This is a genomic window from Candidatus Sulfurimonas baltica (assembly GCF_015265455.1).
Lineage (GTDB): Bacteria > Campylobacterota > Campylobacteria > Campylobacterales > Sulfurimonadaceae > Sulfurimonas > Sulfurimonas baltica.
The window spans coordinates 461,371-576,713 of sequence record NZ_CP054492.1 but is presented as its reverse complement, the minus strand read 5'-3'; the positions used below and the strand labels follow the sequence as shown (position 1 = coordinate 576,713).

At 33.6% G+C, this 115,343-nt stretch carries 117 protein-coding genes (2 of these 117 only partly in view); 53 read left to right on the top strand and 64 right to left on the bottom strand.

The window, feature by feature from the left end; translation table 11 throughout:
• Positions 1–103, top strand: the 3' end of a protein-coding gene (locus tag HUE88_RS02880; protein WP_194370873.1) for a phosphatidylglycerophosphatase A family protein. 404 nt of this gene lie to the left of the window's left edge; only the last 103 of its 507 coding nucleotides appear in the window; the start codon falls outside the window, past its left edge; its stop codon occupies positions 101–103.
• Positions 104–389: 286 nt separating this feature from the next.
• On the opposite strand, the gene HUE88_RS02875 is transcribed toward HUE88_RS02880, so the two are convergent.
• The 6 genes from HUE88_RS02875 to gdhA form a co-directional block, all read right to left on the bottom strand.
• Positions 390–899: a hypothetical protein gene (locus HUE88_RS02875; RefSeq protein WP_194370872.1), complete on the bottom strand. Its 510-nt coding sequence runs from the start codon at positions 897–899 to the stop codon at positions 390–392.
• Between the two features lie 17 nt (positions 900–916).
• Positions 917–1,714, bottom strand: coding sequence for a hypothetical protein (locus tag HUE88_RS02870; RefSeq protein WP_194370870.1), 798 nt, complete (start codon positions 1,712–1,714; stop codon positions 917–919).
• A 15-nt stretch (positions 1,715–1,729) separates the two neighbouring features.
• Positions 1,730–2,836, bottom strand: a complete 1,107-nt coding sequence (locus tag HUE88_RS02865) for a 4Fe-4S binding protein (protein WP_194370868.1) — start codon at positions 2,834–2,836, stop codon at positions 1,730–1,732.
• A 3-nt stretch (positions 2,837–2,839) separates the two neighbouring features.
• A complete protein-coding gene (locus tag HUE88_RS02860; protein WP_194370866.1) occupies positions 2,840–3,454 on the bottom strand; it encodes a TorD/DmsD family molecular chaperone in 615 nt (204 codons plus the stop codon).
• Between the two features lie 70 nt (positions 3,455–3,524).
• Positions 3,525–4,679 carry a mechanosensitive ion channel family protein gene (locus tag HUE88_RS02855; RefSeq protein ID WP_194370864.1) on the bottom strand — a complete coding sequence of 385 codons (1,155 nt, stop codon included), beginning with the start codon at positions 4,677–4,679 and terminating at the stop codon, positions 3,525–3,527.
• An 11-nt stretch (positions 4,680–4,690) separates the two neighbouring features.
• On the bottom strand, positions 4,691–6,046 hold the full coding sequence (gene gdhA / locus HUE88_RS02850) for an NADP-specific glutamate dehydrogenase (RefSeq protein ID WP_194370862.1): 1,356 nt from the start codon (positions 6,044–6,046) through the stop codon (positions 4,691–4,693).
• Positions 6,047–6,226: 180 nt separating this feature from the next.
• Here gdhA and HUE88_RS02845 point away from each other — a divergent pair, with 180 nt between their 5' ends.
• Together HUE88_RS02845 and HUE88_RS02840 are read left to right on the top strand one after the other, a co-directional pair.
• The gene (locus HUE88_RS02845; protein ID WP_194370860.1) at positions 6,227–6,553 is read left to right on the top strand and encodes a hypothetical protein; all 327 of its coding nucleotides are present in this window, start codon (positions 6,227–6,229) and stop codon (positions 6,551–6,553) included.
• A 75-nt stretch (positions 6,554–6,628) separates the two neighbouring features.
• The gene (locus HUE88_RS02840; RefSeq protein WP_194370858.1) at positions 6,629–8,527 is read left to right on the top strand and encodes a methyl-accepting chemotaxis protein; all 1,899 of its coding nucleotides are present in this window, start codon (positions 6,629–6,631) and stop codon (positions 8,525–8,527) included.
• A gap of 5 nt (positions 8,528–8,532) precedes the next feature.
• Here HUE88_RS02840 and HUE88_RS02835 read toward each other — a convergent pair whose 3' ends face one another.
• Positions 8,533–8,901, bottom strand: coding sequence for a hypothetical protein (locus HUE88_RS02835; RefSeq protein WP_194370856.1), 369 nt, complete (start codon positions 8,899–8,901; stop codon positions 8,533–8,535).
• Between the two features lie 65 nt (positions 8,902–8,966).
• Here HUE88_RS02835 and HUE88_RS02830 point away from each other — a divergent pair, with 65 nt between their 5' ends.
• On the top strand, positions 8,967–9,359 hold the full coding sequence (locus HUE88_RS02830; RefSeq protein WP_194370855.1) for a rhodanese-like domain-containing protein: 393 nt from the start codon (positions 8,967–8,969) through the stop codon (positions 9,357–9,359).
• A 108-nt stretch (positions 9,360–9,467) separates the two neighbouring features.
• Here HUE88_RS02830 and HUE88_RS02825 read toward each other — a convergent pair whose 3' ends face one another.
• Together HUE88_RS02825 and HUE88_RS02820 are read right to left on the bottom strand one after the other, a co-directional pair.
• Complete coding sequence (locus HUE88_RS02825; protein WP_194370853.1) at positions 9,468–12,575, bottom strand: efflux RND transporter permease subunit; 3,108 nt, start codon at positions 12,573–12,575, stop codon at positions 9,468–9,470.
• A 10-nt stretch (positions 12,576–12,585) separates the two neighbouring features.
• Entirely contained in the window at positions 12,586–13,059 is a 474-nt protein-coding gene (locus HUE88_RS02820; RefSeq protein WP_194370851.1) for a hypothetical protein, read from the bottom strand.
• Between the two features lie 78 nt (positions 13,060–13,137).
• Here HUE88_RS02820 and HUE88_RS02815 point away from each other — a divergent pair, with 78 nt between their 5' ends.
• From HUE88_RS02815 to istB, 5 genes are all read left to right on the top strand, one after another.
• Positions 13,138–13,848 carry a DUF445 domain-containing protein gene (locus tag HUE88_RS02815; protein ID WP_194370850.1) on the top strand — a complete coding sequence of 237 codons (711 nt, stop codon included), beginning with the start codon at positions 13,138–13,140 and terminating at the stop codon, positions 13,846–13,848.
• Between the two features lie 328 nt (positions 13,849–14,176).
• The gene (locus HUE88_RS02810) at positions 14,177–15,430 is read left to right on the top strand and encodes an IS5 family transposase (protein WP_194368150.1); all 1,254 of its coding nucleotides are present in this window, start codon (positions 14,177–14,179) and stop codon (positions 15,428–15,430) included.
• Between the two features lie 186 nt (positions 15,431–15,616).
• Positions 15,617–17,431, top strand: a complete 1,815-nt coding sequence (locus HUE88_RS02805; RefSeq protein ID WP_194370849.1) for a helicase HerA domain-containing protein — start codon at positions 15,617–15,619, stop codon at positions 17,429–17,431.
• A gap of 81 nt (positions 17,432–17,512) precedes the next feature.
• On the top strand, positions 17,513–18,619 hold the full coding sequence (istA, locus tag HUE88_RS02800) for an IS21 family transposase (protein WP_194368257.1): 1,107 nt from the start codon (positions 17,513–17,515) through the stop codon (positions 18,617–18,619).
• Positions 18,610–19,416 (top strand): IS21-like element helper ATPase IstB, encoded by an 807-nt coding sequence (istB, locus tag HUE88_RS02795; RefSeq protein WP_194368256.1) that lies wholly within the window; start codon positions 18,610–18,612, stop codon positions 19,414–19,416. The genes istA and istB overlap by 10 nt, the downstream gene beginning before the upstream one ends.
• 222 nt (positions 19,417–19,638) lie before the next feature.
• Here istB and HUE88_RS02790 read toward each other — a convergent pair whose 3' ends face one another.
• The 4 genes from HUE88_RS02790 to HUE88_RS02775 all read right to left on the bottom strand — a co-directional run bounded on the left by HUE88_RS02790 (position 19,639) and on the right by HUE88_RS02775 (position 22,059).
• Positions 19,639–20,346: a Rad52/Rad22 family DNA repair protein gene (locus tag HUE88_RS02790; protein WP_194370846.1), complete on the bottom strand. Its 708-nt coding sequence runs from the start codon at positions 20,344–20,346 to the stop codon at positions 19,639–19,641.
• 9 nt (positions 20,347–20,355) lie between these two features.
• A complete protein-coding gene (locus tag HUE88_RS02785) occupies positions 20,356–20,940 on the bottom strand; it encodes a restriction endonuclease subunit S domain-containing protein (protein ID WP_194370844.1) in 585 nt (194 codons plus the stop codon).
• Positions 20,941–20,953: 13 nt separating this feature from the next.
• Positions 20,954–21,775 carry a DUF932 domain-containing protein gene (locus tag HUE88_RS02780; RefSeq protein ID WP_194370841.1) on the bottom strand — a complete coding sequence of 274 codons (822 nt, stop codon included), beginning with the start codon at positions 21,773–21,775 and terminating at the stop codon, positions 20,954–20,956.
• Between the two features lie 140 nt (positions 21,776–21,915).
• Complete coding sequence (locus HUE88_RS02775; protein WP_194370840.1) at positions 21,916–22,059, bottom strand: hypothetical protein; 144 nt, start codon at positions 22,057–22,059, stop codon at positions 21,916–21,918.
• Between the two features lie 340 nt (positions 22,060–22,399).
• On the opposite strand from HUE88_RS02775, the gene HUE88_RS02770 reads away from it, so the two are divergent.
• Positions 22,400–22,960 (top strand): hypothetical protein, encoded by a 561-nt coding sequence (locus tag HUE88_RS02770; RefSeq protein WP_194370838.1) that lies wholly within the window; start codon positions 22,400–22,402, stop codon positions 22,958–22,960.
• Positions 22,961–23,109: 149 nt separating this feature from the next.
• Positions 23,110–23,313, top strand: coding sequence for a helix-turn-helix domain-containing protein (locus HUE88_RS02765; RefSeq protein WP_194370837.1), 204 nt, complete (start codon positions 23,110–23,112; stop codon positions 23,311–23,313).
• Between the two features lie 608 nt (positions 23,314–23,921).
• Here HUE88_RS02765 and HUE88_RS02760 read toward each other — a convergent pair.
• Entirely contained in the window at positions 23,922–25,841 is a 1,920-nt protein-coding gene (locus HUE88_RS02760; RefSeq protein WP_229860134.1) for a GGDEF domain-containing protein, read from the bottom strand.
• Between the two features lie 291 nt (positions 25,842–26,132).
• On the opposite strand from HUE88_RS02760, the gene HUE88_RS02755 reads away from it, so the two are divergent.
• Positions 26,133–27,335, top strand: coding sequence for an IS256 family transposase (locus HUE88_RS02755; protein WP_194370836.1), 1,203 nt, complete (start codon positions 26,133–26,135; stop codon positions 27,333–27,335).
• A 114-nt stretch (positions 27,336–27,449) separates the two neighbouring features.
• Here the strand turns inward: HUE88_RS02755 and HUE88_RS02750 are convergent, their stop codons facing one another.
• The 3 genes from HUE88_RS02750 to HUE88_RS02740 form a co-directional block, all read right to left on the bottom strand.
• Positions 27,450–28,325: a nucleotidyl transferase AbiEii/AbiGii toxin family protein gene (locus HUE88_RS02750; protein ID WP_194370835.1), complete on the bottom strand. Its 876-nt coding sequence runs from the start codon at positions 28,323–28,325 to the stop codon at positions 27,450–27,452.
• Entirely contained in the window at positions 28,322–28,969 is a 648-nt protein-coding gene (locus tag HUE88_RS02745; RefSeq protein ID WP_194370834.1) for a type IV toxin-antitoxin system AbiEi family antitoxin domain-containing protein, read from the bottom strand. The genes HUE88_RS02750 and HUE88_RS02745 overlap by 4 nt, the downstream gene beginning before the upstream one ends.
• 438 nt (positions 28,970–29,407) lie before the next feature.
• Positions 29,408–30,661, bottom strand: a complete 1,254-nt coding sequence (locus HUE88_RS02740; protein ID WP_194368150.1) for an IS5 family transposase — start codon at positions 30,659–30,661, stop codon at positions 29,408–29,410.
• Between the two features lie 427 nt (positions 30,662–31,088).
• On the opposite strand from HUE88_RS02740, the gene HUE88_RS02735 reads away from it, so the two are divergent.
• On the top strand, positions 31,089–32,087 hold the full coding sequence (locus HUE88_RS02735) for an IS110 family RNA-guided transposase (protein ID WP_194369361.1): 999 nt from the start codon (positions 31,089–31,091) through the stop codon (positions 32,085–32,087).
• Positions 32,088–32,130: 43 nt separating this feature from the next.
• Here HUE88_RS02735 and HUE88_RS02730 read toward each other — a convergent pair whose 3' ends face one another.
• Positions 32,131–33,504 (bottom strand): IS4 family transposase, encoded by a 1,374-nt coding sequence (locus HUE88_RS02730; RefSeq protein WP_194369363.1) that lies wholly within the window; start codon positions 33,502–33,504, stop codon positions 32,131–32,133.
• 183 nt (positions 33,505–33,687) lie between these two features.
• On the opposite strand from HUE88_RS02730, the gene HUE88_RS02725 reads away from it, so the two are divergent.
• A complete protein-coding gene (locus HUE88_RS02725; RefSeq protein WP_194370833.1) occupies positions 33,688–38,244 on the top strand; it encodes an Lcl domain-containing protein in 4,557 nt (1,518 codons plus the stop codon).
• 345 nt (positions 38,245–38,589) lie between these two features.
• Here HUE88_RS02725 and HUE88_RS02720 read toward each other — a convergent pair whose 3' ends face one another.
• The 3 genes from HUE88_RS02720 to HUE88_RS02710 all read right to left on the bottom strand — a co-directional run bounded on the left by HUE88_RS02720 (position 38,590) and on the right by HUE88_RS02710 (position 40,732).
• Complete coding sequence (locus tag HUE88_RS02720; RefSeq protein WP_194370832.1) at positions 38,590–38,730, bottom strand: hypothetical protein; 141 nt, start codon at positions 38,728–38,730, stop codon at positions 38,590–38,592.
• A 180-nt stretch (positions 38,731–38,910) separates the two neighbouring features.
• The gene (locus HUE88_RS02715; protein WP_194370831.1) at positions 38,911–40,125 is read right to left on the bottom strand and encodes a tyrosine-type recombinase/integrase; all 1,215 of its coding nucleotides are present in this window, start codon (positions 40,123–40,125) and stop codon (positions 38,911–38,913) included.
• A 403-nt stretch (positions 40,126–40,528) separates the two neighbouring features.
• The gene (locus HUE88_RS02710) at positions 40,529–40,732 is read right to left on the bottom strand and encodes an RNA-binding S4 domain-containing protein (RefSeq protein WP_194370829.1); all 204 of its coding nucleotides are present in this window, start codon (positions 40,730–40,732) and stop codon (positions 40,529–40,531) included.
• A gap of 89 nt (positions 40,733–40,821) precedes the next feature.
• On the opposite strand from HUE88_RS02710, the gene HUE88_RS02705 reads away from it, so the two are divergent.
• Positions 40,822–41,430: a putative metalloprotease CJM1_0395 family protein gene (locus HUE88_RS02705; protein WP_194370827.1), complete on the top strand. Its 609-nt coding sequence runs from the start codon at positions 40,822–40,824 to the stop codon at positions 41,428–41,430.
• Here HUE88_RS02705 and HUE88_RS02700 read toward each other — a convergent pair.
• Positions 41,427–41,969, bottom strand: a complete 543-nt coding sequence (locus HUE88_RS02700; RefSeq protein WP_194370825.1) for a hypothetical protein — start codon at positions 41,967–41,969, stop codon at positions 41,427–41,429. The genes HUE88_RS02705 and HUE88_RS02700 overlap by 4 nt on opposite strands.
• Positions 41,970–42,244: 275 nt before the next feature.
• Between HUE88_RS02700 and HUE88_RS02695 the strand changes: the two genes are divergently transcribed.
• Complete coding sequence (locus HUE88_RS02695; RefSeq protein ID WP_272872674.1) at positions 42,245–42,463, top strand: cold-shock protein; 219 nt, start codon at positions 42,245–42,247, stop codon at positions 42,461–42,463.
• Positions 42,464–42,546: 83 nt separating this feature from the next.
• Here the strand turns inward: HUE88_RS02695 and HUE88_RS02690 are convergent, their stop codons facing one another.
• Positions 42,547–43,653 carry an acetate/propionate family kinase gene (locus HUE88_RS02690; protein ID WP_194370823.1) on the bottom strand — a complete coding sequence of 369 codons (1,107 nt, stop codon included), beginning with the start codon at positions 43,651–43,653 and terminating at the stop codon, positions 42,547–42,549.
• Positions 43,650–45,734, bottom strand: coding sequence for a phosphate acetyltransferase (gene pta / locus HUE88_RS02685; RefSeq protein WP_194370821.1), 2,085 nt, complete (start codon positions 45,732–45,734; stop codon positions 43,650–43,652). Before pta ends, HUE88_RS02690 begins: the two co-directional genes overlap by 4 nt.
• A gap of 93 nt (positions 45,735–45,827) precedes the next feature.
• On the opposite strand from pta, the gene HUE88_RS02680 reads away from it, so the two are divergent.
• Positions 45,828–46,265: a YchJ family protein gene (locus HUE88_RS02680; protein WP_194370819.1), complete on the top strand. Its 438-nt coding sequence runs from the start codon at positions 45,828–45,830 to the stop codon at positions 46,263–46,265.
• Positions 46,266–46,339: 74 nt separating this feature from the next.
• Here the strand turns inward: HUE88_RS02680 and HUE88_RS02675 are convergent, their stop codons facing one another.
• Together HUE88_RS02675 and HUE88_RS02670 are read right to left on the bottom strand one after the other, a co-directional pair.
• A complete protein-coding gene (locus HUE88_RS02675; protein WP_194370817.1) occupies positions 46,340–47,023 on the bottom strand; it encodes a hypothetical protein in 684 nt (227 codons plus the stop codon).
• A 1-nt stretch (position 47,024) separates the two neighbouring features.
• On the bottom strand, positions 47,025–47,273 hold the full coding sequence (locus tag HUE88_RS02670; protein ID WP_194370815.1) for a hypothetical protein: 249 nt from the start codon (positions 47,271–47,273) through the stop codon (positions 47,025–47,027).
• A gap of 89 nt (positions 47,274–47,362) precedes the next feature.
• Between HUE88_RS02670 and HUE88_RS14140 the strand changes: the two genes are divergently transcribed.
• From HUE88_RS14140 to HUE88_RS02645, 6 genes are all read left to right on the top strand, one after another.
• Complete coding sequence (locus HUE88_RS14140) at positions 47,363–47,443, top strand: SEC-C metal-binding domain-containing protein (protein WP_194372489.1); 81 nt, start codon at positions 47,363–47,365, stop codon at positions 47,441–47,443.
• Between the two features lie 27 nt (positions 47,444–47,470).
• Positions 47,471–48,520, top strand: coding sequence for a TIGR03546 family protein (locus HUE88_RS13800; RefSeq protein ID WP_229860133.1), 1,050 nt, complete (start codon positions 47,471–47,473; stop codon positions 48,518–48,520).
• Positions 48,477–49,676 carry a hypothetical protein gene (locus HUE88_RS13795; RefSeq protein ID WP_229860132.1) on the top strand — a complete coding sequence of 400 codons (1,200 nt, stop codon included), beginning with the start codon at positions 48,477–48,479 and terminating at the stop codon, positions 49,674–49,676. The genes HUE88_RS13800 and HUE88_RS13795 overlap by 44 nt, the downstream gene beginning before the upstream one ends.
• A gap of 113 nt (positions 49,677–49,789) precedes the next feature.
• Positions 49,790–50,764, top strand: a complete 975-nt coding sequence (locus HUE88_RS02655; protein WP_194370813.1) for a hypothetical protein — start codon at positions 49,790–49,792, stop codon at positions 50,762–50,764.
• A gap of 157 nt (positions 50,765–50,921) precedes the next feature.
• A complete protein-coding gene (locus tag HUE88_RS02650; RefSeq protein ID WP_194370811.1) occupies positions 50,922–51,101 on the top strand; it encodes a hypothetical protein in 180 nt (59 codons plus the stop codon).
• Complete coding sequence (locus HUE88_RS02645) at positions 51,095–51,388, top strand: type II toxin-antitoxin system RelE/ParE family toxin (protein WP_194370809.1); 294 nt, start codon at positions 51,095–51,097, stop codon at positions 51,386–51,388. Before HUE88_RS02650 ends, HUE88_RS02645 begins: the two co-directional genes overlap by 7 nt.
• Positions 51,389–51,438: 50 nt before the next feature.
• On the opposite strand, the gene HUE88_RS02640 is transcribed toward HUE88_RS02645, so the two are convergent.
• On the bottom strand, positions 51,439–51,858 hold the full coding sequence (locus HUE88_RS02640; RefSeq protein ID WP_194370807.1) for a GNAT family N-acetyltransferase: 420 nt from the start codon (positions 51,856–51,858) through the stop codon (positions 51,439–51,441).
• A 62-nt stretch (positions 51,859–51,920) separates the two neighbouring features.
• Here HUE88_RS02640 and HUE88_RS02635 point away from each other — a divergent pair, with 62 nt between their 5' ends.
• From HUE88_RS02635 to HUE88_RS02615, 5 genes are all read left to right on the top strand, one after another.
• The gene (locus HUE88_RS02635) at positions 51,921–53,420 is read left to right on the top strand and encodes an FAD-dependent oxidoreductase (protein ID WP_194370805.1); all 1,500 of its coding nucleotides are present in this window, start codon (positions 51,921–51,923) and stop codon (positions 53,418–53,420) included.
• A gap of 95 nt (positions 53,421–53,515) precedes the next feature.
• Positions 53,516–55,120: an ABC-F family ATP-binding cassette domain-containing protein gene (locus HUE88_RS02630; RefSeq protein ID WP_194370803.1), complete on the top strand. Its 1,605-nt coding sequence runs from the start codon at positions 53,516–53,518 to the stop codon at positions 55,118–55,120.
• Positions 55,107–55,967 carry a DUF5718 family protein gene (locus HUE88_RS02625; protein ID WP_194370794.1) on the top strand — a complete coding sequence of 287 codons (861 nt, stop codon included), beginning with the start codon at positions 55,107–55,109 and terminating at the stop codon, positions 55,965–55,967. Before HUE88_RS02630 ends, HUE88_RS02625 begins: the two co-directional genes overlap by 14 nt.
• Position 55,968: 1 nt before the next feature.
• Positions 55,969–56,184 carry a DUF1653 domain-containing protein gene (locus HUE88_RS02620; protein WP_194370792.1) on the top strand — a complete coding sequence of 72 codons (216 nt, stop codon included), beginning with the start codon at positions 55,969–55,971 and terminating at the stop codon, positions 56,182–56,184.
• Positions 56,177–56,521 carry a translation initiation factor gene (locus tag HUE88_RS02615; RefSeq protein ID WP_194370790.1) on the top strand — a complete coding sequence of 115 codons (345 nt, stop codon included), beginning with the start codon at positions 56,177–56,179 and terminating at the stop codon, positions 56,519–56,521. The genes HUE88_RS02620 and HUE88_RS02615 overlap by 8 nt, the downstream gene beginning before the upstream one ends.
• Here HUE88_RS02615 and HUE88_RS02610 read toward each other — a convergent pair.
• Entirely contained in the window at positions 56,518–57,804 is a 1,287-nt protein-coding gene (locus HUE88_RS02610; RefSeq protein WP_194370788.1) for a diguanylate cyclase, read from the bottom strand. The two genes, HUE88_RS02615 and HUE88_RS02610, sit on opposite strands and share 4 nt — an antisense overlap.
• Positions 57,805–57,937: 133 nt before the next feature.
• Between HUE88_RS02610 and HUE88_RS02605 the strand changes: the two genes are divergently transcribed.
• From HUE88_RS02605 to HUE88_RS02550, 12 genes are all read left to right on the top strand, one after another.
• Positions 57,938–58,606, top strand: coding sequence for a Crp/Fnr family transcriptional regulator (locus HUE88_RS02605; protein WP_194370785.1), 669 nt, complete (start codon positions 57,938–57,940; stop codon positions 58,604–58,606).
• Positions 58,603–59,613, top strand: coding sequence for a type IV pili methyl-accepting chemotaxis transducer N-terminal domain-containing protein (locus HUE88_RS02600; RefSeq protein ID WP_194370783.1), 1,011 nt, complete (start codon positions 58,603–58,605; stop codon positions 59,611–59,613). Before HUE88_RS02605 ends, HUE88_RS02600 begins: the two co-directional genes overlap by 4 nt.
• Before the next feature lie 159 nt (positions 59,614–59,772).
• Complete coding sequence (gene napA / locus HUE88_RS02595; RefSeq protein WP_194370781.1) at positions 59,773–62,616, top strand: nitrate reductase catalytic subunit NapA; 2,844 nt, start codon at positions 59,773–59,775, stop codon at positions 62,614–62,616.
• A gap of 16 nt (positions 62,617–62,632) precedes the next feature.
• Complete coding sequence (gene napG, locus HUE88_RS02590) at positions 62,633–63,421, top strand: ferredoxin-type protein NapG (RefSeq protein WP_194370779.1); 789 nt, start codon at positions 62,633–62,635, stop codon at positions 63,419–63,421.
• Positions 63,421–64,248: a quinol dehydrogenase ferredoxin subunit NapH gene (gene napH / locus HUE88_RS02585; RefSeq protein ID WP_194370777.1), complete on the top strand. Its 828-nt coding sequence runs from the start codon at positions 63,421–63,423 to the stop codon at positions 64,246–64,248. The genes napG and napH overlap by 1 nt, the downstream gene beginning before the upstream one ends.
• Position 64,249: 1 nt before the next feature.
• Complete coding sequence (locus HUE88_RS02580) at positions 64,250–64,951, top strand: nitrate reductase cytochrome c-type subunit (protein WP_194370775.1); 702 nt, start codon at positions 64,250–64,252, stop codon at positions 64,949–64,951.
• Positions 64,952–65,437, top strand: a complete 486-nt coding sequence (locus tag HUE88_RS02575; RefSeq protein WP_194370773.1) for a ferredoxin-type protein NapF — start codon at positions 64,952–64,954, stop codon at positions 65,435–65,437. It begins immediately after the preceding gene.
• Entirely contained in the window at positions 65,437–66,411 is a 975-nt protein-coding gene (locus HUE88_RS02570; RefSeq protein WP_194370771.1) for a WD40 repeat domain-containing protein, read from the top strand. The genes HUE88_RS02575 and HUE88_RS02570 overlap by 1 nt, the downstream gene beginning before the upstream one ends.
• A complete protein-coding gene (locus HUE88_RS02565; RefSeq protein WP_194370769.1) occupies positions 66,401–66,844 on the top strand; it encodes a PAS domain-containing protein in 444 nt (147 codons plus the stop codon). The genes HUE88_RS02570 and HUE88_RS02565 overlap by 11 nt, the downstream gene beginning before the upstream one ends.
• Positions 66,845–66,861: 17 nt before the next feature.
• Entirely contained in the window at positions 66,862–67,251 is a 390-nt protein-coding gene (locus HUE88_RS02560; RefSeq protein ID WP_194370767.1) for a chaperone NapD, read from the top strand.
• 3 nt (positions 67,252–67,254) lie between these two features.
• Complete coding sequence (locus tag HUE88_RS02555; RefSeq protein ID WP_194370765.1) at positions 67,255–67,554, top strand: hypothetical protein; 300 nt, start codon at positions 67,255–67,257, stop codon at positions 67,552–67,554.
• On the top strand, positions 67,554–67,982 hold the full coding sequence (locus HUE88_RS02550; protein ID WP_194370763.1) for a hypothetical protein: 429 nt from the start codon (positions 67,554–67,556) through the stop codon (positions 67,980–67,982). The genes HUE88_RS02555 and HUE88_RS02550 overlap by 1 nt, the downstream gene beginning before the upstream one ends.
• 94 nt (positions 67,983–68,076) lie before the next feature.
• On the opposite strand, the gene HUE88_RS02545 is transcribed toward HUE88_RS02550, so the two are convergent.
• From HUE88_RS02545 to surE, 16 genes are all read right to left on the bottom strand, one after another.
• The gene (locus HUE88_RS02545; protein ID WP_194372487.1) at positions 68,077–69,357 is read right to left on the bottom strand and encodes an aminopeptidase P N-terminal domain-containing protein; all 1,281 of its coding nucleotides are present in this window, start codon (positions 69,355–69,357) and stop codon (positions 68,077–68,079) included.
• The gene (locus tag HUE88_RS02540; protein WP_194370762.1) at positions 69,354–69,953 is read right to left on the bottom strand and encodes an ABC-type transport auxiliary lipoprotein family protein; all 600 of its coding nucleotides are present in this window, start codon (positions 69,951–69,953) and stop codon (positions 69,354–69,356) included. Before HUE88_RS02540 ends, HUE88_RS02545 begins: the two co-directional genes overlap by 4 nt.
• A 3-nt stretch (positions 69,954–69,956) precedes the next feature.
• Positions 69,957–70,919 carry an MlaD family protein gene (locus HUE88_RS02535; protein WP_229860131.1) on the bottom strand — a complete coding sequence of 321 codons (963 nt, stop codon included), beginning with the start codon at positions 70,917–70,919 and terminating at the stop codon, positions 69,957–69,959.
• Entirely contained in the window at positions 70,912–71,652 is a 741-nt protein-coding gene (locus HUE88_RS02530; protein ID WP_194370759.1) for an ABC transporter ATP-binding protein, read from the bottom strand. Before HUE88_RS02530 ends, HUE88_RS02535 begins: the two co-directional genes overlap by 8 nt.
• Complete coding sequence (locus HUE88_RS02525) at positions 71,652–72,773, bottom strand: MlaE family lipid ABC transporter permease subunit (RefSeq protein WP_194370757.1); 1,122 nt, start codon at positions 72,771–72,773, stop codon at positions 71,652–71,654. Before HUE88_RS02525 ends, HUE88_RS02530 begins: the two co-directional genes overlap by 1 nt.
• A gap of 10 nt (positions 72,774–72,783) precedes the next feature.
• A complete protein-coding gene (locus HUE88_RS02520; RefSeq protein ID WP_194370755.1) occupies positions 72,784–73,278 on the bottom strand; it encodes a chemotaxis protein CheW in 495 nt (164 codons plus the stop codon).
• The gene (locus HUE88_RS02515; protein WP_194370753.1) at positions 73,278–75,680 is read right to left on the bottom strand and encodes a hybrid sensor histidine kinase/response regulator; all 2,403 of its coding nucleotides are present in this window, start codon (positions 75,678–75,680) and stop codon (positions 73,278–73,280) included. The genes HUE88_RS02520 and HUE88_RS02515 overlap by 1 nt, the downstream gene beginning before the upstream one ends.
• Before the next feature lie 2 nt (positions 75,681–75,682).
• On the bottom strand, positions 75,683–76,633 hold the full coding sequence (locus HUE88_RS02510) for a chemotaxis protein (RefSeq protein WP_194370751.1): 951 nt from the start codon (positions 76,631–76,633) through the stop codon (positions 75,683–75,685).
• 3 nt (positions 76,634–76,636) lie between these two features.
• On the bottom strand, positions 76,637–77,374 hold the full coding sequence (locus HUE88_RS02505) for a UDP-2,3-diacylglucosamine diphosphatase (protein WP_194370749.1): 738 nt from the start codon (positions 77,372–77,374) through the stop codon (positions 76,637–76,639).
• Positions 77,364–78,368, bottom strand: coding sequence for an N-acetyl-gamma-glutamyl-phosphate reductase (argC, locus tag HUE88_RS02500; RefSeq protein WP_194370747.1), 1,005 nt, complete (start codon positions 78,366–78,368; stop codon positions 77,364–77,366). Before argC ends, HUE88_RS02505 begins: the two co-directional genes overlap by 11 nt.
• Positions 78,355–78,852: a transcription elongation factor GreA gene (greA, locus tag HUE88_RS02495; protein WP_194370746.1), complete on the bottom strand. Its 498-nt coding sequence runs from the start codon at positions 78,850–78,852 to the stop codon at positions 78,355–78,357. The genes argC and greA overlap by 14 nt, the downstream gene beginning before the upstream one ends.
• Before the next feature lie 32 nt (positions 78,853–78,884).
• Entirely contained in the window at positions 78,885–80,174 is a 1,290-nt protein-coding gene (locus HUE88_RS02490) for an Lcl C-terminal domain-containing protein (protein ID WP_194370744.1), read from the bottom strand.
• A 71-nt stretch (positions 80,175–80,245) separates the two neighbouring features.
• Positions 80,246–80,521 (bottom strand): thiamine biosynthesis protein ThiF, encoded by a 276-nt coding sequence (locus tag HUE88_RS02485; RefSeq protein ID WP_194370742.1) that lies wholly within the window; start codon positions 80,519–80,521, stop codon positions 80,246–80,248.
• Entirely contained in the window at positions 80,505–80,885 is a 381-nt protein-coding gene (locus tag HUE88_RS02480) for a hypothetical protein (protein WP_194370740.1), read from the bottom strand. The genes HUE88_RS02485 and HUE88_RS02480 overlap by 17 nt, the downstream gene beginning before the upstream one ends.
• A 20-nt stretch (positions 80,886–80,905) precedes the next feature.
• Positions 80,906–81,547, bottom strand: a complete 642-nt coding sequence (locus tag HUE88_RS02475) for a tRNA threonylcarbamoyladenosine dehydratase (protein ID WP_194370738.1) — start codon at positions 81,545–81,547, stop codon at positions 80,906–80,908.
• Between the two features lie 6 nt (positions 81,548–81,553).
• The gene (gene surE, locus HUE88_RS02470; protein WP_194370736.1) at positions 81,554–82,339 is read right to left on the bottom strand and encodes a 5'/3'-nucleotidase SurE; all 786 of its coding nucleotides are present in this window, start codon (positions 82,337–82,339) and stop codon (positions 81,554–81,556) included.
• Between the two features lie 75 nt (positions 82,340–82,414).
• Between surE and HUE88_RS02465 the strand changes: the two genes are divergently transcribed.
• The gene (locus HUE88_RS02465) at positions 82,415–82,966 is read left to right on the top strand and encodes a hypothetical protein (RefSeq protein ID WP_194370734.1); all 552 of its coding nucleotides are present in this window, start codon (positions 82,415–82,417) and stop codon (positions 82,964–82,966) included.
• A 23-nt stretch (positions 82,967–82,989) separates the two neighbouring features.
• Here HUE88_RS02465 and HUE88_RS02460 read toward each other — a convergent pair whose 3' ends face one another.
• Positions 82,990–83,205 carry a hypothetical protein gene (locus HUE88_RS02460; RefSeq protein ID WP_194370732.1) on the bottom strand — a complete coding sequence of 72 codons (216 nt, stop codon included), beginning with the start codon at positions 83,203–83,205 and terminating at the stop codon, positions 82,990–82,992.
• 162 nt (positions 83,206–83,367) lie between these two features.
• Between HUE88_RS02460 and HUE88_RS13965 the strand changes: the two genes are divergently transcribed.
• The 10 genes from HUE88_RS13965 (at position 83,368) to HUE88_RS02420 (ending at position 92,537) form a co-directional block, all read left to right on the top strand.
• Positions 83,368–84,555, top strand: a complete 1,188-nt coding sequence (locus HUE88_RS13965; RefSeq protein WP_272872703.1) for a methyl-accepting chemotaxis protein — start codon at positions 83,368–83,370, stop codon at positions 84,553–84,555.
• 115 nt (positions 84,556–84,670) lie between these two features.
• Complete coding sequence (gene rho, locus HUE88_RS02450; RefSeq protein ID WP_194370730.1) at positions 84,671–86,023, top strand: transcription termination factor Rho; 1,353 nt, start codon at positions 84,671–84,673, stop codon at positions 86,021–86,023.
• Positions 86,024–86,025: 2 nt separating this feature from the next.
• Complete coding sequence (gene murI, locus HUE88_RS02445) at positions 86,026–86,769, top strand: glutamate racemase (RefSeq protein WP_194370728.1); 744 nt, start codon at positions 86,026–86,028, stop codon at positions 86,767–86,769.
• Positions 86,770–86,821: 52 nt separating this feature from the next.
• Complete coding sequence (locus HUE88_RS13960) at positions 86,822–87,346, top strand: EAL domain-containing protein (RefSeq protein ID WP_268245920.1); 525 nt, start codon at positions 86,822–86,824, stop codon at positions 87,344–87,346.
• Positions 87,334–87,825 carry an EAL domain-containing protein gene (locus HUE88_RS13955; protein ID WP_347401031.1) on the top strand — a complete coding sequence of 164 codons (492 nt, stop codon included), beginning with the start codon at positions 87,334–87,336 and terminating at the stop codon, positions 87,823–87,825. Before HUE88_RS13960 ends, HUE88_RS13955 begins: the two co-directional genes overlap by 13 nt.
• The gene (locus HUE88_RS13780; protein WP_229860130.1) at positions 87,791–88,558 is read left to right on the top strand and encodes a GGDEF domain-containing protein; all 768 of its coding nucleotides are present in this window, start codon (positions 87,791–87,793) and stop codon (positions 88,556–88,558) included. The genes HUE88_RS13955 and HUE88_RS13780 overlap by 35 nt, the downstream gene beginning before the upstream one ends.
• A gap of 354 nt (positions 88,559–88,912) precedes the next feature.
• A complete protein-coding gene (locus HUE88_RS02435) occupies positions 88,913–91,198 on the top strand; it encodes an ATP-binding protein (RefSeq protein ID WP_194370726.1) in 2,286 nt (761 codons plus the stop codon).
• Entirely contained in the window at positions 91,195–91,602 is a 408-nt protein-coding gene (locus tag HUE88_RS02430) for a response regulator (RefSeq protein ID WP_194370724.1), read from the top strand. The genes HUE88_RS02435 and HUE88_RS02430 overlap by 4 nt, the downstream gene beginning before the upstream one ends.
• 70 nt (positions 91,603–91,672) lie before the next feature.
• Entirely contained in the window at positions 91,673–91,861 is a 189-nt protein-coding gene (locus tag HUE88_RS02425; RefSeq protein WP_194370722.1) for a YgaP family membrane protein, read from the top strand.
• Positions 91,862–91,916: 55 nt separating this feature from the next.
• Positions 91,917–92,537, top strand: a complete 621-nt coding sequence (locus tag HUE88_RS02420) for a Crp/Fnr family transcriptional regulator (protein ID WP_194370720.1) — start codon at positions 91,917–91,919, stop codon at positions 92,535–92,537.
• A gap of 4 nt (positions 92,538–92,541) precedes the next feature.
• Here HUE88_RS02420 and HUE88_RS02415 read toward each other — a convergent pair whose 3' ends face one another.
• Positions 92,542–93,516 carry a chemotaxis protein CheX gene (locus HUE88_RS02415; protein WP_229860129.1) on the bottom strand — a complete coding sequence of 325 codons (975 nt, stop codon included), beginning with the start codon at positions 93,514–93,516 and terminating at the stop codon, positions 92,542–92,544.
• A gap of 193 nt (positions 93,517–93,709) precedes the next feature.
• Between HUE88_RS02415 and HUE88_RS02410 the strand changes: the two genes are divergently transcribed.
• Positions 93,710–95,431, top strand: a complete 1,722-nt coding sequence (locus tag HUE88_RS02410; RefSeq protein WP_194370718.1) for a DNA polymerase III subunit gamma/tau — start codon at positions 93,710–93,712, stop codon at positions 95,429–95,431.
• Here HUE88_RS02410 and HUE88_RS02405 read toward each other — a convergent pair.
• Positions 95,428–96,675, bottom strand: coding sequence for a sensor histidine kinase (locus tag HUE88_RS02405; RefSeq protein WP_229860128.1), 1,248 nt, complete (start codon positions 96,673–96,675; stop codon positions 95,428–95,430). The genes HUE88_RS02410 and HUE88_RS02405 overlap by 4 nt on opposite strands.
• A gap of 140 nt (positions 96,676–96,815) precedes the next feature.
• Positions 96,816–97,490, bottom strand: coding sequence for a response regulator (locus tag HUE88_RS02400; RefSeq protein ID WP_194370715.1), 675 nt, complete (start codon positions 97,488–97,490; stop codon positions 96,816–96,818).
• Between the two features lie 133 nt (positions 97,491–97,623).
• On the opposite strand from HUE88_RS02400, the gene HUE88_RS02395 reads away from it, so the two are divergent.
• Positions 97,624–98,079, top strand: coding sequence for a hypothetical protein (locus HUE88_RS02395; RefSeq protein ID WP_194370713.1), 456 nt, complete (start codon positions 97,624–97,626; stop codon positions 98,077–98,079).
• A gap of 12 nt (positions 98,080–98,091) precedes the next feature.
• On the opposite strand, the gene HUE88_RS02390 is transcribed toward HUE88_RS02395, so the two are convergent.
• The 16 genes from HUE88_RS02390 to purL all read right to left on the bottom strand — a co-directional run.
• A complete protein-coding gene (locus tag HUE88_RS02390; protein ID WP_194370711.1) occupies positions 98,092–98,667 on the bottom strand; it encodes a ComF family protein in 576 nt (191 codons plus the stop codon).
• A gap of 3 nt (positions 98,668–98,670) precedes the next feature.
• Positions 98,671–98,811, bottom strand: coding sequence for a hypothetical protein (locus HUE88_RS02385; RefSeq protein WP_194370708.1), 141 nt, complete (start codon positions 98,809–98,811; stop codon positions 98,671–98,673).
• A 4-nt stretch (positions 98,812–98,815) separates the two neighbouring features.
• Positions 98,816–100,606 carry a translation elongation factor 4 gene (gene lepA / locus HUE88_RS02380; RefSeq protein ID WP_194370706.1) on the bottom strand — a complete coding sequence of 597 codons (1,791 nt, stop codon included), beginning with the start codon at positions 100,604–100,606 and terminating at the stop codon, positions 98,816–98,818.
• A gap of 10 nt (positions 100,607–100,616) precedes the next feature.
• Positions 100,617–101,543 (bottom strand): ribose-phosphate pyrophosphokinase, encoded by a 927-nt coding sequence (locus HUE88_RS02375; RefSeq protein WP_194370704.1) that lies wholly within the window; start codon positions 101,541–101,543, stop codon positions 100,617–100,619.
• A gap of 58 nt (positions 101,544–101,601) precedes the next feature.
• Complete coding sequence (locus tag HUE88_RS02370; protein WP_194370702.1) at positions 101,602–102,813, bottom strand: EAL and HDOD domain-containing protein; 1,212 nt, start codon at positions 102,811–102,813, stop codon at positions 101,602–101,604.
• Between the two features lie 39 nt (positions 102,814–102,852).
• Positions 102,853–103,419 carry a hypothetical protein gene (locus HUE88_RS02365; protein ID WP_194370700.1) on the bottom strand — a complete coding sequence of 189 codons (567 nt, stop codon included), beginning with the start codon at positions 103,417–103,419 and terminating at the stop codon, positions 102,853–102,855.
• A complete protein-coding gene (locus HUE88_RS02360; protein WP_194370698.1) occupies positions 103,409–104,218 on the bottom strand; it encodes a TIGR00282 family metallophosphoesterase in 810 nt (269 codons plus the stop codon). Before HUE88_RS02360 ends, HUE88_RS02365 begins: the two co-directional genes overlap by 11 nt.
• Positions 104,218–107,208, bottom strand: a complete 2,991-nt coding sequence (gene mfd / locus HUE88_RS02355) for a transcription-repair coupling factor (protein WP_194370696.1) — start codon at positions 107,206–107,208, stop codon at positions 104,218–104,220. The genes HUE88_RS02360 and mfd overlap by 1 nt, the downstream gene beginning before the upstream one ends.
• A gap of 19 nt (positions 107,209–107,227) precedes the next feature.
• On the bottom strand, positions 107,228–107,566 hold the full coding sequence (locus HUE88_RS02350) for a bactofilin family protein (RefSeq protein WP_229860127.1): 339 nt from the start codon (positions 107,564–107,566) through the stop codon (positions 107,228–107,230).
• An 8-nt stretch (positions 107,567–107,574) separates the two neighbouring features.
• The gene (locus HUE88_RS02345; RefSeq protein ID WP_194370692.1) at positions 107,575–108,519 is read right to left on the bottom strand and encodes a M23 family metallopeptidase; all 945 of its coding nucleotides are present in this window, start codon (positions 108,517–108,519) and stop codon (positions 107,575–107,577) included.
• A complete protein-coding gene (locus tag HUE88_RS02340) occupies positions 108,512–109,660 on the bottom strand; it encodes a bifunctional folylpolyglutamate synthase/dihydrofolate synthase (protein ID WP_229860126.1) in 1,149 nt (382 codons plus the stop codon). The genes HUE88_RS02345 and HUE88_RS02340 overlap by 8 nt, the downstream gene beginning before the upstream one ends.
• Positions 109,660–111,198 carry a GGDEF domain-containing protein gene (locus tag HUE88_RS02335; protein ID WP_194370690.1) on the bottom strand — a complete coding sequence of 513 codons (1,539 nt, stop codon included), beginning with the start codon at positions 111,196–111,198 and terminating at the stop codon, positions 109,660–109,662. Before HUE88_RS02335 ends, HUE88_RS02340 begins: the two co-directional genes overlap by 1 nt.
• Positions 111,199–111,222: 24 nt before the next feature.
• Positions 111,223–111,744, bottom strand: a complete 522-nt coding sequence (locus tag HUE88_RS02330; RefSeq protein WP_194370682.1) for an LPS assembly lipoprotein LptE — start codon at positions 111,742–111,744, stop codon at positions 111,223–111,225.
• Positions 111,745–111,748: 4 nt separating this feature from the next.
• Positions 111,749–114,199: a leucine--tRNA ligase gene (gene leuS / locus HUE88_RS02325; RefSeq protein ID WP_194370680.1), complete on the bottom strand. Its 2,451-nt coding sequence runs from the start codon at positions 114,197–114,199 to the stop codon at positions 111,749–111,751.
• Positions 114,200–114,318: 119 nt separating this feature from the next.
• Positions 114,319–114,657 (bottom strand): DUF6394 family protein, encoded by a 339-nt coding sequence (locus tag HUE88_RS02320; protein ID WP_194370678.1) that lies wholly within the window; start codon positions 114,655–114,657, stop codon positions 114,319–114,321.
• Between the two features lie 202 nt (positions 114,658–114,859).
• On the bottom strand, positions 114,860–115,343 hold the 3' portion of the coding sequence (purL, locus tag HUE88_RS02315; RefSeq protein WP_194370677.1) for a phosphoribosylformylglycinamidine synthase subunit PurL. The gene runs 1,733 nt beyond the window's last position; 484 of the gene's 2,217 nt are visible here — the last part of the coding sequence; the start codon falls outside the window, past its right edge; its stop codon occupies positions 114,860–114,862.

Genomic DNA, 115,343 nt, shown 5'->3' with positions numbered 1-115,343 from the left:
TGGTATCGGTGTTATGGGTGATGATATAGTCGCCGGTTTTGTAGCAGGTATTTTAAGTGCTGTTATTTGGCAGGGATGGCTAGAGCTTCAGAATATACTGTAACTTTAGTTCTACATGTAGAGACAATTGAACTCTATAAAAATAAATGAGATTCCAAATCAAGTTTGGAATGACGACACTCTTCGCAATGACGACACTCTTCGCAATGACAACACATCTTCGCAATCACGATACCTACGTCACCCTGAATTTAATTCAGGGTCTAGTTGCCTAAGTATTCAAAAATTTAAAATTAAAAGAGTGATGCATTTGCAAGGGCTGATGAAGGAAGGATACTTAAGTATCTGACGACTGAAGCAACGCAGCAAATGCGTCGCTATTTTGATTTTTAAACAAACATAGGGTCGTCCGTCGCTTCTATCTCCTCAAAGTCTTCTATTATCTGGTTGAACATTCTCATAGTTTTTTTAGCTTTATTTGTGTGTTCGTCAAATATAGATTTTGACGCCGGAAAGGCCTCGCTCAGCTCAGTATATATTAAAATACGGCCATTAATATGTTTATCAATTTCAGCAAAAGCATCTTTAAGATACTGCTGTTTTGTCGTGTGTCTAAACAGAGCTCTAACCATTTTAATACGCTCTTTAATTGGTATAGACTCATCAATAGCCTCAGCAACTCTTTTTATATCAAGCCTAGATAAATATACTCCACTAACGGCAGGGGATAAAAGCTTAGATGTTAGAGCATCAACAAACTGAGGTACTGGTTCATCATCTACTTTGTCACCAGAATCTCTGTCCTCAGGCTCACCACCCTTTGCTGGGTCTGTTATACAACTCTCTTTTACAAACTTATCAAACTCTGCTCTTAAATCACTAAAATCATTTGTATTCATTATTATTTTCCTTTTTTTTAAAATCTCATGTCTGATTTATCATAATCAAGATGTTTTTTTTCTTTAAAATATTCAAAAACAGCCTCACTAAATTCATCACACAACTCATCAAAACCAATATAGCTAGCTTCTAGTTCATGGGCTCTTGTTTTAAGGGCTGAAAACTGCTTTTTTAGTTTCAAATCAATATTTGTTGCACTTAGATTATTAACCATGTTAAAACTTTGGATATCTGAAAAGTCAATAACTGCATCATAACTTGAAAAGTCCACATCCATCCTATCAGCTATCCGGTTGATATCAGCATCAACCACTTTCATATCGGTTGTAAAACTCATCAAGGACTCTAAATCATCGTTAAAATAACTAACTTCAAACTCTTGTGCATTAAAAGCAAAAGCTTTTGCATAGTGATTTATTCCAATAAGCGCAACTTTTTCAGCACCTCTTTTTTTTAAAAACTCTCTTAAGGCTTCTATACTTAAAATATCTCCAATGAGTTTTTCACCATCACGGATTAATATATCACACATGCCGGAGTGCTTTACTATCTCTGAGCTTTCATCCAAAAGTTCGACTACATTAGTGACATACTCAGTTGAAATAAAAGCACCATTTACATGTGACTTTTTCATATTAGAAACTGTAAAATAAAAATCATCTTCTCTGATGTTCATAGGAATCATCATCGCATCTTTACTCTTGGCTTTAAATATTTTGTTTAGTTTTGCGGACACACTGCTCTGCCCTGCAAACTCTCCTATAAAACCGTAAAGCTTTGTATGATGAGAAATCTCATTACCATCGTTCATCATTTTAAATATCCTATATTACATATCATCGGTTATACCCCAAAGTTCGCGAGCCTCTTCATCTTCCGCTTTACATCTGTAGCATAACTTATCTGCCGTGTTTGTACTAAATATAACATTACACTCATTACATCTTCTTACATTAAACTTAATGAGGTTTTGCACAGCAGGTTCAAAAAACTCTTTTACATTATATGAGGGTGAAAGGGTTATAGCATCCGGCTCACATACATCATGACAGATATGGCATTTAATACAAAGAAATGGATCAAAATCTATTTTAGAATTTTTAACATCAGATGTTAAAGCACCGGTTGGACAGACTCTGTAGCACATTTGACATGCAGTACATTTTTCACTATCAAGCAGTTTCATTGATGTGAATGTAATCTCATCTGTTTCAATTATATGAAACTGGGATGGCTTTTCTACTCTTTTTATAGCTGTAAAAAACAGTTTTCTTCTGTCTGGTATTCGTTTTTGTTTTAAAAGGGCTATATCACTCTTTTGCAGAGTATGTTCAACCAATTCATCTGTTGCTTTTTTTATCTCTTTTTCAAATGCATGTTTTGTTTTTGCCACAGCTTTTAAATTTATATTTTTTAAGAAATCTCTTCTGTCGCTTGTTTCACCTTGCTTGGAATCAGCTTTTTCATACTTAACATCTTCAACTCTAATAAACGCCGGATTCTCCATAGCTTCTAAGATATAAGATGCCTCTTCATGGTTTTTTTCTATTTGAGGTTTGCATTTATGAGCTATCTCACAACCATCGCAGTGACCCATGTCAAAAACTATCTCTTTTTTAAGTACCGCCATTGAGATAATATTTTCAATATTTAGAGCTGCTATACATGGAACATTCTTTTTGCAAGATATTAAATTGTCATCATCTTCAATAAATTTAAAGAAAAAATCTGTTGCACTAAAATTATCTAAAGAGAGTGCTTCATTTGGGCAAACCGCGTCACATGCGCCACATGCAACACAAGCAGAAAAATTGATACTTGGCAGTGGATTATCAGCTACAACTATTGCTCCTGTTGGGCATATTGTTTCACATCTATTACACTCACTATCTTTTGATAATGAGCGAACACAAAGACCTGCACTTAGTTGTATCATCTTCTAACTTAACTCTTTTGATAAATATTCATTATCACTTAGTAAAAATTCTAAAGCCATCTCAGCAGCATCATAATAAAGAGGTGTTCGTGCTTCAAACTTCATATTTATCAGGTACAAAGGTGCCCACTGAAGAAGGTGTTTGTTTAAAAATTCTCTCTGAACCTCTTTGAGTTCAAGAACAGCAACACTATCATTTTCTTCCAAAGCTTTTAACTCAGCTTCAACCAAATGATGCATAAACTCCAATTCAACACCAATATGATCTGCCGAAATAGTGCGAGAGACTTCGTAATCAACCATAAAATCATAAGCGCTGTAAATATCTGTAACCGGGTTGGCTCCGCCTGTTTCAATCTTTTGGTCTTCTCTAGTGTAAAAAGTTTCATAAGGAATAAGATGTAAAACAGAGAGATTAACAAAGTCAGGGTTTAAATACTCTTCTAAAAGTTTACTTGCTTGTATCTCTTGAAATGGCTTCCACTCTTTTAATGTTGGGAAAAAATCTAAAATATTTTCGTCATTTTTAATTGTTTTAAGCATTTCAGTATCTAGTTCTTGAAGCAGTACACGAGAAAGCAATGCGTAAATATTTGTTCTGGCTTTTGTATTTTGCATAATTTTAAGTTCTTTATATTGATTTTTTAAGAGTTGATTTTATCAAAAGAATCTGAATATATGGTTAGATTTATTTTTTGCCCAATAAATCTAACCCACTTTCATGATAAAGTGACATCGATGGAAAAGCAAATTCTATTGAATTTTTCTCAAAAATTTCCATTATTTTAAACATAACGTCCTGTTTTACTTCTAGCCATTCAGCCCAAATTACAGTCTTTGAAAATGAGTAAACCAGAATATTTATACTTGAGTCAGAAAATTCATCTAGATATACTAACAGTGTTTTCTTAACGCCTTGTTCATCATCTTTAGAACGAACTATTCTTGGCTTTTTACTCTCATTCAAACTGTGGTCGAACTTTGTGTTTTGCGTTGCAATTCCTGGATGTTTGTCTAACATATTGTAAATATCTGAAAGTGCATTTTTAATATTTTGAGGTTTGGAGTCATACTTGATTCCTAAACTCATTTTTATGCGTCTTCCTAGTGAGCGTTTATTCCAATTTTTTACATCTTTATTTGCTACTACCGCGTTTGGTATAGCTATTAAAGCATTATCAAAAGTTCTAAGTTTTGTAACACGCAAACCAATCTCTACAACTGTTCCCTCTTTGCCATCAACCTCAATCCAATCACCCTGAGAAAACACATCACTAAACAAAATAGAAAGGGTTCCAAAAAAGTTTGCAAGAGAGTCTTTTGATGCTAGTGCTATTGCCAAACCCCCAATACCAAGTCCAGATATAACTGCTGTTAACTCTACGCCAAATAGGCGTAGCATAACTAAAAATCCTATAATCCAAATAAGTACATTTAGAACTCTAATGCCTACATTTATTACTTCATTTTTTATTTTTCTCTGTTGTGCCGCAATCTTTTTAAGCTTAATATCTGCGACTGTATTTACAACTCTATAAACAATAAATGTAACTAAAAATGCATACATGACATTAAAGTATACCCCTAAAGACTCTATAGGTATATAGTCATTATAAACATAAATTGCAAGTTCAACATTAATCAAAATTATCATTATTTCAGATAATTTTCTAATACTTTTCAAAATATCTTCCGATGAACTCTTTAGTGATTTAATTTTAAAAATACTATTTTGAATTAAATCAAAAACAACTTTACGAATAAAATATACCAATAAAAATAGCCCAATAATTATAGCTATTTTCGTAACACTGAGTCCAAGAGGGATTAAATAACTATTCATAAGAATTTCTATTATATTCCCTCAGCAATCATAGCATCAGCAACTCTTTTAAATCCTGCAATATTCGCTCCATCAACGTAGTTACCCTCAACTCCATAATCTTTTGCTGTCAGAGCCACTCTTTTACATATCTGCTGCATTGTCTCTTTTAGTTTATTATCAACTTTTTCAAAAGACCATTTTGACATTGAAGCATTTTGAGCCATCTCAAACTCACTAACTGCAACACCGCCTGCATTAGCTGCTTTTGCCGGTGCAAAGCATATTTTGTGAGCCAAAAAAGCATCTATGGCATCCGGTGTAGATGGCATATTTGCACCCTCTGTTACACTAATACATCCATTTGATATCAGGTTCTGAGCATCTATCTCAGTCAGTTCATTTTGTGTTGCGCAAGGAAATGCTGCATAACATGGTATATCCCAAACAGCATGTCCACCTTTTGGGTACTCAGAAACTGGTATATATTTAGCCTCTGGATGCGCTACAACATATTCCTCTAAAGAGGCTCTTTTTTCTAATTTCAACTCTTTTAGAAGACATAAGTCGACACCTCTAGGGTCGTAAATCGTCCCTTTTGAGTCTGTACATGTAACTGGAATCGCTCCAATCTGTTGAAGCTTTTCAATTGCATGAAGTGCTACATTTCCAGCCCCACTGATTGTACAAATTTTTCCTTCTAGACTCTCTTTACCTTCCATGTCTAACATTGTTTCAGTAAAATAAACTGCCCCATAACCTGTAGCTTCTGGTCTCATAAGTGATCCACCAAACATAAAAGGTTTACCAGTTAGAACACCTTCATAAGATGATGTAATCTTCTTGTATTCGCCAAAAAGGTAACCTATCTCTCTAGCACCAACTCCAATATCTCCGGCTGGAATATCAATTCTTGGTCCTATATATTTATGAAGTTCTGTCATAAAAGCTGAACAAAATTTCATAACTTCAAAATCACTTTTACCTTTAGGGTCAAAATCACTTCCACCCTTACCTCCACCAATAGGTAAACCAGTAAGAGCATTTTTAAGAATTTGTTCAAATCCTAAAAACTTTAAAATTCCCTCATTTACAGTTGGATGGAAACGCAAACCACCTTTGTATGGCCCTAATGAATTATTAAACTGAACTCTGTAACCAGTGTTTACTTGAATATTTTGGTTGTCATCCATCCATACTACTTTAAATTTTATTATCCTATCTGGAACAACAAGTCGCTCTAAAATAGCATGTCTTGTATATCTTTCATCTGACTCTAGTAATGGAGAGATAGAACAGATAACTTCTTCCATCGCTTGATAAAAAACTCTATCTTGCTCACAATCTGCTCTTTCAAATTTTTTAATATCCTCTTCTGCTATTGACATATATTTCCTTCGTATAATAAATTTATAAAAACATTCTACTTTAAAAAAAATATAACTTATGTTAAAATTCTCCAAAAACAAGGATATATCATAACATATACACTAATTCACACAATCCATATTTTTTCAGTATTTATATATGGTGGCTTCTTATTTATTGACATTCTCTTTATATCTAAGATGAAGCAAACTTTAACAAACGAAGAGTATGCCAAAGCCAGAGAAGCTATTATGATAAACGTCAGGAAAGTTGTTCCTTACGCTTTAATGATTGCAGTGGCTAGCGGTTTGTACATGATAACTAAAGTTTTTGGTAAGATTGAAGATAACACAATGACATATTTTCAAATACTGCTTAGTATCAAAGCTTTTCTTGGCTCTTGGCTCGGTATTAGAGGAATTAATCAAAAACTTTTCAATATAAACCCTTGGGTATTCAAGAGTCATTTTTTTCCATTTACGCTTGTTGTCATAGTAATACTTCTTTCTCAACTTATGTATATTTAAATGGCAATTTTAATTAGTTTAATGGAAAATATACTATTTTTAATGTAATATCGTATTTTAAAATAAAGGATTTTTATGTTTAGCAAAACAAGTATTCAAAAACAAATGCTTTACTTTGTAACTCTTGTATCAGTAACTATTTTTGGAGCTACTATTTTTGTTTTTTTTGCTCTGCAGTATGTTGAGATAAAATACGATCATCTTAAAGATGCAACTATGGCTGAAAAACTACTAACCCTTAACATAGAAAAAAACTTAAACTACGTAAGCAGAAAAAACAGAGATATAATGTTAGGTGGTGACTATGCTAAAAATATTTCTAAAATTACTGACACAATTGAGAATATAAGAACTGACTTTGTTGAGCTAGAAAAGCTTATTACTGAAGACAAAACATTGTCTATGACAAGTGAAGCAAAAAAAACAACAATGCTTTTTTTGGATAACTCCATGAAACTGTTAAAATCTTTATCTGTAGATGACATCAACAATAATAAAGATGCTATATATGCCAAATATAAAAACAACTTAACACATTATGCAAATGAATCAAGAGAATCATTTGAAAAGCTTAAAAAACTTAAAACAGCTGAATTAAATAGTGAGTCGATTGAAATTAGCGGCTTAATTACTTTTTTTAAATATTTTGTTTTTGCACTAGGCTCTATTGTTGGCTCAATTGTTTTAATATTATCAACTTTAATTAGAAAATCAATCACAGACGGTATAAAAGATTTCACCTCTTTAATCGGTTATGTAGCAAAAGGCGACTTTTCTCACAAAGCAACGAATACAAATGAAGAAACAGAACTTGGTGTTATGGGCAAGGAAGTAACAAACCTTATAGCTCATACACAAGACTTAATCAATGAGATAAACAGGACAATTACCGATGCATCAAAAGGTAATTTTTCACATAAAATCTCATCGGCTGGAATGGGTGGTGAATTTGTAAAAGCCATTGAGAGTGTTGCGACTAGCATTGAGTTTATGAGGTCCCAATACGAAAGTGCTCAAAGGGATGTTTTTAAATCTAAAATCAGTGTTAAAAGCGTGCAGGTAACCGAATCACTCTCCATAATCACATCTAACCTAAGTGAAAACATCAATGAACTTGAAATTATCACCTCTGCTACTCAAGAGGCTGCAAAATTAGCCAATGGAACACGCAATGATATATCAGAAATAACAAATGAACTTAGCCAGTTAAGCGAGCAGGTAAATATTAACAACCATAGCATTATGGAGATAGCACATCAGACAAATGAAATAACATCGGTGATTGAGCTTATCACAGATATTGCGGACCAGACAAACCTTCTTGCTCTAAATGCAGCTATTGAAGCAGCAAGAGCGGGTGAGCACGGCAGAGGATTTGCTGTTGTAGCTGATGAAGTGCGAAAACTTGCAGAGAGAACACATAAGGCAACCGGGGAGATTTCAGTATCTATAAAATCCCTGCAACAGGATATGAACGACATTCAAACAAGTTCTGACAATATGAAAATCACAGTAGAAGGGTCAACGAAAAAAATCACCGGATTCGAAGAGACTCTTATTGATTTAAGTGAAAGTTCTAAAAAAATTGTTGATTTTTCATATAAAATGGAGAGTAGTATATTTGTAGTACTTGCAAAACTAGATCACATTTTATATAAATCACGTGCTTACAACTCTCTTCTTTCATTAAAAGAAATTTTAACTCCAAGCACATCTCATGAGTGTAGATTTGGCAAATGGTACGACAACAAGGGGAAAAGTAGATTTTCAAATACTTCCTCTTACTCTAAAATAGCAACACCTCACTCGATTGTTCACGATTATGCAAATAAAAATCTAACATATATAAAAGGGGATGCTCAGAAGAATACAATCGCAAATTCCGAGGATATAATAAATAACTTTGAAATGATGGAAAAATCTTCCAATGAGCTATTTACTTTCCTAGATAAAATGCTAGAAGAGTCAAGGTAACTCTCCTACTCCCAATCATCATACTTTGATTCGGAGTGTTTATCTTTTTTATATCTTCTTGCATTCTTGTTTTTTTCAAGCTGATTTGAACTATATAAAATATCAGTTTTGATATCTTCTATATTTTTATCAGATTCCTTATAACTTATAATTTTTTTAACTAACTTCTGCAAATCTTGCAAGTCACCCTTATAGAGTGCGATTTCATCGACTCTTTGCAAAACTTTTAAAGAATTTTCAATCTTCTTAGCATACCCTGCATTTGAAAGCTCCGGAGTATTCATTAAATAAGAGAGTATGCTTTTGTGAAACCTCTCAAGCGCTCTTATATACCGAAGTCTTTGTGCGTTATCTACTGCTTTTTCAGATGCCATTTTTAACCTATTATTTATTTATAGATATAATTATACATTAAATTCAAACTTACACGGAGAAAATATTGAAAAAAACATTCTTGTCACTTTTACTTCTATCGGCATCGCTCTTAGCTACCGTAACAAATGAAAATCCTTCCCAACAGCTTGTTGACTCAAGCATACCTATTGTTGATATCAGAACACCGGGGGAGTGGAAAGAGACAGGGTTGCTCAAGCGCTCTATTCCGATTATGCTTTTTGATGAAAAAGGAAATTATGATCTTAAAGTTTTTTTAGAGAAACTAAACAAAGCGGTTGATACAAAAAAAACTTTTGCTATTATCTGCAGAACAGGGAGCAGAACAAAAGTTTTAGCTGACTTTCTTTCTAGAAAAATGAACTATGATGTTATAAATCTAACAAATGGAATATCTTACGCAAAATATGTGCGCCTTCCAATACTTCCATACAAATAGTTTTATGCGATTTGTATGGAATTTTTTAAATTTCTTTTTTACTTTACCACAAGAGTGATAGTTATTTTAGTAACTATCACTCTTTTTGTATCTCTCCTATGGGGAGCTTTATACCTTATCTTTGTTTAACTCAGTTATTGGATTAATACCATTTACCATAGCATAAAGCGTTGGTAAATAAAGTAAGTTCAAAACTGTCCCCCAAATCAAACCAAAGCCAATTGAGATTGCTATAGGCTGCAAAATCACTGCCTGTCCCGTTGCATAAAATATAAGCGTAAACAAACCTAAAAACGTAGTGATGGTGGTGATTAAGATTGGTCTTAATCTTAATTTTGCACGTTTAAAAAACTGTTCTGAGTTATGTGTTCCATGTAAAAAATCTAACATAATAATACCATCATTTATTACAACACCAGCTAGTCCTAAAATACCTATTATTGACGGCATAGTCAGGTTAATCCCCAAAAGCTTATGACCGAGCAAAGCACCCAATACTGAAAGAGGAATTACACTCATGACCATCAGAGCATATTTTATTTTTGAAAATATCAAGAGAAGAGACAATAGAATTAGAAATACAGCTAACACAATGGCTTTTTTCATATCCTCTTTTAACTGTTTTGATTTCTCTTTTTCACCAAGAAGATTTACCTCCACTCCAGAGTTTGAAATCTCATCCAGAACAGCTTCAAGTTTATTAAGCACCTCTTGGGGTGTGATTTTTCGCTTGTCTATATTGGCAAACATTGTTTTCACTACATTTCCATTTAGTTTATCAATCTTTTCATAGTCTCTTATTTTTAAAATATCTGCTACATCTGTTAATTTGACATATCGCCCATCAGATATCGGTATATCAAAATCTACTAAGGTTTTAACCTTGTCTTTGTCTATATCCTCAGTTTTTATCTCCATAATTCCATTTTTATTAAATGTGGTAGATTGACGTCTCTCTAAAAAATAACCGCTTAATATTTTCGCAATTGATGCTTCGCTAAGTCCCAATCTCTCGCCGTAAGGGTTTATTTTAATCTTGTACTCCATTTTTCCATAGCGGATATTATCACTAAAATTCAAGATGCCTTCTATGTTTGACAACTCTGCTTCTAATCTTTTAATGGCAGCATCTAGGGTTTTATCATCACTTCCAGATAAGTTTATTTGAATATCACTTCTAATTAAACCTGGTTTGCTCTCCATCACCCCTAATTCAACCATATTATACTTCTCTTTATAGGGCATAATAATCTCTTTTGCTCGAGGTGAGAGTTCAAACGTTTTTTTCTCTCTAATCCTCTCGGGATTATTAAAATCAAAAGTAAAATTAAGAACAGGGTTTATGTATCGATTTATAAAGTTTGTTTCAGCCCTGTCATAGAGCTCCATTGTAATGAAAAAAACATTATTATTACGTTCAGTTTCACCTGAAAGGCTTCGTCTAAATCCGCTTGAAGCGGTGATAGACTTTAGAGAGAACTCTTCTGAATGCTCCATCATTTTTGCTTCTATCTCTTTTGCAATCTCAAACGTGTCAGCTATTGGAGTATTAATATCTAATTTTCCAGATATATAGAGGTAGTTACCATCAAAATTTGGGAAAAACTGAAATTTCATTGATTTGGCAGTGAATACTGTTAGTATGGGAATAATTACTAAAAACAGCAGGACAAATGTTTTTTTATAGGTTATAAAAAAATGAAGTGTCTTTGCATAAGAGTTTTGCAGAGGTTTCCAATCAATTAAATTATTGCTTTTTTTCAAAATCTCTTTGGCATGAAGAGGCAAAAAGAAAAAACTCTCTATTAGCGAGCCAACCAATATCATAACAACCACTATTGGAACTAAAATCAAAAACAGTGCAATTTCTCCGGTAAGCATAAACATTGGTAAAAATGCAGCCGCGGTAGTTATAGTAGCAAGAGATACAGGCAACATCATCTCTTTTACACCCAAAAGTACAGCCTCTTTTATCTCCATGTCATCATCAATATGACGTTGAATATTTTCACTTACAACAATAGCATCATCTACAACTATACCAATAACTATCAGTGCTCCAAGTAGTGATACTATGTTTATAGAGTACCCAAGATAATATATAAATAGCAGTCCTATAATAAAAGAGAATGGGATACCTAATGCCACTATAAACGCTATACGAAGATTAATCAAAATATACATTGATAAAAAAACCAAAATTAGACCAAACATTAAGTTTGATATAACAGTATTTAATCGGTCTTCTACCGGTTTGGAGCTATCTTGGTACAGATTAAAAATAACACCGTCATAGCTTACTCTTAACTTTTCAACAAAGCTATACATTTGCTTAGACATCTCTATTGCATTTCCCTGATCACCTTTAGATATAACAAGCGAGAGAGTAGGTATATTATTAAAAGTTGAGAGCGTATTTGTTTGAGGATAGTGTATTTTAACTTCAGCGATATCGCCAAGTTTTATATTTTTATCTCCAATTGCAAGTATAGAGTCCTTCCACTCCTCTACGTTTGCTTTTCCATTTACAGTTGAAACATATACAAATCTACCCCTCTCCTCTATGTTTCCAATTGGGAAGATGTATGAGAGTTGAGAGATAGCGCTTAGCACGCTCGAGTGATTTAACTTGTACGTAGAAATCGCCTGAGAGTCAATTTGAATTAAAACCTCTTCATCAGAGTCGCCCCTAATTGATACATCACTAATATTTTGTATTCTTGAAATTTTTGATTTTACCTCTTGTGCAATAATTGTCAACTCACCTTGAGTATGTTTTTTGGATGAGATTGAAAGCCTAATAAGAGATCTGTGCTTATCTAAAAGTACTGCAATCGGATCAACCATATCAGATGGAAGGTACTGCTTAGATGAGGCGATTGAGTCTTGCACTTTATTGAGTACATTTATTTTATCACTATTTTCATTTAGTGTTAAAATAATTGAGAATGCCCCAGGTATAATAGTAGTCTCTGTTTTATCTATACCGTTAATATTACTAAGTGCATCTTCAATGTCACGAACTGCCATTTTGTCCATGTTTGTAGCACTACTGCCAGCATAACTTCCAGAGACTGATATTTTATCTAGCTCAACAGTTGGAAACATCTCTTTAGGAATATTAATATAAGCATTAACTCCTAAATATAATAAAAAGACTAGCAACATATAGTTTAGACGACTATTGTTAATAAAATACTCTATAATCTTATTCATTTATAAATACCTAGAGAAGTGACTTGATAACGTTACTTACACCTTGGTGCAAATTATAGTTTGCTATTGGAAAGTCTAAATTTTCATCTTCGAGATTAACTGTGTATCTTGCTAAGTAATCACCTAGTTTTTTTAAATCTATATTTTTATATTCTTTACATGTAGCTTTGTCCAGCTTAGTTCTAAGCAGCTCATTTGCTTCATTTGATTTTTGAATTGTAAATGCTAATGTTTTTAAGCTTACGAAATTGCTCCACTCTAAAAAAAGATCTGGAGTAAGCTCAAGCTGAGCTTTACCTTCAGGGTTAAAAAGCATATTTGATTCTCTCAAAGGTATTAAAACACTTAAGATTGCCTCACTAAATGGTATAACTTTATCTCTCCAAAACGGAGACTCATTTCTTGTTATGAGTTCACTACTTAAAGTGTCTAAAATAGTTTGTATTTGTCCACTTTTAAAAAGTTCATAGCTCTCTTTATTCATTGTACTTCTCTTTTAAATTTATTTATTATATTATAGAATCTTTTTAGTATAATTTCGCTTTTACATTGGAGATGCATTTTGAAATTAAACAAAAGTTTTACAACAAACATTATAGCCGCACTATTGGTGGTTTTATCATTTATATTAGAGAGTGAATACAGTTCATATCTATTATATACAGGTCTTTTCGCTCTTTCTGGTGCGCTTACAAATCAATTAGCTATTCATATGTTATTTGAGAGGGTGCCGCTGCTTTATGGTTCAGGAGTAATTCCAGCAAGATTTGAAGCTTTTAAAGAGTCTATAAAAAACCTTATGATGAGTCAATTTTTTACTCAAGAGCAGTTAGATAACTTCTTTAAAAGTGAAGAGAAAAAAATAGAGTTGGCTCCAATCATTGAAGAGACAGACTTTAGCCCTGCATTTGACGCTCTTAGCAAAACAGTTATGGAGTCATCTTTTGGTGGAATGCTTGGCATGTTTGGTGGAGAGAGTGCACTTGAAGGTCTGCGTGAACCATTTTCTTTAAAAATGAAAAGTGCAGTTATTAAAATCGTAAAAAGTGAGGCGTTTAACAATACTCTGCAGAATCATATGCAAAACTCATCTTTAAGCAGTGATATGATTAGCTCTATCGAAGATGTAATAGATGCAAGGTTGGACGAGTTAACTCCTATAATGGTTAAAGAGATGGTTCAAAAACTTATACATGAACATCTCTCATGGCTTGTTGTGTGGGGTGGAGTGTTTGGTGGACTTATTGGATTAGTTAGTTCATTCCTCTTGTAGCCCTATTTATAGGGTTTTAAAAATAAATCTTTAAAATTTTACTACAAAATTTTACTACATTTCGCTCTAAATCTGCACATTTTTGCAAAAATCTGCAAAAAAAAATCAAGTTTTCATAATACAAATATCATTTAAATTTTGACTTCATATGAAGCAAAAGATAAGAATGCTTGCATCTATTTTAAAGAACTTTTAGAACATTGTTTTGTTATGCTATTATGAGACCACTGCACAGTAAATAACCCCAGAACATCAAGGAAAACTCCCTAAAACAAGCACTTTAACAGCACTTTTTGGCTAAAATATCTGCTATAAACAAGGTAGAGACATGGCATTTAAAGATACAAACAACACATTTTCAGATATAGCAATAACATCAAGACTCCATAAGGTAAATTCGTTTCTTAAAGAGTTAGATTCAATAATAAACTTTGAGAAACTAAGACCAATACTAAATAAAAATGGTAGAGGCGGAAAGAATGCTACTGGCTCGCCTGCTTATGACAATGTGTTAATGTTTAGAATACTCCTCGTGCAAAAATACTACAACCTCAGTGATCAATCAATGGAAGATGCACTTTATGTCAATTTATTGTTTATAAGGTTTGTTGGACTTAGTTTAGAAGATACCGTACCAGACGAATCTACAATTTGTAGATTTAGAAACTCACTACTTGCAAATAAACTATATGATAAGCTTTTTAATGCAGTCAACAAACAACTAGAAGATAATAACTTTATCGCCAAAGAGGGTAAATCAGTATTAGTAGATGCTTCTCTTATCAAAAGTGAAAACACTCAAATCAACAATAAAACTAAAGAGCAAAAAAGTGAAGATAAATTAAAAGTAGAAACTGATAATAGCAAACTAGACATTCAAATAAATGAAGAGCTAAAATCAAGAACACCTTCAAAAAAGAAAATAGAAAAATTGTTAAACGCTAAAGAATACAATTCAAAAACAATGAAAAACGCTCAACTGGACACACTTCAAGATATAGATACTAAAGATGTAAAAATTTCTCAAGAGATTATTGAAAATGAGAAAGATAGCTATGAGCATAAGAATAAAATAGATACAGATATAAGAATAGGTTACCAATCCTCAAAAAAACAATATACACAAGGATATAAAACTCATATTGCATCAGATGAAGAGAGCGGAGTGATTCTAAAAACAATGACTACATTTGCTAACACTTCAGATATAGATGTGCTTGAACCATTTATAGAATCAATTCCAAATGTAAAAGCTTGTTATGCCGATAAAGCCTATAAGTCCAAAGAGATAGATGAGCTTCTGCAATCAAAAGATATTGAGAATATGATATGTCTTAAAGAGAAGCAGAAAATGAGCAGTGATGAGAGAAAAATCCAGCGAGAAGATGAGAAACCAAAACACAAGATAAGAGCAAAAGTTGAACATAGATTCGCAGATTTGAAAGTTCAAATGAAAGGACATACTACAAGATTTATAGGTTTGGTTAGAAACAATATGAATTTTACCATCGCTTGTATAGCAGCTAACCTAAGATTATTGGCATATAGACAGATGAACATGAGAAAGAGTGTTAATAGATGAAAGAGATAGAAGTAAATATCTCAAATATCCATAATATTAATGGAATATATTATCAATTTGGAATATACGAAAGTGTATTTTTTTAAATATTTGCAAAATTAGATGCAAATGAACTTCTTGTTGTTATGCAGTGCTCCCATTATACAATAAAATATAATCTACAGTCTTCATAGAACAAGGAAATACATGCATGATAATCAACAACAAATACCAATAGACCTACAGCAACCTTTACAACAATCTTTTAATAATACTTTTAGAACATTATCAGATTATGCAATAGAAAAGAATATGCGACAAACAATAAAACAAGATATGCTGAATGAGTATGACTACATAATTCAAGAGTGCCATTGGTTAATAGATGAAATCTCTAAAAACCAATCAAACTCCTTAACGAAAGACTCTAACAATATTTACTTCATACATAATGGTGAAAATTTTATCAGCAAGATTGAAGATATGAGTAACATTGAGATAGAACTCTTTCATGTTCTTTCAAGAGAAGTAAAAATATACAAAGATACAAATAATTTAGTAGAAAATAAAAGAGATCAACCCCATAAAATTCACTTACCTTTACATATTATAAAATCAAAAATTGAACCTATTTTAGTTTTTGACATATACGATGAAATAAAAAATAGTAGTTATTCTTTTAACCTTTTTACCTATACTCATTATTTAGAACAAAGACTTAACACTCAAATACAAAAAATTACCAAACAGGAACTAGAGAAAATATATCGGTTTAGTTTTGACAGCGTACTACTGAATGAAAAAGAGTATAGTATTGAACTTATCAATAAGTATTTTATAAAACTATTTTTGCATGTATTGACTATAAACGATAATTCTGAATATATTGAAGAATGGCTGACTTACTTTTTTAAAACATTAAGAAGAGTACGAAGCACCTTAGTACTTATTGGTAACAAAGATGTTTCAGAAGAGATTTTTTACAATGGAATTATTCAACAAATTTTTGGATTTGAGCACTGTATAACAATCACAGATGAAATGCTAGAAAGTCAACCAGTTGGTGCTATCCTTCAAAATAAGCTTTTTATACATATTAATCATATTCCAGAAGATAAGAAGCATCAAAAAAAACTGAAAGACTTACTAGAAGGAATTATAGTATATGACAAAAATGGTGTAACTCCTTTTCTATGCCAGGTTATTTTTACCCTAGACCAACCACATCCTTTTTTAAATGATTTCCTTAGCCAGTCAAAAGTGTTTTTTGTAGACTCTATCGAAAATATCAATTGTAAACTAAACCAACCAGATAGAATTTCGCTTGTTAACAACATAGCCAAGAACTTAACAGACTTCTCACAACAATTAGCATCTTTGGATTTATCTAAAGTTAAAAGCTATAGTAATCAATATAACTACCTTGACCTTAGTCAGCAAGATGTATTAAATCAAAGAGCTATTCATCATTCTAATAAAATTAGCCTAAACGACACCGTAAGCTTTAAAGATAAAGACTATAAAACCGATAATGAGCTTTTTAAAAATTGGCTAAAAGACCCTGAGTTAATGGAACTAGCTTTATCTTACAATAGTCAGAATCCAATCCTTGATCCATTTGATGATAGCTTCGAGAAGATAATTCCTACTGAAGAGAGATATAAACACTCATATGTCACTGGAAAAACTGGAAGTGGTAAGAGTGAGCTTCTCAAAACTATGATTTACAGGGACATTCTAAGAGATGATTGTAGTGTTATACTTTTAGATATTCACGGTGATTTGGCTCATAGTGTAACTAGACTTGTCGATAAAGAAAGATTAGTTTTAATCGACCCAATTTTAAAAAAAGACTTATCACCCACTATTAACCTATTTCATACAGATGATAAATCAGAAGAAAATGTAGAGCAAGTTTCACAAATGATTACAACCATTATTAATGAAATCAATGTAGGGGACAGCCCTTCTGGAACTATTGTCATCGGCGGAGTTAAAATAGGCAGTACGGAAAGCTGCTAAAAAGTAGTTTTTACAACCAAAAGCTTAAAGAAACAAATTAATTTTGTTAAAGTCTTTTTTCAAAAATTTGGAAGGAGATGAATGCTTAAAAAAGGTGAAGTAAAAATGATTCATAAAATGCTCAAAGATGGACTTAGTAAAAGTGCCATAGCTCGTAAACTAGGCATTAACAGAGATACAGTTGCTAAATATGCAAAGATGCCTGAAGGCTATGTTCCAGTCATTAAACGAGATGCAGTTGAAACAACAGTTGATCCATACCTTCCAAATATTGCCAGAATGCTAGAAGAGGCACATAAACTAGGTGTTTCTATTCCTTCATCGTCAATTTATCAAGAGATTCAGAAATTAGGCTATAGAGGTTCACTTCGCTGGATGAATGATGTTGTGCTTCGTCATGAGCTCCGCCAAAAAGTAAAAGATGAAGAACCGCTAGTTAGGTTTGAGACAGACCCTGGTAAACAGATGCAAGTTGACTGGGTAGAATTTCCAAAAGAAGGCTTGTCTGCATTTGTGGCAACAATGGGCTATTCTCGAGCGTCATATGTTGAGTATGTATCTGATGAAAAAGTAGAAACCCTAATAAAATGTCATATGAACGCATTTAGTTACTTCGGTGGAGTTCCACAAGAAGGTCTATATGACAACATGAAGACAGTAATTATTAAAAGAAATGCTTATGGATTTGGTAAGCATAAATTTAATGAGCAGTTTCGAGACTTTGCAGAGAAACATTGCGGAATGCAACTTAAAGTTTGTAAGCCATATCGTGCTCAAACTAAGGGCAAGGTTGAGAGATTTAATCACTATTTGAGATACAGTTTTCACAACATGTTTAAAACTAGACTCTCTATGATGGGTTATAAAATGACCTTGGAGAATGCAAATGCGGAAGTTATGGATTGGCTGGATTTCACAGCTAACTCTAGAATACATCAAACAACTATGCATAAGCCATTTGATATGTTGGCAGAAGAGCAATTGCATTTGCTACCTCTACCGAAGCCTTATCACGGTATCCACCCAATAAAAGCTACAGCACAAAGTGTATCAAAAAATAGCCAAACATCCAATAGAATTACCATTCATATTCCAAATCGTGATTTACAAAGCTATGATGAGTTTATCCCTGTTATGGCTTATATGCTTATTCCTGCTTATGCAGTTGGAGGTGCTTTATGGAACTAAATGAGAAGATAGAATATTTGTGTAAAGAGTTGCAACTGCCAATGTTTAACGAGTTTCATCATGAGCTTGGAAACCGTGCAGCAAAAGAAGGTTGGAAATATAGTGAATATCTTTATGAAGTGCTAAAACTCGAAGCAGACAGCAGAGCTACTCGTTCGCGTGCAACGCTCACAAAAATGGCAGGATTTCCAACTATAAAAACACTTGAGCAGTTTGACTTTGATTTCACTGTCGGAGTTAATCGTAGACAGATAGAAGAACTCTCCACTCTTGAGTTCATCAAACGCAAAGAGAACATTATATTACTTGGCCAGTCTGGAGTTGGTAAAACTCACTTAGCAATAGCACTTGCTTATCAAGCTGTTCAAAAACGCATCAAAGCCAGATTTATAACAATCTCTGACCTTATTATGCAGATGAGCAATGCCAAAAAAGAGAAACGCTATGACTCTTTTATCCGTCAGTCTATCATGACACCATCTCTGCTTGTAATAGATGAAATAGGCTACTTTCCAATGAGCAAAGAAGATGCCCATCACTTTTTTCAAGTAATATCCAAACGCTATGAAAGAGGAGCAACAATTGTCACTTCAAATCTTGTGTTTAGCCAATGGAGTGGAATATTTGCAAATGATAAAGTTGTTACTACAGCTATTTTAGACAGACTTTTACACCACTCTCATATTATAAATATACTTGGAGATTCATATCGATTGAAAGAAAAAAAAGAGGAGGGAATGGTAGATTCAGACTTGTATAAGTTTAAAGCCAAAAAATCAATCAAAGGGATAAATTAAACCATCGTCGCTTAAGGTTACAATTCGTAATATTTCTTACGAAAAACTGCCGAATTTAACTCCGCTCTTGACATATAGATGATAAAAATTCATCAGGTATTAATTTACCCATAACTAATTCCTTCTAGCTTGACATGTTAATACAGCTATTGCTAAACCTATCGTTAAACAAACAAGTATAGGCTCTCTATTTAAAGGCATTCTATAGATATTCAGTTTCATCTAGGCAGCCTGCTGTTGTTCTACAGGTTTCCACCATTGTTTAGAAGAGGGGTCAAATTTAAAACCACATGCTTTTATAGAATCTCTTTTATTGTATATGTCATCACCAGTTATGAGAAGGTTACCATTGTTGTCATCAACCACTTGTAATCCTATATTATAGAGTGATGAGTAATCATTTGGATTATGAGACTGTTGTTGAGATGGCAATTGTTCGGGTACTGGTGTTTGATACTGTTGAATTTGTGCAGATTGTTGATTCTGCATTTGATTGTTTTGGTGTTGACGGCTTTTATCATAGAGTGAATTACCGAACTGATTACCAAAGCTTCTTAATGTTCTCTTGATTGCATCTGTTACTGCTTCCTTAGCTCCACCCTCATGTGCATCAGCTAATGTTTTTGCAATACCAGTACCAAATCCTACATCTTCACGAGACACTTGTTTAGAGTGAGAAACATCATGAACTAATATACTTACAAGAGCTTTATAGCAGATAACATGATTTTGATTTTGATTGACCTCTTGAGATACAACTTCTAACTTAGTAGAGTAGTCCCAGTTGCCGAAACCAAAGACTCTGTTTGCCGTTTCAATAATATCAAATCCTTCTAAATACGAGAGGGTGATATTACCTTTTTGGCGACTTTTAATTCTACTGCTTTCTATCTCATATCCTAAGACTTGATTCGTTTTATCGTTAAACATATTATCCCCTTATGCTGCTATTTGTGTTGGCTCATCTTGAGCAATAGTTTTTCGCTTGTTAATACGGATAGTTGCAGGCTTATGCACAAGCTCTATAGTCATATCTGCAAATTCTGCAACTTCATCTCTTTGGTCTGCTGATAAGAGAGCCTTTTCAATAGCTTCTTTGTCAAGTTCAACTTTGAAAAATCCTCTATTTAAAAGTTCATCCTCATCAAGTATCTCTAACCTAGCTACACTTTTATCTGTTGCTTTGGTGGCTGTGATACTAGAGATTGCAAGTCCTTCAAGTTTTAGTACACCTAGGGATACTAGAGAGTTTGACACCTCTACCTTCGCATAAGTTTTAGCTAGTTCAAGTTGCTTTTTCAAACTTGCTAATAACTTCTGTTGCTCTTTGATATAATCAATCTTTACATCTATACTTGTAAAGACTTCTGCTATACGATCAGCTTTTGCGAATGATGATTGAGTTGGTGCTTTTAAGATGTTCATAACACTTTGATTAAACCACTCTTTGCTTTGGGTAGTTCCAGAGTGAAGAGCAATAAGGTCTTGTTCTAGCTGTGATGATTGTGTTGTTAAATTTTGCATAGTTTTTTCCTTGTTATGCTACTAAAGCTTGGGCTTCAGGTTGTTTGATTTGGTAGATTCTTTCGGCTAAGTCAAATAGACCAACATTAATTTCATAGTCTTTTGATATAGAGGTAATTTCACGAGATGTAAAGCGTCTTCCAGTCTCTTTATTTACACCGGTAATATTGTTTGCACGGATTAAATTTTCTTGTAAAATATTAAGTACAGTGTAGAGACTTGTATCTTGCATATCCTCTTCCCTATGTGGTACTAACAACTGTTTAGAATCAACTTCTAAGTGAGATGCAAATTTCAAGGGAAGTGAGAGTTTTGCATAAGTTTCCATCTCTTGCTGAGATAACATAAGTGAAGAGAATTTTCTTATCTTTTGCTCTAGCTTAGGCTTGAACTCTGTAATCTTTTGAATGATTTCATCGAGGTTGTTTTCAAGATCTCCAATATGACGGAGTTTATAGCTATCAAATGTTTCGCCAACTACCAAACCGTTAGCACAGGAAAATCTAAAGATACCTACTGAGATAGTAAAAGCCTTAGAACGGTCAAAAGAGTTGAAGAATAATATCTCAACTGCTGACTCTTGTGGGGCTATTAAATCATCGAAGTGACGAAGACGGACACAGTGAACTTGCTTGTCTTCACGTGATTCATCTCGTACGGGTGCGACTTGTACAGAAGTAACATGCCAGTTAAACTTGTCTTTTAATTCGTTAATAATATCAATACTAGAAATTATTGAGTATTTTTCAGAAACATCTTCGTGTGGAACTTTAGTGTATAAAACAGGGTAATTATTCATCAGCTCTATAGCTGAAAGTGGTAGTAATTTTGACATTGTGTGTTTTCCTTTTATATATTTTGTAGGTTGAAAGTCTTATGACTTAGGGACTAATTTTCTTTTTTACATTCAATTGTTTTAGCTACAACTGCACATACGGTTACTGCTATAGTAATTAATTGTGGAATCGGTAACATTTAGGCTCCTTGATATGGGTAGTAGTTTGGATTATTTAGAGGGATAATAAAATCCCCATCATTTAGCTCTTGTAACATTCGCTTTAGTAACTCTTGTGGTTTTGAGAAAAACAGAAGCTGTAAATCTTTGTTTTGTGTTAACATGAATATCCCCTGAAAGTGGTCAACTATTAAGTATAGAAGAACCTAATATAAGGCTCTTCTATCTATATGTATAATATATGGTTATAAAAATTTGGAAGTTAATTTGTTGTTATTTTAATACTAATATCGTATGATTATAAATAAAAAGAGCACCTATGAATAGAAAAGATATTTGCATTATTTAGTATTTCTCCATCAACGTTACCGGACTATACTAAAGAAAAGAAATATTCTTAATAAGGTTCAAATTTAGTATTATTTAGAAAGATATTGTTGTTATTTTATCTTTTATTTACAAGAAAGTAGATATCATATGTCTAACTAAACAATAAGAGAAAAAATGAAAGTAAACACTATTACTATACAACCAGCAGATAAAAAAAACTTTACGACATTTAAGTTGAAAGAAGATACTGCATGTAAACTTGAATTCATAAGTGATGGAATTGGCTATCACATTAAGTATTGCGATAAAGATTTTGGTATGTTTTCAACAAATAATCCAGACTTAATGATTTTAAGTTTTTTAGAAAAACTTGCTGATTATAACGACGGAGACTCAAAAGGTGTAAAATCTAAACTTGATTATCTAGTTGAAGAAAAGTCAATAGCTATTAATCAACAGTACCAAACTGTATATAAACATAATGAACTGAAGTACTTAATAGGTTTAGAAGATAATAAAATTAAGGCAGCATGTATAGAACAAAAATTGACTTATCAACAGTTAGCAGATGCTATTGGTGTGAGTGAGAGCAGTTTGAGATCATCTGTTTCTACCAATAAAGTTAGCAAGCAAGTTGAAAAATCTATTGAAATGTATCTTAAAATAGTTCATTTAGAAAAAGAACTTGAAAAATCAGACACTATAAAAACTATATTAAAATCATGGCTTAATTAAAATTACAACATAAATGTATATAAATATACAAATTTACAACATTATTGTTGACAATAAATGTAAAATAGTATATACTTCTTTAAACAACATACAAAACTACAACTATTTATTAAAAAATAGTTGTAGTTTTGTATAAAAAAGGATTTACTATGTCAAAATTTGATTTGATAGCGATGCTCAGAGAGAACTATAAAAGAATGTTACTTACTAAGAAAGAGACTGCAAACGAGCTTAATGTTAGTGAGGCTACAATTGATAGAATGAGACAAAATGGGTTATTAAACTCTAAAAAAGTCTTAGGACAAATTATGTTTTCTTTAGATGAAATAGCAAGGTTTCTATATGAAGCATAGTGATTTTATGACTTTGTCTATTCTCTTAGTTAATAAAAAATCCACATAACCAAAGTGGAAGTTTTAAAACCTCTTTAAAGTCCTTATTTAAGGATTTTGTATTTATTATTAACCCGTTTCTATACACTTTTGATTAAATGGGAGTGGTCGTTTAATCTTTCTCTATAACCTCTTTGACTTGATATGGATATATTATAAATTTCCACCATTTCATCAGTAGTAATATATTTTTTTACTTGTATCTTTTTCATCTGTGCTTCAATGTCTAAAACTTCTTTATATTTACCTTCTTGTTTTAACAGATTATTTAACTTGATAAGTGGTTTATCATATTTTCATTAGCAGCAGTTGCAGTAACTATTACACAATTATTTACTAGCAACTCTATAATAAGCCTTGTAGTGTTTGCAGTCACCTATGGTGGTGCTGCGTATTTCTATCCTAAAGCTAAAGATTGCCAAATATAACAGGTTTTTGAGCTATTAGAGAATTAGAATATTGACTTAGTAATACAAATGGTGGGAAAGTGTCACTTACGGACCAAAATTCCGCAATTAAATCCAAGATAACACTCTCCCTTTTTTAAGTATTTCAGTATAAGATTTTTTTTAGTTATATTCCTCGGCTTCCACTCTGTTTCTTCCATTTTCTTTTGCACGATATAAAGCATCATCGGCTCGTTTTATCATAGTCTTTTCATCATCGCCTGCATGATATGAGCTCACTCCAAAACTGGCAGTTTTGTGTCCTGTAAATGAAAATTTAAATGAAGACACCATCTCTCTTAATTTTTCAGATAATTTAATAGCACCATCAAGGTCTGTGTCTGAGGATAGTATTAAAAACTCTTCACCTCCCCATCTGCCAACAATATCTGTTTCTCTGGCATTGTTTTTTATAATTGCCGAAAACTCTTTTAAAACATCATCGCCTGCTTGGTGTCCCCAAGTATCATTTACAAGCTTGAATAAATCAATATCAATAATAACTACAGAAAAAGGTGTATTATACCTTCCTGCTGTCGCTAGTTTCATAGCAAAAATCTCGTCTAATTTTAGACGATTATAAAGCTGTGTCAGTCTATCCGTTACAGAAAGTGCCTCAATTCTCAATTGAGACTGTTTACGCTCAGAAATATCACTGTGTGAGCCAACCATTCGTACTGGATTCCCATCAATATCACGACTCACTATAATACCTCTATCAAGTATCCATTTATAAGAGTCATCTTTGCATTTGACTCTATGCTCATTTATGTAAGCATCACTTTTACCTTCAATATGTGCTGTTATGTCTGCATAAACCTGTTCAATTTCTTCCGGATGAATCCTACTTTTCCATTCATCCAAAGTTGAGTCTATCTCATCTTCTGCAAATCCAAGCATCTCTTTCCATCGTTTTGAAAAAAAGACCTCATTTGTCTTTAAATTCCAATCCCATAATCCATCTCCAGCACCTTCTAGTGCATATCTAAGTCTTTCTTCTGAATCCTGCAACTTTTGAGTAGCTTTTTTTGCAATTTGCACTGCATTTTCTTTCGTCTTAATTAATGAATTTAGCAATAAATATAGCAATAAAGTTAGAATCAGGATAAAACTTGGAATTATAAAAACAATGTAAATATCTTCACTTTCTAATATGCTATTTGTCCTAAATAAAAGTGTCCAAGTGTGCCCATTAATTGTCAGATTTGTTGTTTTATACACTAATGTAAACTCATTATTAGTATTGGAGTCAAAGAGAATACTTTGTTTTGTAGGGAGATTACCATCAAAAATTTCAAAATGTATGTGAGGAAACATAGTGCCCAAAACACCATCCATAAGGTCGTTTGCACGAAATGTAGCATATACAAAGCCTTGAGTAGCCGAAACTCTATCTTGAGGGGTGGCTAGCTTTGAACCTTTTTTGTATACCGGTAAATAGACCAAAAAACCAGCCTGAATATTTGTGTCAAATTCTTGAACAAGTGTAATTTTACCAGAGAGTGTTGCTTCTCCACTTTTCATTGCTTTTAACATAGCTTCTCTACGTACTTTTTCAGAGAACATGTCATAACCAAAAGCTCTAATATTACGCTCGTCAAATGGCTCTAGGTATATTATGGAAGTATACAGCTCCCTTTGTCCATCTGGATGTATTTTGAAATCAGCAAAGCCTTCTTTTTTTATACGCTCTTCATGTACAAGCTTATTCTGTGGAAAAACAACCTCAGAATAACCAAATCCCTGAATTCCTTTGAAGTTATCATTTAGTTTGTGATCTTTGACAAATATTGCCCATGCATTGCGAGAGACACTATCCGAAGCATTAAAGAAACCAACACCGCTTCTTAAAACTTGCTCATATGCTGCCATACGGGCTTCTACTAGGACAACTATTTCATTACTTGCTAATTCTAGGTGTGAGTTTTCCTTTTCCTCATAGTAGTGATAGGTAAACCACCCAACGAAGATGCTGACTGAAATTCCAATAACAATTGTAATAAATGGTAAAAATTTATAAAACTTATTAAATTGAGAAGACATATAAAGCCTTTGATATTAATTTATATATTGTATCTAATTGAATTGTAATTTTTGAATAAAGCACCTAACTAATAAATTTCATATGCTCAAAGTATGCCAAAAAATACTTATTTTTGGAACATACTCAGCTATTAAAAGCTTTCCGTGTTCCACAAAGTGTTCAAAAAGTAAAAACTGCAAAGTTCCACAAACCCTAAGGGATTATGGAACAAATAAAGAGACCTTTCAAATCGGGACCGTTCATAATTCCGTGTCAATCGGGTAAAATTATATTTACTCAAGGAATGACACATGAAAATAGAAATCGATGTAGAGCAATTTGCTCGTGATATAAAAGCTGGTAAAAGTATTGGCGGTTCTGATGGAGCTTTAGGCTCCCTTATCAAACAACTCACAGAAGCCGCTCTTGCGGCTGAGATAGATTCTCACCTCTCGCAAGACCTCAATAGAAACCGTAAGAACGGCTACAACTCAAAAACTATGAAGAGTGATCATGGAACATTTGAGCTAGATGTTCCAAGGGACCGCAACGGTAGCTTTGAGCCTGAAATTGTTAAGAAAAATCAAACGAGTATGACAGGTGAAATTGAAGAGAAAATACTTTCACTCTTTGCACTTGGCAACAGCTATTCCCAGATAGCTAAACACATAGAGGATTTTTACTGTGTAGGTTTCTCTAAAGCCACCATAAGCGCTGTAACAGATAAAATAATACCTATGCTTCAGGAATGGAAAACTAGACCTTTAGAGACTGTTTATCCATTCATATTTTTAGATGCCATCCATTACAAAGTAAAAGAAGACGGTCGTTATATCTCAAAAGCATTTTATACAGTTCTTGGTATCAGAGTTGATGGAAAGAAAGAGATACTTGGTTTATACCTCAATGAAAGTGAAGGCGCTAAGTTCTGGCTGCAAGTGTTGACCGACTTGAGTAACCGTGGAGTCAAAGACATACTCATCGCATCCGTAGATGGACTTAAAGGCTTCCCTGAAGCCATCAATTCTGTATTTCAAGATACTCAGGTTCAACTCTGCATAGTGCATCAAATACGCAACAGTCTGAAATATGTGGGCTCGGCTTATCAAAAACAATTTGCAAAAGAACTAAAAGCGGTTTATCAAGCTTTCACAAAAGAAGAAGCAGAATTTGAGCTTGATAAACTTGAAGAAAAATGGGGTAAAAAGTATCCTATCGTTTTTCAATCATGGAGAAATAAATGGGATAATTTATCTGTGTATTTTCAGTATCCTGAAGATATACGCAGGGTCATTTACACAACCAATATTATCGAATCAGTCCATCGCCAATTTAGAACACTTACTAAAACCAAAGGAGCTTTTCCAAATGATGACAGCCTGCTGAAATTGCTTTATATGGGGATTCAAAATGCTCAGAAAAAATGGACTATGCCGATTAGAAACTGGAGCTTAACAATTTCCCAGTTAGCCATCCACTTTGAGGGACGGCTTGATGACGCTTTAAATTTATGATACAATTTTAGGAATTATCCGATGCTGACACGGAATCTTGAACACTACCTTCAAATCAGATATTTAATGCTTCATCCAATCTTACTATCACTTCAAACTTTACAAGATTTAATCCTATTTTTCAAATATCATTTTGTCTGTTAATAGTTTAAAGTAATCTTTCGACCAAAACTCAAATCCACTCTTATCTCTGATAAATGGATTAACCTCTTTAATCGCTCCATCGACATCTAGTTCTTCAATTCTCTTATACATCAGTTCTTTAAATGATTTTTCATCAAGTTTTGTATCTTTATCTAAATCACCACTTTCATACATTCTTTCTTGTAAATGCTCCAAGTTTAAGGAGGTATTTCTTTTTACATACCATTCAAAATCATACCAGTCACGACCTTTTACTCTTGAGAGCCATTTTCTACATAAAACTGCATGCATTTTTCCTGCATATAAATTTGGAAGAGTCATTGAAATAATATTAAATGTTTTTGGAAGTAGTAAAGTTTTTGACTCAGTTTGAAATTTAAGAGGTGGATTTATATCAACTTCAAATTTAATTTTTAGTTTTTTGCCACTATGTATCCCATCTAAAATATTTCCTAAATCATCAGCTTGAATTTTTAGTGTATGAATAGAAGTACCGTTTTTTAAAAATGCAGAAGCTATATCACTTCCAAAATCTTTTTTTACCTTTTTTGCTATATCTATCTTAATCCCTAATGCTTCAAACTCATCTATTATGGAACTAAAGTATTGCTCTATATCAAAGTCACTATTCTTTTCTAAAAGCGTAAAATCTAAATCTTCTGAAAATCTTGGAAGACCGTACAATATTCGTAAAGCAGTTCCGCCATAAAAAGCAGCTTTTTCAAAAAAACCACCATGGTATAGCCCTAGAAGTGCAATCTCTTGAAATACTTCTTTTAAAGCATTAATGAGATCAGCTTCATTCGCTATGTCATAGTTTGACAACATCTGTTCTATTATATTCATGCTATATCCTCTAACGCTTCTATTAAAAACTTGATTTTCTTTGATTTGCTTATTTCAAAATATTTTACAAATATATCTATATCACAATCTTCAAGCTCATCTACATCTATTCTTAAGTCATCAACTAGAAAGCTAATCATAGATTTTTTAGAAGTAATTTGGATATCTTTTGTATAGTAAACTTTATCACAGAGTGCTTTTTCTTTCGTAGCTATTAAAAAATTGCCATTTTTTGTTGACTCTATTACTAATCCGACAGAAAATAACTCTTTTTTTACATGTCTAAAGCTAAAGGTTCCATTAGTAGTTTTAAATGATTTAGATATTTTTGTTGTAGCAGAAGTTACATCAAATACACTCTCTGGAATCAGTCCATAATAATAGAGTGCATAATCAAATGATATATATGATGGGCTTAACATCGTATTAGCAATGATCTCTTTTGAGATAGGGTTTTCAACAAAAGGAGATATATGTAGATATAAGCCTCTTTTTAGAGTCTCTATATGCCCTTTTCTCTTTAACTTGTTTATCTTATCATTTATTCCAGTATAGCCATTATTTAGGATTATTGAAGATAGTGTAGCATGGTCTATAATATGAGTTTTGCATTGTTGTAAACTTTTTTCAATAGCTATATCCATAGTCTTCCTTTCGTTATAAAAAATGCCAAAGAAGCAACTTTCTATACAATTATAGTATTTTCAATCAAATATACTGCTTAAAAATAAATAATTGCCAATATAGCAATTAACTATATGATTACAGAACATACTTACTACTAAAGTCCATAATCTACTAATTCCATATCATCATACAGCATTAACTGACTAAAAAGCATCTATCTTATGGGTCGATGGCGTAGTATTTTATATATGAAGACTGTATTACTTTTGTATCATAAATACACAATAAATTCACCCCCCCACCTATATTTACATAATGGGAGCACTGCATAACAACAAGAAGTTCATTTGCATCTAATTTTGCAAATATTTAAAAAAATACACTTTCGTATATTCCAAATTGATAATATATTCCATTAATATTATGGATATTTGAGATATTTACTTCTATCTCTTTCATCTATTAACACTCTTTCTCATGTTCATCTGTCTATATGCCAATAATCTTAGGTTAGCTGCTATACAAGCGATGGTAAAATTCATATTGTTTCTAACCAAACCTATAAATCTTGTAGTATGTCCTTTCATTTGAACTTTCAAATCTGCGAATCTATGTTCAACTTTTGCTCTTATCTTGTGTTTTGGTTTCTCATCTTCTCGCTGGATTTTTCTCTCATCACTGCTCATTTTCTGCTTCTCTTTAAGACATATCATATTCTCAATATCTTTTGATTGCAGAAGCTCATCTATCTCTTTGGACTTATAGGCTTTATCGGCATAACAAGCTTTTACATTTGGAATTGATTCTATAAATGGTTCAAGCACATCTATATCTGAAGTGTTAGCAAATGTAGTCATTGTTTTTAGAATCACTCCGCTCTCTTCATCTGATGCAATATGAGTTTTATATCCTTGTGTATATTGTTTTTTTGAGGATTGGTAACCTATTCTTATATCTGTATCTATTTTATTCTTATGCTCATAGCTATCTTTCTCATTTTCAATAATCTCTTGAGAAATTTTTACATCTTTAGTATCTATATCTTGAAGTGTGTCCAGTTGAGCGTTTTTCATTGTTTTTGAATTGTATTCTTTAGCGTTTAACAATTTTTCTATTTTCTTTTTTGAAGGTGTTCTTGATTTTAGCTCTTCATTTATTTGAATGTCTAGTTTGCTATTATCAGTTTCTACTTTTAATTTATCTTCACTTTTTTGCTCTTTAGTTTTATTGTTGATTTGAGTGTTTTCACTTTTGATAAGAGAAGCATCTACTAATACTGATTTACCCTCTTTGGCGATAAAGTTATTATCTTCTAGTTGTTTGTTGACTGCATTAAAAAGCTTATCATATAGTTTATTTGCAAGTAGTGAGTTTCTAAATCTACAAATTGTAGATTCGTCTGGTACGGTATCTTCTAAACTAAGTCCAACAAACCTTATAAACAATAAATTGACATAAAGTGCATCTTCCATTGATTGATCACTGAGGTTGTAGTATTTTTGCACGAGGAGTATTCTAAACATTAACACATTGTCATAAGCAGGCGAGCCAGTAGCATTCTTTCCGCCTCTACCATTTTTATTTAGTATTGGTCTTAGTTTCTCAAAGTTTATTATTGAATCTAACTCTTTAAGAAACGAATTTACCTTATGGAGTCTTGATGTTATTGCTATATCTGAAAATGTGTTGTTTGTATCTTTAAATGCCATGTCTCTACCTTGTTTATAGCAGATATTTTAGCCAAAAAGTGCTGTTAAAGTGCTTGTTTTAGGGAGTTTTCCTTGATGTTCTGGGGTTATTTACTGTGCAGTGGTCTCATAATATAACATTACTCAACTCGTATGTTCTTTTTTTTGTAAATTTTTAGTTTATACTTCTTTTGAGTTGTTCGTTAGAAGTAATGTATCGGTACTTAACTAAAGCGGCATAGTCTAGCTTGTGCGAAAGTCGGATAATTACACTTTAAATTTGAGTGGCGAGTGGATCGGTTTCTAATATCTTTTTTTTGCAAGAAAAAGTTGAAGCTAGATCGGATTGAATCACGAGGCAAAGTTATGTGTAGTATTATTGCTTAAAAGTCACATAGGAGTTTACTCCTATGCTAACGAACTCTCTTAAAATAGTAGGAGGTTCACGGTGTCAAATTGTATCGGAATTGATGTATCAAAAGCAAGTATAAATATTCATATAGCAAAGAATAAGCAGGATTTAGTTTTAGAGAATAGCATTAAAGGTTTCAGGTCTCTTATCTCTAAATTAAAAAAAATATATAAAAAAGAGATGGAGAATATTGTCTTTATTTTTGAGCCAACAGGTAGTTATTCTGAAGCACTTAGAAAATATTCTTCAGAACAAAATATCAAGTGTTTTATCATAAATCCTAAGCAGTTTAGTAATTATGCTAAAGCATTGGGAGTGGAAGTAAAAAATGATATTGAAGATGCTAGAGTTCTTTCAAAAGCTCTTCATTTAGCTAAAGATAATCAGATCAAGGTTCCTGTATATAACGAAGATATAGAACATATTAAGGAGTTGATGAGTTTTTATAAATTCACGAAAAAACAAACAACACAACAGAAGAATCATCTTGAAGCATTGACAAGTAAAGATGGTGATAACTTCTCAATTAAAGAACTTAAAAAGTCTATCAAAGAATCGAAAGAAAAAGAGCTTAGAATTATTGAACAAGTACAAACTTTAATTGATTCTACGGATGAATATAAAATTGCATATGACAATATTATATCAATAAAAGGAGTTGGTCAAATTGGTGCCATTGTACTTTTACATCTCTTTTTAAAATACCCAGAAGCTAATCAAAGGCAGATTACCTCGTTAACAGGTCTAAATCCAATTTATAGACAATCCGGTACATCAATTCAATCAGGTTATAAAATAGCAAAGTCAGGCGCAAGTCTATATAGAAGTGTGATTTTTATGTCAGTTCTTACTGCTGTACAACATGATAAAAATTTTAAAAGTTTTTATGAGAGATTGAAATCTAAAGGAAAACATACAACATCTGCTCAAATTGCTGTCATGCGAAAAATAATACTTACTGCACATTCTCTTTATAAAAATAATAGAAAATATAATGAAAATTATAATACTCATGAAGCTTCTGATATGGAATAAAATTGAAGAGAATTGTTACTATCGGTATCATTTTTAAAGGAAGTTAAACGTGGCGACTTTCGCACATAAAACCTAACTCTTTTTGAGTATAAGCACTGAGCACAGCGATAATATTGAGTAAATTTTTATTATCCTTGACAACATTTTGGATTTCAGAGATTTTTGTCAGTATTTTAATAAAGAGTTGCATTGATATTGCCAGTGTTTCAAGCTCACATTCTAAATCTCTAAAGAGTTCTCCAAGAGTTTGTGGTTCATGCTTTATACGGTTAATATAACTTACAATGTTATATGCAAACATAGATAGTGTTATTTTTGCAATTAGTGATTCATAGATACGATTTTCTTCTTTTCCAAAACCGAAGAGGTTTCTGAGATCTTTATAGCCTTGTTCAATATTCCATCTCTTTTTATAAGTTGCTAGAATCTCTTTGCCTGCAATAGTAATATCACTTGAGATAAAAACTAACAACTCTTTACCTGTGTGTAAAAATACGAGCTTGACTTTACCTAAAACTGCATGTTCTACAATGGCATCGAAATATTTGTACGATATTTTGCCATGTTTACCACTACTTTTGTGACGATAGTTTTTCATACTGTCATAGATTGCATTCATAGTTTTATGTTTGCCTTTAAAGTTCCAAATAAGTTTATTGTTTGGAAGTCTTGCTATTACTGGCATACCAAGTTCATTAGCTTGATGTATGAAATTCGGTTTAGCATACCAGCTATCTACGAGCAAGTAATCTGCATCAACACCGTTATCCAAAGCTCTTTGCAGCATCTCAATAGCTAGTATATTTTTGCCTTTAGTAATTTCACTCTTTCTCTGATATGCATTACTTCTGTGATGTAGCTTATTTGTGAACTCTGAAATATCTTTTCTATTGCTACCATTCATTTTTATAGAAAAATCTAATTGAAAAGTTGAATGTGAATCTGCATAATTTAGAGATACGATATTGAGCGCATTGATACTCCTATGTTCTTTATTGCTCCAAATATATTTACAGCTTCCCTCAATGTATTTACCTCTCTTAGACTCTACTGTATCGTCAATAATGAGTAAGCGATGTTCACCATTTTTATGTAGTGGTTTTATTCTTTGCAAAAGTGCAGTAGTACTTAGCATTAAAAACTTTCGCCAGTTGTAACGACTATCTTTGATAAATCTGTAATAGGCATCTTTCCCAAATGCACTATCGCTCTTTTTTATAAATGTTGACTGGCGTTTTTGCATCACTAACATATAAACGAAGTGTAATATTATTTGAAATGGTGGATAGCCAACATTTCGTTTAATGAAGTTGCTCTGCTTAAGTATTTTTGTGATTTTTATCTCTGTTAGCACTTCAAGTATTGGATTCTTTAATATGCTTCTCACTGCAGTTTGTATATAATTGTCAAGTTCCATAAAATAGCCTTGTATTTTTGATGTTGTGGTGACAAAATTATACTAAAAAGTGGCTATTTATGGGCTTTAATACTCAAATTAAGTTCGTGGATTTAGTGAAATCTATGTGCGAAAGTTGAGTAACATTAAATATAACAATGATTAGCTATACTGAATCCATTGTTTAATTATAAGGGGTAAAGTTTGAAAACAAATAATATATTTATTGGCTTTTTATTGGCTTTTGGTTTAGTCTTAAGTGGTTGTGGCGGTAGTGGTAGCAGTAGCGATAGTAGCGCTATCACTACAGTGACTGGTCAATTTATTGATAGTCCCGTTGAAGGTTTAAATTATGATTGTTCATCAGGTAAGGCAGGTATAACAAATAGCGAAGGTGAATACACATGTAATGTGGGTGATACTGTTACATTTAAAATAGGTGATGTTGTAATAGGTAGTGTTAAAGCCCAAAATGATTTTATCACACCTTATTCATTATTTCCTGACGATGATATATCTGCGCTTAATCTTGCTAGACTTTTACAAACATTAGATATAGACAGTGATCCAAGTAACGGACTAAAAGTCAATGAAGTAAAGGCTATTTTATTACCAACTGACACTAACTTTGCTAGTAATACTTTTGTAACTAATATTGAGAATGCTCTTAATATTACCTTGGTAACAGAAGATGAAGCAAAAAATCATATGGATGATTTTGTTAAACATATTATCGTAAATAATAGTTTAGAATCAGCCTCTGCGGAACAAGTTTCGGCAAGTGATATGGTACTTGAAGTTATAACTCAACCAAAAAATGGAAAAGTTGCATTAAATATTGATGGAAGTTATACATATACACCAAATACTGATTTTATTGGTAATGATAGCTTTAGTTATAAAGCTGGGGATGGGACAATTAAGACTATCGCTTTTTCAGTTGAGCCTAAGTACGAACTATTAAATAGAAGTGATAGAATTATCGTTGATAATACAACAAAACTAGAGTGGCAAGACAGTTATCCAGATAATGAAGATAAGATTAAAACAGCTACAATTGAAGAGGCTCAAAGTTACTGTTCTGAACTAACACTTGGAGGTCTAAGTGATTGGAGAGTACCTAATTTTACAGAATTAAAATCTATAATTGATTTAACAAAAGAGCCTGCATTAAATCATATATTTCAGGAACAATATACAACAGGCTTATTAGGTGCTATAGCTATGGAATGGATGCATGCTTATTCATCTTATGATAAAGCTACCACAACAGATGATGATATTTGGAAAATCAGTGCTATAAAAGGAGTTGGTACAAAAAGTGATGGTTCTATCGCTATCGTTAAATGTGTGAGAGGTACAGAGATAGAAGAGGCACCACATCAATATCAAAGAAACAGTATAACTGGTATAGTTATTGATAATAAAAACAACTTAGATTGGCAAGATAATTATAATGACAATGGAGGTAATGTTAAACAAGCTACCTTCTATAACTCTATAGATTATTGTAATAATCTAGTACTCGGTGGTTATGATAATTGGAAACTTCCAACTTTAGATGAAATGTCAATGCTTATACAGGAAGAAAAAGGTGTTAGCACATTCCAAAACACTATTACAGAAGACAGTAGTCTAGGTGGTGTTGATTATAGCTATTGGACGAGTGCTTCTGATATATCGGGTGCTTATTCGTGGGCTGTAGATATGAAAAATTCATTGTATGGATATGGCTATCTTTTTGGGCAAGAAGAAATCGGTAAAAAAGATAAAGAAGCATCTGTAAGGTGTGTACGAAATAGACCTAATATTAACTTCACTCCAATTGTAATTAATACTACTGCAAGTCCAGAAGCAAACTCAGCCATAGCAGACTTAGTTGGAACAATAACAATAAGCAAACTCTTTGCTGATACTAGTGCGGAAGGATTAAAAACTTTAGCAACAATGGCAGGTGATACAAGCTCAGCATATAAAAATACTGCTGATATTTTATACTATAGGTCTAGCGTGGCATTTAACCAATCATCTGACTGGAATTCCTTCACTATCAAAGAAGCATTTAGATTTGATGAAGAAGCAAAACAATTTAATGCCTTAGCAGGAGACGCTACACAGAAAAAGCTTTTTTACGATAACTATATTGAAAATTCTGAATCTTTTGCGAATGGTTTAACTGGATTGGGAATGATTATTGGGGGTTATAATGCTTGGGGTCATTTGCAAGATGGAAATTATGTAGCTGCTGGTCTAGAGAGTTACAGTATAGGACTAGACGGAATAACACTAGGTGCTTCATTAGCTTCTGTTAAAATAGCAAGTTCTAGTCTTTTAGGTCAAGTTCTTTCTGGTACATCTAAAATAAATATAACATCAAGTTTGGCTAGTGCTATTATGAGTGGCTATACAGTGTTTAGAGATACAGAACTTCAAACTATATTAGAGTCATACATTACTAGACATCAGACAAACAGCGATATGAGAATGTTCTATATCAATAAACTTGTTGAAGCATATATTGAAAGTACTATAGATTATGTTACAACCCCAGAAAAGCCAGCGTCAGATATGATTCCAGTCTTTTCCAATATACTGAAAAATTACTTTATAAATAAGAGTAATGGCGATGTTTTAATGGGTGATGATGTATTTTATCAATATTTAAACAATTTATATGTCTTACAAAATAATTACCAAGCTACAAGCATAAATGAATTATCAAGAGAGAATATACTTGAAATTGCAGCTACTTTTACAATAAGAGCTATGGCTGAAGAAGAAGATAATATATTAGAAACTGAAATGATAAATTTAACTTCTAGTGATAACTTTAGACTATCAGATTATCTAGCATCCATTACAGGAGATGGAGCATTTGATATGTTTAGAAAAATAAATGAAGTTCGTGAAGCTTTATTTTCTAGTAATTTGCAACGAGATATTGAATCATCTTACAAAATGTTTTTAGCTGAGCATACATTAAATGTTTTATACGAGTCTGGACAATTATATACAGAAATATTTTCAGTAGATGGCACAGAGTTTGATACAGATGGAGATACTATCCCAAATCTTATTGATACAGATGATGATAATGATGGTATGCCTGATAAATGGGAAATAGCAAATGGTTTAGACCCATTGGCTGATGATGCTTCACTTGATAATGATGGCGATGGAAGAAATAATTTATTTGAGTATCAAGACGGAACTAATCCTTTAGTTATAGATACAATAGCTTATATAGCTCACAATGGAGTAACATACGGAACAGTAACATCCCCATACACACAAAAAGTATGGCTAGACAGAAACTTAGGAGCGTCTAAGGTTTGTACAGCTTACAATGACACAGCATGTTACGGAGATTATTATCAATGGGGAAGAGAAGCTGATGGACATGAGAAGTCAAATTCTACTATTACATCTACCCAAGCTAGTGACATTACTAGTGTAGGGGATAATTATATAAAAAATTCATCTTATCCTTATGATTGGACAGGCACCGATAGTAATGGAAGTGTACGATTACTTAACTGGTCAGCAACCGATGGTAGTAGTATATGTCCAGTAGGATACAGAGTACCAACAGAAGTTGAATTAAAAGCAGAAACTACTGATGTAATTGAAGGTTTAGGTGGTAGACAAAATATTTTTGATGATTTTTTAAAACTTCCTGCTGCTGGTTGGCGTTTGTACACAGACGGAATTGTTCGAGAAGAAGCTTCAGATGGAAAGTATTGGGTAAATTCACCAGAATTTTCCTATTCAAGGGGCTTGGTCTTCGGTCCTGTTGGAATGTCATTTGGTAGTTACGGACGATCTAGAGCCCATTCTATTCGCTGTATCCAAGATACCACACAATATAATACAGCTCCAACAGCAAATGCAGGTGCAGACCAAAATGTCACAGAAGGTACAAGTGTAACATTAGATGCAACAGCAAGCAGTGACAGTGATGGAACTATTGCGAGTCATGAATGGAAAGATGGAACTACTGTTTTATCAACAGCTGTATCTTTTTCAAAGTCAGATTTTACAGTGGGAACACATACTATAACTTTAACGGTTACGGATAATGGTGGAGCCACTGCTACGGACACAGTTGTAGTTACTGTAAATGCACAAACACTAACTATATTTCAAAGTGGAAATACTTGGAAAGGCTTAGTCTACGAAACTGCAATATCGCCATATACAGGAAGAGTTTGGTTAGATAGAAACTTAGGAGCATCTCAAGCTTGTACAGCTTATAATGATACTGCTTGTTATGGAGATTATTATCAATGGGGTAGAGGTACTGATGGTCATCAAATATCAACTAGTACTACAATTATGACACAGGCTATAGATGTAAATAATGCAGGAGCAAACTTTATTGTTAAGGGTACTGATTGGTCAGTAGCTGATTGGTCATCAGTAGATAGCAATGGAAGTATTAGGAATACAAATTGGTCTAAGACAGATGGAACATCTATTTGTCCTATAGGATATAAGGTACCAACAATAGAAGAAATACGATTAGAAAATATTTCTAATTCTAGTTTAGATGCATATAATCACTTTCTAAAACTACCATCTGCTGGTTATCGTTACGGTCATTCAGGAGGTTCGATGTTGGAGGAAGGTACATTCGGATATTATTGGACAAGTTCTAGTAATTTTTCAGGTTCTTATGACTTCTTTTTTTACACTAATCACTCATATCCAAACCATATAGGTCGAGCAGATGGTTATCCTGTTCGTTGTATAAAAGATTAGAGCTTAGTATATTACTCACTCCCATGCTTAAAGCATGGGAGTGTATATATAAGTTTTATTATTTCTGAAATGATTCAAAATTTACCATGCAAATACTTAAAAAAGCCATCTTATTGAGGTCTTCTTTTATATCTCTCTGTTGTCTTCATATCGCGCAAGAATAATCAGTATAATAATTCTTTTGTAAGATTTAAAACTCTTTCATTAGCACTTTTGCTGTGGCTTAAGTGATCAACTGTCTGATACTAAGTTGAATAAGTACAATAAAGGGGTATATTTCAGTGTTTTAAAGCCTTTATCATTCAGAATATATAGTTATTAAAGCTCTTTTAAGCCCAAAAGTACTTATATCTCAGCTATATTCTGAAAAATATTTAAAGCTTCATCCAATATCCTTTCAAAAAATATAACCAGAAGATTTACCATTTTTCCCTCGTTACCAAGCTCCACGCTTGGTGATGCATACTTAACTTTTCTTTCGTTCAAAAACTACTCTTTGTAACGCATATATAAGCTATACAATTTAGATAAATCTTAACTAGACAAAGTCAATCATCTTCTCAGTGCCAACTCGGTGCTATTTATTACTATTAAAAAACTCTTCTTTTATAAATATATTTTTTGAAAACTCCGCAAATACAGTATTTAGTAGTATTATTTATTAAATTATAATCCATAATCCACCAATTCCATATCATCATCTATATTCAAATATTTCATTGTTGTATCAATCTCTGTGTGGTTTAAAAATCGTTTTGCGTGTACAATCCCTAATCTTTTGTACACATTAGTTGCAGCAGTTCTACGCATTGTGTAAACTGTCACTCTATATGCAAGATCATAAGGACCTATATTTTGATTGAAATGTATGTCAAATATTTTTCTTAACAGTTCAGCATACCCCTGATATCTCGTTGAACGGTTTTTTATAGCTATTCTCTCTTTATCAGTAGTTGCTTTTTTATACAACTGTAAAGGATAAAAAATAAAGTTATCATGAACAAGTTCATGCTCACTAATCCAGCTTTTAAGTACATCCAACAACTCTTTACTTACTCTAGCTTCATACGGTTTCCCTTGCTTCATTGCTTTAATATGTACTATGCCTTTATCAAAGTTTATATGTTTTACTCGTATATCCATAACTGCTGAAGGTCTTGCTCCTGTGTGATAACACGCTTTTAAGAAAAGTAGCAATCTTGGCTTGAGTATAAATTCATCCAAATTCCATAGTTTCTCAAGTTCATCATCAGACATAACTCGTCCAGGCTCATTGTTATCTACTTTAATAATATCTTTGATAACAACAGGATTTTTATCAACATAGCCCTCTTTTATTGCCCAATTAAACAAAGCTCTTAGATTACTAATTTGTTTTTTTACTGTTCGTGGATTAAGTGGTGAGGCATCACTCTTGGCTTTAGATTGAGCACCTCTTTTAGCTGGCTTCTTTTTAAGCTCTTCGCTAAGCTTTTTTATATCATCTGTTTTAATTTTTGATATTTTCAAACTTCCCAATGTTGGATTAATATGGCTATAAAAACCCGAACTAATCATATCTACCGTTTTAGCTGTCTTTGTTGGAAAGTAAAGTTTTGCAACATCCTCTAATGTCAGATTATTGTTCATGACTTTTTGATGTAATAATGAAGCATCTTTCTGTATTGCTATTCTATCTTTTGCAATCTCAGCTTTTTTATCATTTAAGATTTTTAGAGCTTCATCTTTGTTTCTTGCATCACATTTGATTTTTTTTGGATTGTTGTCAATATCTCTGTATTGAATGTAATAGGCAATAGTTCTTTTATCTTTATCGGAGTCTTTAAAATACTCATAGATACTATTGTATTTTTTGCCTTTTAACTTTCTAAAACCCATCATTTTTACCTTTTTTACTACAAATCTAATGTAGTAAAATTTTTGATTCTCTGCACACACCTTGTAGCCGTATTATTTTACTACAAAGTTTTACTACATTTTGCATAATAATAGCATAAAAGTGCTAATAACTGTAAAAGACAGCTAAATCGAAAGTGTCATTCAAAACCCTATTTGTAGGGATTTACAGAGGATTGAAAGGGGTTGAGAAAGTAGGGATTATAGTCTTTGGTGGACTTATTGGATTAATTAGCTCTACTGTTTTATAATTGAGCTTTTTTTAATAATTCATAAACTAGATTCCAAGTCAAGCTTGGAATGACGATAGTTCCGCCTTAAAATAACGATAATTCCGTCATTCTGGACTTGATCCAGAATCTAGTTGCTAATTATTCTAAAGTCTAGATTAACATACTTCAATAGTTACGTCAGCAACCTCGATAATATCACCCTTAATTATTTTAGCTCTTTTTCTAAGCTCAACTTCACCATTTCTCTTTACATGTCCATCGCCAACGAGCATCTTAGCTTGTGCTCCGCTATCAACTAAATCTAAAACCTTTAAGAGCTTAAAAAGCTCTATGTAATCATCTTTTAACTCATACTTCATAAATTATCCTTTTGTTAATGCAATAATATCAAATAATTAGCTCTTTTATAAAAGCAATGTTTAAATTCCAAGACTGTACAATGAATATTATGGAAATAGGTTTAAATACTTTATACAATATTGGCTCAAACTACTCTATTAAGCTTAATAAAGATGAAATATTGGTTTATGAAGATGACCCGCTTAGAAAAAATAAAACTACAGACGAAAAAAAACAAGAGAACACCTCCCAAAAAAAAGAATTAGAAAAGTCTAAATCAAGCAAAGAGCTCAGTCAAGATGAGAAGAGACTTGTCGGAGACCTGCAAGCACGAGATATGGAAGTTCGTTCGCATGAAGCGGCACATCAATCTGGAGGTGCAGCAACCGGTGGTGCTTCTTACACTTATCAGCAAGGTCCTGATGGCAAAATGTATGCCATAGGTGGAGAAGTTAGCGTCTCTATGCGCGGAGGCTCAACTCCTGATGAATCTATACGCAATGCTATGGCGGTTATAGCATCAGCTATGGCTCCTTCAGATCCAAGTAGTCAAGACTTTGCTGTTGCTTCGAGTGCCAGAGTAATGATGATGAAAGCTCAGCAACAAAAATCAAAAGAAATTCAAAACGAGTTGTTAGGTAAAGAGACTTACAAAAGTGAGGCAGAGAAGAACAACAACGAAAAAGAAGAGCCGAGCAGGATTGATGTTCCCGCCTAAACTTCTTTATTTATTATAGAAAAACCTAAGTCATACATGGCTTTATCTACCATCTCTATTGCTTTTGCCATTGTTTCTTGAGAAATTTCAGGAAGTTTTCCTCCCCACATAGCTTCAGCTTCTTTAAAACCTGCAATCATCCCCTCTCTACCAGCTCGCAACATATCTTCATTACCGCCTGATCCATTTATAACGAAGTTTGCAATACGCTCAGATGTTTGTGTTATTCCAAAAAAACCATCTTCACTTACAAGTGCTGTAGCTTCCTCTTGAGATAGTTCAGCAATAGGCTTTCCATCGTAACCAATATTGCTCAAAAAACTTTGAAAATCTTTGTAATCTTGTGAAAAACTATCACTAGAACCTAAAATCGAACCTTGTACTGATGTAGAGTTAAAAGCAATTGCATTAGCATTTTGCTGAATCTGCTCTCTTATCTCTTTTACCTCGTCTTTTGATAATTTTTCTGTAAAAAGAGGTTTAATAGCCGACGGCTTACCAGTGCTACTTAAAGTAGCCACATTAGATGAAATCTGCATAACAAATCCTTTATAATTATTTACAATACACTAGCTTACACTAATATTTATTAAGTATAAATATCGACATATAATTAACTTAAATTAATTTTTTAATTTTTTTGTGATTTATTTTGTGATTTATTTTGTGAATTTAAAATTTTAAGTTATAATAACCGCGATGAAAGAATTGCGTGTGAGAACATCTTTTAGTATATTCTGCTAGACAAACGACTCTCTCCATTTTCAGACTCCGCTTCAATAGAAGTGATTTTTTACCAAAGAGGTACAACAGTATGGCAGAATTGCTAGACGGATCAGTTAAATGGTTCAACGAAGAAAAAGGTTATGGTTTTATTCAACAAGACAATGGTGGGAGTGATATTTTTGTTCACTTTCGTCAAGTAAACAGAACAGGTCAAGGACGTGTGTCTCTTGCTGAAGGTCAAAAGGTAACTTATGAAGTTGGCGAAGGTCAAAAAGGTCCTCAAGCCGAGAACGTAACACCTCTATAGGTTTTGCGCCGTAGACTCCAACATTTGTTGGCAGTCTACTACTCTTTTTTTCTATCTATTCTAAAAACTTAACACAAAGTTATCTATTTTTCTAAAACCTTTATACATTCACGAGCTATTTCTAACTCTTCATCAGTTTTTATTACTAATATTTTAACTCCATCTGCTAAATGGTTGTCTAAAACTTTATCTCTTATGTACTGAGAATTTTCACCTATACCGCCTGTGAAAACTATAGCATCTACTCTACCCAAAAGAGCCATATACGAGCCAATATATTTTTTAATTCTTCTTATCATCATATTTAGTGCTAATTTTGATTTTTCGCTATCACTATCTAATATGCTTCTTACATCATTGCTACCGCAAATACCAAGTAAACCAGATTTTTTATTTAAAAGATTATCCACCTCATCAACACTAATCCCCAATTCTCTTTGCATATAGATGATAATAGCAGGGTCTATATCACCACTTCTTGTTCCCATAACAAGACCTTCTAATGGAGTAAATCCCATAGATGTATCTATACTTTTTCCATTTTGTATTGCACACGCACTTGCACCATTTCCAAGATGTAGAGTTATTATGTTTAGCTTATCAACATCTTTTTTTAACTCTCTTGCTGCTTGTTTTAATACATAAGAGTGTGATGTTCCATGAAAACCGTATCGCCTTATCTTATGTTTTTCATACATCTCATAATCCAATGCATACATGTAGGCCTCTTTTGGCATAGTTGAGTGAAATGCTGTATCAAAAACAGCTATCTGCTTAACAAACGGTGCTTTTTTTCTACTGATTATAATCCCATCCAAATTTGCAGGGTTGTGCAGTGGAGCTAACGGTATAAGTTCTTTTATCTTTTTCATAACATATTCATCAATAAGAGTTGATTTATTAAACTCTTCACCGCCATGAACAACTCTGTGCCCAATTGCATCCAACGATGAAAAGCTTTTAAGTATATCGTTTTGGGACAATAGAGTAATAATATTTTCTAACCCCTCGTGATGATTCTCTATAACTGAGGTAATTACAACCTTTTTATCATTGTGCTTCAATGTTGTTGAAGAACTGAACTCTCCTATTTTTTCAACCAAAACACTTGCTAAAACTAATTCTTCACTCATGTCAAAGAGCTGAAATTTAATAGAAGAACTTCCAGAGTTTATTACTGCTATTTTCACTTTATTTGCCCTGCCTGAATTGCTGTAATTGCTACTGTGTTTACAATGTCATCAACTGAGCATCCTCTGCTTAAGTCATTAATAGGTTTATTCAAACCCTGAAGTATAGGACCTATTGCCACAGCACCGCTTGAGCGCTGAACAGCCTTGTATGTGTTGTTTCCAGTATTTAAATCAGGGAAAATAAAAACCGTAGCCTTTCCTGCAACTTTTGAATTTGGAAGCTTGCTGGCTGCAACATCAGCATCTATTGCTGCATCATACTGTATAGGACCCTCAACTAAAATTTCTGGGTGTAAAGATTTTAAAATCTTAGTTGCCTCTTTTACCTTATCTACATCAGCTCCTGTTCCACTCTCGCCTGTTGAGTATGACAACATTGCAACTTTAGGTTTAATTCCAAAGGCTTCTGCCGTTTTAGAAGATGAATATGCTATTTGTGCCAAAGTGTTTGCATCCGGATCTTGATTTACAGCACAATCTCCGTAGACTAAAACTTTTGTCTTAAGACACATAAAAAAGACACTAGAGACCACAGAGGTGTCTGGTGTTGTTTTTATAATTTGAAGAGCAGGTCTGATTGTCTCACCGGTTGAGTGGATTGCACCACTTACCATCCCATCTGCATATCCCAGGTGAACCATCATTGTTGCAAAATAATTAACGTGTTGCATTGCATCTCTAGCCGCAAGTTTACTTAAACCCTTTGCTTCTCTTTGCTTAAAAAAGGCATCTGTAAACTCATCCAAAAGTTTTGAGTTCATGTAATCAATTATAGTAGCACCACTTAAATCAACCCCTAGTCTCAAATAGTTTTCTCTTACTTCTTTCTCATTACCAAGAAGTATTACATCTGCAACCCCACGACGGATAATAATCTCTGCCGCTCGCAATATTCTCTCATCCTTACTCTCTGGTAAAACAATTCTTTTCTTATTAGAACGTGCCATCTCAAAAAGTTTATACTCAAACATTACAGGTGTCATTGTTGTACTGTAAGTACTGGTAATTCTCCGTTCTATTGATTCTATGTCTGTATTTGCATTAAACATACCAAGGACAAGAGCTATTTTTCTCTCACTTGTCACTCTAATTCTTGCAGATATTTTAGAAATATTTCTAGCTGTTTCATATGTATTTGTATCAATGCTCATTATCGGAATATTAAAGCCATCTAGCCCATCGAGCAATTTATTGATATTTGGGTGGGCTTTCATATTAAATGGAAAGACTATCCCAGATATGTTTGGATAATTATTAGAGTAAAGAGAGCCGAATAGTCCCAAGATGATATCGGACCTGTCGGCAGGGACAATTACTAAATCATCCTCTTCAAGGTATTGTAGAAAATTATCTAGAGTAAGTGCCGCAACCTTAACATCTCTTATTATTCTTGTGTGGTCCTTCTCCCTCATAGAAACACTCTTTGCACCAATACCCTCTATTACATCTTGAATTGTCAACATGTCAAGTTCTGCCACCTCTTTTAAAAGATAACAATTTTTATCACTGCTTTTAAGAGTAAGCTGCAAGTTTTTATGCTTTTCACTATCTAGTCTATTTATAAATGTTGCGAAATGAGTACACCCCTCACTTTTGAGATTTTCTTTTTCTATAAGTATATTTTCATATACATCCAAGACTGTGCTGTTTTTTGCGTTGATAATATTTATGACTGCTGAACCAAAATTTTGTGCTATTTTTATATTTAGATCATAGTTTATTGTTGTTGTTAAAAAAGAACGGCGGACACCTTCGCAAAGGACGAAATCATATTTGTCTTCAAGTTTTTTAAATTTTTGTATAAGCTGGTTTATAAGCTCATTGGTTTTGTGTTCTGATATCATTTTTTCAACATAGTCTATATCAAAGCCATAGCTGTCCTCATAGTCCATATCAATGTTGTAACGCTTCAATATTAAGCTTATGTCATTATCTTTTTTATCTTTTTTAAATATTATGGGGCGAAAAAAAGCAACGCGGTCAATGTTCCTTTTTAGTATTTCCATCATCCCCATGGAGACAAAAATAGTCCCTGCATCTTTTTCTTGTGCTGATATATATAGTGATTTTATTTTCATTAAAAAACCTTAAATAATATATTTGAATAATACAAATTTATATGTTAATACCTGCTGTATTGTGGTAGGATTACAAAAAAAAATGGAAAACTTATGAGCTGTATATGTGGGAATAAAAAAGATTATAATGAGTGTTGTGGAGCAATTATAAATTCTAAAACAAAAGCAAACTCTGCTGAGGAGTTAATGCGAAGCAGATATAGTGCTTATGTAAAGGGAGATAGTGCTTATCTTTTAAAAACAGCCCTCAAAGAGAATCTACATGTAGATGATGCAAAACTGATAGAAGAGTTTAGCAACTCTGTCGAGTGGCTAAAACTTGATGTTCTACATGTAGAAAAAAATATAGTTGAATTTAAGGCTTATTACAAAGAAAATGAAAAGATTAATGTACTACATGAGAAGAGTAACTTTATTTTCAAAGATGACATGTGGTTATACGTTGATGGTGAACTTTTTAACTCTAAAATTGAACGAAATGAAAGTTGTCCGTGTGGAAGCGGGAAGAAATTTAAAAAGTGTTGTGCTTAGATTTTTTAATTGACCATTAAAGAGACTGCATTGTTTATACAGTCTCAAAATAAAAAAAAATAGTTTAACTTGTTTTAGTTTTTTTTGAAAGAAAGCATCTTCCCTTTAGGTATAGTCTTTTTTGATCCTAACACAGTTGTGTATTTATACATTCCCGTACCCCTAGCCACTCCAATATATGATGAACCTTCACTATACTTATCTTTTAGTAATTCTAATAAGAAAACACCATTATCTGATGAAAATAATGCCGTATCTTTATCTAACCTTTGTGTTAAAGTTGCATTGAATGCAAAACATTCATTTTCATTGTAATATGGATCAGCTTTTTCAAACATTAAAGCTCTTTTCCCAACAAGTAGTTCTTTAGAAGTAGTTGTTGAAATCGTGTCGCAGCCTTGAAGCATTGCCATCATAAATATTTCTTTTGGACAATTTACTCCATCTACAGTAAAAATTTGTTGACACATATTCTTCAAATTACCTGAATAGTCTATTCGGAAAGGTTTATCTTTATAGCAGCTAACATCAAGCTTTTGCGTCAGTTTCTTCTTGTATTTTTTATCAGTATCTAGCTTCTTAACAATTTCTAGCATAGGTAAAGGCTCATTTGCCACGAATTCCACCATACAAAATGATCTATCTAAAGGATTACCTGCCTTAATAAAACCAGTAAATTGAAGTACTTTTTCTTCAACAGATAGTTCTGCATATAAGAAGGATATAAGCAGTATATGTAAGATTAATATCTTTTTCATATTATTCTCCTATCACTTTACTAAATAAATGCTTTAATACTTTATGAGTATTGCTACCATTAGCTGGATACATATTTCCTGTTATCTCTTGATACAATCTTTTTGCAGTATCTTTTGCCTCTCGGTCTTGTTTTAACGATTTTAATTCCCCTTGATTGTCGCATTGCTTTAAATCTGGATATTCATCTGAATCTCCCTTTGTGAGTACAAACTTGCCCCCTTCATTATCTTGAATATATAATCCAACCATTTTTTTCTTCCTTAAAATTAATTTAATAGTATTCTAACACCCCCCCCCCATTCAACATAGCTTAATTTTACTCGTATTTTTCCTTCTAAATCATCTCTAAAGTACAGAGAAATGAAAGTTGTCCATGTGGAAGTGGGAAGAAATTTAAAAAGTGTTGTGCTACAATATAAAATCAAAAAAAACCAACAGGAATAGACATGTATAAAACAATCAAAAAACTATTTAAAGCATTAAACTCTTCAGGCAAATCTTGGCAAATATCAGGAGCCATTGTTTTAGCAATGTTTTCAGGGTTTTTACCATCTTCTACGCTAATACTATTATTTATCCTTTTCATATCTCTAGTATTAAATATAAACTTTAGTCTATTTTTAGTATTTACTTTAATTTTTAGTGGTGTTGGATATTTGTTTGACCCTCTTTTTGAGTCTATTGGTTACAGCATCTTAACAAGTGAAGGTTTAAACTCAATCTTTACTGACATGTATAATTCTACAATCTGGAAATGGTCTGCTTTTAACTACACTTTAGTTACTGGTGCATTAGTTGTTTCTTTAATCTTAGTAGTGCCTATGATGATGATTTTAAACAAGCTTATAACTCTTTACAGAGTGCAAATAGGACAAAAGCTAAATGAATGGAAGTTTACAAAGTGGATGGGTGTTTTTAATGAAGAAGCCCAAAATACATCTATTTTTCGCTGGTGGGGAATTGGTGTTTTTAAAGTTTCTGTTATTTTAATCGCTATTATTTTTGTTTTTTTATTTGACCCACTTGTAAAAAGTACAATGGAAAAAGAGCTTTCTCGTGCTCTTGAAACTCAAGTAAATATCAAAAGTTTTTCTTCTGACTTTTTCAATCTACATGTAGAGATATCAGGGATAGAAATTGCAGATAAAGACAAACTAACACACAATTTAGTTCAGCTAAACAAGATTGATTTTGACCTTGGTTTTTCTGCACTTATTCAAAAAAAAGCATTTATTGAGACTCTACATGTAGATGCTCTGTCTTTTGATGAAAAAAGAGCAAGTGCAGCTAAAGCATACTCTGAAAGTTCTTCTTCAAAAACAACTAAAGAGCAAAGTGATAAACAAGAAAAATCATCTGACATGTCAAACCCTTTTACCATGCCTAATGTTGATGACATCTTGGCAAAAGAAAAACTACAGTCAATTGAAGAGGCGAAAGCATTTAAGGCTGATGTTGAAGAAACAAAAGTGGAGCAAAATATCTGCCGAGCTTAAAGACTCAAATGAAGTTGAAGATATTAAACGAGATGCCTCACAACTTCAAGATGTTTTAAAAAGTAAAGATTTTACCAAAATATTGACCGCGAAAAAAGATTTAGACAAACTAAAATCAAAAATCAAAAACTTGAAAGCTAAGTATAAAAACTTGCAAAAAGATTTTAACGCTGACCAAAAAAGAATCCAAAAAAATGCAACTGCTCTTAAAGACTTGCCAAAACAAGATATTTCAAGACTAAAACAAAAGTATTCTCTAGATGCTAATGGTGGAGCTAATATAGTTGGTGCACTTATAAATGATGAAGTTGGAGGACATATACAAACAGCGTTAAAATACTATGAAATACTCAAACCATATATGAAATCAAGCGAAGAAACAGAAATAGAAGGACAAGTGCCACCTCGCGGTCAAGGAAGATGGATTAAGTTTGCAAATTTCTCAAATACACCTAGTGTAGTGATACAAAATGCAAAAATAGGTTTAAAACTAAAGAGCGACAACCTTGAGATAACTATGAAAGATTTTTCAACAAACCAAAAAATGTACACGAAACCTATGGTTATACATGTAGATGCAAAAAGTGCAAACTACAAAAATATAATTGCCGATGTAATTGACAACAGAATGGGTGATTTAGCGAAAACAAGTTTCGACATAAAAGTATCTGAATATAAAGTAGACAAGTTAGATATGCAAGCATTGAGTATGGATAATATCTCTTTAAACGCTACAACGAACGGTCTGATAAAAGATATGAATATAGATGCTACTTCAAAGGTTAATGTAACAAAAGTTCAACTAAAAATGGCTTCCCAAAAACTTGTTAATGAGCTTTTATCGGAGATTTCAAGTTTTAAAATAGATATTGCACTAGATGGAGATATACAAAAACCATCTATAAAAGTCGCAAGTGACTTAGACAAACAACTATCAAAAGGCTTATCTTCAGTAGCAACAAAAACAGCCAAAGAGTTTGAGAAGAAACTAACTGCTGGTGTGATGAGCAAAGCAACAGGCTCAACTTCTGGGGTTAGTACAGACATAGGAGACATAAGCTCACTTTTAAACTCTAAGCAAAACTCTTTAGATGGAATTAACACAAGCTCTAAGTCATCTGGTGGTGCGGATGGACTTATTAAGAAGTTTTTTTAAATAGTAGAGATTTAACCTCAGGTGCGTAGTTATCGGGGTGTAGTTAATTTTTAATATATGAATATTGTTTGCTATAATGTTTACTTAATAAATAGTTGAATTATGTAGCTTTTATGAGATATATGACAATTGGATTCAGTTTTATTTTTGGTGTTTCATTTTTGTTTTTTGGAATAATGAATGGATTTGCTTTAGCATTAGAAGGTAATTACAATCTAGCGATTAGAGCATCTTGGATTAATTTTCTCATAGGAATTTTTCTTACAATTGCTGGATATACTATGTACAAAAACACTAATGATAACAGCAATGAGAAAGAGCATATAGATTCAATAGACAAACAGAATGTTGAACCAATAACGAAAATAAAAAAATATATATGGTATATCATAAGTGGTTTTTGGCTGAGCATACCTACTGTTGGGTTTAGTATATACATTATTCTTGCAGATATACAACACTTAGTGTTATTATCACTTCTTCCTGTCATAATTGGGCTACCTTGGAGTATTCCAGCTGCACTTATAATGCTTGGTGCTGGATTAGGTCATGGTGGGAGTGAAGCAATAAAGATGTTTTTCTTTCTCCTTAGTGCTTTTTGGATATTTATAACTGTATCTATTAATGGTGCTAATATTTATTTACTTGTAAAAAATGAAAAGAAAAAAGAGCAACCTGAAATTGAAAATGTAAAAAGTGAAAGGGTAAAGAAAATCTATCAAATACCTTCTTTATATATTATTACTTCTATTATAGTTATTATTACCTTGATTTCTTTTTTTATTATTAGAAGTAAGCAAGTTAAAGAAGGTCGTTTAATTCATCATCATCTTATTAATTGTGGTGAAGATGAAATTGTCACAAGAAAGGCATCCTCTACTAAACTCTATCTTGGGAATAAAGTGATGGGAGGGATTCATCAAGCAAATTATTTTTATCTCGGTGAGCTTAAAGATAATAAAGTTACTCTTATAGCTAGTAACAATAACCTCTTCACAAGGGGAATAAAATGTATAGAAAGCACACCTAAATATGATTTAGTTGTACCAAATAAATATTTCAAAGATTCTGTTTTGAGCTTTAAATAATTACAGTTATTTAACATCTACCTTTACACTTACAGAATAAACCTCAGGGGTTGAATTTCCACCTTACCAAAGAATGAATAATGGTAGCAATAAAAACTTAAGTGCTTTTCACTTAAGTTTTGCTATAATTTATTCATAATTCAATTAAGGCTTAATCATGACTGCACCAATCATTATGGCAAAAAACATCATAAACTCACTACCTACAGACACTTCATATGATGAAATCATAAAAGAACTTGCTTTTGATAGAATGATAAAAAAAGGTTTAGAAGATTCTGAAAATGGAAAAACTATTTCAAGTAAAGAAATGGAACATAGAATCAAACAATGGTAACTATCAACTGGACTGATGAAGCCAGTTTTTGGTTAAAAGACATCCATGACTATATTGCACAAGACAATCCTAAAATAGCTAAAAAAGTTGTAAATGAAATTTTTACAAAAACTCAAATTTTATCTACATTCCCAAAAGTTGGTTATGCATACGAAAATGATTCAAATAACGAAGTTAGAATCTTGCTTTATGGACATTATAGAATTGCTTATCTTATCAAAGATACTGAGACCATTGATATTCTAGGTGTATTTCATGGAGCTTTAGCGATAGAAAGATATTTATAAACACACTCTAGAGGTGTTACATGTAACACCAAAACAACTAAAAAGTTTGTTCAGTAAGTTTTTTTAAAAAAAACAAAGCTTTTTTTACTAAAGCCATTTGCTTCGTAAAAACAATGCGCATCCTCTTTTTCAAAACTTGAAGATAAAACTATATTCTTGCACATCCCCATCTTTGCATAATCTAGCAAATATTCAAGCATCATTTTTCCATACCCACTATTTCTGTACTTTACATCTGTTACCAAATCATAAACATACAGGTGTCTTTTATGGTAGAGGTTAGTAGAAACGGCAACACCTGCGTAGGTGATTAGCTCTTCCCCATCCATAATCCCTATCATTTTATACTCCATATCTCTCATGTCATAAATCAAGTCTTCAAACTCTTTATATGACAACTTTGTTCTAAGTTGAGATACAACTTCATAGGCGGTGAAAAGCTCTTTTAAATCTAGTTCTCTTATTTGCATGCGGGCATTTTATAATAAGTTTGTTACAATTGCGACAATTATATTTAAAATTAGGAATTATTATGGCAATAAAGAACTTTGAAGTTATTATCGTAGGTGCTGGCGTTTCCGGGACAGCATTAGCATACGAGATTGCAAGATATACTGACATTAAGTCTGTTGGTATAATTGAGAAGTATGGAGATATAGCAACTTTAAACTCTAGTCCAAAAGGAAATTCTCAAACAATGCATGTTGGGGATATTGAAACTAACTATACTCTGGAAAAAGCGGCAGTTACAAAACGTACTGCAAAGATGGTTGAGAGATACTGCCTTCAACACCATTATCAAAATGAGATAATATTTTCACACCAAAAAATGGCTTTGGGTGTTGGGGAAAAAGAGGTTGAGTTTTTACTTCACCGCTACGAAGAGTTCTCTGAGCTATTCCCATATTTAGAGGTATGGAGCAAAGAGAGATTAAAAGAGCTTGAGCCTCGTGTTGTTTTTGATAAAGATGGAAATGAGAGAAAAGAAAATATTGTTGCTATTGGTACAAAAGATCAGTGGACGACCGTTGATTTTGGAAAACTATCAAAGTCATTTATAGAAAATGCCAAACATGAATCAGATGTTGATGTTGAACTATTTTTAAATACTCAAGTTCTAGACATAGAAAAAAGTAAAAAACGTGGTTATGTTGTTAAAACTGCTAACGATACTTACTATGCAGATTTTGTTGTTGTAGATGCCGGAGCACACTCTTTGTTTTTAGCACACAGAATGGGCTTTGGTTTAGAACTAGGTTGTTTACCGGTTGCGGGCAGTTTTTATATGACTGAACAAAAGCTCTTAAATGGAAAAGTATACATGGTTCAAAATCCGAAACTCCCATTTGCAGCTCTTCATGGTGACCCAGATGTACTTGCCGATGGAAACACCCGTTTTGGACCAACTGCTTTGGTTCTGCCAAAACTAGAGCGTTACAAAAGCGGAACATACATGGACTTCTGGAAAACTCTTAGATTTGACACAAAAATTGCTACAGCATTGTGGAAACTTCTAAAAGAGAGTGATATCCGTAACTATCTTTTTAGAAATTTTCTTTATGAGATTCCATTTTTCAATAAGTATCTATTTTTAAGAGATGCTAGAAAAATTGTACCTGGGCTTAAGCTTGATGAATTCAACTATGCTCCTGGTTTTGGTGGTGTTCGTCCACAAGTTTTAGATAAAGAGCAACAAAAATTGATGCTAGGTGAGGCTTCTATCTTTACGGGAGAGGGTCTAATTTTCAACATGACGCCATCTCCGGGTGCAACTTCATGTTTAGGCAATGCGGAGAGAGATTTAAAATATATTTGTAAATACATTGGTAAAAACTTTGATGAAGAAAAATTTAATGATGAGCTTACAGAGGGTGAGTACTGTGCACTTCCAGAGCCTATTGCATCTCAAAAAGCTATTGTTAACCTTATTCGTGCAGAGATTGCAAGAACAGATGAAAAATATTTTAAAAATATGAATAAAAATAAACCAGAAGATAGTTTCTGGGACAAACCGCATAGTAAACTGAAATAATAACTAGTTATTAAATCAAGCTTTAAACTACTTTCAGCTATAATCGCGAAAATTAATAGGTACAGCCAATTGTACCTAAGCGAGAGATAAAAATCATGGTAACTGTACAAAATTTAACAATGCGTTATGGCAATAGAGTCTTGTTTGAAAATATAAATCTAAAGCTTGATCGTCATAAAAGATATGGTCTTATCGGTGCTAACGGCGCTGGAAAAACAACTTTTCTAAAAATCCTGTGTGGACAAATAAATGAGTATGACGGTGAAGTAATAATCCCAAAAACTAATAAAGTCGGTGTTCTCGGGCAAAATCAATATGCCTTTGAAGAGTTTACTATTATGGATGCTGTTTTATACGGCAATAAAAGACTTTATGATGCAATAAAAGAAAAAGAGATTATCTATGCAACTGGTGATTTTGAAGATGATGCTGTAAATGACCGTCTTGCAGAGTTAGAAGTTATTTGTGTAGAAGAAGATCCTACTTATGAGTACGATGTAAATATTGCAAAGATACTTGAAAATGTTGGTATCCCTGCAAATCAGCATAACGACCTTATGTCAACTCTTGATAGTGCTGACAAATTTAAAGTTCTTTTAGCTCAAGTTTTATACCCAAAACCTGATGTACTATTCCTCGATGAGCCTACCAACAATCAAGATATTGAAACGATTACATGGTTGGAAAACGAGCTTCAAAGACATGAGGGAACTATGGTTGTTATCTCTCACGATAGACACTTCTTAAATGCCGTTGTTACAAATATATTAGATGTAGATTACCAAAAGATTCGTGAATTTACAGGTAACTTCAACGACTGGTATATAGCTGCAAATGTTATTTCTAAGCAAAATGAACTTAACAACGCTAAACAAGAGAAAGAGAAAGAACAACTTGAAGCTTTCGTTAGAAGATTTAGTGCAAATGCTTCTAAGGCAAAACAAGCAACTTCAAGACAAAAACAACTTGACAAACTTGTAATTGACGATATCAAACCATCCTCAAGAAGAGACCCAAGCATTGTTTTTAAGGCAAAAAGAGCAATGGGTGACGAAGCACTTAACATTACAAACATCAATCACTCTTTTGGAGACAATCAAGTTTTAAAAGATATAAGTCTTAAATTTATTCCAGATGAAAAAGTTGCACTAATCGGACCAAATGGTGTTGGAAAAACAACTCTTATGAAAATTATGATGGAAGAGATGAAACCGACTTCCGGCGAAATTCACTGGGGTGCTACAATCGAGAATAGTTACTTTCCACAAGATACGGCAGACATTATTAAAGGTGATGGTACTCTTTATGATTGGTTAAAATCGTTTAATCCTAAAGGAGATATGGCAGAGGTTAGAAACTGTCTTGGCCGTATGCTTTTTAATGGCGAACAGCAAGAGAAATCTGTTGTAAGTATCTCCGGTGGTGAAAAACACAGAATGATGCTTAGTAAGATGATGTTAGAGGGTGGAAACTTTGTACTTCTAGATGAGCCTTCAAATCACCTTGACCTTGAGGCTATCGTAGCACTTGGTGAAGCTCTTTACAACTTCAAAGGAAATGTTATCTGTGTATCTCATGACCGTGAGCTACTGGACGCTTTTGCTAACCGCATAATCGAGCTACATGCTGATGGAAGTTATACAGATTTCAAAGGTACTTATGAAGAGTTTGTTGAGGCCAAAGCAAGTGGACACTTATAGAGATTTTTTAGGGCTGGGAATTGCAGGTAACTTTGCACTTCACCTGGCTCAAGCCGGCGAACTAGAAGATTTTAAAGATATTATAACAGCCGATGAAGCAGCCCCAAAAGGGATGTTCCCTTTTTATCTCCCTCTACATGTAGAGAATGAGGCCCTTGTGTCATCCTTTAAGGCAAAAGCCATTTTAAAAACCTACCCTCTCTCAAGTACTACCATTAAACTTCCAAACAAAGATGTAAATGTTCAGGCTGAACCTGAAGTTGGACTTACATGTAGACTTGAATATATAAACAACAAACTCTCTAAAATCATCCCTACGCACTTTGGAGCCTATAACGACTGCTCTATCAGAGTAGCAGGTGCCAGTAAGATTAGTGATAAAAAAAACTGGGGTGAAGCATCTAAAGGGATTAGTGACAACTTAATTGCCATTGACAAATTTAGCGCTGGCGGAGTTATGGACAACTACTCAATATGCAGCTTTTTAAGAAGAGATGGTGAAGTTCACTCGTATGGCGAGGATGTAGAACTAACCGGTTATAGCTACTTTTATGAGAAACTTCTTGACTGGATGATAAATCAGATAAACACTCAAGAAGATTTTGGACCGCTAGAAAATTTAAGTGAATATATCTCTACATGTAACAATCCCAAAGAGGCGATTATCAGCATAGGGGCGACTAGATATACACCTTACGGGGAGAGTACATTTTTAAAATCTTCCGATGAAGTTATAATAGTTGTATACAACGCTAAAAACATCTCACATGCAGAGGTTCTTCAAAGTGTAAAAAACAGTTCTTATGACACCGACAACATGAGTGTATTAGCTCAAAAAGTTTTGTAGTATGAAGACAGGAATCTATGAACATTACAAGGGTAACCGCTATGAAGTCATAGATACACTAAGACATAGTGAGACAGAGGAGCTTATGGTCCTTTACCGCGCGATGTACGGCGATGAAACTCTGTGGGCAAGACCATATACTATGTTTTTTGAAGAAGTTGAAGTTAACAATACATTAGTTCCTAGATTTAGATATATAGGCAGCGAAAATGTCTAGAGGCAAAAAACTCGATATCTTTATAGGTGCAGATATTGATGATGGGTGGGCAGAGATTCAATCATCAAGAAAAACGACTGTCTCAGATGAAATTTTAGACCCCTCAAAGCACTTCTTAATTTTTAAAAAAGAGAAGCGTCGTGGCAAAACCGTTACACTCGTCGGTGAGTTCCATCTCCCTTTAAATGATTCCGAAGCAATTCTGAAAATTTTGAAGAAAAAACTTGGCTGCGGTGGAGCTTTTAAAGATGGGTGGATGGAGTTTCAAGGAGAATTAAAAGATAAGCTTAGAGCTCTACTCATAGCAGAAAAGTTCAGGTTTAAGAGTGGACACTAAGCAATAAACTCTTTTTTCCCATCTTCTTTTTTCTCTTCACTCTTTACCTTGGCAGTTTTTGCTTCACTTACATTTGTAGTTATATTATAACGGTCTCTTCCGCTGTCTTTTGCTTTATATAGCATCTCATCAGCACGAGACAAAAGTATCTCATCATTTAATGCTTCATCAGCGATACAGCAAACAACACCGATAGAGATGGTGACAAACTCATTGACTTTAGAGCCTGAGTGTTTGATTTCTCTTCCTCTAACAGAGTTGCAGATATCTCTAGCCAACTTTGCACTATTGGATTCATCTGTCTCAGTGAGTAATATTCCGAACTCCTCTCCGCCAAGTCTAAATACAAAATCTCCGGGTCTTTTTAGTATATCTTGCAATACTTTTGCAACACTCTTAAGAGCAAAATCTCCCTCAATATGCCCATAAGTGTCATTATACTGCTTAAAGAAGTCAATATCCAACATCATAAAAGTTATATATGTGTTACTTCTCTTTGCTCTCTTTAACTCTCTGTCATAAACTAGATTAAAATATCTTCTGTTGTAAAGATTTGTTAATGAGTCTGTATATGAGACATTTTCCAGTTTTTTATTTGCTATCTTCAATCTCTTTGTTGCCACCTCTAATGCTGTCTGATCTTTTTGAATACTTTTAAAGACATAATATGATATCAGCATAACTCCCAAGATTACAACTGCCAGTATAAAACCAACTTGCACGAGTAAATAATCATAAACATCTATAAATTTCTTTCTCTCATACTTGGCGACACTCACTTCATAAGCAATGAGTTTATTAACTACTTTGTTGATATGTGAGATTTTTTTCTCTAAACTTACTATAGATATCTCTTTAATATCGTGACCATCAGACAAAGCTTTTATTATTTTATAAAAATATTTATTCGTCGCCTTGATTTCCAGTGCTGTATACTCAACATAGTCAAGCTCTTTGTCTCTTTTAAAGTGAGATTCATACTTTTCCCACTCTCTGCTAATGTTTTTTACTGAAAGTTGAATCTTTGATTCAACTTCGCTAGGGGTAATCTCAGAATTTTTAGCCCTGTATATTGTATTTGCCAAACCTGAATGATATATTTGTAAGATTGAATTAAGTTCTATAACAGGGACTAAAGAACCAAAGTATAAGGCATCTAAGTTTTTTTTCATTGAATTAAGATTTATTGTACCCATGATACCGATAAAGAACAGACCAACTGCTATAAGTACAAATATAAAAAAAAGTTTACTTTTAAGCTTTAATGCTTCTATAAAATTCATTTTTCTCCCTGTTAAACATCAATTAACCAAAGCAAACACTATGCCAAATATAGAAATTTAATTTAAATTGATGGTAGAATACGTAAAAGTTAATCTATTGAACAAAAATAGTCATAAATACAAAGTATAAATTATGAATGAAAAACAATATCATATAAGACAACTATCTTTTTTTGCTTCACTTGATAGTGATATGTTAAATATAATTGATAGCATCTCAACGGTAGTTAAGTACCCAAAAAAATCAATACTCTATTATGAGAATGACACTAATAATAAAATATTTTTTTTAGTCTCAGGACTTTTAAAAGTTTATAAAATAGATAAGTTTGAGAATGAAATCTTTCTTTACAATATACATAAAAACTCTCTTATTTCAGAACTAACCACTCTAGACAATAATATAATTCACTGTTTTTCCAATGCTGAATTTATGGAAGACAGTACTATACTTGAAGTTGATTTTTTAGAGTTTAAAACACAGTTCTTATCTAAAAACATACTAAACAGTGAGTTCATAAATGAGATACTCTCAAAAACTCAGCAACTTCACTGTGTTGTAAACAGGGAGTTGGTATTTGATGCAACTGCAAAAGTTGCTTTTACCCTGTGTGATGATTTGGAAATGTTTAACACACTTAAAAGGACTGAAGTCTCTTTTATGTTACATATTCAACCGGAGACACTATCTAGAGTTTTAAAAAAATTAAAAAGAAGTTCTATCATTAATATTGAAAACTCAATCGTCACTATTCTTGATAAAAAGTTACTTCAGAATATATATAATGGTGGATTATCATGAAAAAAACTACAAAAATGAGCACAAAAATCAAGCTCTTAGGCGCGATGCTAACAATGCTAATGATCAGCGTAATAGCAACGACAATATACCTAAACCAGCAAAATACAAAAGACGCTCTAGTAGTAAATATTGTTGGAAAACAAAGAATGTTGACTCAAAAAATTGCTAAAAATGTTTTTTATATATATCATAGTTCAAATAAAGATTTTATTGAGTTAGATTCCGCTGCTGCTGAGTTTATTAATGGTCTCAAAATTTTAAAATACGGGGACAAAGATAAAGAGATATCAGCAGTTGATACATATAGTATTTTGACACAACTTAATAGTGTAAATAAACTTTGGGATGACTTTTATGAAAACATTCAAAAGTTTAAACTTCTAAGTAGTTCAAAGTTAAACACAAGTAAAGAGCTAGAAGAAGTGGTTAAATCTATATATAACCAAAATACCATACTGCTTGAGAGTGTAGATAAACTTGTAACACTATACACAAACCATAGTGAAGAAAAATCTGACTTTATAAAAACTTTTCAATACTTATCAGCCTTTACATTTTTCATTTTGCTTTTATATTCACTTATACAACTTAGAGCCATGGAGTCACATGTAGACTCTTTTATACAACACTCCAAAACACTGATTAATAATGAAAACATATCCAAGATTACACCAATAAAAATTAAACCTGAAAGCGAAAGTGAAATAGTTGAAGTTGGGGGTACTATTAATTGCTTTATTCAAAAAATAAACTCTGCCATAGAGCATTCCGACGAAGCTCTGAGACAATCACAATACGCATCTTCCAAACTAGAGGAGCTAACAGATGAGTTTGATACTATAATAAATGAACTGCAAGACAATTCATTGGCATCCAAACACCTCAATAATAGTGAAGATATTGTTATAGAATCAACAGAAGTTTTAATAAACTCAACACATAAACTTTCAAACCTAAAAAAAGAGTTAGAGAAACTTACTAAAAGTTGCCAAATAGTTAAACCATAAATATCCCCATAAATCAGCCTCATTTTTCAATATATAAAATATAACTTAATTTAAAAGACTAAGATTTTGACACAAGTCAAGTGCATTAAAAAAAAACTGTGCTATACTTCTTCTTGTTAATCTATACATAACAAAAAATATTATCTAACAGGAGAGAATATGACACTTTCTAGAAGAGAATTTCTTAAAAGTTCAGCGGCGGCATCTGCGGCAGCGGCAATTGGTATGAGTGTACCGGCAGACCTACAAGCAGCAGCAGCTCAAGCTGAAGGCGACTGGAGATGGGACAAGGCAGCTTGTCGTTTCTGTGGTACGGGTTGTGGTATTATGATGGCTACTAAAAATGGTAAGATTGTAGCTGTTAAAGGTGACCCTGCGGCACCGGTTAATCGTGGTCTAAACTGTATTAAGGGTTACTTTAATGCAAAGATTATGTACGGTGCCGACAGGCTAACCAAGCCATTACTTAGAATGGATGCAAATGGCAACTTTGACAAAAAAGGTAAATTTGCACCTATATCTTGGGAAAGAGCTTTTGATGAGATGGCGATAAACATCAAAAAAGCACTTAAGCATGGTGGACCTGAAGGAATTGGTATTTTCGCCTCTGGTCAATATACTATTATGGAAGGTTATGCAGCTCAAAAAATGATGAAAGCAGGTTTTAGATCAAACGCTATTGATCCAAATGCACGTCACTGTATGGCATCAGCTGTTGTTGGTTTTTACCAAACATTTGGTGTTGATGAACCTTCTGGCTGTTATGATGATATTGAACTAACTGATACAATAGTTACATGGGGTTCAAATATGGCAGAGATGCACCCTATTTTATGGTCTCGTGTAACTGATAGAAAACTTTCAGACCCTGAGAGAGTAAAAGTTATAAGTATTCAAACTTATACCCACAGAACTTCAGATTTGGCTGATACGGAAATCATATTCTCTCCAAATACTGATATAGCTCTATGGAACTACATTGCAAGAGAAATTGTAATGAGAGATGAAGCTGAAGGTATTATAGACTGGGATTTTGTTAAGAAACATATGGTATTTGCTGCTGGTCCGGTAAATATCGGTTACGGTATGAGAAGAGCCGGTGAAAAATCTATGTCTCCTGTCAATGCTGATGGTAGTGCTGGTCAATATTCTGCTTTAGAGATGCAAACAATCAATAAAGAGATGAAAACAACTGTTTCTGATAAAGAGGGACCAGCACTAGAGCCTTTTGGTTATAAAGCTGGTGACACTATGAATCATACTGCTGGTACATTAGGTCACTGGGAAATCTCTTTTGAAGAGTATAAGAAATCTTTAGAACCATATACACTGGAATATACTGCAACTATTACAAAAGGCAATCCCGATGAGTCTCTTGATAGCTTCAAAGCAAAACTTCAAGAGTTAGCTAACTTGTATATTGAAAAGGGACGAAAAGTAGTATCTTTTTGGACAATGGGTATGAACCAACATACACGTGGTACTTGGGTTAATACACTTGCTTACAATGTTCACTTTTTATTAAATAAACAAGCTAATCCTGGTGAGGGAGCATTTAGTTTAACAGGCCAGCCTTCTGCATGTGGAACGGCGCGTGAAGTTGGTACGTTTACACATAGACTTCCAGCAGATATGATGGTTGCAAATCCTGCTCACAGAAAAATAGCAGAAGAGAAATGGATGGTTCCAAATGGGACACTAAATGGTGTTGGAAAACAACATATTATGAAAATCCACCGTGATATCCAAGATGGCTTAATTAAATTTGCTTGGGTAAATGTTTGTAATCCTTATCAAGATTCAGGATCTGCAACTCACTGGTTAAAAGCAGCGCGTGAAATGGATAACTTTATAGTTACATCTGATGGGTATCCGGGTATATCCGCAAAAGTATCTGACCTTATCCTTCCAACGGCTATGATTTATGAAAAATGGGGAGCATACGGAAATGCTGAACGCCGTACTCAACACTGGAGACAGCAAGTACTTCCGGTTGGCGATGCAATGTCTGATACTTGGCAATGGGTTGAACTCTCAAAGAGATTTACAGTTAAAGATTTATGGGGTGCGCAGGCACCATCTGGTCCGAGAAAAGATGCGCTTCCTAGTGTTATAGAGCAAGCAAAGGCTATGGGTTACAGCGAAGATACAACAATGTTTGATATTTTATTTGCAAATAAAGTTGCTAAAACTTATAAACTTGACCAAAACGACCCAATTCAAAAAGGGTATGACAATACTGAGGGTTACGGAGACAGCAGAAATGTTGTTGGCTCAGATGGAAAAGTATTTAAAGGTTATGGCTTCTTCATCCAAAAATATCTTTGGGAAGAGTATGCTGCATTTACACGTGGGCATGGACATGACCTAGCACCATTTGACATGTACCATAAAGTTCGTGGTCTTAAATGGCCTGTTGTTGACGGTAAAGAGACAGCATGGAGATTTAATGCTAAATATGACCCATATGCAGCAAAAGCAACTAAAGAGAGTGGTAACTCACATGCATTCTATGGAACTATTGCAAAGGCACTTCAAAGTGGTACTCTAGGTGGGAAAGATAAAGATTCTGAGAAAAAATCACTCGCTAATAAAGCCAAGATTTTTGCTCGTCCGTACATGGATCCTCCAGAAATGCCGGATGCAGAGTATGATATTTGGTTAAATACGGGGCGTGTGTTAGAACACTGGCATTCAGGAACTATGACTATGCGTGTTCCTGAACTATATCGTGCAGTTCCAGAAGCACTATGTTATATGCACCCTAGCGATGCAAAAAATAAAGATCTTACTCAAGGTGGCTTGTGCTGGATTGAGTCTCGACGTGGCAAAGTTAAAGCCAGAGTTGAAACTCGTGGTAGAAACAGACCGCCAAAAGGCTTAGTATTTGTACCTTGGTTTGATGAAAAAGTATTTATCAACAAAGTTTGTTTAGATGCGACGTGTCCAATGTCAAAACAGACAGACTTTAAAAAATGTGCTGTAAAAATCTACAAAGCATAAAAGGTTATACTAAAAAATGAAAACTGAACTAGTAAGCGATAGAAGAAAATTTATCCTCAATATAGCAAGGAGTGCTGGTATAACAGCACTTGGTGGTTTTATTTGGAGTGCATATGTTGACGAAGTTACAGCTTCACAACTTTTACTCCGCCCACCTGGAGCCATAAAAGAAGATGATTTTCTTAAAACATGTATAAAGTGTGGGCTATGCGTTTTAGCTTGTCCGTACGATACGCTATTGCTTGCTAAACCAGGTGACAATAAACCTCTAGGAACTCCATATTTTATCCCTAGAGATATACCTTGTTATATGTGCACAGATATTCCATGTGTCCCTGTATGTCCTACGGGAGCCCTTGATGAATCTAGTGTTACAACAGATGCAAAACTCGATATAAACGTGGCTGATATGGGTCTAGCTATTATTGACAGTGAGAGCTGTATAGCATTTTGGGGCATCCAATGTGATGCTTGTTATAGAGCTTGTCCTTTACTGGGCGAGGCTATATCAATTAAATATGAAAAGAATGAGAGAACTGGTAAGCATGCCTTTATGAAGCCGGTTGTTCATGCTAATATCTGTACTGGTTGTGGTTTATGTGAAAGAGCCTGTGTTACAGAAAAAGCATCTATATTTATACTTCCAAGAGAGGTCGCTCAAGGTAAAGCCGGTGATTACTATATCAAAGGTTGGGACAAAGATGATGAAAAACGTTTAGAAAACGCAATGGAAATCAAAACGAAAACTGAGATAAGCAAAGAGAGTGCTATTGATTCTTTAAATAGCAAAGAGGAGTTGTACTAATGGCTACGCTATGGAATAACTACCGATATCTGTTTTTTAGAAGATTTACACAAATAAGTATATTAGTTTTATATTTTTCGGCTAATGCTTGGGGATGGAGTATCTTAAAGGGTAACCTTAGTTCATCTCTTGTTTTAAATACCGTTCCTTTAAGTGATCCATATGCAGCACTACAAATGCTTGCAGCAGGTGCTATTTTAAGCATAGACTTACTTATTGGTGTATTTATAGTTGCTATATTTTATCTACTTATTGGCGGTCGCGTCTTTTGTAGCTGGGTCTGTCCTGTGAATATAGTTACAGATGCAGCAGCACTGCTTAGAAGAAAGCTTGGTGTAGATGATATTTCAAGAAGACAACCAGCTTCGCGAAATATGCGATACTGGGTTTTAGCATTAAGCTTGATTATCTCAGCTGCTATGGGCATTACAGCCTTTGAATTTATATCACCAATATCTATGCTTCATAGAGGTATAGTGTTTGGTTTAGGTTTTGGTTGGGCAGCAATGCTCATAATATTTCTTTTTGACTTATTCGTCTTAAAGAATGGTTGGTGCGGACATGTATGTCCTCTTGGTGGATTCTATTCACTGTTAGGCAATTTTAGTCTAATAAGAGTGAGTCATTCAGAAGAGAATTGTACTTTATGTATGAAGTGTAAAACTGTTTGCCCTGAGCACCAAGTACTACATATGGTTGGCAAAGAGAGTTTATCTGTACTATCAGGTGAATGTACAAATTGTGCTAGATGTATTGAAGTGTGTGATGATGACGCTCTTAATTTTTCAATACGAAAACTAGCAAAAAATAAAACAACGGGAGAATAAGATGAAAACAATAAGAAACATAACGATTGGTTTAGTTGCTACTACACTACTGATAGTTGGTTGTGCAGATAAAGCCACTCCAGCAGGTGATACTAAAACAGTTAAAGCTGTAACTGAGGAGTCTTTAGGTCTTAGAAAGACTGATATTTACAGCGAGGAGAGCACTGCCGCTTCAAAAACTGAGTACAGGACAGAGATGGCCGGCGCAAGTGCTAAAATCACAAGAGCATTTCAGGATGCTCCACCAATGATTCCCCATGGCACTGATGGGATGTTGCCTATTAAAATATCTGATAACCAGTGTACAGGCTGTCACATGCCGGATGTTGCAAGTTCTATGGGCGCTACGCCAATTCCTGTATCGCACTTTACGGACTTTAGACCTAAACACGGTGTTGTAGATGGTGTATTCAAAAAAGCAGTGGACAACTACAAAAATGAAGTTGCGATTAAAAAAACAGATAAACTTCAGGGTTCAAGATTTAATTGTACTCTGTGTCATGCTCCTCAATCTCAAGGTAATTTAGCGGTTGAAAACACTTTCGAAGCTAAGTATACCTCAAAAGATGGTGCGAACTTATCTACATGGAGTGGTTCTAATCTAACTGATGGTTTAAATACCATTAAAGATGGTGAGAACTTTGTAACTGAATCAGATATTGCAAACAAAGATTCTGCTGCCGGTTATTTAAACGAGCATTAAATGAACAAAAGAAGAGAGCTTTTTAGCTCTCTTGTTTCTTCTTTAAATACAAAGAACAAGCAAGAGAAGCTTATAAGACCGCCTTACTTTGGTGATGAATCTCTTTTTCATAATGAGTGTAGCAAATGTGACGCAAAATGCGCCACTGTTTGTGAAGAAGAAATAATAAAAATTGCAGATGACAGAACTCCATACTTAAACTTCTCTTTGAGCGGATGTACCTACTGTGATGAGTGTGCAAAAGCTTGTGAGTTTGGAGTTCTACATGTAGAAGATAAAAAGCCAATTAATATACATGTAACTATTAATAAAAGTACATGTCTTAGTTGGAATCATACTATGTGTTTTTCTTGCAAAGACCCATGTTTAGACAACGCCATAGATTTCAAGGCAATGTTTATGCCTGAAATTAATTCAAATTGTACATCTTGTGGATTTTGTATAAGTAAATGTCCGACAAATGCTATAGATATAAAGGTGCGGTAGTGAATAAAATCATACTTATAGGTATTTTGCTGACATCTCTGTTTGGAGCAGACATAAAACAGCCTATTGGACACTTTATCTCCAGTGGCAATGTTGTTGATTTGGTATATAAAGAGGGCAAAGTTTACAGTGGCACAGATGCTGGGACGGTTGATATATTTGATTTTAAAAGTAAAAAACTTCTAAAGCAAATAAAACTAGAGCAGATAAAAGATTTTATAGGTGATGATGTTGATTCTAAAGTTTTTTCTGTTGATATTATTGATGATAAAATACTTATTCTTTCACAAACAAAACAAGGGTACAGAAGAGTCCATATTCATCAAAACAACAAAACAGAGCTTTTAATTGATTTTTCAAAAGCTCTCACTATTGCAAAAGCTAAGTTTTTAAATAAAAGCACAATTTTATTGGGACTCCTTAGTAGTGAACTTATTTCATATGATATGACAACTGCTAAGCAAAACTGGTCCATTCAAGTAAGTGGCGCTAAGTTCTCTGACTTTTGTTTAAACGAAGAGAAGAGTGAAGTAGTAGTTGCAGATGAGAGCGGTAATCTAAAGATGCACAGCACAAAAAATGGCAAATTTATAAGAGTTCTGGAGGGACAAAATCTAGATAATGTTTTTCAGGTTGATTATAAAAATAAAATTATCGCTACAGCAGGTCAAGATAGAAGGGTTGTAATATATGATGTACAATCAAACCTGGCATACTATAAACAGTCAAATTTTTTAGTGTACAGTGTTGGTCTGTCACCAAGTGGCAACAGAGTGGCTTATGCCAGTGATGAAAACAACAATGTAACTCTATTTGACACTACGACTAAATCTACGTTAGGGATATTTGGCGGAAATAAAATCACACTATCAAATATTGTGTTTATAGACGAGAATAGTTTTTTAGTCTCCAGTAATGACAAAATCATTAATCTATACAGTGTAAATAAATCAGGAGCAAGAGATGGATTATAACAAAAGTGAATTTTTAATAGAGACGGAAGTTCCCCAAGATGAGCTTATTATTTCAAGAACAGATTTAAATGGATTTATTACTTATGCTAATGACGTATTTTGCAAGATTAGTGGCTATAAGCTTGAAGAGCTTATAGGAAAATCTCACAATATTGTCAGGCACCCTGATATGCCAAGTGCTATTTTCAAAGATTTATGGGAGACGATTAAAAGTAAAAAACAGTGGACCGGTGTTGTAAAGAACATGCGTAAAGATGGCGGTTACTACTGGGTTGAAGCAATTGTTTCCGGTGTTTATAATGATGGAGTTTTAGTTGAATACAAATCACTAAGAACTCCTATAAGCCACGCTGAAAAATTAAAACATCAGAAGTTATATGATAAAATTCGCCAAGAAAACGGCGAAAAAATAAGAAAAATAACATATCAATAAATAATAAAGGAAGCAAAATGAATGTATCAAGTATAGTAGTTCAAACAGTACCAAAATATTTAGAAGAGGTTGTTCAGAGTCTAAAAGATTGTGAAGTGTGTGATTATCATATGCACGATGAAAAAGGTAGAATCATCATCACAATAGAGGGTAATGGTGTTGCTGAGGAGCTGGAAAAACTTAGAGTAATAGAAGAGATTCCACATGTAGTTGCGGCTGATATGCAAATGGCATACAGTGAAGATGAGTTAGATGCACATATGGAAGTAATTGCTAATGGTGATGCTGTTCCTAAAATACTAAATGACGATAGTGCTAGAGTATCAGATATTACATATAATGGTGATTTAAAGAAAAAAGATGATTTAATCACATTTACTAAAAAATTCGATGAAACTAAGAGATAAAAGATGTCTGCAATATTTAAATCAATAATCAAAATGGCGGATGGCAGTCATGAAGATTGGTATATAGAACTTACAGATACCGCTGATGAGAGGGTAGAAGTTTGCAAAGATTTGCAAGAGTACTCTAAAAAAGTTGAGGAACTTGGCCGTGATTACGGTGGAAATATTGATGAAGTTCTATGGAGTAAAGATGACAACGTACCTCCACATATTATGGACATTGTTAGATTTGAAATGTCCAAGCTTCAAAAAGAGATAGAAGAGAAGACCGGGAAACCACTTATAGATGAGGAGTCTAAATAATGGAAGCAAAAGCTATAAAGACGGACAAGTATTTCACTCTTAATGAAATTTCAAAACATCTTGAAAATGTAGAGTATATTATTATGGCAGCTCCTGCTCCAAGTAAATTTAAAGACACCCCTATTCAGTTTACAATCTTTTTAAATACAGATGAGAAGCTACCCCAAGATGTTAAAGATGCTATTTTAGATAAGTTTTTAGATGAAAACTCTATGAAAAACCCAATAGAGGTAATGAGCCAGTTAATGCCTGTTGGATTTTCAATGAGTGCTCAGGATACTCCAATGCCACTCCTTTTAGTATCACCAGAAGATCAAAGAAGTATACCCTACTCCGTTATGCACGTGATGGACTTTCTAGCTGATTCTGACAACTTTTATGAAGCAAAAACACATAAGCTTACAGGGTGGAGCTATTCGTATAATTAGCCAACTAGACCCTGAATCAAGTTCAGGGTGACGTAGTTGTAGTCATTCCAAAGCGGTGTTGTCGTCATTCCAAACTTGATTTGGAATCTCATCTTTACAGTTTTGACTTATTCTCTATCTCTTCTACCGTTTTTGCTATACCGTAGGAGAGGTTTTTATATCCATTTTGAGTAACTAGAATGTCATCTTCAATTCTAATCCCAATACCTCGATACTCTTTGGGCACATTTTTATCATCTTTGTCTATATACAATCCAGGCTCTATTGTTAAAACCATACCTTTTTTAAGTGGTATTTCTTTCTTTTTATCATCCAAGTAAGGAGCCGTATCGTGAACATCCAGGCCCATCCAATGACCTATTCCATGCGGATAATATTTTTTGTGTTTTTTGTTTTTAATTAGCTCTTTGTAGTCACCCTTTAAAATACCAAGTTTAACCATCCCTTTTGTTAACAGTACCTCCGCTTTAGCTTGTAAATCACTTCGCTTCACGCCTGGTTTAATCATCTCTATTACTTTAAGCTGAGTATTCAAAATTACACTATATAACTCTTTTTGTGCTTGTGTAAACATGCCATTTGCAGGGATGGTTCTAGTTATGTCACTGGCATAATATTCATACTCACAGCCTGCATCTATTAATACAAGCTCCCCGTCAATCATAATGTTATTATTATCGGTGTAATGAAGAGTATTAGCACTGTTTCCAGATGCTACAATAGATGTATAGGCGTCGCTGTATGCTCCATTTTTTTTAAATTCATACTCTATCTCTGCCTGAAGTTCAAACTCATGTTTACCTATTTTTTTGCTATGCATTGCCCGATGATGAGCCGCTGTTGTTATAGCTACTGCTTTGTTTATTATATCTATTTCAGAAGCAGACTTTATTAGTCTCATCTTTTGTACATGTAAAACTATATTGGCAAAAGTTTTAATACTTTTTGCCATCTTCAAAACCTTTTTTACCCTTTTGTCTTTAGAATCTAGATCAGAATATAAATATTTTTTATTTGCTAGATACTCTTTTATACTCTTTTTAAAGTCATCAGTGGTATATATTTCATCAACCAAGAATCTTTTTTTCGCCTCTTTAACCCCTAACCTTTTCCCACTCCAAAGCTCTAACTGTTCATCTTTTTTTTGTAGAAACAACACAGTTTTAACACTATTTTTTTCTTTGACAAAAACTAAGGTTGCGTTATCTTCTTTAAAACCTGTAAGATAATAAAAGTCACTATTTTGTCTATATGGATACTCTGTGTCATTTGATCTGCTCTTACATGTAGCACTAAACATAACACCAACCGAACCACTGTAAAGTTTTTTAGCTAACGTATCTCTTCTTTTTTTGTATTCATTCTCTGTTATCACGTACATGCTCCATTAAGCCACTCTAAAGATTGTTGTAAAACTTTTTCTAATGCATTGCTCAAAGCTTCAACTCCGCCATCTGCATTAAGCGTTGTTGAGTAAACTTTGGACTCAAATGTTTTAGCTGAAATCACTTCTCTAGTTTTAGAATCAATAAGTGTTAAACTTATTACAACATTGGCATATGATTTTTTTAAGTCTGCTGTGTAGTACTGCATAAAATCTTCTATATTTGTTTCCAAAATCAACTCACCGTTACTTCTTGATTTTGATATTTGAACATTTTCAAAAAGATTACTACTCCTAACTTTTTCATATATTTGTAAAGTAATCGCATTGTTTGGTGTTTCACTCCACTCAGATTCAGAGTAGAAAAAGATTTTATTTTCATCTTGCGCATAATGCATTTTTAAAGACATCAGCATACTAGGACTAAACGCTTGTGATACCTTTAATGATTTATCCGAGCAACTATACGCTGCTTTAGTGTTTTTACTCATGTTTTTACTAACTAATCTGTACTCTGTAATAGATGGTTTAGTTGTAGTACAGCCTGAGAGCAAAAGCAAACTTGCAATTATAAAAATTAGTTTCATGTGTTAATCCTCACCTGGTCCTTTTTTTATTTTTTCTTGAGTAAATATCATGTCGCCAGGACTTCTTTCATATCTGTTAATAGCTTCTTCAATTTTTATAACAAGCTGTTGCATAGATAAAAAAGTGTTGTTCATAGTTGGAATAAGATCACTTGTAATCTCTTTAAAATTAAAATCACCACTCGCAACTGCTTCTTTAAAAACATCCATTGAATCTTTAATTCCAATATAACTATTGGTTATTGAACCAAAAGAGTTTGATATTTTATTTTCCCATTCTACACTATTTTGTAAAAACATATCTATGCGTGGCATCATATCATCAATTTTTTTTGTACTGCTGCTAAGGTTTTTCATAGCTAATTTAAAATCATTTATTGTTTTGTCGTCTAACATGTAATTCATTTTATCCATAAACAGAGCACTGTTTTTTAGTAAAAGTGCTATTTGAATCTGATTTTCATCATCGAGCAACTCCTTAGTTCTCATTAATGTTGTTGATAAATTGTCAGAGAAACTTCCAAATGACGATTCAATCTGATTAAACAGTGATGGGATAGTTTTTATAACCGGATACTCATATTCATTATTAGCTTTAAGTGGTTCTGCTTCGCTATCACCAAAACTAAGATTTATGTAGCTTAAACCTGTAATACCATGAGAAGTCAACTTGGCTACAGTTGATGATTTTATCGGTGTTGTTTTTAAAATGGTAATTAGCACTTCAACTTGTTCGGAATTATTTGGATTAATGCTGAGTTTTTCAACTTTACCAACACTAACACCTCTGTACTTTACCGATGCATCAGTATTAAGGCCTAAAACAGATTCATCAAAGTATATAAGATATTTTTGCATCTCATCTTCTGCAGATGGTTTTAAAAGCCAATATGCAAACCCTAGCATCATAGCCAAACTTAAAAGTACCAAAAAACCGACTAAACTATAATTGACTCTATTATTCATAATGATTCCCAAAAAATATCTGTATAAACTCACTCTCTACAGACTTTATCCTATCTAAACTTCCTTCATAAACTATCTTTTTATTGTCAATGATTGCAACAGAATCAAGTGTATCATAAATTGATTGTAAGTCGTGTGAAACCATTACAATTGTTAAGCCTAAAAGGTCTCTAAGTTTTAAAATTAAATTATCAAATTCTCTTGCAGAGATAGGGTCCAATCCGCTTGTGGGTTCATCCAAAAAAAGAAGTTTTGGATCCATTGCCAAGGAGCGTGCCAAGGCTGCTTTTTTCTTCATTCCGCCACTTATTTGAGATGGATACAAATCAGCGTCTTGCAATTTCAATCCGACTATATTTATCTTAAACTCAACTATCTCATTGATCATCTTTGCAGACAAATCAGTATATTCAATAAGAGGAAGTGCAATGTTATCTCTTACACTTAACGATGAAAATAGTGCTCCTCCTTGAAATAAAACTCCCCATTTTCGTCTTAACTGCTGAGCTTCTTCATGTTTAATATGATGTAAGTTATGTCCTAATACTTCTATACTTCCGCTATAACTACTTTGAAGCATCACCATCTCACGAAGAAGAGTAGTTTTCCCACATCCGCTTGGACCTAAAAGCCCATAAATCTCACCCTCTTTTACACTTAAACTAACTCCATTATGCACCAATCTATCATCAAAAATAGTGCTAACATCTCTAACTTCTATAAGATTACTCATTATATCCCCAAGTTAGTAAAGGCTATTGAAAATAGTGCATCACAAATAATGACAGCAAAAATAGATTCTACAACACTTTTAGTTGTGTTAAATCCTATACTCTGGGTGTCATTTTTAACCATTAATCCTCGGTATATTCCTATCGTTGCAATAAAAAAAGCAAAGAACGGTCCTTTAACAATCCCAATATAAAAGTGTTTTACCGCAATAACATCACTAAACCTATCTAAAAAAAGATTTACAGTGATATCCAAATCTACATTTGCCACAAGCATCCCACCTAAAATAGCCATTACATCTGATAAAAAAATAAGTATTGGCATGGCTATCATTAAAGCAATTACACGAGGAAGTACTAAAAACTTATATGGGTCAAAACCCATAGTTCTCATGGCATCAAGTTCCTCAGTGATTTTCATAGCACCTATTTGAGCAGTAAAAGCCGAACCGCTTCTTCCTGCAATTACTATAGCTGTAATAAGTGGTGATATCTCTCTAAGTATTGACAACCCTAGTATATCAACTATAAATACATTTGCCCCGAACAATTTCAATTGAAATGCTGACTGATAAGCTACTACTATGCCTATCAAAAAACTAGTTATAGCTACAATGCCAACTGCTTTTATAGCACTTTCATTTATCTCAAAAGCAATCTCTTTATACCTTATATTTTTAATTGAAAAAAAGTAATAGAGTATATTTATAAATAACTCACCCATAAAAGCCATTAAAGATAAAAATCCTTTATAGCTTCTATGAATTTTAATTCCTATCTTTTCTATAATACTTATATCTTTATTGGGTGAAATTTTAATTGTTTTTTGTTTTTGCTTTTTTATTAATTCTAATATTTCCAATATTTCTTTATTGTTGCAAAGCAGATTGATTTGTATGTTTTTTGAGGAAAGTTGGGTTTGTAAATTGTATATAAAAATTGAAGCGGCACTGTCTAAAAAAAAAAGATTTGAAAAGTCTATCTCTACGATTTTAACACCATTAAAATTTATAGAAGTTATCTGTTTCTGATATTTTGAAATATTATAAAGAGTAAGCTCTCCCGTGAACGCTAAGGAGAGCTTATTGTCTGAATGTTCAATTTCAAGAGATGAGTGATACATGTAAAAACTACTAAAAATCTCTTTCTAGCAGTTTGTTCACTTTAAGAATAGTAATAATTCTATCCTCTTGTTTACCAACTCCATCAATAGCTGTGTCGTCACCATTCATTGTATCTGGAGCTGGACCAATGTCTGATTTTTTAATTCTTATTGCCATTGTAAGTCTGTCTATTACAAAACCTGCAATATCATGCCCATCTCTCATAACAATAAAACGTGTCTCGTCAGTATGCTTTTTAGGAGTTAGCCCAAATTTTATACGAAGATCTATTAGTGGGATAACTGCCCCACGCATATTAAAAACACCAACAACATGTTTTGGAACCTGAGGAACTCTTGTCCATGGAAAAGGCTTAATAATTTCTTGAATTGCTAAAATTGGAATAGCATATTCCTCTTCTCCAATAACAAATCCGACAAGTTGAACTACATTATCAGTAATAATGCCTGTATTATTTTGTTGTGCACTTTGCTTATCAATTATCTGTTTTAATTTATCACTCATTATAAAAACTCCGATTTAAAATTAATATTTCTTTGAACTACACTTGATAGGTAGTCAGCAGAGTATGGCTTAGTAATATATTCAACCATTCCAGATTCAACACCGCGCATACGATCTGACTTACCAGTACGTGATGTTACAGCAATAAGAGGCAAGTTTTTGTAACGGTTATATTTTTTAATCTCATTAGCAAGAGTATAACCATCCATTCTAGGCATTTCAATATCTACCAACATTGCATCAAAATTATGATCACCCTGCTTTAAAATATTTAGTGCTTCTTGTCCATCACCCGCTTCAACTAAAGTAATTCCTAGTGGTTCAAGTGCTTTTCTCATAATTGTTCTATCTGTTTTAGAGTCATCTACAATCATAACTGTGTAATCACTTCTTTTAGTCTTGTCGCGTGACAATAGAGCCGCTTTTTCTGCACTGTCATTACGAACTGTTGATTTTACTTTTTTGGCTATATCCATAAGAGCTATTACATCAACAATTAGTGTAACGCCTCCATCGCCACGGATAGTTGCACCAGCAACACCTTCTATACCTTTTAGGAAATCACCAAGAGATTTAATAACAATCTCCTCTTGTCCAACAAGTATATCTACTATCAAGCCAAGCTTGCTTGTTCCCAAACCGAGAACAACTACATAAGCATGCTCGCTTGAGTCCAATATACGCTCAACCTCAAAAATATCTCCAATATGAACCAGAGAGAGAACCTCATCACGAAGTCTCATAACTGAGCGCCCTTCAACTGTGTAAATCTCATCTTTGGAAATTCTAACAGTCTCTAAAACTGACGCAAGAGGAATAGCATAATGCTCCTCTTGAACACCAACTAAAAGTGCCTGAATAATAGCCAAAGTTAGAGGAATCTTTAACTTAATAGATGTTCCAATTCCAATTTCACTATCAATATCAATGATTCCATTAACTTTTTCAATATTAGTTTTTACAACATCCATACCAACGCCACGACCTGAGACATTTGTAACTACAGCTGCTGTTGAGAAACCTGGCTTCATAATAAGGGCAAAAGCCTCTTTATCGCTCATATTATCAGCTTCTTTCTCAGTAATAAGACCTTTTTCCAAAGCTTTATTTTTTAAGATATCTGCGTCAAGCCCCTTACCATCATCATCTATTTGAATAATAATCTGATTGCCTTCATTGTATGCAGTCAACTTGATGGTACCCTGCTCATCTTTACCCTGTTCAGCACGAACTGATGGGATCTCAATCCCGTGATCGCATGAGTTTCGGATAATGTGGACTAAAGGATCACCAACCTCTTCAACAATAGATTTGTCAAGCTCAGTATCTTCACCGGAGATATCAAGTTCAATTTTTTTATTTAGTTCACGAGTTAAGTCTCGAATCATTCTTGGAAACTTATTAAATACTTTGCCAATAGGAAGCATTCTTGTCTTCATAACAGCTATTTGTAGGTCTGTTGTAACAAGAGAAACAATAGAAACAACTTGATTTAACTCCTCAAGAAACTCCTCCCCCTCATAGCGTTCCTCAACATCATCATTAATCTTAATAAGTCTGTTCTTCGCAAGAACCAACTCACCAATTAAATTCATAAGATGGTCAAGTCTATTTACATCAACACGTATTGTCTGCTCAACAGTACTCGATTTTTTTGCAGGTGCGGCTGCCTTTACGTCTTCAATTGGTTCCGCTTTTGCTCTCGAAGCAGGAGCCACATGTACTGGAGCTGATGCTACAGGCTGAGCAATTATTTCTGGCTCTGAGTAGTAATCTTCATCGTCTGGGTCTAAAGATGGAACACTCTCACCTGCTGCTATTTTAGCTGCTCTTTTAATCTTATCTTCTTCTTGTCTGGCATTTAGAAGCCTCTCTATCTCAGCTTCAAGTTCATCTGCACCCATATTGTCATAATCAGGCTCACTCTCATCGCTTGTTGGTTCTGGAGCTGCTTCTGGCGCAGTCTCTTCCACAACAGGTTCTGGTACTTGTGCTACTGGAGTTTCTACCTTTCCATCTCCGCCGCTGACTCTATCTAGTCTTGCAACACATTCTGACACATCTATACCGGCATCTTGGCTTGTATCACGAATAGTCTCAAGAAGTGATTTCATCAAATCTATAGATTGTAAAATAACATCCATAATATTTGCATCAATTACTAAATCGCCATGTCTAGCTTTGTTTAAAACATCTTCCATGTGGTGAGTTAAGTGTGTCAAAACATCAAAATTTAAAAAAGATGATGCACCTTTAACAGTATGCGCAACACGAAAGATCCCATTTAAAAGCTCTAAATCGTTAGGTCTACTCTCTAACTCTACCAAATCCTGATCTAATTGCTCAATCAGCTCAAAAGACTCAACTAAGAAATCCTGTAGTATCTCCTGAAATTCATCCATATTTACGCTCCTGTTTTCATATGTGCACGTATTATTCGTGACACTTCTTCATAAAATGTTTTAGCCTTAAACTTAACTAAATAACCCTCTCCGCCTGCTTCTTTACCCCTAGCTTCACTAAAGTGATCACTAATAGATGAGTTGAACACGATTGGAATACCTTTAAACCTGACATCATCTCTGACATTTGCTGCAAAATGGAAACCATCCATTTTTGGCATCTCAACATCAGAAATAATAATTTTAAGATTATTTGCTACGTCTTCTCCATATGCTTTGTATATCTCTTCAAGCTTTTCAAGACCCTCTTTGCCATCTCCGGCTTCCATGACTTTAAATCCCATTTTAACAACTGCTTCTTTTACAATCCTTCTAGCAGTTGGACTATCATCTAAAATAAGTGCTAATCCGGTAAATTTTTCTATCTCAGCAGGAACGCTCTGTGTGTCAGGTGCATATAGACCTAAATCTTCAACAACGCTCTCTAAATCCAAAATCAGAAGTACATTGTCGCCCTCTATTCTGGTAACACCTGTTATCTTACTTCCCTCAAGTGTTCCAGAATCACCAACAAAAGATGCTGGCTCTATCTCTGACCAATTAATTCGTCTTATTCTTTTAGCATCATGGACTATAAAACCAATAAGTACATTATTGAATTCTGTAATAATTACTCTTGAATTTTTCTCAGCTTCCTCTGGCACTTTGATTTTCATCCATTTAGCTAAATTAACAACAGGAATCACAATATCTCTTAAATCAAAAATACCCTCTATGTAGTCTGGTGTTCCAGGCAATTCTGTTAAATGTGGTAGTTTAATTATTTCACGAACTTTTGATACATTGATACCATAAATTCCTTCATATACGTTGTCATCCTCTTGCTTAAAAATGCGAAAATCTACAAGCTCCATCTCGTTAGAGCCGACCTTTAGTGATTCATCTCTTGTCATACTTCAATTCCCTTTAGAGAAAATTTTCTCTTGCAATAACTCTGGTTCTTTCGCAGATTTTACAATAAAATATCTTTGATTGCAAGCAAAAGCACCTAAATTTATATATGTAAACTTCTCAAGTATCATAGTTCTGTTTTGATGAAAATGCCCTTCTATAAAGCAGTCACAACTGTATTTTTTTTCTAACCTGTCTGATATATATTTAGTAAACCCAGTAAACTCTTTGCAATCATTTTTTTTACTTAAATGTTTATCTAATTTTTTTAATATGTAGTGCCCAGACAAAGTGTCTATTATGTTTAATATATAAACAATAAGATGGTTTCTAATCATAGATGTATAAATTCTATATCCAAAATCAGACTCTATATCTCCATGTGCTAGTAAAATTTTTTTACCATTATAATCACATGTAACCGGCTGTAATGAAATTGGAAATATTTTTACTTGTGGAAATATTTTCTTTAAATTGAAGTCGTGATTTCCCTCTAGATAAATCACCTCTACATCTTTAGAGATTTCATTTATAAGCTTTACTACTTGAGTGTTTATTTTTTGAGTGTAAAAAACTCCGCCAAACAGAGCATCAAATATATCACCCATAAGAATCAGTTGAGTTGGTTTCAATTTTTTTGAATGGATATCTTTTATAAAATCTAAAAGTTCCGGTCGCATATTTGAGTAGTGTGCATCTGAAACAATAAATGCACCCTCTAAAACTTCTATACTATGGGACATAGGCTATATTTGGAATTCCAGCTGATTCATCAACTCCCATCATAATATTTGCGTTAACTACTGCTTGAGATGAAGCCCCTCTCATTAAGTTGTCAATTGCACTCGATATAAAGAGAACACTACCTTTTTGTTTTACATATATATCACAGAAATTTGTACCAGATACACTTTTCATATCTACAGGATTCTTACATACTCTTACATGTTGTTCGTCTTTATAGAACTCTCTCAACAGTTCAAAAGCATCAAAATCACCACTAACTTGTATATATATAGAACTTATCATACCGCGTGTTACAGGCACTAAATATGGGACAAAATTAACCTCGTCAAAATCTACATGTAGCTTTTGTGCAATCTCCGGAGCATGTCTGTGCATAAGTGGATTGTATGCGAATAAGTTATCATTTACATTTACAAAGTGCGTTACATCACTAAGCTTTTTTCCTGCTCCGCTTACGCCTGTTTTTGCATCTATAATAATAGGTGTATTTTTCAGTCTTTTTTCCATAAAAGGTAAAAGTCCTAAAATTGCAGAAGTTGGAAAACACCCTGGATTTGCCACAAGTTTTGCACTCTTTAAAGCTTCACGGTTAATCTCAGGAAGTCCATAGACTGCATGTGATAAATTTTGGACATCTGTGTGAGGACAATAAAATTCTTCATATAAATCTTGTGTAAGTCTATAGTCGGCAGATAAATCAACCACTTTAACACCTTTTGCTATAAGTGGTTTCACGTAAGCCATAGCGGTCTGATGAGGAACTGCTAAAAATACAAGTTCACACTCTTGTGCCAACTCATCAACATCAGTTTTTAAAACCTTGCACTCATAAACTCCGCTCAAAGATGGGTGAAGATCACTCAGCATTACTCCACCCTCAGAGTTTGCAACGTAAGATAGATTGAATTTTGGATGCTTTATAAGTATTTTAACAAGCTCTAGCCCTGTATAACCGCTAGCTCCGATTATCCCTACATTAATTACACTCAAAGACTATCTCCTGGTATCTAACCTCGTTTATCTCAAACTCTTTCTCGCCGCCTGGCAATCTAACCTTTACCTCATCACCCTCAACTTTTCCTAAAAGTTGTTTTGCCAAAGGCGAACCAAATGATATTAGCCCCATATCAGGGTTGCTCTCACATCCACCGACTATAGTATATACTATCTCTTCATCAGTGTTCATGTCTGTCATCATAATTGTCGAACCAAAACTAATGCGAGAGTGTGTAAGCTCAGATGGATCGACAATTTTTGCACACCCTATAATGTCGGCAAGGTCTTGCAGTCGCCCGTCAATGTGTCTTTGCTGCTCTTTTGCCGCGTGGTACTCTGCATTTTCTTTTAAATCACCATGTTCTAATGCTTCTTCTATATCTCTGACAACTTGAGGTCTTTTTACCTCTTTTAAATTTTTTACTTCTGCTTGGAGTTTTTCATATCCAAACAGAGTCATAGGTTCAACTTTTTCCATAACTATTCTCTTTTAGTGTTTATTTTTTATAATTAATCAAACTTAATATCATTACTGATGCTTACAGCCTCTTTAATATTTTCTATTTTTTTGTTTACAAACTTCATTGAGTAAGACTTTGCTTCATATAAAACTCTCACATCTTTAAGTGTTACGCTGCTGCCATCATACTCAAAAACTGCCTCTGGTTTTAATGTTTTGAAGTTTCTCTTAAAGCTTATGTGCTCTTTTTTACTTACATCTATAGAAATTTCTTGCTCAAAATCTAACTTTCCTTCAAAAGACAAACTTGCAGTAAAATAACCTTTTCTTCCGTTATATTCAAAATTTGTGAGTATTGGTTTACCCCAGGTTATCTCGATAGCTTTTCTCAAGACTCTATCTTCAAGATGTTTTCTAGTTGATGGCTTTGGAATAGTTTGCATCTCCTCTTCAACCAATTTTGAAACCAAACTATTAAAACTTAAGCCATTGTGATTTCCTGCTCTTGCACATCTCACATGACGATTATCCTCTTTACTGCCGTAGTCACTGGAAAAACCGTAACCAAAGTGTACATACCAGACTCTCTCTTGATGTGAGGCATGTATAGATGATGACCAATAGCCTTCAGAAGCGGTGCTATTAAACCCTTTTCTTACAGATGGATTAATCTTTTCTTTATCTGTTATTGTCAGAAGTTGTTCTACTGTCGGTAAATACCAATCGTCTTTCCCATCTAACGCCAGATTTTCACAATACTTTTTAGCACCGTTGTAATCTTTTTGTAAACTTGCAGTTTCGCTGTTATCTTGCCACATTATCCCTGTATCACTATCAGTAACAATATCACCTTTTCTCTTTATTTCTGATGGCTTCTTCTGCTGTGTTCTAACACACTTAACATTATAACTATTTGACTTATCAAGGGTATATGAACGACCATTTTCAAAAAGGAGGTACCATGCATCATTGTTGTTTGAGACGTCAGTAGATGATGACCAGTAAATGTGAGAAGTGACATTGTCAAAACCAGTTTTTATTGCCGGTTTATGCATAGTGTAATCAGCAATACTCTCAAGTTCATTAATAGCTGGCAGTCTCCAGTCTTCATATCCACTCATCACTAAATCTTCACAATAGGATTTTGCCTCACTCCACGTTTTTTGTACTTTATAGTCATCTTTCCACATCATACCCGTCGTACTATCAGTTATTATATTACTTGAATCATCTCTTGTTAGAGTAGATTTTTTTTCAAGTTTTATTGTCTCATTTACAACTATTTCATATGCGAAAGATGTTAAAGCAACCGTAACAATCAGTAGTAACTTTTTTATCATTTATCTATTTCCTTATGGTTTGTTATGTTAGATTTATGGTGAAGTATATCAATAATATAGTTAAATAGACTTTATAGGTTATGGTTTAGTTTACTCATGCTTGAAAGGTCAAACTCAATGTTTTCATCTTTACATGTAATAAAAATAGTGCACCCTCTCTTACTTATTGAGATTGGCTTATAAATATTTTCTAATAGTATTATAGTAGTTTTACTTTGTGGATCGTAAGCTTTGAGCTTATTTTCGTTTATTGTGAAAAGTCTGCCACCGCCACAACCATCGCCAATAATGCCCTCGCATGTAAGCTTTTCATCAAAATTGTTTATTTCTTTAGAACCATGAATCATCTAAACACTCCTCTTTTGCCTCTTTTACAAATGCTTTAAATTCTGTGCCGTTTTTATCTATATTTTTAAACTCATCATACGTATACTCTTTAAAAATTTTATCATCCAAACAGTTGCACAATGTTTCATTATTCTCTTTCTTACATGTAGATATCAGCTCTGTTTTATCTTTATCTTCCCACGTCATATAACTATTGTAAAAAGGGACTATCGCCCAAACAAAAAAAGCAAAAGTCAATACAATATTTACTATATACTCTCTCTTCTTAGTCTCAAAATACTTCTTTAAATCATACGCTATAAAAATAAGAAAAACTACCTCTAAAGTTATTGTGAACCAATCACTGCTTACAAAATCAAACAACTGTTTTTACCCTTAACATCTTATAAACCTCTTATCTTTTTAATCGCTTCTGCACACATAGTAAGCCCAAAAGTTGCAGTTACTCCTACAAAACTTCCTTTATTTTCTGTAACAACAGCCTCTTCTGAGCTAAATATCACTTTATACTTACTTTTGAATTTTCTTCTAGTTAACTCTCGTCTTATCTTTTTACCAAGCGGGTCTCCGGCACTTTTCCAGATATCTGCCACTTGTACTTTTGTGGGGTCTAAGCGTTTTGCAGAGCCAAATGATGAGATTAGTTTTCTGTAACACGCCTGTGCTAGAGCAAGTTTGGCACGAGTATTATCTATAGCATCCAAAACAACATCATATTGTGAAAAGTCAAAATCTCTAACCCATTGCTCCTCTACATGTACATTAATTATTTTTATATCTGGATAGTGCTTTTGAAGAGCCTCTGTCTTTAATTCCCCTACATGTAACTCTGACCACAATTGACGATTTTGATTTGACTCATCATATATGTCATAGTCCACGATTGTAATATCACGAACTCCACTACGGATAAGGCAATCAAGGCAGTGACCGCCAACTCCGCCAACGCCTAAAAGAAGTACTCTAGCGTTTTGCAGTTTTGTGAAATCGTCTTTAAGAAGTTGTTTTATACGCTCATGCTTCATACTCTGTTAATCAATCCAATCTTGAAGTCTGCTCATACTTTTATATGCACTCATATCAAGCTGAATTGGAGTTATAGAGATATTTCCGTCTCTTATCGCCTCATAATCACTCACCCCGATATTGCCGACTCTTGGAGAAAAATTTAAAGGGTGCAAGCCCAACCAATAGTGCTCTTCTCCTCTTGGATTTCTATGTACATGTGAATCATTTGCATAAAACCTGTAGCCGGCATAAGTTACTAGCATTTTTGCCTCTTTTACGTCTGGAGGAATGTTCACATTTAAAAATTCTCTATCAGGAAGTGGGAAAGTGCCATTTTTGATTTTTAAAACAAGTTTTTTTATTGTCTCTTTTGCTAATGTAAAATCCCCCTCAGGATCTGAAAAATCCATTACTTGAGAAATCGCAATAGATGGGACATCATGAAGTACCCCCTCCATAGCTCCAGCGGCAGTTCCTGAGTATGTAATATCTTCACCCATATTTGAACCGCGGTTTATACCGCTGATTAGCAAATCCGGCTTAGAGTCTACAAATATTGTGCTCAAAGAGAGATAAACACAATCACTTGGGGTTCCATCATCAAGTTTGTAAAAATCATCGCCAACACCCACAAAGCGGAGTGGACGGACCAAAGTAAGTGAGTGACCACATGCAGACTTCTCATTTGCTGGAGCTACAACAGTAACTCTTACATCATCCAACTCTCTTAAAGCCTCTACTAAACTAAGAAGACCTTTTGCCTCATAACCATCATCATTTGTTACTAAAATTCTATACTTATTTTTCATAATCTAATTTTATCATAATGTATTTACTTTTCTAACCGATATACTGTAAAGATATAATAATTTTGGAGAGGTATTATGAACACATCTTACGCATTTGACTCTTATAGGTCACACGATTTAAGTATTGCAATGAAAACTTCAAGTGGTGACGTTATTGAGATGGATTTTTCCAATGCACAGTCACTTTCAATGAGCAAAGAGCAAAATGCCAACAGTTCAAAAACATCTATGACATTCTCTTCTATGCAGTCGTTTCAATTTTCTATTGACTCTAACGGCATAGATAAACAAGATCAAAAAGAGATAGATGCTTTTATGAAAATTGCTCAGCCTTTTATAGACAACTTTTTAAAAGAGCTCGAAGATGTTGCACCAAAGTCTCCTGTTTCAAAACTAGCACGTACTATTGCTGGAATTTTTGAGCCAAGCAAAGATAGAGACGATAATTCTAAAAATAATATTAAAACAAATATAGTAAACATGTTTGATAACTCTATGAAAAAACTAGAGACTCCTGAAAAACTCAACACTATTGATACTCTGGATAAAATATTTGAAGATGCTAAAAAGCTTTTGGAAAAAACACTTGAGGAATTTGATAAGTTTAATAAAATTTTATATGCGTAAATAAATATAGCTTAAATAAAAAGTTAAGCTATATTTTGTGTAATTTTGATTAAATCACCGTGGTACAACATATCATACTGTTCTGAGTTTAGGACATTGCTTATAGCAACTAAATCTCTTATCTTCAAAGTGTCAGAACCTATCCCTGAATATAGATAAAGAACTTGATCAATAACATCACTTTTTCTAAAGTATATAAGATTGCAGCTATTTAAATCTCTTAATAAATCATCAAACATACATACCCTTTATTATAATCTATGAAATAATAACATAATTTGTAACAATATAACATATTTAGTTTTATAACATTATATTTTTCTACACATAACATCGGATGATTTTTAATTTTCTAAAGTTTTCATGCATATAACTAACCTACCAATAGAAATTTCATATCTATGATTTGGTATAAAAAATGCTTTGTAATTGTTATGAAAAAACTACTTTTAATTCTTATTTTTAACCTTAGCATTTTTGCTTCATCTATATCTACTGTGCAAGAAAACTATGAACAACTCAATCATGAGATAGACAAAATATCTCTAAAATTAAGTGCTGAAGAAAAAGTATCCATATATTTTTTAATCCTCTCTACACATGAAAAAATTACTTCTGCTCTGTCCACAAACACAACTAAAGTTTCAAGCCTCAAAGAGTTGGAAAAAAACACAATACAAGCAATTTCAAATTTAAAAGAGAATAACAATAAAATAAGCTTCAAAGAGATTGAAAAAGTAAAAGAGCTTTATAAAAAAATGAGTAGCAATGGCTTGGTTCTTATTGAATCAATAAAACAAGAGACTCAAGATAAAATTGTTTATCAAGACAAAATTATATATCAAGACAAAATTGTTTATAAGGAGAAGTTGGTTTATAAAGATAAAATAGTTGAAACCACCTCTCACACTTCAACAGTGATAGCATCTATATTATCTTTAATAGTTGGTTTTATTATAGGACACTTAGTTTCTAAAAATATTTATATAAAGAGAAAAGATCTTCCACAACTAATTATTATAAAAGATTTAGAAGATGAAAAAACAAATCTTTTAAACAGAATCAACAATATTGAAGCAGAAAATGAAAAGCTACATGTAGAAATAAATAAAAAAGCTCTACATGTAGAAAAACAAAACATAGAGCTCACAGAGAAAAACAAGGTATTACACAATCAAGCGACGGAATTAAAAAACTCTCATGCAAATCTGCTCGTAGAACTTAATGAAAAGATTGAAAAACTAGCCCAAGAGAAAAATACTCTTTTTTCTCAGATTCAAGAGAGTGAAACCAACAGTGAGCTAGATAAACAAAACAGTTTTCAATTTGATGAGCATTTACAATCTCTACAACACCAAAGCAGGGATATTTTCAATGTTTTAGATACTATATCAGACATAGCTGACCAAACTAACCTCCTTGCTCTAAACGCGGCAATTGAGGCAGCAAGGGCGGGAGAACATGGCAGAGGATTTGCGGTAGTTGCTGATGAAGTGAGAAAACTGGCAGAGAGAACACAAAAAACACTTAATGAAGCAAGAGTGAATATTTCAGGTGTTGTTGATGCAATTTCAAACCTTAAAATGTAAAAACTTGACTTTAGAAGTTTTATTAGTGTAAAATTGCACAATCAAAAAAGATGTAACGAGCATATCTTAACAACTTTCCCCCTGCAAAAATCCTAAAAACCAAGGCAGCCACCATATGAGTGAAAACAATTCAGAACAACCGCGTAAACCTAGCCCTAAATCTAGCCCTAAGAACAATTCAAAGCAAAGAACTCACAAACCCGTAAAAGGTGCAAGTGTTGAAGAACTTCGTATAAAGAGTATTGATGAGTTAACGGCTTTAGCAATAGAGTTAAATGTTGAAAACCCCAACGAACTTAAGCGTCAAGACATTATCTTTGAAATTCTAAAAGCGCAAACCGAACAAGGCGGTTTTATCCTTTTTAGTGGAATTCTTGAGATTATGCAAGATGGATACGGATTTATCCGCTCTATAGACAAAAGCTTTAACGAGAGTATAAATGATGCTTATGTTTCCAATACACAGATTAAAAGATTTGCACTTAGAAACGGGGATGTTGTAACAGGTCAGGTTAGACCGCCAAAAGACCAAGAGAGATATTATGCTCTTATTAAAATAGAAGCTGTAAACTCACTTCCCCCTGAAGAGAGTAAGAAAAGACCCCTATTTGAGAACCTTACACCACTTTACGCGCTAGACCAAATAAAACTAGAGTACAGAGAAAAAGGTCTAACAGGTCGTATGCTTGACTTATTTTCACCTATTGGTAAAGGTCAGCGTGCCCTTATAGTTGCACCTCCTAGAAGCGGTAAAACTGAACTTTTAAAGGAAATTGCTCATGGTATAACTCATAACCATGCAGAGATTGACCTAATGGTTTTACTTGTTGATGAGAGACCTGAAGAGGTTACAGATATGGAGAGAAGTGTTAAAGGTGAAGTTTATAGTTCAACTTTTGATATGCCTGCAAAAAACCATGTAAAAGTTGCCGAGATGGTAATAGAAAAAGCAAAAAGACGTGTTGAACTAGGTAAAGACGTTGTTATTTTACTTGACTCCATCACCCGTCTGGCACGTGCATACAATACTGTTACACCTTCAAGCGGAAAAGTTCTGAGCGGTGGTGTTGATGCAAATGCTCTTCACAGACCAAAACGTTTTTTTGGAGCTGCCCGCAACATTGAAAATGGAGGAAGCTTAACTATCATTGCAACTGCCCTTGTTGATACAGGTAGCAAAATGGATGAAGTTATTTTTGAAGAGTTCAAAGGTACAGGTAACTCAGAGGTTGTTCTTGATAGAAAAATTGCCGACAGAAGAATTTTCCCTGCAATTGATATTCTTAAATCTGGAACACGTAAAGATGAGCTTCTTATCGGCCCTGAAGTTCTCCAAAAAGTATTTATTCTTCGCCAGATGATACATAAACAAGAGAATGAAATTGAAGCGCTTAAATTTGTTTATACGACTATGGGCAAAAAAGCTACAAATGATGAATTCCTAGAAAGCATGAATACAAACTCATAACAATGAAGATAGGTGTATTTGATAGTGGAATTGGTGGTTTAACGGTTGTTAAATCACTCCTTGAGCACAATCTTTTTGAAGAGATAGTCTACTTTGGAGATACAGCTCGTGTCCCTTACGGTATAAAAGATAAAATAACCATCATTCGCTACGCAATTGAAGCCGTAGAATTTTTCAAAAATTTTGAACTTGACCTTATTATAGTTGCTTGCAACACCGTCAGCGCTTATGCTTTGGATGAGATGAGAGAAGTCTCTGATTGCCCAGTCATAGGGGTTGTAGAAGCCGGAATACTGGCTACAGCCAATGCACTTAAAGATAAAACTTCTAATATACTAATTCTTGGAACAAAAGCTACTATAAACTCAAAAGCTTATGAGATAGGTCTTAAAGCAGAGGGCTTTCATAATCTACAGGCAAAAGCGACAGGACTCTTCGTACCTCTTGTGGAAGAGGAGATTTACTGTGGAGAAATTTTAGAAGCAACATTTAGACACTACTTCAGTCAAACGACAAGTCCAGATGCTATTATTTTAGGCTGTACTCACTTTCCTCTTATCTCTGATGCGCTGCAAAACTACTTCTCAAAAGATAAGATATTAATTCACTCTGGTGATGCTATAGTTGAGTACTTGGAGAAAAACTTTGATTTTAATGTAAAGTACAATAATCCTAAACTGGAATTCTTTGCATCTGAAAATCCGGATGCATTAAAGGCTGTTAGTAAAAAATGGTTGAATATATAAGAAATTAGTTAATTGTAACCTTTTAGATATTATTAAGTATTATTATTCAGTCATGGAAAATAAATTACCAAAAAGATGGCTCAATAATTTAGAAGTTTTAGATATAGCTTTTCAACCAATCATCAACATACATACTGGAAAAATTTTTGCAGTTGAGGCACTTTTGCGCAATTTTCAAGAAGTTGGATTTGCTTCTATTTTCTCGCTCTTCGACCAAGTATATAAAGATAATCTTCTCTACTCTTTTGATATAAAATTACGTGAGAAAGCTTTAAAAAAATTTATACAAATTGATGATTTTAAAGATATTAAACTATTTTATAACCTAGACAACAGACTCTTTGAGATGCCGAACTTCACTCATGGAAATACAAGCAAAATCCTTAAACAATATGGTGTAAAAAAGAACAATATCTGCTTTGAAATCTCAGAGAGACACGAGATATCAAGTGATTGCAATATGGAAAAAATACTTGCACACTATAAAGATTCAAAATACTGTATTGCTATTGATGATTTTGGAGTCGGTCACTCAGGCTATAAACTTCTGTATGACAGCATGATATCATTAAAATAGATAGATTTTTTTTAACAAATATCGAAAAAGATATTAAGAAAAAAATCATGGTAAGAAGTATAACTCATTTAGCTATTCAGCTTGGTATAAAAGTCATAGCAGAAGGAGTTGAAACCAGAGAAGAACTGCTTACATGTAGAGATATAGGTTGCCATCTTGTTCAAGGCTATTTAGTCCAAAAACCAACTACTAATACAAAAGAGATACTCAAAGAGTATGTAAACATCATAGATCTTATAAAAAGCGACAACAGAGTAGTACACGAGGAGTGCAAAACAGAAGTCTACCTAAACAAGGAGCCATCGCTTACTATTGATACAAATATGAGCTTAGTAATAGATTGCTTTAAAAAATATCCTGACTTGTCTATATTGCCAATAGTAAACTCAAATAATGAGCCTATTGGAATACTAGAGCAAAACAAAATAAAACGGAAGATCTCTAATGCTAAACAACGGCATAAAAAAGTCAAAACTTAAAAACATGCTTCATCCTTGCGGAGTAGCTGATATCAACAGCAGCATGTCAACCATTATTGAGCTATTTACAAATAATCCTGAGTCTGTGGGAATTATCATAACAAATAACTCAAAATATTACGGTTTCTTATCTGCTAGAGCCATTATTACAATAATGAATGAGCAAAATTTACTATACGCAATAGAACAAAACCCACTCACTAAACTCCCCGGAAATACAATGATAGAAAAATACATTTCTGATGTGATAAATAATGAAAAAATGCATATGCTATGCTATTTTGATCTTGACAATTTCAAAGCATTTAACGATGCGTATGGCTTTAGAAACGGAGATAGAGTCATACAGCTTTTTGCAGATATATTGAGAAAAAATTTATCCCAAGAGTTTTTTAAAGCCCATATTGGAGGGGATGATTTTTTTACTGCAGTAGAGTACAGCCAAGAGAATGAATACATGTACATCGAAGAAATATTTAATATAGTTACAAAATTCACCGATGACGTAAGAGAGCTATACTCTCATGAAGATAAAATAAAAGGATGCATAATATCAACCGATAGAGATGGAAATAAAAAAGAGTTTCCTCTGCTAAGCGTGAGCGCATCACTTCTTGTAATTCACAAAAAAACAAGAAAAAGATCTCTTGAAAATATTAACCAGATATTATCAGTACAGAAAAAAGTTGCTAAACAAGATACTAATCGTATCTCTATGAGTTGTCTACTATAAACAAAGAGCACAAAACACTGATTCACGCTGGTAGTGCAATTGTAAAGTGCTTAGAAAAAGAGTTTTACATAGTGTATAATACAACAATCCAAAACTGGAATTTTTCGCATCAGAAAATCCGGATGCATTAAAAGCTGTTGGAAAGAAATGGTTAAATATTTAAAAGGATAAATAATAAAAAAGCTATTCTCCGCTAATTACCACCCTCAACTTGTAGAAACAATAGTTAAAGGAAATTTGTCCGGCGGTTTAGCAGCAAATATAATTATTCCTACTTTGGTAACCTATGTTTTTTATAACACAATTCCAAATACCCAGATATTCACTTGGCTATTTTTAAACTACACCATATTTTTGAGTAGAGTTTTTTTTAACAAAAAAATATCTACCAATTTAAATATTCATTTGTTTCATTTATCATTTACATCTTTTCTTTATGCCGCATTAGCATGGCTGAGTCTACTGTATGGTGAAGGAATTCACTTGCTTTTTGCCGGAATGGTTATAGCATCTATCGCAGCTGGCTCGGTCATAACTGTTGTTAGTATTTTTCATTTCTTTGTTATTTATGTAATTGTTCAAATGTCTGGTCTCATCAGTGCCTTTTTATACTCCAATCAAGAAATTTTCTATATAAGTGCTGTGCTTGCTTTTACCTTTAGTATTTTTGTTATATCTAATGGTTATAAGCAGTATTCATCTATAAAAGAGATGTTAAGGCTACATGGTCAAATTAATGATTTACTCGATAATGCAGGACAGGGATTTTTATCATTTGACAAAAATTTAATATGCGAAAGTAGCTTTTCAACTGAGTGCAAAAAAATATTTAATCTTCAAGAACTAGAAGGTCTTGATATATCTCAGCTGCTTTTTAGCCAAAACACAGCAGATAAAGAACTTTTTTGTGAGGGGATAGATAAAGCTGCAAGATGTGATGACAGGCTGATTAGAGATATGTTTTTATCTTTAATCCCAAAAGAACAAATTATAAATAATCACTCAATAAAAATTGAGTGTAAAGCACTTCACAATGGTAAGTTTATGCTTATCCTGACAGATATTTCAAAAACAAAAACTCTAAAATCTAAAGTTGAACATCAACTACAAGTACAAAACATGATTGTGGAGGTTGCTTCAAATAAAAATGATTTTTTAGAGTTAAAAGATGCGTTTAGTACTTTTATAAAAGATTTATCCTCCGACAAGGATGTCTCCGCCGGTGCAATAGATAGATTAAAAAGGGAGTTACACACATTCAAAGGTGTTTTTGCACAAAAAAAGATGATTTATATACCATCCTACATTCATGAAGTTGAATTAAAAATACGCAATATCTCTTTTAGCAGTGAAATCATTCCTGCCGTTATAGAGGCAAACTTACAAGATGAATTTAATAAAGATATAGCTATTGTTCATTCTATTTTGGGTGAAAATTTTTTAAGTTCTAAAAAAGCCATATCTGTCGAGGTTGAGTCCATAAATGAGATTGAGTCAAAATTAACATCAATCAGCTCCAATTCGGAGTATAAAGAACAAAAAGAAATGAACGATGTTTTAGCAAAAGTAAAAAAATTAAAATACGAATCAGTTAAAAGTATGTTGACCCCTTATATTTCTTATGTCAAGCAGTTGTCATCTAAGCTAGAAAAAGAGGTATATGAACTGGAGATACAAGGAGATGAAGATATAAAAGTATCCACAAAAATCAAGCCTTTTATAAAATCACTTGTTCATCTTTTCAATAACTGTGTAGATCATGGGATAGAAGACATTGATACGAGAGCTAATTTAGAGAAAGATGATATAGGTACAATAAAATGTAAGTTTGAAGTTGTACATGATGTTTTAGTCATACAAATAAGTGATGACGGACAAGGAATAGATACAGATAAACTATCGTTAAATGCAATTAACAAAGCTCTTGTAGATGAAGAGCGTATAGCACTGATGAGCGAGCAGGAGAAGTGTAGTCTTATTTTTACTAATAAGCTAAGCACTAAAGATAAAACTTCTATTATCTCTGGTTTTGGTGTAGGGATGAGTTCCATTAAAGATAATTTAGAAAAAATAAATGCTACATACAGTATAAAAAACACACCTGAGCATGGTGTTAGTTTTTCATTTTTTATACCGCTAAACACAGATAGAAATGCAGATTATTCGTATTTAAACAGGTGTGAGAATATTTGCAATTGCATTTGTGAACAAATTGGCATATTTATGAACGAGACGCTAAATATTGAAGTTATTAACACCAAAGAGTTAACTGATCAAATTTTTGAGAATAAATATGTTCAAGCTGAGTTATATGGCAGTTTTAATGGTAAAGTTATTATTGTTTTTTCTAAAGAAATCACTAATTTACTTACCTCTACTTTAATTCCAGATGGCTTCAACGAGCTCGATAAACAGTGTCTTATTCAAGAACTTCCATGTGAAATATTAAATACGGTTGTTGGTCTCTCTATTCAATATTTTGACAAAAACATAAAGGACACAAACCTGTCATCTCCGATAAATTACGACAATTTTAGTTTAATGAATTTGGGAAAAAAGGGCAAAAGTAAATTTGTTAAAGAGATTGAGACATCATATGGTAGAATAATATGCATAGTTACACAAAGGGAAGAACAATGATAAGAATTATGATAGTAGATGACTCATCAATAATAAGAAAGATATTTGCAAAAGACTTACAAGAAATTGGCTACACAGTCGCTGGAGTAGCGAGGGATGGCAAAGAAGCAATTAGTATGTATGAGAATTTAATGCCAGATTTGGTAACGATGGATATTACTATGCCAATTATGAACGGTATAGAGTCATTAAAAGCGATAAAAGCAAAATTTAAAGATGCAAAAGTGATTATGGTTACTTCTCACGGTGAAGAAAAATTAGTAATGGAAGCTTTATCAAATGGAGCAAAGGGGTATATACTAAAGCCTATTACAACTGAAAAAATTCAACAAGCAATATATAAAATTTTCCCAAACCCAATCAATACCAACGAAACTGTTACCGAAATCATAACTCCTATGTAACCTAAGTAGCACACAAAAATTTATTAAAGCTATATACTTCTTATTGTAAAACAAAAACAAAGGAAATAATATGTGTTTTAATGCAGGAAAAGTAGATAGAATAGTTAGAGTTGTTGCTGGTTTAGGTTTGATTGCCTATGGAATTGTTACTGCTAATATGATAGTTGCCGGTATCGGTGCGATACCTCTTTTAACAGGTCTGGTTGGCTTTTGTCCATTTTACCCAATGCTAAAAATTAATACAGGTTGTAAAAAATAGCTACAATCTTTCTTCTATAAATTAGATATAATCTTCATCTAATAGGATGAAGATTATGCAACTACAAGATTTTGATTTTTACGACGAATTAACGAGTGATGAACAGGAACTTTTACTAAAAACTTTAAAGCCTGTATCTATGGATGCCGGTAAAATTCTTTTTTATCAAGGTGATATAACTCAGGACATACTTCTTCTTGAAGATGGTGAAGTAAGAGTATACATGCAAGGAAGTGGCATGAATGAAATCACCCTTTATAGTCTTCGACAAAATGAGCAGTGTATTGTCAACACAACTTCAACTATAAACCAAATTCCAACAATCGGTTCAGCCATAACTACCACTCCAATAAGAGGTTATCTTCTTAATAAAGAGCTTGTTGTAAAGCTAATGAGAGATAACTCCAATTACCAAAGCTACATATTCTCTCTTTTAACCTTGCGATTAGATAGCGTAGCAAGAGTTCTTGAAAACATTAAATTTAAACATCTTGATGAGAGAATATATGAATGGTTGCAAGCTCAAAAAAATCCAACTATACAAATCACTCATGAAGAATTGGCAAACTATATGGGGTCTTCAAGGGTAGTGGTAAGCCGTATTTTAAAAAAAATGGAAAGAGAGTCTCTACTCAAACTCTCAAGAGGTTCTATAGAGCTGATTCATAACTTTTAATAAATCACTCTGTGATAAACATATAGTACGGTTTACCGGCAAGCTGCATATCAATCCAAATGCCGTTACGTCCGCCGATTTCGTTGCGTATCAAATCTACGCAGACATATGTTTTAGGAAGTTCAAAAACTACTTTTATATTTTTATTTGATAATATTGTTTTTGCACTTCCTGTTATAACATTGCAAAACTCACCTACTCCGTCCATTATGCTTGCATTGTCATTTTCATCAATCTTCTCACCAATAAATGACTCCATAGCTATAAGAACAATATCTTTTGGAAACAAAAGTGCAAAATAGCCATTTAAATCGCCACTGAAGTGCATAACAGAACATACTATATCCGCAGAAGAGTCAAGATCAAATTTTTTAATGCTATGTGATAATTTTTCCGCTTCAAGTCCCGTAAAAGAGACAAGCGTCTCTACTGCCGTATCCATAAAAACAGGAAGGTTTATTATAAGCTTTTTTGAGAGTGATATATTTTTCTTCTCAATATTTTTAACTTTAGAACTAGAATTAAGAGAACTGTGTGTGATTATTATATCGCTTGATTTATTACTGCAAAGATATTGAAAGTCACTTGCATCATCTGCCACAACTATTGTGTATCCGTATTTTGAGAGCTCTTTTGAAAGCTCTTTTGCGTTTTCTTTATCTTCATCATATATCAAAACTCTCATCCCACTCTTATATGCTTTTGGGTCAAGAAATAATTTTGTAGCACTGATATTTTTAAATAGCTTTAGCTGAGTGTTTTTAGAGAGTGTTTTTAAATGTTTGTACAGTGGTATGCTGTAATCAATAAACGCTATAGTGATTTTCAGCTTTACACTCAAATCATTTAGCTTTTTAACTATTGCACGCATTCCATTGGCAGTACCGCCTTCATATGTAGCACCACTTAGTGAGACGACAACAGCACTGAATTTTTTATCAACCGCTATCTCCAGCTGTTTTGCTATTGAACTTGCCAATAAGGAAACTCTAGACTCTTCTATCACCCCCTCTGTAGCTAACCATTAACATATCTTTTTTACTATTGCCCAATTTACACTCTTTAAAAATAATTTTCTCTATTGTATCATTATGTAAATTACATTAAAATGTTTTGAGAAGATTTTAACTCTATTAATGTTAGAATCGCTATAACTAAAAATGGAGTGATATGTGAAAGAGAGTTCAGAGGTATTAGCAAGAAAATATAGACCAATTAATTTTGATGAGCTTATCGGTCAAGAGACAATTTCTCAAACTCTATCACTAGCACTTGACTCTAACAGACTCTCTCATGCCTACCTTTTCTCCGGTCTTCGGGGAAGTGGAAAGACTTCTACGGCCCGCATCTTTGCAAAAGCTCTTATCTGTGAGCAGGGATTAAGCCACAAGCCTTGCGGGTCTTGCCAAAACTGTATCTCTGCACTCGGAAACCGTCATATCGACATCATAGAGATGGATGGGGCTTCATCAAGAAAGATAGACGATATCAGAGATTTAATCGAGCAGACGAAATATAAACCGGCAAGTTCAAGATTTAAAATTTTTATTATAGATGAAGTCCACATGCTGACCAAAGAAGCATTCAACGCTCTTCTTAAAACACTTGAAGAGCCTCCTTCTTATGTAAAGTTTATCTTGGCTACTACCGATCCTCTTAAGCTGCCTGCTACAATACTTAGCCGTACTCAACACTTCAGGTTTAAAAGTATTGCTACAAATAAAATTATTAATCATCTGGCACATATTTTAAACATTGAGGGGATTGAATATGAGTCAGATGCCCTTGAAATATTAGCCAGAAGTGGGAGCGGAAGTCTAAGAGACACCCTAACTCTGCTTGACCAAGCAATTATATATTCTAAAAATCATGTAGATGTTCGCACCGTTACTGATATGCTTGGGCTGGTCGATCCTAAGTTCATTAGTGAGCTTTTTAGAGCCGTTTTTGCAAAAGATTATGCACGTCTTGTAGAGCTTACAAAAGTTCTTGAGGATTATGAGGCAGATATGGTAGTAGATGAGCTTATAGCATATCTTAAAGATAGAATGTACTCTAGTGACGCCCTATACTCAACATTAGTTTTAGACAGATTTTTTAGAATTTTAAGTGAGTCGAAATACCTATTTAGCATAAATGCCGATGGTTCATTTGTACTGTCACTTATATTTTTCAAGATGATAGAAGCTCTTCGAATAAAAGAGGTTGATCAAATGATTGAGTCTCTTCAAAAAGAGATTAGCAGGCCATCTATTGCTGTATCTATCCCTGAACCTATTCAAGTAGCACAAACACAACAAAACATTGTTGAGCAGACAATTGAAGATGAAATACAAACATCACATGTAGAAGATGAAATGACTTCAATCACACCGGAGAAAGTTCTACATGTAGAAGTAGATCCAAGTCTAAGAGTATTTCAAGAGCTAATAGCAAAAATCAGAGATAGAAATTTTGAACTTGGTGAGTGTTTTGAAAAAAGTATTAGTTTTATATCTTATGGAGACAGCATTTTAACCTGGGAGAGTTGTGCCGATGATGAGTGCAAAAAAGCTTTAACACATGGCTATTCTGCAATTAAACAGCTAGTTAGAGAAGTATTCGGATTTAAGACAAAGATTAAACATGAAGCCTGCACAAAAACTGTTCAGGACTTACATGTAGAGCCAGTGAAATCAGCACCAACGATTGAACAACCGATAATGCAACATGCTCAAAGCACCTCAATGGTAGAAGATGCAGAGATAGGCGGAAGTGCTAGCTGTGTAACAAACTGTGAAAGTAGCGACTCTTCAAAAGAGATAGATGCTGTTCAAATGAAGGATGAGCCGATGGTTCAAAAAGCAGTAGAACTTTTTGAAGCTAAAAAGATGACAATTCAGTCTAAAATTTAACTCTTTAGCATATTTTTTATGTTAAAACTAAAAACTGAACCTTTTGCAAACTCTGAATCGATTTCAAGGTGAGAATTTAGTGATTTTAAGATATAACTTACCATAGCTAAGCCTATCCCCATAGAGTTGTCCCAGCTATTTTTGTCAACTCTGTAAAACTTACTAGTCACCTTGTCTAAATGTTCCTCTTTAATCCCTATTCCGCTGTCTTGAATTGATATTTTTTCATTTTTCAATATAATTTTTACATCACCGCTTGAATATTTCAGGGCGTTGTCAACTAGGTTTATTAACACTAATTCCAGCATTGTTTTATCACTTATAACTACCGCCTCATCTGCTTCAACTATAATATCTCTATCTTTGTATTTTGAAGATTGATTTAACGAAACTTCATGGCACAACTCTCTTAAGTCAAACTCGCTATTATTAATGGCTAAGTCCCCATTATCAAGCTTTACAGATAGAGCCAATCTATCTAACATTTTAGATATTTTTTCACCGTTTGAACTAATTTTTTCCAAAAACTTATCACGAATCTTCGGTGGCATATCTGCATCTTCTCTAATTGTTTGAGCATACCCGACAATAGATGCTATTGGATTTTTAAACTCGTGAGAAAGTGCTGATAATATATCGTTTCTTTGTTTATTTATCAATCTTAGTTTAGCAATGTTCTTTATTTTCTTTTTATCATTTTTAGCAAGTTTTTTTACTAAATTTTTCAGAAGTAGAGAAACTTGCAAAAATTCATAAAAGTACTCAATTTTTATAGTCGCATTATAGTTTTTGTTTGATATTTCATCTAAATAGTTTGTTATTTGTGAAATATCATAGACTACCCTTTCACTCATTTTTTTTGAAATAAAAGTAGAAATCAAAATTATTCCAATAAAAACAAAAAATAGTTTTATCCATAATGAGTAAAAATCATCCATTATCTGAGCCAAACTCATAGAGAGTCTAATATAAATCGTCTCACTATTAATGTTGATTTTTTTAGCAACGTATAAAAAATCAACTTTTAGTGTTTTAGAATATCTTGTTATATCAGCATACTTGTTTGAATTAGCCTTAATTATCTCATATCTACTACCATGATTGTCCATACTCTCTTTATCTGCGTTAGACTCAGCTATCACTATACCATCGGCATTTAGAATTGTTACTCTAAGAGAAGTTTTGTCATGGACTTTTGCTACAAATTTATCCAAATTTTCTATGTTGTCTAATTCTAATTCCATTAAATCTATAGAATGCTCGAGATGATTTTTATTGTGCTCTATAATTATAGATCTTAGTGCCATATAACTAATAAGAGAGGTAACAAGAAGAGCACCAACAAAAAGGACTAAAAATTTAATTATAAATATTTGATGTATTTTTAGCACAGCTTGTACCCAATTCCACGTACTGTCTGTATATAATCTTTTGTTTTATCTGGGTCAATTTTCTCTTTAAGACGATTTATGGCAACATTTACAGTCCTATACTGGTACTCTTCACTGTCCCCCCAAACATTTAACAAAAGATGATCACGATCAAGAACCATATTTTTATTCAAAATAAACTCACATAAAAGATTGAATTCTAGTTTTGTAATATCAATATTTTTTCCATCAACGCTAAGCGCTCTTGAGCTTTTATCCAAAAAAAGATCTCTGTGAGATAGATTGCCTTCATCTATTTTTTTACTTGTTCTTCGCAACATTGCTTTAACACGTAGTAGCAACTCTTTCATATTAAAAGGTTTGGTGATGTAATCATCCCCTCCTCTTAAAAAACCCTCTTCTATATCTGAGTCTCTATTTTTTGCACTTAGGTAAATAACAGGTGTAGCTATCCCTTTTTTTCTTAGTTCTTGCACAAACTCACTCCCCTCAACGCCCGGAAGATTTCTATCCATTATAAGAAGATCTATCTCCTCTTCATCGAGTATTTGAGATACTGTCTTCGTATTTAAAAACCCTACTACTTCATAACCTTCTTTGTCTAAGTTGTACTCTAATAATTCCAGTAAATCTTCTTCGTCATCTACAATGACAATTTTTGCACTCATTACATTTCCTAAAATTTTATATTTATTATTGTACCCTAATGTTGATACGGTTTAATTACGAAGCTGTAATAATAAATATTTATAGTAAGTAAAGCAAATTTCATTTATAATAGTAGCAAAGAGGAGGGTCGCAATGTTTGTTTCATCATATAGTACATATATTAGCACAAACTCTTCCGATAGGACAGAAAAAAATAGGGAGGGTCAGTCTAAAGATGAATCTAAATCTTTTAACTTAAAATCTTCTTCCGACTCTGCTACTAACTTTTCTCCTACCAAAAATCTCCCTATAGATTATGTTTCAAACTATAAATCGTTTAATAATCAGCAAAAACTCCAAGAGCAGATAAAAAGTCAAGATGAGATAAGATATACAAACATAAAAGATATCAAAAATGCAAAAGCAGCTTATGAAGATAACTCTAAAATGTTTTCACTCTCAAAAAAACCGACTACTTCTTTAGACCAAACACCAAAAATAAATAAAGACTTGCCAAAAAGTATTCAAGAGTTAAAAGAGCATAAACTGCGACAAGCAATGGTAAACACATATTTGGCAAACGATAGATATTACCAACTAACAGCCTAGTTTCTTTTTTATCTATACAATCCTAACGTCTACCAAAGTCAAACACAGCAGTACCTCTTTTTTATTTGACTCTATTTTTTGAATAGCTTGACTAAGTGTAGAACCTGTCGTAATAATATCGTCAACCAATATAACTTCTTTCTCTACAAAGTTTTTCAATTCAAAATTTCGTGGATTTATCAGTCTAAATTCTTTGCTTTTGCCTGAATATGAAACCCTATTGTTAGCTCTTAATTTATTAAACTTAGGTTTTATATATTTACTATCAAGTGACTTGTTTAAAATTGCTGTATGTGAATACCCACTTTTTACATGATCATCAATTGCTATAGAAGCTACAGGAGACTCAAGTTTAAATTCTGATGCAAACTTTAACAAAGAATTTTTTGCCAATATTGAATATATATAAAATCCTAAATCAGTATGTTTTGTGTGTAGTAAATCTTTTATTTCATTATATTTATAAAAAGATATAACTTCAATATTGTTTAAAATTTTTCGTTTGTAGATTGAGGGAGTTAGAAAAGTTGTTTGACATGTAGAACATATGTGTGCAAAAGATAAACTTTCACACAACATACATCTCATGGTTTAGTCCATTTTTAAAACAGACATAAATGCTTCACTTGGAAGTTGCACTTTTTCTACAATAGTGTCTCCTTCTTTTGCGAACAAGTCCACAAAAGAATTCCTATCACTAAAGCTTTGGCTATCGCCAAGATAAAAGTGCATTTTTCTAATCCATTTTTAAAACAGACATAAATGCTTCACTTGGAAGTTGCACTTTTCCTATGGACTTCATTCGTTTTTTACCAGCTTTTTGTTTTTCCAAAAGCTTGCGTTTACGAGTAATATCTCCACCGTAACACTTGGCAGTAACATTTTTACCCATAGATTTTACTGTTTCGCGAGCTATAATCTGAGAACCCAAAGATGCTTGAACAGCTACTTCAAAAAGTTGACGAGGAATTATCTCTTTCATATTTTTGACTAAAATACGCCCACGTGATAGAGCTTGATTGCGAGGAACTACAATACTTAGTGCGTCTACTGCTTCCCCCGCTACTTTAATATCAAGTTTAACAAGGTCACCTACTCTAAAATCTAAAGGCTCGTAATCAAATGAAGCATAACCTTTAGAGATAGACTTTAAAGTATCATAAAAATCAACCACTATCTCATTCATTGGCACTTCATACTCAAGCATAACTCTATTTTCATTAAGGTAAGTCATCTTGCTTTGTGTACCGCGTTTATTTATTAAAAGAGTTATGATATTACCAAGGTACTCACTTGGAGTAATAACTGTTGCTTTTACATATGGCTCTTCAATTCTATCGATTTTATTTACTTCTGGAAGCTCTGAAGGATTATGAACATTAATTTTTTCACCATTGTTGAGATACACTTCATATAGAACAGATGGGGCAGAAGCAATTAAGTCAAGGTTAAATTCACGCTCAAGTCTCTCTTTCACAACTTCCATATGAAGCATACCTAAAAACCCAACACGGAAACCAAAACCAAGGGCTAAAGAGGTTTCAGGCTCATAAGATAAAGAGCTGTCATTTAGTCTTAGTTTATTTAGTGCATCACGTAAACTTTCAAATTCATCCGTATCTATTGGGTATATGCCGGCAAATACAAATGGTTTAGCAGGTTCATATCTTCCAACAGGCTCCAATGCAGGATTTTTAGCATCAGTAATCGTATCACCAACATTAATTACACTAACTTCTTTTAGCCCTAGAACAACTATGCCAATTTCGCCACACTCAATAGTACTGGTTTTGATTTTTTTCATAGGGTGAGGATACATTAAATCTAAAATTTGATGCTCTTCACCGTTGCTCATAAGCTTAATATTTTGACCTTTTTTAACTTTACCGTCAAAAACACGAACAAGGGCAAGAGCACCAAGATACTGATCAAACCAAGAGTCATAGATGATAGCTTTTGTTGTTGCATCAGGGTCACCAACAGGAGCAGGAATTCTATCTACGATAGCATCAATAAGTGCACGTATACCAACACCTGTTTTTGCAGACACCAAACAAGCATCAGTCGCGTCTATGCCTATGCTTGTTTCAATCTCTTCTGCAACTTTTACAGGATCAGCAGCAGGCAAGTCTATTTTATTTATAACAGGGATTAGTTCTAAGTTATTCTCCATTGCCATATAAACATTTGCAATAGTCTGAGCTTCAACGCCTTGTGCAGCATCAACAATAAGTAATGCTCCATCGCTAGAAGCAAGGGACTTACTTACCTCATAAGAAAAATCAACATGGCCAGGAGTGTCAATAAGATTTAAGATGTAGTGCTCACCATCTTTTACATAATCAAGCCTAACACTTTGAGCTTTAATGGTAATACCGCGCTCTTGCTCAATATCCATAGTGTCCATCATCTGTTTTGTAAGTTCTCTATCACTTACTGCGCCACACTCTTGTATAATGCGATCGGCTAGTGTACTTTTACCATGGTCAATATGAGCAATGATAGAAAAGTTTCTAATATTTTTCAATAATTATCCTCTATTCAAAGAGAGAGTTTACACTCTCGTTGTGATACACTCTGCGAATTACTTCAGCAAAAAGTGGTGCGACTGACAACACTTTTATTTTTGCATGCGGTTTAGTCTCTAATGTGTTAGTAATAATCAACTCATCTAGTTCACCATTATCTAAGTTTTCATAAGCTTTTCCACTAAGGACACCGTGAGTCGCACATGCCATCACTGATGCTGCACCGTTGTTCTTAAGTGCAGTAGCAGCTTTTACCATAGTTCCAGCAGTATCCACCATATCATCAATCATAATTACATCATAACCCTTAACGTTTCCGATGATATTCATAACTTCACTCTCGTTAGCTTTTTCACGGCGCTTATCAACGATAACCATCTCTAAACCCATTCTTTTTGCAAAGTATCGAGCACGAGCGACACCGCCAATATCTGGAGATGCAATAATAGGTTTTTTAAGATTTTTACTTTTTATGTAGTGCTCAAACGTTACTGAGCCATATAGATTATCAACTGGTATGTTGAAAAACCCTTGAATTTGTCCAGCATGAAGATCAATTGTAACAACTCTGTCAATACCAGCAGTTTCATACATGTCAGCAACCAATTTTGCAGTTATTGGAACGCGGGGCGCAGCTTTTCTATCCTGTCTTGCATAGCCATAGTAAGGAACAACAGCCGTTATACTAGAAGCAGATGAGCGGCGAAGAGCATCTGTCATAATAAGAAGCTCCATTAAGTTGTCATTTGACGGTGACCCGGTTGATTGGACAATAAATACATCTCGACCGCGAACACTCTCAGCAATTTGAACTGAAATTTCACCGTCACTAAAACTCTTAACATCAGCCTTGGCTAATGGAATATCTAAAACTTGACAAATTTCTTTTGCAAAATCAACACTTGAAGATCCGGCAAAAATTTTATAACCACGCATGGTATTCCTTCTTGGAAAAAATGATATATGATTATACAAAAATAGTGCTGAGATGTTGTTAAAGTTTGCTTTTGTCTATTTCAACTCCGCCGTATTCTAATGTATATATTAAGTCAGTAGTATCAAGCTTATCAAAATTAGCAATCATTATTTTTTTTAAATACTCTTTTTCTGCTGTCTCTGCTCTCATTAAACTACCGGCAAAGATTCCTTTTTTTTCTAATACCAAAGATGTAATATCACTGTCCATTTTTACATGATTCATCAACTCTTTTATATCTGTCTCGAAAATAGAACTAAGCATAGAGAACATGCCAGCAAGATATGCTTTGTCCTTGTCTCTAGGGTTAGCATCTGCTTCCATTCTTTCTGCTCTTTTTATAGCTAATTCAAGCAAAGTTTTAGAAGCGGGATTTTTAGAAACTTCAGCATATAGGTATACCATTAGCCATCTTAATAATTTACTCCTGCCCATTAAAGTAATAACTTGAATCAATGATTCAACTTTTACACTTAAACTTTTTGAATTATTGAAAAACTGGATAAGTTTAAAAGATAGGTCAGGCTGTTTTTTTATAAAAAATTCCAATTTATCTGTCTCGTTATTTTCTTTTATAATTTTTATTAGCTGTAATATAATAAACTGAGCCGGCTCTTTTGATCCTATAATCTCTACGACTTCAGGTTTATCAAGATAATAACCCTGAAAGAAGTCAAAACCCATATCCAAATAAGTTTTATGGTCTTCTTTTGTTTCAATATTTTGTGCTAAAAGCTTAATTCTGCCACCTTTAAACTTACTCATAACTTTTTGTAAATTTTCCGGCTCTGATAATTCAACATCCATTTTTATTATATCTATATAGTTAAATAATCTATTAAATTTTTTAATCATTTCTGCACTTGAGTCAAAATGCTCTATTGACAATATAAATCCCCTTTTTTTATACTGTATTATTTTAGCAATTACTTTTTCTGTCAACTCAATATTTTCTAATATATTTAGAATAAACCTATCTTTGTCTAAAACATCTAAAATACCTTTTAAAAGTGTCTCCTCATCTATATTTATAAAAGCTAAAGTTTTCTGTCCCAATAATTTGTCTAACTCTACGCTTGTAATGGAACTCATAATTAATTGCGCTGTCCCTTTAACATGGGTTGAGAGACCTGTTCTTTGGTCTTCACTGTCTTTAAACACAAGTTCATATGCAAACAATCTATTTTTATTGTCAAATATTTTTTGTTTAGAAATATTAATCACATTCATTGGTCATATCCTTCATTGGGTATATTATATCATCATGCTTTATTTATTTTGCTGGGTATTTTTTAATTCAAAAACTATTTTATCAGCGCACTTGTTAATGTCTACGATATGAACACTCAATGATTGTGCAATTTCTCTATACTCTCGACCTACAATTTTTCTCTCATACATAACTTCTGAATCCATATATCTTGTGAGTATTTCTGCATTGAAAAGAAAATTACTGTTTATACTAAAAAGAAATTTAACCTCATCATATAAATCTTTTCTTTTAATACTCTCAATAATACTATTGGTACTATTTTTCAACTCCTCTAGTTGTGCCCCATTGTTGTATGCAATAAAGCTATCAGAATCTACGATTGATTTATATTTTTCTTTTTTACTATTATTATACTCTTCCTTGACTTGCTGAAAAAATACTTTTTTGCTTTGGATAAAATCTGGCAGAGATTTAATTAGTTTTTGCGTATCATTTTTTAAACTATTGTACATATTCAATCTATTCTCTGGTGAGCAACTGCTCATCTCAGCATTAACTGCTTCTGTGTACAGAAGCAGAGATAGGAATAAAAAAAGTTTTTTTGTTAAGTCTTTATTTTTCAAGCCACGCCTCGCTTTTTAAAATTTCTCCATCATCAAATTGTTTCAGCTTAAATGCACTGGTGCACTCCCCATTACTAAAATCCATAACGGCAATTTGAAGTATCTTTTTACATTTTTTAGGAATATCAAAATGACCCTTCATGCCAGTCAAAAACTGTTTTAACGGTACTTTTTTATCCATACCTATAACATTGTCTCTACACCCGGTAAGTCCAATGTCTGTAAGATAAGCTGTTGCATTTGCTATTTGAAAATCGTCAGTAGAGACGTGGGTATGTGTTCCAATAATTGCGCTGACCTTACCTTGAAGAAGCATCATCATACCCCTTTTTTCACTTGTCGCTTCTGCATGAAAATCAATCAATATGTTTTTCACCCCATCTGCATGTAGAGATTCAACTGTCTCTTTTGCCTTGCGAAAGGCATTGTCAACAAGAGGCATAGAGAAGTGTCCCATAAGGTTTAAAACTGCTAACTTCTCCCCGCAAACATCATAAACTTTACATCCTGTTCCACTAACTCCATCAGGATAGTTGTGTGGACGAAGTATCTCATGTGTGTCAAACAACTCTTCCACCTCTTTTTTATCCCAAGAATGATTTCCCCCTGTCATGCAATCGAGTCCATATCCAACTATTTCATTTGCATTTTTTTTAGTTAATCCAAATCCATGTGAAGTATTTTCATAGTTTGCTATAACAAAATCAATCTTATACTCTTCTCTAATTTTTGAGAGATAGTTCTTCAACATGTCTCGACCCGGACTACCTACAATATCACCGATAAAACCTACTCTCACTAAAGCACCTTTGGTTTGTTATTTCTTAAATAATAAAGCACTGCTTTTACAATGTCATCATCATCTTTAGAGTCTGATGTAATACTCTCTTTTGCATCATTCATATATGTGAAAGTTATATTTTGTCCATAGTTTGAAACAGACTTTATCTTTTTATCTAAGCTCAGAAGCTTAATAACCATTAACTCAAAAAACTGTTTTGTCGGGGTATCCAACTCTCCAAATCTATCCATAACTTCTTCTTGTATCTCATATATCTCAACAGCATCTTCGCAGGCTGAGAGTCGTCTGTAAATATCTAGGCGGAGTCTGTCCTCTTTTACTATTTCATCAGATATAAAAGCACTTATTGCAAGTTTAATATCCACTTTTGCTCTCTGCGTCTCCATAGTGTTACTTAGGAGCTTTATGGCATCTTCTAGCATTCTAAGATAAAGAGAATAGCCTATGTTCTTAATGTGCCCACTCTGTGCATCACCAACAAGATTTCCGCCACCGCGTATCTCTAAATCATGATATGCCAAAACCGCACCACTACCAAGAAATGAGTTTGATTCCAGCGCTAAAAGTCTCTTTTTTGCTTCATCGGTCAAGTTTTCTTTATTTTTTACAATAAAATATGCAAAGCCTTCAGCATGTCCGCGTCCAACTCTACCGCGAAGTTGATGAAGGTCTGCTATACCAAATCTGTCTGCACCGTCAACAATTATAGTATTTACATTTGGCATATGAATTCCAGACTCTATAATAGAGGTTGCAATCATAAGATCATACTCTCTTGCTTCAAATTTTAAAAGCTCTTTTTCTGTATCAGCTGCTGATATTTTGGAGTGAAGCATAACAACTCTGAGGCTTGGAAGAAGAGCTTTTAGCTCACCAAGTTTTATTGGCATGTGGTCTATAGAGTTATGCACATAAAAGACTTGACCACCACGGCGAAGTTCTCTTAAAATAACCTCTTTTATAAGTTTTTCACCATACTCTTTTACAAATGTTCTAACCGGTAGTCTCTCACTCGGTGGAGTTAACAGCTGCGACATTGTTTTTATAGAACTCATGGCCTGATTAAGGGAGCGTGGAATTGGCGTAGCACTCATGGATAGAAGATGCACATTATGATAAAGCTCTTTTATCTTCTCTTTTTGCTTTACTCCAAACTTATGCTCTTCATCTATAATAACTACACCTAGATTTTTAAAGTCGAGCCCAAACAAAGAGTGTGTACCGACTACAACATCCAACTCTCCGCTTGCCAGTGCTTTTATGACACTACTTTTATCTTTAGCACAGACAAATCTATCTAGCTTTGAGTATCTGATACCTAAGTTTTTAAACCTCTCATCAAGTGAGCGGTAATGTTGCGCCGAGAGGAGTGTGGTTGGAACTATAAGAGCAGATTGGAAACCTGATTTATAAGCTGCAAAGATAGTATTCATAGCAACTTCTGTTTTGCCAAAACCAACATCACCGCTGAGGAGTCTGTCCATTATATTGCCTGAGCTCATCTGAGTTATTATCTCATCAATAGCTTGTGTTTGATCTTGAGTATAAAGAAATCCTGCATTGGACTGAAACTCCTGCAACTCTTTTTTATTAACATTTATTTTAGGTGATTTTATCAGTGCTCTCGCTGCGGCTGTGTTTACAATCTGACCAGCAATCTCCATAAGGCGTTTTTTAACCTTATCTTTTAGTTTTCCAAAACTACCTTTTCCAAGTCTGTCTAAAACTGGTGTTGAACCTCCAGAAGCTATATATCTATCTATAACCTCTAGATTTTCTACCGGCAATAAAATCTTGTCATCACCGACATATTTTATAACTATAAAATCTTTAACACCGCCAAGGATTTCAGCCTGCTCAATTCCTTCAAATATCCCTACCCCATAATCTTCATGAACTACATAATCACCGTTTTTTAAATCATCAAGTAAAATTGAGCTTTTTCTTCTTCGTCTCATTTTATCTGGTTTATTAAGTGATATTACAAGTTCATCTTTACTAAGAATATTTAGAATATACGGAGCATAAACCTCTGTTATATTTTTAAGTTCAAACAAACCTGCTTGTTTCATGACAGCTTCATTAGAGGCTATTATTGTCACTTTTTTATCTTTGTGAACTTTTAGAAGAGTCTGAATATCTACAACGACTAACTCTTTAAAATCATCAGCTTCAGGCAATAGTTCGAGGTTAAAACACTCTCGTGAGATTGTTGGATTATTAAGAGCATAGGCATCTATTAAAATTGTGTCTAAGTTTCTAATGAGTTTTGCATTTTTGTTCTCTAAAAAGTTTGAAGCATTCTCACCCAGATGCCATAGACCCAAAGAAGCAATATCCTTAACAAGAGAGTCAAACTCACTTAGTTCTATCTTCTTATTGAGGTCATTAAACTCATCTTCATCTAAAGAGTAAAAAGCTGGTGTTATAACAAAGCTGTCGAGCTCCTCTTTTTGTGTTCTTTGAGACTCTAATTCAAAATATTTTATCTGCTCTATCTCATCATCAAAAAGTGAAATTCGAATAGGCATTTTAGAAGCTGGGGCATAGATATCTATAATATCTCCGCGAAAAGATATTTCTCCTTCAACCTGAACCATATCTACAAAGTTGTAACCCCAAAACAGCATCTGCTCTTTAAACTCACTCAGTCTTATTTTCTCTGCAAACTCTATGGTAGTTGAGTTAAGTAAACTCTCTTTTGGCAGATTAAAAAGCAATGTTTTTAAAGGGGAGATTACTAGTGGCTTCTTTTTGGCTGTGTAGTATGTTCTAAGAGCAGAAAAAAGCTGATGAAGTTCCTCTTTGAAAACTCTTAAATCATCTCCAAACCCTGCTCTGAAATCTGGAAAGACCAAAACATCACGTTTGAAAAATTTGGCTACGCTTTGCAGTTCAAAAGCTTCTTTTGAGTCCTCACAAATAAGAATCTCCAACTCAGAGGTTTGCGCCGTTTTAAAGTGTTTAAATAATAAATTTTGAGACATTACTGTAGACTAAAGAGGACTATGATTTTATCTCCTCTTTTTCAATATTTTTTACTATTGTATCTGCGGGCAATATTGTTGGAGCTTTTGTGGCATCTATTACTGTGCTGTTTCCTTCAAAAATACCTTTTGCTTCAATAACCAGCTCACTGGATTCAATACTTCCATTTACTCTTCCATTAGCTTTTATCTCAACTCTAGCGGCATGAATACTACCTTCTATATACCCCTGAACTACCAATCTTTTTGTAGAGACATCACCTTTAATATGTCCGTTTTTACCAATGTTTACCTCTTTATTTGAGTGGATAACACCCTCAAACTCACCATCTACATATAGATCACAGGCTAGATTCATCTCACCTTTTATTTTAGAGCCAGCTGTGATGATGGTAGTGTTTGTGTCGGGTTTGGTACTTTTATGTGTGCTGTCGCTGTTATTAAAGATTGCCATGGTATTTTTTTTTCCTTTTCAAATATCTCTTTATAATTTTTTACACTCCATTTTACAAATTCAAAAGGGTTCACCGCCCTTTGAATAAATCTAATTTCATAATGGAGATGTGGGCCGCTGCTCATTCCTGAATTACCGGTATAGGCGACTAAATCACCTTTTTTTACAAATTTTCCTGATTCTATCACAATTTGGTTTAAATGTCCGAAGTATGACCTAAAACCATAATTATGCTGAAGTATTACAAGATTGCCAAAGCCGCTACGTTTGTGAAGCCCAGCCCATTCGACTATTCCATCGGCCGTTGCATATACAGGTGTCCGCATTTGCGCTTTCATATCAATACCGCGGTGAAGCTCTTTGGAGCCTAGCGTTGGATGAATTCTGTAACCGAATGTACTAGTCACACCTTTATATTCTACCGGTGAACCGCTGGGTATAAACTGCAAGAGAGTTGCCATATGCTCAGAATTGAGCTTAGTAGCATTCACTCTTTCAGTAAGTGTCATATCAGCAACTGGGGATATCCCTATAAGAGTCTCTATCTCGGAGAGTGAGTCGGAAACTTCCGTAAGCTCTTTTTTTTTATCTATAAGTGCCAACTGTGTATGTTTGATACTCTCGTCCAGCGCTATATTTTTTTCTTTTAATGATATATAGGCATCCTCTATATCTTGCCTCTTCAGCTCCATTGCGTCAACGGAACTGCTTAAATATAGAATAGTTACTACTGCGGTAAAACCGACAAATCCAAAAAAAACCACCACATAAAAAATAGCTTTTTTTATAATTTGATGCAACTTAAACTGCTTTACCCCGTTGTCATCATGTATGGTAATAGTAAAGTGGTTATACATTGTGTCCTTTCAAAAAAGCTTCTACAACACTGAAAGATCCGAAAACCAAATAATTATAGTTCGGTTTAACCTCTTTAAATATAGTATATTTTATCTTTAAAGAAGTTAAAGTACTTTTAAGTACCTCTACTGATTCTATTCTTTCATCATCTATTTCTATAATCTCCACATGTAGACATATTGGCTTTAATATTTGCAGTATATCTTTGTAGTTCTTATCTTTATAACTATTATAAATTATTATATACTTATCTGGGCTCAATGCATCAACAATGCTCTTTGCCGCTAATGGGTTATGACCAACATCAACTATAACATTTTTGCCTATTTTAGACAATCTGCCAAATAGTTTTGCATTTTTAAAATTGGCAATATCATACTCTATTTTTAAAAAGTTTAATGCGCTTATACTTAAAGACAAGTTGTTACTCAAATACGGGGCAAGGGAGAGTTCCTTAGAAATAAGATCTATATTTTTTCTATCATTCTCGTCTAAAAACTCATCAATTTTATAAATACTTACAGATTTTTTCTCTGCTATATCGTTTGCCGCTTTGTATACATCACTCTCATTTTGAAAAGCCAAAATAGCACTGTTTTGTATGGCATTTAATTTTGTTGTCGCAATTTCTTCTATAGTTGAACCCAGAAACGATTCATGATCCATAGCAATAGGGGTAACAAGCGTTAAACACTTTGGAAATACTGCCGTGGCATCAAACTCACCGCCAAGTCCGGCTTCCATAATAATATAATCACACCCGGCAAAAGCTATCATAGCCAATAGAGTTGTGTATTCGAAGTAACTAAGAGAGTCTAAATCAGACTTTGGTAAAAGCTTTTGCAAATCTACATGTGAATTTTCTAAAATCTCATCACTGCTATCATTGCCATTTAGCCAAACTCTCTCATTAAATTTTAAAATATGAGGTGATGTATAGTGTCCACAGTTCAAGCCGATAGAGTGGAGTGCCTGAGCTAAAAAGCGACCTGTCGTACCCTTGCCGTTTGTCCCTATAATATGGACTATTTTAGGAATATGTAAAGATGATTTTATCTTTTCATATATGCGAGGCATACGTGTATAATCAATATTTTTATAATAGAGCGGCTTTGCGCTTAAATACTCTTGCAGTTTCACTAATGCACGACTCTGTTTCTGCCATCTTTTTTAGCTTTATAAAGGTTTTCATCGGCAGATTTAATTAAAGTATCAATCGATGGGTGTTTGCTTCTCTCGCTTACTCCACAACTTACGGTAACTTCTATTCTCTCTCCTTTATACATGAACCTAGCTTTTTCAACTTTTACTCTAACTTTTTCAGCGAATATAGCGCCGCCTTCAGCATTTGTTTCTTCCAAAAGTGCCATAAACTCTTCGCCACCGAATCTTCCAATAATATCAACATTCCTTGCTTCAGCTTTTAGTATTTTTGCAAAAGCGGACAGCACAGCATCCCCAGCGTCATGTCCGTAATTATCATTCACAGCTTTAAAATAATCAAGATCAAACATAACAATACTGAAGTTATGGTTATATCTCTCAAATTCAGATTCTTTGATACTTATAAGCTCATCCAATGCTCGTCTGTTGCTTAGTTTTGTTAAGAAATCTTCTTTAGACTCTTCTCTTGTTTTCTTCAGCTCCTCTTCTAATAATACTATTTTGTTGGAGAGTGCCTTTACTTCGCCATTATGATTTTTTAAGTCTTTGCTTAAAGCTTGAGTATTCTCTTCGAGTGCTACTGCTATTGTAAAAAGTTTTTTGTGGGCAATTTTAAAATTAGTAATAGGATCTTCATTATACTCTTCCAGTTCAACTTTTATTTTTTGAATCTCAACAGTGGAACTGTCTGAACGTTCAATCATATCAATTAATCTTAGTGAGAGTTTATCAAGGACACCATCAAGTGACGTAATCATATCTCTAACACTCTGTTTATCAAGTGCAATTCTTAAAGATATAGCAGATTTAATCTCAGCTTCAACACTAACACTCTCTAAAAGTGATGGATTTTTCTTAATTTTTTGACTTATGCTGGCTATTTTCTCATTTACACTCGAAGCAATTGAAGGAACTAATGATGCAACCAACAAAGAAGCTATTGAAGATAATTCCATTGGAGCTACCAATTTGTCAGATGATATAATATTCAAGCTCTCTATGCTCTTTTTTAAATCAGTATTATCAATTTGACCCAAAGATTTTAATTTTTCTAAAAAAGTATCATCATAAGTAGTTATAAAATTAACCCATAGTTGTCTAAATTGATCTATCTGAGTGGCCGATGCCTCATTATTTAATAAATCAATACTTTTTCTGGCTAAATCACTCGCCTCTTTGTTATGAAGTACCTCAACAACCTGAAGCACTCTTTTTATAAAAATTGTCTCTGACTCTAGTAAATTTGCGCAGTGTGAGCTATTGGTTCTATTAAGTTTTGAGATTAAAAAGCGTGCCAGCTCCGACATAGTTTTTACTCTATATTGAGTTATCTCTTTTTGAAACTCTTTATTTAGAGTATCTTTGAATTTTTCTACATGTGAGCAATCTTCTATATTCATTCCTGCTTTACTAAGCTCAGTACAGAATGCCTCAGCATAGAAATCAGGTGTTAATAGTTTTCCCTCTAATTCTAATCGTTGTACAGCTTTTTTAATGATCCCTTGAATAGTCATATTTTCTCCTCATTTGTATAGCTTTTACTTTTTAGATCTAGCACCCTCGGCAGACACTTGCGCTATAAACGATCTAATAGCCCTTTGTGTACTAAAGCCAATAGCTTCAAACCTCTGCTGATCAGTCACAATAGCATTTGGGGCAACTGCAAAATCATAGTTCCCCTTAGCCGAATAGTTTTTTGACAAGCCATTATTCAACTTCTCTATAGAGAGGGTAACACTCATTCTATAGCTCACAATATAGCCATTAACATCATAAACAATTGGAACATAACTAGGCGCACCCATGTTTAAAATAAGGTGAGTATCAGAGAGTGCTTTAGTTACTAACGATGCTTGAAAAACCTCTATTATAGCCCTGTCTACAGCATCTTTAATAATAACAGTATTTTCTGGGTCTTGTGCTGAGATAACTACACTCGTACTTATTTTATCACCTAATGAGTTGCGAGCAAACTTTGCACTTGGACTATAACCACATGCACTAATTGTCAAAAGAACAACGAAAGAAATCAGAGTTATTTTAGTCTGTGCATAAGTCATATATCTACCCTTTTACTACAAAATTAACTAGCTTGTTTGGAACTAAAATCTCTTTGATTATATCTGTACCTTCAAGCCATTTAGAGGCACTCTCTTTGGCTGTTGCTATTATATTCTCTTTGGAGTCATCAATTGCAACTTCAATCTCTGCTCTTCTTTTTCCATTTATTGAAACACCTAGTGTTATGGAATCTTCGACAAAAACCTCTTCTAAAACTTTTTGAGCACAAAGATTTTTAAGTGAAAAACATTTACTGCTTATTTCCCAGCAAGCATGTGGAATTACAGGCTCCATTATTGAAGATAGTATCCAGTAACCTTCACTCCAAATATCACTATTTGATTGAGTGTTTAGAGCATTAATAGCTTCCATAACACCAGCTATCATAGTGTTAAAAGTATATCTCTCATTATAAACATCATTTGCACGAACCAATGCTTCATAAACCTTTTTTCTTGCAAATTTTTCATCTTTTGAGAGTGATGAATGGTTGATTACAGGAATTGTGTTTGTTTTTACTACATTTGAACTTCTGTCAAAAAATCTTTTTATAAACTTATAAGCACCCTCTACCGCACTGTCGTTCCACTCTAACTCTTGTGTCGGAGGAGCTGCGAAAAGTATAAAAAGTCTTGCCGTATCTGCACCGTATTTCTCTATTAAAGCATCAGGGTCAACTGTATTACCCTTTGATTTAGACATTTTAGCGCCGTCTTTAAGAACCATTCCCTGAGTCAGGAGTCTGTCAAATGGCTCATCAAAATCCAAGTAACCTAAGTCTCGAAAAACTTTTGTAAAAAATCTTGCGTATAAAAGATGTAGTATTGCATGTTCAATTCCACCAATATAGTGGTCAACGCCCATCCAATACTTAATCTGCTCTTTTGAAAATGCCTCTTTTTCCCAATTTTTCGGTGATGCACAAAAACGTAAAAAATACCAAGAAGACTCTACAAATGTATCCATAGTATCAGTTTCTCTTAAAGCATCTTTGCCACATGTAGGGCACTTGCAGTGTTTCCATGTAGGATGATTGTCAAGAGGATTTCCCTCACCCGTAATCTCAACATCTTGTGGAAGAGCAATTGGAAGGTTCTCTTTTTTCTCCATCACTATGCCACAATCATCACAGTGGACAAATGGTATAGGGGCACCCCAATATCTCTGACGAGAAACACCCCAATCTTTTAGTTTATAATTAGTAGTTTTTTTACCTATCTTATTCTCTTCAAAATATTTAATGATGTTGTACTGAGATTTTTTAGAGTTAAGTCCATCAAACTCCCCTGAGTTAAAAAGTTCACCAACTTCTGTATAAGCCTTATCTTCACTAAGCTCATCGTCAAAAGGTTTTATTACTGCTTTAATCTCTAAGTCGTACTTCTTGGCAAAATCAAAATCTCTCTCATCATGAGCTGGAACTGCCATAACAGCCCCAGAGCCGTAGTCCATAAGAACGAAGTTTGCAACCCACACAGGAACTGTTTTACCAGTTAAAGGATGCACTACATGTAGGTTTAAAGAGACACCTGATTTCTCTTTTTGTCTATCTATTGATGAAGTAGTTTTCATGTTTTTTATTTGAGATATCACTTCATCGCTTAGTAGTGAATTCTCAATCATATAGGTAACTATTTCATGTTCAGGAGCAAGTGCAGTATAGCTCACACCATAAATAGTGTCCGGGCGAGTTGTGAATACATCAAAACTTTTAAATTTATTATTTAGTTTAGAAGATGATTCATCATCAAAGAAAAAGTCAAAAGCTAGTCCATTTGATTTTCCTATCCAGTTCTCTTGCATAGTTAGAACCTGCTTAGGCCAGCCACCCTCAAGCTTTTTCAAATCATCTAAAAGTTCATCACCGTACTGAGTTATTTTAAAGTAGTACTGATTCATATCTTTTTTAACAATTGGAGTGTCACATCTCCAACAACACCCGTCTACCACCTGCTCATTTGCTAAAACTGTCTGATCATGAGGGCACCAGTTTAAAAGACCTTTCTTGCGGTAAAGAAGATCTTTTTCAAACATGTCTATAATAAAACCTTGTTCAAACTTAGTGTAAAGCTCATCACTAGTTGCTAGTTCACGCTCTTTAGAAAAAGAGAAACCTAAAGTTTTAAATTCACCCTTCATATAGTCTATATTGTCATAAGTCCAACCCTTAGGGTGTGAACCATTTTTAATAGCTGCGTTCTCAGCTGGCATACCAAAACTGTCAAAGCCTATTGGATGAAGGACATTAAAACCTTGTTGTCGGTAGTATCTTGCAAAAGTATCACTTAAAGTATAGTTTCTTACATGCCCCATATGAAGTCTTCCGCTTGGAAACGGGAACATACTTAAAATGTATTTTTTCTCTTTTGTAAAATCTTCACTTGGCTCAAAACTTTTGTTTTTTGCCCAATACTCCTGCCACTCTTTTTCTATGGTCTTTGAACTATATTCCAAATTTTATATTTCCTAATCTATTATGATTTTTTGACTCCAGAGGAGTCTTGCTTCGGTCGTCTGTGCGGCGCAAGCGAAGTAAAAGGGATATTGTTCCTTTTACGAACTAGCAGTAAACTCTAATAATCATCACGATTTTTTGAACTCTCTATATAAACAAGACCCATCGAGAAAACATTTGCAATCAATGCACCGATTGTAAGAGCAATTGCCCACTCTATATTTCCAACAACTTGCAGATAGATAAAAGCTGGAATAAGGTGTAAGTCTGCCACCAAAGATGAGGCTAAAAGTTCTGCAGAGAGAAGGTTTCTAACACCAATTTTTAAAAACGTTGAGACCAGATTTAAACTGCCAGCAGCAAACAATGCCGTAGCGCTATGCTCATACAAGAACCCAGCTATTGATGTTAAACTCATCAACGAGAAAAATACATATATTACTTTACCCCAATCCATATTGACACCTTTTCTTTAAATTAATTAGAGAGATTATACAAAAAGTATCTTAAGGAGTGACTGAATACAAATTTATGCCAAGATCATTATTTCAGCCAATGACTTAAGATTAGATTGCTACATATATAAAGGAGTTTTGTGAGTAAAAATTATGAGTTTGTTTTTTTGTAATTTATGATGGGTTTAAAGCCATTGAGAAAGATTAGATATCTCTCTCTATAACTTTTTGAAATGTGTTGAAATAGTTATCTTTAAGTGCGCTCATACTCATAGTAACATCGTTAATTTTGATAGTTTCTCCACCTACTGTTCCGATTTTCTCACAAGCCATTGACTCATCAAGCATTGCTTCAAAAGCTTCTTGATTTTCAGGTTTAACTTCAATGATAGCTCTACTCATAGACTCAGCAAAAATATCACGCTCATCTTCTACACTCATTTCAACATCACATCCAAGACCTGAAGTTGCAGACATTTTAGCTAACGCAATAGCAACACCACCAGAACTTGCATCTTTAGCGCACTCCAGTAAGTGTTTTTTGTTACCCTCAATTACTAATTCCCATAGAGCTAACTCTCTTTTGTAGTTTATCTCAGGAAGAGTTCCTGCAACGGTGCCACAAATCTCTTTCATATAAAGCGAACCGCCAAATTCAGACATTGACTCGCCAACTAGATAAAGAGCA

Coding starts and splice junctions, on each gene's coding strand:
- HUE88_RS02875 (WP_194370872.1), bottom strand. CDS start 899: ATGAATACAAATGATTTTAGTGATTTAAGAGCAGAGTTTGATAAGTTT.
- HUE88_RS02870 (WP_194370870.1), bottom strand. CDS start 1,714: ATGATGAACGATGGTAATGAGATTTCTCATCATACAAAGCTTTACGGT.
- HUE88_RS02865 (WP_194370868.1), bottom strand. CDS start 2,836: ATGATACAACTAAGTGCAGGTCTTTGTGTTCGCTCATTATCAAAAGAT.
- HUE88_RS02860 (WP_194370866.1), bottom strand. CDS start 3,454: ATGCAAAATACAAAAGCCAGAACAAATATTTACGCATTGCTTTCTCGT.
- HUE88_RS02855 (WP_194370864.1), bottom strand. CDS start 4,679: ATGAATAGTTATTTAATCCCTCTTGGACTCAGTGTTACGAAAATAGCT.
- gdhA (WP_194370862.1), bottom strand. CDS start 6,046: ATGTCAATAGCAGAAGAGGATATTAAAAAATTTGAAAGAGCAGATTGT.
- HUE88_RS02845 (WP_194370860.1), top strand. CDS start 6,227: ATGAAGCAAACTTTAACAAACGAAGAGTATGCCAAAGCCAGAGAAGCT.
- HUE88_RS02840 (WP_194370858.1), top strand. CDS start 6,629: ATGTTTAGCAAAACAAGTATTCAAAAACAAATGCTTTACTTTGTAACT.
- HUE88_RS02835 (WP_194370856.1), bottom strand. CDS start 8,901: ATGGCATCTGAAAAAGCAGTAGATAACGCACAAAGACTTCGGTATATA.
- HUE88_RS02825 (WP_194370853.1), bottom strand. CDS start 12,575: ATGAATAAGATTATAGAGTATTTTATTAACAATAGTCGTCTAAACTAT.
- HUE88_RS02820 (WP_194370851.1), bottom strand. CDS start 13,059: ATGAATAAAGAGAGCTATGAACTTTTTAAAAGTGGACAAATACAAACT.
- HUE88_RS02810 (WP_194368150.1), top strand. CDS start 14,177: ATGGCATTTAAAGATACAAACAACACATTTTCAGATATAGCAATAACA.
- HUE88_RS02805 (WP_194370849.1), top strand. CDS start 15,617: ATGCATGATAATCAACAACAAATACCAATAGACCTACAGCAACCTTTA.
- istA (WP_194368257.1), top strand. CDS start 17,513: ATGCTTAAAAAAGGTGAAGTAAAAATGATTCATAAAATGCTCAAAGAT.
- istB (WP_194368256.1), top strand. CDS start 18,610: ATGGAACTAAATGAGAAGATAGAATATTTGTGTAAAGAGTTGCAACTG.
- HUE88_RS02790 (WP_194370846.1), bottom strand. CDS start 20,346: ATGTTTAACGATAAAACGAATCAAGTCTTAGGATATGAGATAGAAAGC.
- HUE88_RS02785 (WP_194370844.1), bottom strand. CDS start 20,940: ATGCAAAATTTAACAACACAATCATCACAGCTAGAACAAGACCTTATT.
- HUE88_RS02780 (WP_194370841.1), bottom strand. CDS start 21,775: ATGTCAAAATTACTACCACTTTCAGCTATAGAGCTGATGAATAATTAC.
- HUE88_RS02775 (WP_194370840.1), bottom strand. CDS start 22,059: ATGTTAACACAAAACAAAGATTTACAGCTTCTGTTTTTCTCAAAACCA.
- HUE88_RS02770 (WP_194370838.1), top strand. CDS start 22,400: ATGAAAGTAAACACTATTACTATACAACCAGCAGATAAAAAAAACTTT.
- HUE88_RS02765 (WP_194370837.1), top strand. CDS start 23,110: ATGTCAAAATTTGATTTGATAGCGATGCTCAGAGAGAACTATAAAAGA.
- HUE88_RS02760 (WP_229860134.1), bottom strand. CDS start 25,841: ATGTCTTCTCAATTTAATAAGTTTTATAAATTTTTACCATTTATTACA.
- HUE88_RS02755 (WP_194370836.1), top strand. CDS start 26,133: ATGAAAATAGAAATCGATGTAGAGCAATTTGCTCGTGATATAAAAGCT.
- HUE88_RS02750 (WP_194370835.1), bottom strand. CDS start 28,325: ATGAATATAATAGAACAGATGTTGTCAAACTATGACATAGCGAATGAA.
- HUE88_RS02745 (WP_194370834.1), bottom strand. CDS start 28,969: ATGGATATAGCTATTGAAAAAAGTTTACAACAATGCAAAACTCATATT.
- HUE88_RS02740 (WP_194368150.1), bottom strand. CDS start 30,661: ATGGCATTTAAAGATACAAACAACACATTTTCAGATATAGCAATAACA.
- HUE88_RS02730 (WP_194369363.1), bottom strand. CDS start 33,504: ATGGAACTTGACAATTATATACAAACTGCAGTGAGAAGCATATTAAAG.
- HUE88_RS02715 (WP_194370831.1), bottom strand. CDS start 40,125: ATGATGGGTTTTAGAAAGTTAAAAGGCAAAAAATACAATAGTATCTAT.
- HUE88_RS02710 (WP_194370829.1), bottom strand. CDS start 40,732: ATGAAGTATGAGTTAAAAGATGATTACATAGAGCTTTTTAAGCTCTTA.
- HUE88_RS02705 (WP_194370827.1), top strand. CDS start 40,822: ATGGAAATAGGTTTAAATACTTTATACAATATTGGCTCAAACTACTCT.
- HUE88_RS02700 (WP_194370825.1), bottom strand. CDS start 41,969: ATGCAGATTTCATCTAATGTGGCTACTTTAAGTAGCACTGGTAAGCCG.
- HUE88_RS02695 (WP_272872674.1), top strand. CDS start 42,245: ATGGCAGAATTGCTAGACGGATCAGTTAAATGGTTCAACGAAGAAAAA.
- pta (WP_194370821.1), bottom strand. CDS start 45,734: ATGAAAATAAAATCACTATATATATCAGCACAAGAAAAAGATGCAGGG.
- HUE88_RS02680 (WP_194370819.1), top strand. CDS start 45,828: ATGAGCTGTATATGTGGGAATAAAAAAGATTATAATGAGTGTTGTGGA.
- HUE88_RS02675 (WP_194370817.1), bottom strand. CDS start 47,023: ATGAAAAAGATATTAATCTTACATATACTGCTTATATCCTTCTTATAT.
- HUE88_RS02670 (WP_194370815.1), bottom strand. CDS start 47,273: ATGGTTGGATTATATATTCAAGATAATGAAGGGGGCAAGTTTGTACTC.
- HUE88_RS13800 (WP_229860133.1), top strand. CDS start 47,471: ATGTATAAAACAATCAAAAAACTATTTAAAGCATTAAACTCTTCAGGC.
- HUE88_RS13795 (WP_229860132.1), top strand. CDS start 48,477: ATGTTGAAGAAACAAAAGTGGAGCAAAATATCTGCCGAGCTTAAAGAC.
- HUE88_RS02655 (WP_194370813.1), top strand. CDS start 49,790: ATGAGATATATGACAATTGGATTCAGTTTTATTTTTGGTGTTTCATTT.
- HUE88_RS02650 (WP_194370811.1), top strand. CDS start 50,922: ATGACTGCACCAATCATTATGGCAAAAAACATCATAAACTCACTACCT.
- HUE88_RS02645 (WP_194370809.1), top strand. CDS start 51,095: ATGGTAACTATCAACTGGACTGATGAAGCCAGTTTTTGGTTAAAAGAC.
- HUE88_RS02640 (WP_194370807.1), bottom strand. CDS start 51,858: ATGCAAATAAGAGAACTAGATTTAAAAGAGCTTTTCACCGCCTATGAA.
- HUE88_RS02635 (WP_194370805.1), top strand. CDS start 51,921: ATGGCAATAAAGAACTTTGAAGTTATTATCGTAGGTGCTGGCGTTTCC.
- HUE88_RS02630 (WP_194370803.1), top strand. CDS start 53,516: ATGGTAACTGTACAAAATTTAACAATGCGTTATGGCAATAGAGTCTTG.
- HUE88_RS02620 (WP_194370792.1), top strand. CDS start 55,969: ATGAAGACAGGAATCTATGAACATTACAAGGGTAACCGCTATGAAGTC.
- HUE88_RS02615 (WP_194370790.1), top strand. CDS start 56,177: ATGTCTAGAGGCAAAAAACTCGATATCTTTATAGGTGCAGATATTGAT.
- HUE88_RS02610 (WP_194370788.1), bottom strand. CDS start 57,804: ATGAATTTTATAGAAGCATTAAAGCTTAAAAGTAAACTTTTTTTTATA.
- HUE88_RS02605 (WP_194370785.1), top strand. CDS start 57,938: ATGAATGAAAAACAATATCATATAAGACAACTATCTTTTTTTGCTTCA.
- HUE88_RS02600 (WP_194370783.1), top strand. CDS start 58,603: ATGAAAAAAACTACAAAAATGAGCACAAAAATCAAGCTCTTAGGCGCG.
- napA (WP_194370781.1), top strand. CDS start 59,773: ATGACACTTTCTAGAAGAGAATTTCTTAAAAGTTCAGCGGCGGCATCT.
- napG (WP_194370779.1), top strand. CDS start 62,633: ATGAAAACTGAACTAGTAAGCGATAGAAGAAAATTTATCCTCAATATA.
- napH (WP_194370777.1), top strand. CDS start 63,421: ATGGCTACGCTATGGAATAACTACCGATATCTGTTTTTTAGAAGATTT.
- HUE88_RS02580 (WP_194370775.1), top strand. CDS start 64,250: ATGAAAACAATAAGAAACATAACGATTGGTTTAGTTGCTACTACACTA.
- HUE88_RS02575 (WP_194370773.1), top strand. CDS start 64,952: ATGAACAAAAGAAGAGAGCTTTTTAGCTCTCTTGTTTCTTCTTTAAAT.
- HUE88_RS02565 (WP_194370769.1), top strand. CDS start 66,401: ATGGATTATAACAAAAGTGAATTTTTAATAGAGACGGAAGTTCCCCAA.
- HUE88_RS02560 (WP_194370767.1), top strand. CDS start 66,862: ATGAATGTATCAAGTATAGTAGTTCAAACAGTACCAAAATATTTAGAA.
- HUE88_RS02555 (WP_194370765.1), top strand. CDS start 67,255: ATGTCTGCAATATTTAAATCAATAATCAAAATGGCGGATGGCAGTCAT.
- HUE88_RS02550 (WP_194370763.1), top strand. CDS start 67,554: ATGGAAGCAAAAGCTATAAAGACGGACAAGTATTTCACTCTTAATGAA.
- HUE88_RS02540 (WP_194370762.1), bottom strand. CDS start 69,953: ATGAAACTAATTTTTATAATTGCAAGTTTGCTTTTGCTCTCAGGCTGT.
- HUE88_RS02535 (WP_229860131.1), bottom strand. CDS start 70,919: ATGAATAATAGAGTCAATTATAGTTTAGTCGGTTTTTTGGTACTTTTA.
- HUE88_RS02530 (WP_194370759.1), bottom strand. CDS start 71,652: ATGAGTAATCTTATAGAAGTTAGAGATGTTAGCACTATTTTTGATGAT.
- HUE88_RS02525 (WP_194370757.1), bottom strand. CDS start 72,773: ATGTATCACTCATCTCTTGAAATTGAACATTCAGACAATAAGCTCTCC.
- HUE88_RS02520 (WP_194370755.1), bottom strand. CDS start 73,278: ATGAGTGATAAATTAAAACAGATAATTGATAAGCAAAGTGCACAACAA.
- HUE88_RS02515 (WP_194370753.1), bottom strand. CDS start 75,680: ATGGATGAATTTCAGGAGATACTACAGGATTTCTTAGTTGAGTCTTTT.
- HUE88_RS02510 (WP_194370751.1), bottom strand. CDS start 76,633: ATGACAAGAGATGAATCACTAAAGGTCGGCTCTAACGAGATGGAGCTT.
- HUE88_RS02505 (WP_194370749.1), bottom strand. CDS start 77,374: ATGTCCCATAGTATAGAAGTTTTAGAGGGTGCATTTATTGTTTCAGAT.
- greA (WP_194370746.1), bottom strand. CDS start 78,852: ATGGAAAAAGTTGAACCTATGACTCTGTTTGGATATGAAAAACTCCAA.
- HUE88_RS02490 (WP_194370744.1), bottom strand. CDS start 80,174: ATGATAAAAAAGTTACTACTGATTGTTACGGTTGCTTTAACATCTTTC.
- HUE88_RS02485 (WP_194370742.1), bottom strand. CDS start 80,521: ATGATTCATGGTTCTAAAGAAATAAACAATTTTGATGAAAAGCTTACA.
- HUE88_RS02475 (WP_194370738.1), bottom strand. CDS start 81,547: ATGAAGCATGAGCGTATAAAACAACTTCTTAAAGACGATTTCACAAAA.
- surE (WP_194370736.1), bottom strand. CDS start 82,339: ATGAAAAATAAGTATAGAATTTTAGTAACAAATGATGATGGTTATGAG.
- HUE88_RS02465 (WP_194370734.1), top strand. CDS start 82,415: ATGAACACATCTTACGCATTTGACTCTTATAGGTCACACGATTTAAGT.
- HUE88_RS02460 (WP_194370732.1), bottom strand. CDS start 83,205: ATGTTTGATGATTTATTAAGAGATTTAAATAGCTGCAATCTTATATAC.
- HUE88_RS13965 (WP_272872703.1), top strand. CDS start 83,368: ATGATTTGGTATAAAAAATGCTTTGTAATTGTTATGAAAAAACTACTT.
- rho (WP_194370730.1), top strand. CDS start 84,671: ATGAGTGAAAACAATTCAGAACAACCGCGTAAACCTAGCCCTAAATCT.
- murI (WP_194370728.1), top strand. CDS start 86,026: ATGAAGATAGGTGTATTTGATAGTGGAATTGGTGGTTTAACGGTTGTT.
- HUE88_RS13960 (WP_268245920.1), top strand. CDS start 86,822: ATGGAAAATAAATTACCAAAAAGATGGCTCAATAATTTAGAAGTTTTA.
- HUE88_RS13780 (WP_229860130.1), top strand. CDS start 87,791: ATGCTAAACAACGGCATAAAAAAGTCAAAACTTAAAAACATGCTTCAT.
- HUE88_RS02430 (WP_194370724.1), top strand. CDS start 91,195: ATGATAAGAATTATGATAGTAGATGACTCATCAATAATAAGAAAGATA.
- HUE88_RS02425 (WP_194370722.1), top strand. CDS start 91,673: ATGTGTTTTAATGCAGGAAAAGTAGATAGAATAGTTAGAGTTGTTGCT.
- HUE88_RS02420 (WP_194370720.1), top strand. CDS start 91,917: ATGCAACTACAAGATTTTGATTTTTACGACGAATTAACGAGTGATGAA.
- HUE88_RS02405 (WP_229860128.1), bottom strand. CDS start 96,675: ATGGAATTAGAATTAGACAACATAGAAAATTTGGATAAATTTGTAGCA.
- HUE88_RS02400 (WP_194370715.1), bottom strand. CDS start 97,490: ATGAGTGCAAAAATTGTCATTGTAGATGACGAAGAAGATTTACTGGAA.
- HUE88_RS02395 (WP_194370713.1), top strand. CDS start 97,624: ATGTTTGTTTCATCATATAGTACATATATTAGCACAAACTCTTCCGAT.
- HUE88_RS02390 (WP_194370711.1), bottom strand. CDS start 98,667: ATGAGATGTATGTTGTGTGAAAGTTTATCTTTTGCACACATATGTTCT.
- HUE88_RS02385 (WP_194370708.1), bottom strand. CDS start 98,811: ATGCACTTTTATCTTGGCGATAGCCAAAGCTTTAGTGATAGGAATTCT.
- HUE88_RS02375 (WP_194370704.1), bottom strand. CDS start 101,543: ATGCGTGGTTATAAAATTTTTGCCGGATCTTCAAGTGTTGATTTTGCA.
- HUE88_RS02370 (WP_194370702.1), bottom strand. CDS start 102,813: ATGAATGTGATTAATATTTCTAAACAAAAAATATTTGACAATAAAAAT.
- mfd (WP_194370696.1), bottom strand. CDS start 107,208: ATGTCTCAAAATTTATTATTTAAACACTTTAAAACGGCGCAAACCTCT.
- HUE88_RS02350 (WP_229860127.1), bottom strand. CDS start 107,566: ATGAATCTAGCCTGTGATCTATATGTAGATGGTGAGTTTGAGGGTGTT.
- HUE88_RS02345 (WP_194370692.1), bottom strand. CDS start 108,519: ATGTATAACCACTTTACTATTACCATACATGATGACAACGGGGTAAAG.
- HUE88_RS02335 (WP_194370690.1), bottom strand. CDS start 111,198: ATGACTATTCAAGGGATCATTAAAAAAGCTGTACAACGATTAGAATTA.
- HUE88_RS02330 (WP_194370682.1), bottom strand. CDS start 111,744: ATGACTTATGCACAGACTAAAATAACTCTGATTTCTTTCGTTGTTCTT.
- HUE88_RS02320 (WP_194370678.1), bottom strand. CDS start 114,657: ATGGATTGGGGTAAAGTAATATATGTATTTTTCTCGTTGATGAGTTTA.